This is a genomic window from Flavobacterium erigeronis (assembly GCF_054075165.1).
Genome location: NZ_JBSKGP010000003.1, coordinates 57,672 through 173,014, shown reverse-complemented (window position 1 = coordinate 173,014; position 115,343 = coordinate 57,672). Strand labels below are relative to the sequence as shown.

Below are 115,343 nucleotides of genomic sequence, written 5' to 3'. Positions count from 1 at the left end.
GCACTTGATTTCTTATTTGTTGATAATGCAGCGATGCAGTTAATCTTAAATCCGAAACAATTTGATGTGATTTTGACTGAGAATTTGTTTGGAGATATTTTATCTGATGAAGCTAGCGTAATTACAGGATCTATTGGTCTGTTGCCGTCAGCATCTTTAGGAGAAAAAAATGCATTATTTGAACCAATTCACGGATCATATCCGCAAGCAAAAGGGAAAAACATTGCCAATCCGATTGCTTCTATTTTAGCGGCAGGAATGTTGTTAGAGCATTTTGGATTAACTAAAGAAGCAAATGTAGTTTTTGCTGCTGTTAAAAAAGCTATTGAATTTAAAGTAGTTACAGTTGATTTGAAACCAGATTCTAAATTCGGAACAAATGAAGTAGGAGAGTTTGTTTCCAACTTTATTTTCAGCAAAGACGATTTGCTGTATTTTAATAATGACAATGTTAGTATTGGACAATCTACAATTGTTTAATATTTTTTGTTAAAACGTGAAGATAATAACAAGAAGTATCGAAAATGTTGAGATTTTATTTTTTTAGTTCCTTAAGTTTTCATACTTTTGTCACACTAAAAAAATAGAAAGATGCAAATCTCAATTATTATTACTTCTGTCGTTGTTGTCAATGTGATTCACACATCTGCATCGGGAATGTTATAAATATAATTGAAAGACTATATTACAAACCTTCCAAATACTTGGAAGGTTTTTTTTTGAATAAAAATAAAATAAAACAAATTATAAATGGAATTAAATAAGTACAGCAAGACCATCACACAAGATCAAACACAGCCTGCGGCGCAAGCGATGTTGTACGGAATTGGTTTAACTGAAGAAGATTTGAAAAAAGCACAAGTAGGTATTGTGAGCATGGGTTACGATGGTAACACTTGCAACATGCACTTGAATGATTTAGCAAAAGATGTTAAAAAAGGTGTTTGGGATGCAGATCTGGTCGGACTTATTTTTAATACCATTGGTGTCAGTGACGGTATTTCTAACGGAACTGAAGGAATGCGTTACTCATTGGTTTCTCGTGATGTAATTGCAGATTCTATCGAGACAGTTGTGGGAGCGCAATGGTACGATAGTTTAATTGCAATTCCTGGATGCGATAAAAATATGCCAGGAGCCTTAATTGCAATGGGAAGATTAAACCGCCCAGCAATGATGGTTTACGGAGGATCTATTCACTCTGGAAAGTGGAAAGGAGAATCTTTAAATATTGTTTCTGCTTTTGAGGCTTTAGGTAAAAAAGTGAGAAACGAAATTACTCCAGAAGATTTTAAAGGTGTTATTCAAAATTCTTGCCCTGGTCCAGGTGCTTGTGGTGGAATGTATACAGCAAATACAATGTCTTCTGCAATTGAAGCTTTGGGAATGAGCTTGCCATACAGTTCTTCAAACCCGGCTATGAGTCAGGAAAAAAGAGATGAATGTGCTGCTGCTGGAGCTGCAATTAGAATTTTATTAGAAAAAGATATTAAGCCAAGAGATATCATGACGCGTAAGGCTTTCGAAAATGCTATTACAATTGTAGCAGTTTTAGGAGGTTCTACAAATGCAGTTATGCACTTAATCGCAATGGCGCATTCAGTTGGAATTACGATCACTTTAGATGATTTCCAAGCAATTAACGATAGAACACCAGTATTGGCAGACATGAAGCCAAGTGGTAAGTATATGATGGAAGATGTTCACGAAGTTGGAGGTATTCCTGCTGTAATGAAATATTTATTGAAAGTTGGATTAATTCACGGAGACTGTTTAACGGTTACAGGAAAAACTGTTGCAGAAAATTTAGCAGAAACTCCAGATTTACAAGACGGACAAGAAGTAATTCACGAAATTCAAAAAGCATTAAAACCAACAGGAAATATTCAGGTTTTATATGGAAATCTTGCTTCTGAAGGTGCTGTGGCAAAAATCAGCGGAAAAGAAGGAGAATATTTTGAAGGTCCTGCTGTAGTATTTGAAGGCGAATTTGAAGTAATTCCGGGCTTGCAAGCCGGAAAAATTAAACCAGGTAATGTAGTCGTCATTAGAGGTTGCGGGCCAAAAGGTGGTCCGGGAATGCCTGAAATGCTAAAACCTACATCTGCCATTATCGGAGCTGGATTAGGTAGCAGCTGTGCACTAATTACAGACGGTAGATTCTCGGGCGGTTCGCACGGTTTTGTGGTAGGACACGTTACACCAGAAGCATATGACGGTGGTGGTATTGCATTAGTTAAAGATGGAGATTTAATCGCTATTGATGCTGTGAAAAATACAATCGACTTGAAGATATCTGACGAAGAATTTGCAGCAAGAAAAGCAGCTTGGGTTAAGCCGTCTTTAAAAGTTGACAGAGGGGTTTTACTTAAATACGCTAGATCGGTTTCGAGTGCATCAACAGGATGTGTAACCGATAATTAATTTAAAAAAGAACAATATCAAAAATCAATTTCAATAACAATGTCAATGACAAAATTCAATTGCAATAAAGAATAAAATATCAAAAGTCAATTTAAAATTTGAATTTGATATTGATTTTTGACATTGCCATTGAAATTGATAAAAACAATATACTATGAAAATATCAGGGGCAGAAGCCGTTATAAGATGTTTATTAGCAGAAGGAGTAGATTTAATTTATGGTTATCCAGGTGGAGCTATAATGCCAGTTTACGACGAATTATATAAATTTCAAGATCAGTTGCACCACGTTTTAGTACGTCACGAACAAGGAGCAACACATGCAGCTCAAGGTTATGCAAGAGCTACAGGAAAAGTAGGGGTGGCAATTGCTACTTCTGGACCAGGAGCAACTAACTTAGTAACTGGTATCGCAGATGCTCAAATCGATTCAACGCCTATGGTTTGTATTACTGGGCAGGTAGGAAGACATTTATTAGGATCAGACGCTTTTCAGGAAACGGATATTATCGGAATCTCAACTCCGGTTACCAAATGGAATTTTCAGGTTACAGAGGCTTCTCAGATTCCTGAAATTATGGCAAAAGCTTTCTATATTGCTCGTTCTGGACGTCCAGGGCCTGTATTGGTAGATATTACTAAAAATGCTCAGTTTGATGAGTTTGATTTTAGTTATGAAAAATGTACTGGAATTAGAAGTTACGTTCCAGTTCCTAAATTAAAACAAGATAAAGTTGCCGAAGCTGCGGCTTTGATTAACAGCGCTAAAAAACCTTTGATCGTTTTTGGTCAGGGAATTATTCTTGGTCAGGCAGAAGCAGAGTTTAAAGCGTTTGTTGAAAAAACAGGAATTCCTGCAGCATGGACTATTTTAGGGCTTTCTGCACTTCCTACAGATCATCCGTTAAATGTTGGTATGCTTGGAATGCATGGAAATTATGCGCCAAACTTAAAGACAAACGAATGTGATGTTTTAATTGCTATGGGAATGCGTTTTGACGATCGTGTTACAGGTAAATTGAGCACTTATGCAAAACAGGCAAAAGTAATTCACTTCGAAATTGATCCTGCAGAAATTGATAAAAACGTAAAAACAGAAATTGCTGTTTTAGGCGATGTAAAAGAATCTCTTGCAGCACTTTTACCATTATTGGATCAAAAGTCTCACGATTCTTGGCATAATGAATTTAAAGAATTGCATAAAATAGAATTTGACACTGTAATTAAAGACGAATTAAATCCAAGTGAAGATAAAGGAATTTCGATGGGAGAGACCATTGAAATGATCAACAAACACTCAAAAGGAGATGCAATTATAGTAAGTGATGTTGGTCAGCACCAAATGTTTGCTTGCCGATATGCGAAGTTTAATTCTTCTAAAAGTAATATTACTTCTGGCGGTTTAGGAACAATGGGATTTGCATTGCCAGCTGCAATTGGAGCGAAAATGGGTCAGCCAGAACGCGAAGTAGTTGCTATTATTGGTGATGGAGGTTTCCAGATGACTATTCAAGAATTAGGAACTATTTTCCAGACACAAGTACCAGTTAAAATTGTTATTCTAAACAACGAGTTTTTAGGAATGGTACGCCAATGGCAGGAATTATTCTTTGATAATAGATATGCCTCTACAAGAATGACAAATCCAAATTTTGTTGCGATTGCAGAAGGATATCATATTAAATCTAAAAAAGTAACGCAAAGAGAAGATCTTGATGCGGCTGTAGCAGAAATGCTGGCTTCAAAAGATTCTTATTTCTTAGAAGTTATGATTGAAAAAGAGAATAACGTTTTCCCAATGATTCCAACGGGAGCTTGTGTTTCTGAAATTAGATTAAGCTAAGAAAAGGTTTCATGTTTCAGGTTAAAAGTTTCAAGTTAAAGATTGGAACGTGAAACCTGAAACTAAAAAAACTTTAAACAAAAATTACATGGAAGATAAAACATTTACCATATCGGTATACTCAGAAAATAACGTGGGTTTATTAAATAGAATATCGGGAATATTCTTAAAGCGTCACATTAATATATTAAGTCTAAATGTTTCAGAATCAGAAATAGAGAATGTTTCAAGATTTATAATCGTAGTAAATACGACAGAAAAATGGGTTCAGAATATTGTAGGCCAGATTGAAAAACAGATTGAAGTTATAAAAGCATTTTATCATACAGACGAAGAGACGATTTTCTTAGAAAATGCTTTGTTTAAAATTGCTTCAAGTTTATTGTTTGACGAAAAACAAATTCAGAACATTATTAAAGAAAGTCAGTCAACAATTGTAACGGTTTCAAGAGATTTCTTTGTGATTTCAAAATCAGGAAGACGTCAAGAAATTGAAGAATTGTACAACAAGTTTAAGCCTTATGGAATTATGCAGTTTGTACGTTCTGGAAGAATCTCAGTTTCTAAAGAAAAAATGGAGATTTCTACCTTATTAGAAACCTTTAAATAATAAAATCTTAGTTATATATAATCAATTATTAAAATTTCATTTCATTAAATATTAAAACAAAAATGGCAAATTATTTCAATACATTACCACTTAGATTACAATTAGAACAATTAGGAGTTTGCGAATTTATGGAGCAATCTGAATTTGCAGACGGGATTGCAGCTTTGGCTGGAAAAAAAGTTGTAATTGTTGGTTGTGGAGCACAAGGTTTGAATCAAGGTTTAAACATGAGAGATTCTGGTTTAGACATTTCTTACGCATTGCGTGCAGATGCAATTGCAGAAAAAAGAGCTTCTTATAAAAATGCAACTGAAAATGGTTTCACTGTAGGAACTTACGAAGAATTGATTCCAACTGCAGATTTAGTTTGTAACCTTACACCAGACAAACAACATACAGCTGTGGTAACTGCTATTATGCCATTAATGAAACAAAATTCTACTTTGGCTTATTCTCACGGATTCAACATTGTAGAAGAAGGAATGCAGATTCGTAAAGACATCACTGTAATTATGTGTGCTCCAAAATGTCCAGGTTCTGAGGTGCGTGAAGAGTACAAAAGAGGATTCGGAGTTCCGACTCTTATTGCAGTTCACCCAGAAAACGATCCAAACGGATTAGGTTTAGATCAAGCAAAAGCTTACGCTGTAGCAACTGGAGGACACAGAGCAGGAGTTTTAAGATCATCTTTCGTAGCTGAAGTAAAATCAGATTTAATGGGTGAGCAAACAATCCTTTGCGGATTATTGCAAACTGGATCTATTTTATGTTTCGATAAAATGGTTGAAAAAGGAATCGATGCTGCTTACGCTTCTAAATTAATCCAATTTGGATGGGAAACTATCACTGAGGCTTTAAAACACGGTGGTATTACAAATATGATGGATCGTCTAAATAATCCTTCAAAAATTGAAGCTTACGAATTGGCTGAAGAATTGAAAGATATCATGCGTCCATTATTCCAAAAACACCAAGACGATATCATTTCTGGAGAATTCTCTAGAACCATGATGGCTGACTGGGCTAATGACGATGTGAACTTATTGAAATGGAGAGCTGCAACAGGAGAAACTAACTTCGAAAAAACAGCTCCACAAGAAGCTCCAATCTCAGAGCAAGAATATTTTGATAACGGAGTATTGATGATTGCAATGGTTAAAGCTGGTGTTGAATTAGCTTTCGAAACTATGACAGAAGCTGGAATCATTGAAGAGTCTGCTTACTACGAGTCATTACACGAATTGCCATTAATTGCAAATACAATTGCAAGAAAGAAATTATTCGAAATGAACCGTGTAATTTCTGATACAGCAGAGTATGGATGTTACTTATTCGATCACGCTTGTAAGCCGTTGTTAACTGAATTTATGAAAAAAGTAGATACTAATATTATCGGAAAACCGTTTTCAACTTCAAACGGAGTAGATAATACTGTATTAATTGCTGTAAACAAAGAAATTCGTCAGCATCCTATCGAAGAAGTAGGAGCTTGGTTGAGAGAGTCAATGACAGCAATGAAAAAAATTGGATAATAAAAAATTGGGAATTTCCGCAGAATTGGATTCTGCGGAATTTGCACTGTATCAATGATTTGTAATATTTTGAATTAGTAAGCACTTATTAAGATAAAAGATATAGATGCATATTGCATTCACTTAACTTCAGTGAGAGAGTTAAGTGAAGCTAATCCCTAAAATGGGGTATGTTTTAATAAAAATATACTTGTTGAAATTTCTGTTTTAATTAATAAAGATGCTGCTATTTTCAAAATAGAGAAAAGTCTCGCAGTGCGGTTTACAATATTAATTGTTATTGAAATTTGTTAAATTAAAAAAGGCATAATATCTATCTGTTATGCCTTTTTTTCAGTTTCTAAAATGGGTTTAAAAAATAAATTTTAAAACAAATGCAATAATTATCATACTTTATTAAATAAAAGGTTTTTTTTAATAAAATTTATGAATTAAATTATTTTACGGATACGTTCAGATTTAATACATTTATAAAAAAATTCAACAAACGATGAGCTATTACAAAATTGAAAATTTAGAACAATATTTTAAGCATTACAATAAATCAATAAGAGAGCCGAGAAAATTTTGGGGAAAAATAGCTGAAGAAAATTTCACATGGTACCAACAATGGGACAAGGTTGTTGATTTTAATATGGCTGACGCAGAAGTAAAATGGTTTACAGAAGCGAAAGTTAACATTACAAAAAACTGTATTGATAGACATTTAAGCAAAAGAGGAGATAAAACGGCAATTATTTTTGAACCGAATGATCCAAATGAAGAGGCTTTACATATAACGTATAACGAACTATACGAAAGAGTATCAAAAATGGCAAACGTTCTTCGCGAACAAGGTGTTCGCAAAGGAGATAGAGTTTGTATTTATTTGCCAATGATTCCAGAATTGGCTGTTTCGGTTTTAGCTTGTGCTAGGATTGGAGCAATTCACTCTGTTGTTTTTGCTGGATTTTCTGCATCGGCAGTTTCAGCGAGAATCAACGATTGCGAGTGTAAAATGGTAATCACATCAGACGGAGGTTATAGAGGAAACAAAACAATTGATCTAAAAGGAATTGTTGATGAAGCGCTAGAAACTTGTCCTTCTGTTTCAAAAGTATTAGTGGCAAAAAGAACGAATACTGATGTAAAAATGAAAGATGGCCGTGATGTTTGGTTGCAGCCATTATTAGACACTGCTTTAGATAATAGTGTTGCAGAAATTATGGATGCCGAAGATCCGTTGTTTATTCTATATACTTCAGGATCAACAGGAAAACCAAAAGGCATGGTTCATACCACTGCTGGTTACATGGTTTACACAGCCTATACTTTTAAAAATGTTTTCAATTACGAAGACAATGATATTTTCTGGTGTACAGCAGATATCGGATGGATCACAGGTCACTCTTATATTTTATACGGACCATTATTGAATGGAGGTACAACTGTATTATTTGAAGGAGTTCCTTCTTACCCAGATTTTAGCCGTTTTTGGGATATTATCGAAAAACATAAAATCACACAATTTTATACAGCGCCAACTGCAATTCGTTCGCTTGCAAAAGAAAGTTTAGATTACATTCAAAAATATCCTTTAAAATCACTTAAAGTTATTGGATCTGTTGGAGAGCCAATTAATGAAGAAGCTTGGCACTGGTTCAATGACCACGTAGGAGATAAGAGATGTCCGGTTGTAGATACTTGGTGGCAAACAGAAACTGGGGGAATCATGATTTCGCCAATTGCTTTTGTTACGCCAACAAAACCAACTTATGCAACTTTACCTTTGCCTGGAATTCAGCCTGTTTTGATGGATGAAAAACGCAACGAAATTGAAGGAAACCAAGTAGTTGGAAGTTTATGTATTAAATTCCCTTGGCCTGGAATTGCCAGAACTATCTGGGGTGATCACAACCGTTATAAAGAAACGTATTTCTCTGCTTTCCCTGGGAAATATTTTACAGGAGACGGCGCTTTAAGAGACGAAGTTGGATATTACAGAATTACCGGTAGAGTAGATGACGTTGTAATTGTTTCTGGACATAATTTAGGAACTGCACCAATTGAAGATGCAATCAACGAGCACCCAGCGGTTGCAGAATCTGCTATTGTTGGATTCCCTCACGATATTAAAGGAAATGCACTTTACGGATATGTAATTCTAAAAGAAACGGGAGAAGTTAGAAATAAAGAAAACTTGTCTAAAGAGATCAATCAATATATTGCGGACCACATTGGACCAATCGCTAAATTAGATAAAATCCAATTCGTTTCTGGTTTGCCAAAAACACGCTCAGGAAAAATCATGCGTAGAATTTTGCGCAAAATAGCTGAAGGAGATTTCTCTAACTTTGGAGATACTTCAACTTTACTAAATCCAGAAGTTGTGGAGCAGATTATGAAAGAAAGAATTTAATGCAATACAAGAATAAAAAAATGCCTCTTAATTTTAAGAGGCATTTTTGTATATAATAAGGCTAAAAAAAAATCTAGGTCTTTAAGTTAAATAGTTTTGTGGATTTCAAATTCGATTAACCTGACAGTTTTGTTGTTTTTTACAAAAGGGAATATCTTTTTAAAACTTACTCGATGTATTCTTTTATTTTTTTCCCATTTTCTTTATTAATTAAGACGAGCGTACATAGTCCATTTGCTGGACAACCACTCCTAAATAATAATTTATTTGAGAAATCTCTTTTATAAATGCAATTTGAAAAGGATCTTCATTGTATTTGTATTTTTTGCTAAAAACAATAAAAAATGGGCAAATAAAAATTGCTATTATAAATATTTTTTTCATCATTTAATTATTTTGGTAAAATCATGTAGAGAAGAATTTTGGTTGCATATAAAACCCGATTACTTTTTTTTCCAATTTCTTTATAAATTTTTCCAATTCTTTGGACTCATAAAATTGTAAACACTATGACATTATGGTATAACTTAAACCATGTTCATTAAAATATTCTGACTGAAAATCAGTAAAATGAATGGTTTTCATATATGTATAATCTCTAATTTTTTGACTTTCATCATCTGAAATTTTTCCGAGATCAATAAATAGGTTAGAAGATTTATCAATTGTATGAAACTTATTGTTTGCATCTACTTTTACGTTATTGATGTATACACAATTACAAAATGCATATTTTTTCATGTATCCAAGTTTAGTATCTTTTACTTGTGCGTTACTTAAATTACTAAATAAAAATAGAGCAATACAATAATATGTTAGTTTAATTATTTTAATTGCCATATTCTTATTCTGTTTGTTTGTACTAAGAGCCATCAGTACAAGTTTTACTTGATAAATTTCTAATTTCATATTTTTTTGATTTTAATAAACTAAATAATTCAGAATCTTCAAAATAATTCATATTCTCTTTAATTATTGGAAAAGGTTTAATTTCTATTAAAACTCCTAAATCATGCCAAATATATGGTCCTACATGTCCATAATAATGTGGGTAGATATATAGATATTCTTTAGTATTAAAACTAATAAGGAGAAGTTTTTCGTAATATTGAACGTTACTAAAACAATATATTATTTTGTCATTCAAAAATAATTTATCACCAAAAAAATAATAATTTAAGTTGAATTTATTTTTTAAATAGATTTTATCAGGTAGTCCATATCCTACTAAAGTATCATCTTCTATAATTTTTTCTCTGTATAGAAAATGTTTTTCATTTTGTATAGAATATTTGATTTTTATTTTGTTAACCTGTGAGTACGAAATAAAATTTATAATCAGCAGAACGATTAGACTATTTTTTTTCATATTTAAACCAGTTACTTTTTTTTCCAATCTATCGAAAACGTATTATCAGATTTTTCTTTTATGACAACGAACTTATTTTTAATGAATTTAAATTTATTTCCAAATAAACTCATTATTTTTAAATTGTTTCCCCTTGTCCAATTTACAAAATCTATTATTCCATCATTATTAAAGTCTCCAAAACAATTAGGATCAAAAGACATTTGTTCATCAAAAAAGTAGATTTTGACATTCTTTTCATTGGTGATATCGAATAAAAGAATGAAATAGCTTAAATTAGTTGTAGGTATAGTTGAATCCCAAAAGAATAAAGAAAAATATTTTTTTGAATTTATAATAAATTGATATCCTGATGCATAATTTAATCTTAAAGGTTCTTCATTACTTAATATTCTCTTTTCATAATAAAGATTATCCAAACAGTACTTTTTTTCAAAAAGAAAAAGGCTATCTCTCAGATACGTAGAATCTGGATTTGTATAAGTAAATTTTTTAAACTTTAAATTAATTGATCTTGATATTTCTAGGATTGTAAAATCTGTTTTGTGATTTCCTTTTTTATATTTCTTTTGTATAACATTTAGTGAATCTGGAAATTCAATAAATTTTAACGGTTTATTGATTAATTCTCTGTATACATTTATAACATAAGCATTATTGCTTTGTGAATTTATAATCAGAAAATTAAAAAACACAAAAATTAGGGCTAATTTATTCTTCATTTTCTTCATTTTCTTCATTTTCTTCATTTTTAATTTTATAAAATGTATGGTAAAAGTTCGATACGAAATTTTTAAAACTTACTCAAAGTATTCTTTTATTTTTTTTCCATTTTTTTTATTAATTAAGACGAGTATACATGGTCCATTTGCTGGACAACCACTCCGAAATAACAATTTATTGGAGTAATCTTTAATTAGTTGATAGCCTAATCGATATGCGTAGGGATATAGTTTTGCATCTATTTCGTTTATTATAATTTTAGATTTATGAGTTTTTTCTAAAGTCAACCATATTCTATCGCAATTAAATTGCCAATAAAGATTATAGTTATTCTTTAGCTTGAGTGTATCGCAGTGTGTAGTGATTTCATTCATTAAATTATTCTCATTGCAAAAGCAATCCTTTTTCTGTGCCGAACAAATATTAATTTGGAGTATTATTAGAAATAATATTTTCTTTATCATTTGATCTCTTATTTAAGTTTTGAAATATTACCTTCGATTTTTTAGCCTACAAAAAAAGCATATTGCATTTTTCGTAGGCTAAAAAGTTTTATAATAATCCTTTTTTTGTCAATGGTATTTTTTCAATCAGGACTTCAAATTTTCTTTCCTAACTTCTTTATAAATGTATCTAGTTCCTTGGATTCATAAAAATCATTTCTAGTAAGGATTCTTTTTTGTAAAAGATTCTTGCGAAACAATTGCCTCATTCATATCGATTTCAGAAGAAGCTGATTTTAATTTTATAGTAATCCCTTTCGTTTCTCTTGGTTTTGTATTGCGGTCAATTTCTATTATAAAATTGATAGATTCTCCTGTTTTTATTTTTTCAAATAGAGCCATCGATTTTTTCTCATCAAAAAATATATCACTTTCCATACGTCTATCGTTTACATCGTGCCAGACAATATTAATTTTTCTTGGAATTGCACGTTTTTTAATTGGTATCTTATTGCCATTCAAACTCAAAAAAATAGATTCAAACTCTCCGTTGATGTAATTAATTTCGATAGTTTCAACTTTGTCTTCTGCTTTTACTTTAGGTGTGATATTATATTCTTTAAAAAGCGTTTCCCAATAGCCAAAGGGAATAGTGCCCTGAGCTATTTGATCTTTTATTTCTTGGGGTAGGACATTAATATTAACCTTAATAACTTCATCAATTCCTGCTTGGTTTTTCATTAATTCATGAGCTATCCCCCAATCTACATTTTTATCTTCATGTGCCTGATAACGACCAACAATAGTCATATTGGAAGGACTGAAAACATAGAGTACCACCATCCCTCCTGGAAACAGACCTGCATTAACAACAAAATGAGAATCTTTGGAAATTCCTATTTTTTTTGTTTCTGGATCCCAATATGGCCTTTCGCTGCCGTTTATCATTAAAGCTTCTATCTTTTCTGAATCGAGTTTGAAAATTCCAGAGTAACTTTTCTTCTCAGTATATGATAACCAGGTAATATCTAATGTTTTTGGAGATATTCCTGTAGCTTCTCCTGAGGAAGAGCCGTCATTATCACCAAGATGATAACTATTTATGACATTATCAAAAGGCATGTAGACATATCCACTATTGGGTGTATTACCTAAAATTAAATGTCCGGAGAATATTTCTGCAGGATAGTTTCTTGGAGTACAAACTGCTGCAACCCATGAATATTTTTTTTGTCGCATATTATTGTTTTGGCAAGATATCAATGTAAGGTTGAAAAAAGTAAATATTAAGATTATGTTTATTTTTCTTGTCATAGTTATCCTTGTATTATTTTTCGTTTCCAGATGATATTACTTTGATTGTCCTGCACAGGTTCCATACCCACACCATCCATATTGGCGGAACAATGCAAATATTTGTTTCGCAAATCAACAAGCATCAAATGTTCGCGTATCAAGGCGTTAAAAGCATCTATTTCTTCATTGTTTTTCCACGCTTTTTTTCGTTTCGCTTCAATCTCGTTTTTTGTATAATATTTTAATTTCGGTTTGCCTTCAAAAGCGTAACTATCAATACGTTCTTTTATCTTATTTAATTCTTTTGGAATTTTATAATGTAAATTTAATTCCAATTCATACTTCCAAGGAATTTTATATTTGCGTTTGCCAAATTCAGCCATGAGATGTAAAATCACAAAACTATATTGGTTGCTTACATTTAATCTTTTTCCTCGTAAATAGTATGGAATCAGACTAGGCAACTCTTTTAGTTCATGCGGAAAGAACCATCCTTGTTCCAGTACATATTTTTTTTCTTCGGCAATTTTAGAAGCCGTTTCCGTGAGTATCACAGTTTCAGGACCACTTTTATATCCACCTCCAATATCAGAATGCACTCCTGGTAAGCTTAATTCTATGCTATTCGCTCCGGCAGAAGCAATGCTAGTCAGTGGAAAATTTTCTCGGTGTTCATCTTCAGCGGTTAAATGCACCGTAAAACCAACATTCGGAATTTTTAGAGGAACATTGTCTTTGTCTATATCATCAAAAACATTGCTTCCATAAGAAGATACTGTGTCATAAATACCTAAAAACCTAATTTTTAAGCGAATTGGTTTGGTTTTAAAATCCAGTTGTTTAAAAGCTTTACCTAAATAGCCCCAATCATAGCTTTTTTTATCGCCTACAACTTTTTGTTTATATAGTTCGTTTACAAAAATACGAGCCGCAGCTGCTCCACGGCTAAAACCAAATACATCAAAATATAAAGTACTAACATTTTTCTCTTTTTCGTAAATTAATCTGTTTACAACATCAAAACAGCCTTTCTCTACTTTTTCAAAAAGACCTGTTTCTCCTGTGCCATATCCTTGCCCTCTTGTGAAATCGCCATAATAATCCAGTGTGCCATCATGATTTTTGTCTGGATTTTTGGTTCCTATACCTTCTACATAGACAGAGTAATAATGGGATTCATTATCTCTTAAATATGCTTTTTCTAGTCTGTCGACATTGGTGTTATCATTCCCATAACTGGTGTTCGAACCATCATTGTCTGAGATAGAGGATTTTTTTAGATTAGGATTTTTTCTTCTGCCTTCAATGTTTTCTCTATTGTTTGAGGTTCCGTCAAAGAATACTCCCATATAAACATCGTTTAAGTCTTTGTCGTCTTCTTTGGGAGGAACAAAACGTGGTTCTCCAAAAATTATATTACTCATAATTGTTATGATTTATTTCCTCTTACATTAATCGTATTATTTGAAGCGAGCGTTAAGTTTTCTTTGGTTGCCACTATTTCAACTTTTCCGCTAGTTTCATCTAGTTTTTTAGATATAGAGATATACTTATTCTTGATTTTTATCTTTAGATTCTTTGCTGTTTTATTAATTGCCATCACAATGATTTTATTAGAAATGATTTGTTTTTTCGGCACTATTAATCTCTACTGTTTTTTGCGTACTTTCTAAAAGCATATTTTCTTTAGTGCTAAAAATTTCAACTTTTTCTGCAAATTGTGTAGATTCATGTGCGCTTCTCGTGTAATTCTCACTGATATTCTCCGTTTTATTATCTCCAGCTTCATTAATGTTTCCTGCCGCATATATGTCAATATTACGGTCGGCTGTTTGTGTAATATCTCGTTCCGCATCTATTTTAACGTCTTTTCCAGCTTTAACAATAAAATCTTCCCCAGCCTCAAACTCAATATTTTTAGGCGCTTTAAATCTTATATTTCCGTCTCCGTGAATCACCGCGATGGTTTGGCCTTTCTGGCTCTCGATAGTCACATCACCAGTTTCATCATTAGAAATGATTCGGTTTCCGCTTCGGGTCTCTATTACTTTTACATCATTCTGAGGAGTTTCGTAACCAGAAGCCGCAACGCCGTTATAGTGTGTTCCCATTACATAAGGGCATTCACAGTTGCCGCCTTCAAAGCCTACCAATACTTCTTCGCCGATCTCGGGAATGAAATAAAAACCTTTCCCTTTACCAGAGTGAGGCTGTATCATTCGCATCCAGTCGCTTTCATTTCCCCATCCGTTCCAGTAATAGGAGACTCTTATTCTTCCCATTTTATCGGGATCATTGTTGTCTATTACTCTGGCAGGCTGGCTGTCTGCAAATGCAAATTCTTTTGGATTGGTATAATGCGGAACAGCCACATCTGCCGGAATAGCTTTGAACTCGCAGCTGTAGTTTCCGTTTACTTCAGAATAATGGGTAACTTCTACGGCTATCAGCTCATGTTCTACCGTTTTATTCTGGATCGTAAAAACCTGTCCCACTCCGATTGGATAATAGGAAATTCCGCCGTAAAAAACACTGTTGGCGTCCTTCGCCGCTGTCTGCAGCCTGACCATTTCGTCAATTTCTTCCTTATTCTGCGCATTATTGGTATAAGCGCCAACGCTTAAGTCCTTGCGCGTAATAGCGCCTTGATTATACGCCGCTGAAACCGAAAATCTATCCCTATTACCTGATGATTTCTCAGCACTGTTTCTGATGCTTTCGGCAGTGTTATAATCATAACTTCCCAGTGATGCCATGTGCGAGGCAAGACCTGTTTTTATTCTAAATTGATGCAGCGAAGAACCGTTGATGAGTTTTACCTTGCTGGCTTTGGTCTGCCCAAACTGCATCCTCATTCCGTCAAAGTAATACCATTGCCCATATCTGGCCGCAAGCCTTTTCATAAAATTAAAGCTAGTTTCATTGTACTGGGGCTTATTGCTGAATGCTTTTGTATGGGTAGGCACAATTGCTTCACGCTGGTAAAATTCTCCCGAACTGGTTTCGGCAAAAATTTCCAGAGCAATCTGCTGCAGGTTTTTATCCATAAAAATCCTGGATTTCTCCATATCATCCAGAAGAACCGTATGGCTTATCCCGTAAACATGAAGACCTGCGGGACTGCCGTGAAGATCTACAGATTCCAAGCCGTTAATAATTCCTTTAGACATCAGCCTTATTCCATTCACCTTAAAGGTAAAAATCACTTCACTGCCGTTATATCTGCTTATCGCCTGTTCCTGGTCTTCCGGCTCTATAACTGCTTTTCCGGTATACTGCCAGACAAAAGAAAAATAATGGTGGTCGGCCATTTTCTGTGAAAGCTTCAAATCGTAATAAATAATGTTCTTTTCGAAGAAACTGATCGAAATATGAACCTGCTCTGAAAATTTTGACATGGCTTCTTAGTTTGATTTAAATTTATAATAAAAGTATTTTCTTACTTTTTATAAATTTAGATTAAAGCTTCAGAGTCAATTATCTACTAAAAGTTTTTTTTGTATTAAAATAAGGTCATTGTTTGGAGGATTTATTAGAATTAATTAAAATTTCATAATATTAATTAGTTTCTTTTATTCTTGCACTTATGTTAAAAGTAGGAGAGAAGCTTCTGAAACAAAAAAATGCCTCTTAATTTTAAGAGGCATTTTTGTTTTATAATAATAATTCGGACTTCGACTTCGCTCAGTCTGAAAGCTTTGTTTTTCTATGTTCTTTCCTTCAAAAGTTACATTACAAAACTTAAAATTCCTTATATAACTTATATGGTTAAAACCAATTCCTATTTTATTCCCAAACGAGATTTTAATTTCAAAAATAAAAGTCCTATTCTATAAGCATCTTCAGAAGAAGAATTTCTGTCGCTTTTTGGAATCTTATAAATTTCGCATAAATCATCAAGAGAAAACTGTTTGTCGTTTATATCAGTCAATTTTCTATACATCACATCAACATCTAGCGCTTCGTTTTTTAAACGTCCACAATCTAAACGTTCCAAAGCGGCGTTCAGCATTTCAATATCAAAATTAATATGATGCCCAACTAAAATAGAATTACCGATAAAGTTCACAAAAGCTTCCAAAGCATCCGGTTCTGGCATTTTCATCATTTTGCTTTCTATGATAAATTCATTAGAAAGTCCGTTGTCCTGAAGATATTTGTATTGCAATAAAACCGTTTCGAAATTTTCTTTGATAACTATGCTGTTGTCCATTACCGAAAAGGCACCAAGAGACAATATAACATCCTTATCCGGATTTAGTCCAGAAGTTTCAGTCGAGAGAACAACAAACTTATTAGGTTTGGTTTCGAATTTAGTTAAATAGTCTTTCCAGAAATCTGGATAGTCTTTATTGATATTTTTTAGCCAGTCTAGCATATTTTATGAGAATTGCGTCAATTGAAATTTACTTTTAATCAGTTCCTCCAGGTCTTTCATTGGGGACAATGCATTTTTTAATTTCTCTTTGTCAGATTTTGACATTTCTCTTATATTAATATATTGGCCAGAGTCGTCATTTTTTAATCCTTCAACAGTTCTAAATTTCGAAAGTGTTAAGAAAGCTTCTGCACAGCTTAAATAAATTTCGGCATTTTTAGAATCTGTAATTGCTAATTGCTTGAATCTTAAATAGGTATTCTGAATTCCTTTTATGTTGGCATTTAATATCAACAAACGTGCTCCGTCAATTAATGGCATTAAAGCTCTTGTCTTAATGTCAAATTTATCTTTATGCGGACCGTCTTCTTCGGTTATAAATTTCTTAAAGAAACTTAAAGGCGAATTTCTTTTTAAAGCATCATTTCCTAAAAAGTCAAAGAATAAAGTATTGTTTACAGCATTCTTGAAAATCACACTTTCGATCGCTTCTTCAATTTTTGGTTCACCAAAAACAATTTCATAATCAAAGAAAATACTGCTCAAATCATTACTGTTTTCACCTGGAGTATTCATCCAGCTATTGTATTGTTTTGTCCAGTCACTCAATGATTTACACCAAAGCATATTGCTTCCCATGTGTCCGTTCGGGCAATAGTCGTAACCTACTTTTTCTAAAATAGAAGTGGTTCGTTTTGCCAATCGTAAGAAATAATCTTTTACTTCTCTATATTTTTCAGGAGTAACATCTTCAAAAATTAAAATACTATCCTGATCTGTAAGTAATAATTGCTCCTTACGTCCTTGACTTCCAATACTTAACCATGCAAAACGTGCAGGAGGGGAGCCTAAATCTAAAATAGATAATTCGACTGCTCTCTTAATAATAGCTAAGTTAATTTCACTCGCAATATTGCTTACGTGTGAAATTGGAATATTTTTTTGAATCGAATTCTGAATCAAATCAGATAGACGATCACGTATTTGTTTTAAGTCTTTTGGAAGCTGAGAACGCTTAATCTCTTTAATTAATACACCAGGGTTACTAGCTTGTGCTACAATAAGATCGTGCTCAGAAATGATTCCTTTTACAACAGATTTGCTTGTACCATCTTTAGTTACGCATAAGTGTGTAACATTATGTTTAAGCATCAACAATTGAGCTTCTGCCAAAGACACATTTTCTAAAACCGTTACAACCGGAGACGACATAATTTTGTCTATAGTTTCAGTAATAGGATAGCGTCCAGTTGCAATTTTTGATGATAAATCGGCATTGGTAACGATACCAATAGGGTGATTTTTTTCGCAGATTATAATGTTGTCTAACATAGAATCTGTCATTAAAATTGCGACGTCTTTAATTATAGAACTCGCTTGAGTTGTTAATGGCGAATTATTATAGTTAAGTGACTGAATATATTGCATTTCTGTCTGCTGGTCAATATAATCAGCATCAGAAATCAGCTTGCCGTTCGAGTTCATGCTGTCTTTGGTGTGACGCGAATTTACAGCGAAACTTTCCAGCAAGAAATTTAAAACATCAGAATTGTTGGCTACAAAAGGTCTAAATACAGCGATAGGAATAGCATAAATTATGCTTTCTTCACGAGCTTTAGCCGTCATCATGTAGTTATTTTTTGCAAAAAACGGGCGCAAACCAAAAATATCGCCTTCATGACACTTATTCAAAATGGTTTCTTCAGCGTCGGCAATAGTCGTAAGATTAATGACACCAGAAGCTACAACATAAAAGTTTTCATGAAGCGGATCGTTATTTTGAAATAATACCGCATGCTTTTCTAAATTAATGACACGAATATTCGTAGCAATATCTGATAATTCCTGGAAAGTTAAATTATCAAATGGTTTGTATTCTTTTAAAAAATCTGCAATATGCTCAGCAACTGTATTCATATATGTGATAATTTATTTTTAAAGTATCGAATGTAAAAATAGTAAAATAAAGTCTTACAATGAAAGTATCTTTAGCAGAAACTAATTATTTTAAAGAAATGTTAAAAGATAATGGTAATAAGACCTGAAAAGCGAATTGATTTATTGCATAATAAACCATTCAGAACTAAACTGACGATTTTGTGATATTTGAAAATTTTTAAAATTTAAAACCGTACAGCGCATTTATGGACAACTTGAATTACTATAAATCTTTTAATCAGATACGCTGAAATTTCAATATTTGAAAATATTTTAAAAATAAAATCATACAGCGTATTTATGACATTTGAATATTTGAGTTTTAAAAATTTAAAATGCAACTGAACAGAAGTATGGTAAACTAAGTTTCAGACAAAATGAAAATTTTCGAACTAAAAACTATATAGTTTATCATAGGGCGGTTTTTGAAATATTCTATTTTACATAATATAAATTATAGTTCAAATTGAAGCAACTCCGAAAAGGAGCTTATTCGTATAATTTCTTCAAAATCATCTCTTTTGGTATTAGATCGCCTCCGCCATTTTTGGTGAACTGCATTACATTATCTTCTACAAATAAAACGGCACTTGATGTAATTCCGTTTTTATCTTTAAATTTTATCTGAGCTTTATCGCCATGCGGATACACATGTCCGGAAACTTCCAAAATTCCAGAATTCAAATCTTTGTGTTCGCTCGTAACTTCGGCGGTTCCAAAAATCTTATAATTAGATTGTGCAATTGTAATTGTAAAAATGAATTCTTTTTTGCAGTCTTTGCATTTTTCGTTTCCCCAAGTTCCTGAGAATTTATTTTGCTGTGCAAATGATTGCAAGGAAATTATAAATGCCAGGAAAAGAAATTTTTTCATTGTAGTTTGTTTTATTAAAATCTGAATCAAATATAAATCAAAAAAGCATCACAAGTTTGCGATGCTTTTTCTAAATTCTAGAAAATTTATAATTTTTTCAAATAAACAGATTTTCCATTTAATGATACGTCAATCTGGTTTGTTTTTTCATTAAAAGTTGTTCTTAACGCATTCCCGTTAAAAATGGTAACGTCGCCATATACGTGGCCTGCTTCAGTTGATGTATAATCAAATTTCACCTTTTTATTTCCTGGCTCAATCCCTAATTTGTAACTTGAAAATTTTGTGCCTCTTAAATCAAAATCCTGCTGCGAATCGATAATTTTTCCGTCTGCATAAAAATTGGTAACCGATTTGCTTAATGTAATGTCTGGATAATACTGGTTTACTTTTTTCAAGAGCTCGTATTGTTCTGTACTAGCTTCTTCTTGTTTTGATGTAATGGTTTGTGCAAACGACATTGATGTGCATAAAACTGCTAATAGTAAAAGGTACTTTTTCATAATTTTAATTTTAAGATTAATAAATAGTTATGCCGAATAATGCCGGCAATTACTTTAATTTATTGTTATAAACTTCTTCAAGTTCTATAACAAGATATGAAATCTTTACCTTTGCAAAAAATTATAAGCCCTTTTTTAAGAAAATGACAACAAAAAAATATATTCAGCTTATCCTGATATTAGGTTCTTTAACAGCTCTTGGTCCGTTCTCAATTGATATGTATTTGCCTGGTTTTTCGGGAATTGCAAAAGATTTAAATACCACTGTTGCCAAAGTTTCTATGAGTTTATCCAGCTATTTTATCGGAATTTCAGCTGGACAATTGCTTTATGGACCTTTATTAGACCGTTTCGGACGTAAAAAACCTTTGTTCATTGGACTTCTAGTCTACATTTTAGCTTCTTTAGGATGTATTTATGTAGCTGATATTGATAGTTTTATATTTCTTCGATTTGTACAAGCTGTTGGTAGCTGTGCTGCAACTGTTGCTTCTGTAGCGATGGTTCGAGATTTGTTTCCTGTAAAAGACATACCAAAAGTATTTTCTCTTTTAATGCTAGTTGTTGGACTTTCTCCAATGTTGGCGCCAACTATTGGCGGTTATGTTACAGAAGATTTAGGCTGGCATGCCGTATTTTTTATTCTGATGTGCATGGGAATTGTAATTCTGGCAGCTTCACAATTCGGACTTCCAGATACTTATAAACCTGACACTTCGATTTCATTAAAACCAAAACCGATTATTTCTAATTTTCTTTCCGTTTTAAAAGAACCACAATTTTACACGTATGCCTTTACTGGAGCAATAGCTTTTTCAGGATTGTTTTCTTATGTGGCGGCTTCACCTTTAGTTTTTATGGATATTTACAAGGTTGACGCTAAAACGTACGGATGGATTTTTGCTCTTATGTCGGTTAGTTTTATTGGATCTAGTCAGTTGAATTCTATGCTTTTAAAACGGTTTTCTAGCGAACAGATGATTTTTGGAGCCTTGATTTCGCAATCCGTTATCAGTATAATATTTTTGATTCTGGCTTTGAATGATCTTTTAGGATTGTATCAAACCATCGGAATGTTATTCTTGTTTTTAGCTTGTCTAGGAATTTCAAATCCAAATACGGCAGGATTAACGCTTGCTCCTTTCGCTAAAAATACTGGAAGCGCTTCTGCTTTAATGGGCGCAATTCAGTTGGGAATCGGTGCTTTGGCTTCATTTGCTATTGGGGTTTTCGTGAAAAACTCTGTAACTCCAATGGTTGCCATTATGACGACTACAACTATTACAGCCTTTCTTATTTTAAATATCGGAAAACGTTTTATTAAACAAAAGGTAGAATTGTCGGATAGTGATGATGTTATGATCGGGCACTAAAAAAATAAATTCCAAATATTTTAAAATTCCAATCTTTTAAATTCCAAATTCCAATAAAAAAGCCAAAATCATTAGATTTTGGCTTTTTGCATTTAATATTTTTCCAAGTTTGGAATTTGGAATTTAAAAGATTGGAATTTTATTCCTTCAGTTTTGCGTTTTCTTATCCGGTCTGATGATCATTCTAAGTGATTGATCTTTTGCGAAATACGCGACCATCCAGTTCCAGAATGTATTTAATCTGTTTCTGTACGTTATTAATGAAATTAAGTGGATAAACAGCCAAATAATCCAAGCAAAGAACCCTTTAAAATGCCATTTCGGACTTGGTAAATCTACAACGGCTTTTGCTTTTCCGATAATAGCCATAGAACCTTTGTCTTTGTAAGCAAATGGTTTAAGCGGTTTATTAGTAACCATTGCTTTAAAATTCTTAGCTAAATTTAATCCTTGCTGAATCGCAACCTGAGCAACTTGCGGATGTCCATCTGGGAAATTTTGATCGCCAGATGAAATAGCAGTATCACCAATAGCGTAGATGTTTTCAACACCATTTACTTTATTGTATTGATCCGTTGCCATACGTCTGCCTCGACCGTAACTTTCTTTTGGAATTCCTTCAAATATCTTTGCAGATACTCCTGCGGCCCAGATTAGATTTCTGGTTTTTATAGTTTCTCCGTTTTCAAATATTACAGTGTCATCTACGTAATCCACAACTTTAGTATTCAGTTTTACTACAACACCAAGTTTAGTTAAAGCATCTAGCGTATCTTTTTGAGATTCTTTGCTCATAGGTGACAGTAAAGCATCTCCTCCGTCGACCAAATAAACATTACTTGCTGATGTATCCAATTCTGGATATTCCTTTAAAAGGATATTTTTACGCATTTCAGCAAACATTCCAGAAACTTCCACTCCTGTTGGTCCGCCTCCAGCGACTACAATTGTCAATAATTTACGTCTTTTACGCATATCCTTGCAAATCGCAGCTTTTTCTAGATTTTTAAGCAACGTATTACGCATTACGATGGCATCATTTAAGGTTTTCATCGGAATGGCGTTTTTCATAACGTTTTCCATGCCAAAATAACTCGTTTCTGCTCCCGTGGCAAAAACCAGATAATCGTAATCCAATTCTCCGTTGCTCAAAGTAATTTTCTTTTCAGCAGGAGAAACAGAAAGTAATTCGCCTAAACGAAATTGTAGATTTTTTTTGCCTGCAAAGAACTTTCTAAAAGGATAACTAATGCTCGATGGCTCTAAAAATGCAGTGGCAACCTGATATATAAGTGGTGGGAAAAAGTTATAATTATTCTTGTCTACAAGAGTTACTTGTATTTGAGGCTGATTTACAAGCTCTTTCGCTAGATTAAGTCCTGCAAATCCTCCTCCAATAATGACTATTTTCATATATATTGTATTAAGTAGGATTATAAAATAATTCCTTATAAATATACAACTTTAATATGCAATGACAATTGTCATATTTATTACTTTTTGAATTTTTTAACTGTTTTTTCAACTATATCGATTTTGTTCTGTAAGACATAACTTGCCATTAGTTTCTCGATTAGTTCCTCTTTCGTTAAATGATGAAAAACAGTTTTTACGCGTGTTTTCAAATCCTGAGAAAGTTCATGATTTGGTTTTGTTTTGAAGATTTGTTTTGCCCATAAAAGCATATTATTTTCTTCCAAACTTGCCGCTGAAGGTTTTTTGAACTCAGAAAATTTAATTCCTAATTCTCTTTCAAAGTCCGCAATTTCAAAAACTTCTTCTTGCTGTAAAACGGTTAAAGAAAGCCCTTTTGCTCCTGCCCTTGCGGTTCTTCCGCTTCGGTGAACGTAATTTTCGTAAGTGTCAGGAAGGTGGTAATTAATGACATACGAAATTTCTTTTACATCGATTCCTCTCGCTGCTAAATCGGTTGCCACTAGAATATTAATATGCCCTTCTCGGAATTGCTCCATAATTCGATCGCGAATTCCTTGCGTTAAACTGCCGTGAAGTGCTCCAGAAGAAAACTTATTAATCGCTAGATTTTTAGCCAATTTATTAACAGCGGCTTTAGTTTTACAGAAAATAATTCCTCTTTCGCCATCTCTCGAATTCAAGAAATGCATTAAAACTTCTAGTTTTTCAATAGGATCAACTACAATATATTCGTGATCGATTCCTTCGTTTCCAACAGTTTCCATGTTGGCACTTATCTGAACTACATTTTTATTCAAATAATTCTGAATCAGCTGTTTTATAGTTCCAGGAAGTGTTGCAGAAAATAATAAAGTGCGGTGTTTTTTAGGCAATTCAGCAACAATTTCGTCTAAACTTTCTTTAAGGATAGAAACCATTTCGTCAGCTTCATCCAAAACTAAATATTCCGCTTGTTTAATGTTGATGGCTTTTCGCTGAATCAAATCAATTAAGCGTCCAGGCGTTGCCACAACAATTTGCGCACCTTCTTTTAATCTTTCGATTTGCGGTTTTATTGGAGTTCCCCCGCAAATAGATGCGATTGGTATATTTGGAATATATTTTGAAAAACTTTCCAAATTTCTAAAAATCTGCTGTCCCAATTCTCTTGTTGGAACTAAGATTACCGCTTGAACTTCAGCTGATTCTGGATTAACTAATTGTAATAATGGCAATCCGAAAGCGGCTGTTTTTCCTGTTCCTGTTTTGGCTAAACCTACAATATCATGAGTTTCGTCCAAAAATAACGGAATTGTTTTTTGCTGAATTTCTGTAGGTTCAACAATATTTAATTCGCTTAAAGCTTTTAAAATTGGAGCTGAAATTCCTAATACTGAGAATGGTTTAGACATGTTTTATATTTTAGATTTCTGATTTTAGAGTTTAGATTGTTTTTAATCAGAATGTTTTGTTGTTGTTTTAAAAAAGGAAAATCTTTGTCAAAGTTTATAACTTTGACAAAGATCATATATTAATTTATATTTTCGGGCATCACAACTTGAAACATGAAACCTGAAACAAAAAAACTTAAAAATTATCAATCTGGTTCGTTCATGATTTTCTCACGATATTTTTTACCGATTAACAAGGTCAATCTTTGTTTGTAATCGTCAACCAGCCATTCGCGGTAGTTTTTACTGCATTGGCTCAAACATTTTGAATAACGTTTGATACGGTCTTCAATATCATCTTCCAATTCTTTTGCAAGCATTTTGGCTTCTTGAAGTGTTTCTGTATTGTCTACACACATTCCCGCATGCTGGTCTAAAGATTTGTCTAAAACTACTTTAGAACGAAGATTCTGTTTGATGATTAATTTATGTTCTTCATCGACATCAAAACTAACATCGGCTGTTTTGCTGAATTTTGCACGCAATTCTGGTGGCATGCTGTATTTAAAGAACATTTCGATTTCGTGATCATCACGCAAGTTTTCTAAATAGAATTCTGGCGATTTAAAGATGTGCTGCCAGTTTACAGGATCGCTCCATAAACCAAAACGCGCTGCATTATTACCTAAATCGATAACTGTAAATTCATCTTTTCCAGGCAATTTACGAGATCCACGGCCAATCATCTGGAAATATAGAGTCAACGATTTTGTTGCTCTGTTCAAAATAATCGTTTCTACAGTCGGTTCGTCAAAACCAGTTGTCAAAATTCCGACAGAAGTCAAAATAGCATCTGGAGTCTTTTTAAACCACTGTAAGATATCTTTACGCTCTTCAGAACTGCTTGTGTTGTCTAAGTGTCTAATATCGTAACCCGCTTCTCTAAATGTTTCATATACATATAAAGATGTATGAATACCGTTGTTGAAAATCAACGTTTTCTTTCCTAAAGAACGCTCTGTATACGCATGCAGCAATTTTTCCTGCATCAAAGTATTCGTATATAAATCGTCTGAAGATTTTACCGTATAATCACCATTAATACCCACTTTCAACGAAGTCAAACCAACATCGTAGCTATACGTCGTTGCTTTTGCCAAGAAACCTTTTTCGATCAAAGATCCAATGGTATCACCTACAATAAGTTCGTTGTAACTTTGGTGCATTGGCAATTTTATGTTCGAACTCAAAGGCGTTGCTGTTACTCCAAGAATAAAAGCATTTTTAAACGAGTTTAGTAATTTTCTAAACGAGTTATAGTGTGCCTCATCAATAATAACCAAACCGATATTGTCCAAATGAAGTTTTTCATCATTAATACGGTTTTTTAAAGTCTCAACCATCGCCACAAAACAAGAAAAATCATTCTGGTCTGGCAATTCTTTTACTTTACTATTGATTATTTTGTTTGTAACGCCAAAACCTGTCAACATTTTTGAAGTTTGTTTACAAAGTTCGATACGGTGCGTTAAAACAACCACTTTTTTATCATTATGAGATAAATAGCGGCGAACGATTTCAGAAAATATCACTGTTTTTCCTCCTCCCGTAGGAAGCTGATACAGTAAATGATGTTTTGGAGGAGCATTGTCTAAACGGTCAAAAATAGCGTCTATGTCGCCTTTTTGGTATGCATAAAGTTCTTTCTTCTCTTCTCTTTGTATTTCTAAAGTGTTTTGAGACATTGTTTATTTTTGGATTTTTGCAAAAATACACCGAAAAAACAGTTATTCATCTTATTTTAACCTAAAATAAATATTTTTTTTAAATAAAGATTTTTTATGAGAAGGGCATTTAGTAGTCGATTTTCTCCAAAATTGCCTCAAAATCGTACTTATTTTTCCATTTTTGCTCTACAGTTTCGTTCTGAATTGCATTAATTCGCAATTTAAAATCGTTAAAAATTCCGTTTGAAACGATAAAATTGACTGCTTGCTCAAAAGAATTTAGGATACTTTTGTAAAATAATTCCTGCTTGATGAAGTTTTGCGAAGAAAACGTTTGCGCAATTTCGATATTGTAAAGCATAATATCGGCAACAACATACGAATCGACACCCAACATTATAAAATGCTTAATTAATTTCTGGGCAACCGATCTTCTCATTTTGGCTTTAGGTCGCCATTTTGCTCCCGGTTTTTTGATAGGAAAATATTCGTGCGAGATTTTAACCTTTGCTTCCTGCAGCAATTTGTCTTCTTTCGGATTAAAAACAAAATCATAATACACCTTGACAGGTGCAAATTTCTCATACAATTCTATCAATTGTTCTTCTAACTGCTCTTTGGTTAATTCGCCTAAATATTTTTTTAAATCTCTTTTGCTCATACAGTAAAGATAATTTTCAAATTTTTAAATTCCAAATTCCAATTTTAGTTGCTGTCCTACTTTGTCAAAGTTTAAAACTTTGACAAAGTTTACGATTGTATTTATAGGACAAAAAAGCATTTTATTTTCAACTTTTAAATCCTAAAATCAAACCATAATGCCTAATTTTGCTACTGTAAAACTTAAAAAATACATACATGCTCAAGCTTTTCAAAATCACTGCCATTTTAGAGGGAATCTCTTATTTAGTGTTATTTGCTAATATGTTGATTATCAAAAACAACAATCCTGAACTTTACCATACATTATTACGTCCGTTAGGAATGACACACGGTGTTCTATTTATAGGATACATTCTTTTAGCATTTTTATTGAAAAAATCCATGAATTGGGATTTAAAAACTTTTGCAATCATTTTAGTAGCTTCTCTTATTCCGTTTGGAACTTTTTATATAGAGAAAAAGTATCTGGAAAATGCATAAGCTTTTGGAGAAAATATTCAATTTTTTATACCCTCTATTTAGAGATTGGGGAATGAGCCGCAATTTTGCGTCTTATACCAGCCTGATCTTTAATATCGCTATTTTAATAGCACTAGCTTACATTATTTATTATGCCGCTAAATTTCTTTTAGTTACGCTGACTGCTGTTTTTGCTCAGCGAACTAAAACCAAGTTTGACGATTATTTAATTCAAAACAAAACCACTAGATATACGGCTTATTTAATTCCGTTTTTCTTTATCTATAAAGCGGTTCCCGTTATTTTAGATAAATACGAATATTGGGAATCGATGTTCGGAAAAATTGTCGGTATTTATATTGTATTGCTGGGATTATGGATTGTTCGAACAGTTTTTAATTCCTTACGCGATTATTTAAAACAGAAACCAGAATACAGCGACAAACCAATCGACAGTTTCGTTCAGGTTATCATGATCGTGCTTTGGATTTTTGGTGTTGCCATGATTATTTCGACTTTGTTTGGAATCAAGAAAGGCGAATTGCTAACAATCTTAGGAACGCTTTCGGCTATTATCATCTTAATTTTCAGAGATACTATTCTTGGGTTTGTTTCGAGTGTTCAGGTTGCCATAAACGACATGGTTCGTATTGGTGACTGGATTACAATGGATAAATTTGGTGCCGATGGAGATGTTATCGAAATCAATTTGACGACTGTAAAAGTTCGAAATTTCGACAATACCATTACCACGATTCCAACGTATGCTTTAAGTTCTGATTCGTTTCAGAACTGGCGCGGAATGCAGAATTCTGACGGAAGACGTATTAAAAGACATGTTTTGATAAAAAGCAGTACGATTCGTTTTTTAAATGACGAAGATTTGCATCAATTGAAAAAAGTACAGCTTATTAGCTCTTATATTGAAAGCCGTCAAGCGGAAATTGACCGATACAACGATCTTAGAGGAATTGATAAAACGCTTTCGCTAAATGGCCGAAACATGACCAATTTAGGATTGTTTAGAAAATACATCATGCAATATCTACACGACCATCCAGGCTTGAATAAGAATATGCATATCATGTGCCGACAGTTGCAATCGACTGCACATGGAGTTCCGTTAGAAATTTATGTCTTTTCAAGCGATAAACGCTGGGCCAATTACGAATATATCATGGCTGATATTTTCGATCATGTTATGGCTTCAGTAAGATATTTTGATCTTGAAATATTTGAATTGCCTTCTCAGATTGGGCATTTGGATTGATTTTTACCGCAAAGTTCGCAAAGTTTTTTAGACAAAGCTTTGCGAACTTTGCGCTTTTAGAAGATATAGTATATCAAAAACCTTGCGTGCTTTGCGGTAAAATCAACGCAAGCCACGTCAAACTATTTCTTAATCTCTTCAAAAATGAAATCTGGATTTTTATAGCTCAATGTTCCCGGATAAAAGCAAGGAAGATTCATATACGTTCCGATTGCGCCTTTTCCTTGGATAAGCTGTTTATCCTTTTTCAGTAAAGCCAACGGAATTCTTTTCCAGCTTCCGCCTTGTGAAATAAAATGATAATCTCCTCGCAAAGTATCACCATTTATATTGCCACGAACATCTCCAGAATCCTTTCCTATTTTATTATAGAAAATTTCATAGCGTCCAAAAAAACGTTTTTCGCTGATTTTTAAAGCTAAAACCGCGCTATCTTTTCCGTTTAAGGACTGATAATGCACCTCTTTATAACTGTTCTCTTTTGAAGTACAAGAAATAATCAGGAATAAACTGGATAGAATGAGAATAAAAGAAGCCTTCATAATATATTTTTTCAACCAATAATGGTTTATAAGTATTTTACATTTAAAACAAAAATAGACTTTTAGTATTTTATTTTTCGCTAAATTTAAATAAAAACCCCATGGAAGATAGAGATACTTTTTTAAGAGAATTCAGAGGCGAAACTTTAGGAACCGTAAGCGCTCAATCTTCACCAGATGAGATCTTTCAAAATCAAACGATTAGGCCTATTCTGAAATTGCAAAACGATTTGTTTATAGCCGTTTTTATAAATTATATCAATAAAAACAAACGAGATTTTTATTCTTATTCAGTAGAAAAGAAACTCCAGACGATTGAAAACTCCATTCAAAAAGATATTAAATTTAGAAATTCACTAAAAGGAATCGTAATGGCGCTTTTTACAATTGATGAATACGATACTTATATCCAAAATTCATCTAATTTAAATAAGAGAATGATGAATTTGGTAATTGAAAGATTGAAATCTCAGGTGCAATTGTTTGAAGTAGAAGTTAAATAGAGGTTCTAAGCTACTGAGCTACTAAGGTTCTAAGTTTTTTCACTCAGAATCATATTTTTCTTTGTGTTAGAAAAAAATAGATTTATAAATATTAAAAGGATTTCAAAATATAAATCCGAGAGGTTTCAAAAAACTGACGGGTTTTAACAAATCCAGCTTTGCGATCTCATTCAGCGCAATGATAAACGCAAAAGCTTAGAAAAAACTTAGCGTTCTCTGCGTTAAAAAAAAACACAGGTTATAATATTAAAAAGATTCCAAAATATAAACGCGACAGGTTTTAAAAACCTATCGCGTTTAAAATCTAGCTTTGCGATCTTACTCAGCGCAATGATAAACGCAAAAAGCTTAGAAAAAACTTAGCGTTCTCTGCGTTAAAAAAATACACACAAAAGCTTAGTATTTTAAAAGCTCTTTCAAAGCAATTTCAAATCTATTTCTCGGCAAAAACTGATCTTCCAATGCTTTAGTAAACGGAATCGGAGAATCTAAACTCGCTACACGTTTTACAGGAGCGTCTAGATATTCAAAACAATTCTCCATAATTAAAGCAGAAATATCACTTGCGATTCCACCAAACATGGTGTCTTCTTGATATATTATCGCTTTTCCAGTCTTTTTAACCGAAGCAAAAATCGTTTCAGTATCCAAAGGCTGTAAAGTTCTTAAGTCAATTAAATCCGCATCAATTTCCGGATTGTTGGCTAATGTTTCTAATGCCCAATGAACTGGCGCGCCAAACGAAATAATAGTAACCGATTTTCCTTCTTTCACCAAAGCGGCTTTACCTAAAGGAATAGTATAATAGTCTTTTGGAACATCTTGATAAATACTGCGGTATAATAATTTATGTTCGAAAAATAATACCGGATTCGGATCGTTAATTGAAGTGTTTAAAAGTCCTTTTGCATCATAAGGAAATGCTGGATAAACCACTTTTAAACCTGGAGTTTTGGTAAACCAAGCTTCATTAGTTTGCGAATGAAATGGTCCCGCCTGAGTTCCTCCGCCGCAAGGCATTCTAACCACAACATCAGCATTTTCGCCCCAGCGGTAATGTGATTTCGCCAAAAGATTCACAATCGGATTAAATCCAGTAGAAACAAAATCAGCAAATTGCATTTCTACAATAGCTTTATATCCGTTAATAGATAATCCCATTCCTGTAGAAACTACGGCACTTTCGCAGATTGGCGTATTTCGAATTCGATCTTTTCCAAAGGCATCAACAAAACCTTCCGTTATTTTAAAAGCACCGCCATATTCTGCAATATCTTGCCCCATAATCACTAGGTTTTTATGGCGCCACATAGATTGCTCTAAACTATTTCTAATTGCATTTATAAAACGGATGTTTTCTACTTCTTCTCCGTGAGTATATTCTTCATAGTCAAAAGGTTTGTAAACATCATCTAGTTCTCCGCTGTAAGTTGCTTCAATTTCAGGTTCGGCATTTGCCATTGCCCAATGTTCATCGATTTCCTTTTTGATTTCGGCATGAAGCTGTTCGTCCAACTCAGCAGTTAAGATTCCGTTTTCGGTCAAATATTTTCTGTAATTGGTCACTGGATCTCTCAGTTCCCATTGATCCATTAAGTCTTGAGGAACGTATTTCGTACCACTCGCCTCTTCATGCCCACGCATTCTAAAAGTTTTAAATTCCAATAAAACCGGACGCGGATCTTCTTGCATTTCTTTTTTTAGCTGAGACAGTTTATTGTAAACTTCCACAATATTATTTCCGTCAATAATCCAGCTTTCAATTCCATAACCAATTCCTTTATCAGCAAGGTTTTCGCAAGCGTATTGCTCGTTTGTTGGTGTCGAAAGTCCATAACCGTTATTTTCAACAATAAACATAACTGGCAGTTTCCAAACCGCTGCAATATTTAAAGCTTCATGAAAATCGCCTTCACTTGTTGCGCCTTCACCAGTAAAAACAGCAGTGATTTTTTTATTGTCTTGAAGTTTGTTCGCAAGTGCAATTCCGTCAGCAATTCCTAATTGCGGACCTAAATGCGAAATCATTCCGATAATATTATATTCCTGAGTTCCAAAGTGAAAACTTCTGTCGCGGCCTTTTGTAAAACCATTTGCTTTTCCCTGCCACTGCGAGAATAAACGATGGAGCGGAATTTCTCTTGTTGTAAAAACTCCAAGATTTCGATGCATTGGAAGTATGTATTCTGATTGGTCTAAAACAGCAGTAACACCAACAGCAATAGCCTCTTGCCCTATTCCGGAAAACCATTTGGAGACTTTTCCCTGACGAATCAAGATGAGCATCTTTTCTTCAATCAGTCTTGGTTTTAATATTTTTTTATATAAATCTAATAATTGAGCGTCAGTAATGTTTTGTCGGTAAAAAATCATGTAATTTTTTGTTTTTTAGTGTTTCAAATATAACAATTTGCGTTAATTTTATTGGTTTTGAAAATGAAATTTTAATTCGAAGCTAGCTTTTAATGCCTGAGCGTAAGATTATTTTCTAAAATATTCTATACCTTTGTTAGCGAAAGGTACTTATGACACCTTTCTTTCTTTAAATAAAAAATGTAAAGTATGCAAAACATTCCTAGTGTAGACTTACGTGATTTCCTTTCGGACGACCCGAAACGTAAACAAAAATTTGTAAATGAAATCGGCAGTGCATTTGAAAACATTGGCTTCGTAGCCTTAAAAGGTCATTTCCTTGATGATCAATTGGTGAACGAACTTTATGGTGAAATTAGAAATTTTTTCGCCTTGCCAATAGAAACTAAGCATAAATATGAAATTCCTGGAATTGGCGGACAAAGAGGTTATGTTTCTTTTGGAAAAGAACATGCCAAAGGCCGTAAAGAAGGAGATTTGAAAGAATTTTGGCATTTTGGTCAATACGTTGACAAAGATTCAAGATGGGCTTCTGAATACCCAGACAATGTTGATGTTACCGAATTACCACGTTTTAATGCAGTTGGTAAAGAAGCGTATCAGAAACTGGAAAAAACGGGTGTTTATGTTTTAAGAGCTTTGGCTTTACATTTAGGTTTGGATGAGTTTTATTTTGATGAATATGCAAAAGAAGGAAACTCCATTTTAAGACCAATTCACTACCCTCCTATTACTTCTGAGCCAGAAAATGCAATTCGTGCAGCGGCTCACGGCGATATCAACTTGATTACATTGCTGATGGGTGCTCAAGGAAAAGGATTACAGGTTCAAAATCACGACGGCGAATGGATTGATGCTATTGCTGAAGATGACGAATTAGTAATCAATGTTGGAGATATGCTGTCTCGACACACAAACAATAAATTAAAATCTACAATTCACCAAGTGGTAAATCCGCCGAGAGAATTATGGGGAACTTCACGTTATTCAATTCCGTTTTTCATGCACCCAGTAAGCGATATGCGTCTGGACTGTCTAGAAAACTGTATTGATGCAGAAAATCCAAAGAAATTTGAAGATATTTCTGCGGGTGAGTTCTTGTACGAACGTTTAGTAGAATTAGGTTTAATTAAAAAATAAACTTTTTAATTCAATATTATAAATTCCAAATTCCAAACTCGTATTGGGATTTGGAATTTAATTTTTTATATTTATTCGAATTTATTTTTAGCATAAAATTTTATGGATTTAAAAGATCAATTAAAAAATTTATTTCCAGATCATGAAGAATCGAATGAACCTGAGCAGATTGAAGAACAAGAACATGTTCTTTATGTTCAGAAAGAGCCAATGATCTGTAAATTTGAAAAAAGAAAAGGAAAAGCAACAACCATAATTGAAGGTTATGAAGGCTCAGACGAAGATTTCAAAATCTTAGCCAAAGAAATCAAAACCAAATTAAGCGTGGGCGGAACTTTTAAAGACGCTTCGATCATAATTCAAGGCGATTACCGCGATAAAATTATGGCAATCTTAAAAGAAAAAGGGTTCAAAACCAAACGGGTTGGAGGTTGAGAAATTTTAGATTTCTGATTTTAGATTTTAGATTAAAAATTAACCACAAAGTTCGCTAAGAGTTTTATTATTTAGGTTTTTATAAAAAGTTATGTTCGCAAAGCTTTGTTTAAAATAATTAGTTTTTAACCTTAGAAGCTTTGAGCCTTTGTCACTTTGCACCTTAAAAGAAAAAAAAATGATACAATCTTCAGAATTGATATTAAATCCAGACGGAAGCGTTTACCACTTAAACCTTCGTCCGGAACATATAGCACACGACATTATTTTTGTTGGTGACCAAAATAGAGTAGAAAAAATCACTCAGTTTTTCGATTCAATCGAACATTCTGCTCAAAAAAGAGAATTTAAAACCCAAACCGGTATTTATAAAGGCAAAAGAATTTCTGTTGTTTCTACAGGAATTGGCCCTGATAATATTGATATTGTACTGAATGAGCTTGATGCATTAGTCAATATTGATTTGAAAACGCGTCAGCCAAAAGAAAAATTGACTAGTTTGAATATTATTCGAATTGGAACTTCTGGTTCTTTACAAGAAGATATTCCAGTTGATAGTTTTGTAATGTCTAAATTTGGTTTAGGATTAGATAATATGCTTCGCTCCTACTTAATTGATGACGTTTCTATTGCAGAAATTGAAGATGCATTTGTAAAACATACCAATTGGGATCCTAAAAAAGGAAAACCTTATGTTATAAAATGTTCTGAAACCCTAGAAAAATTAATCGAATCTGATCGAATTTTTAAAGGAATTACAGCAACAGCCGGCGGATTCTACGGTCCTCAGGGTAGAGTCTTGCGTCTGAATATTCAAGATGAAGAATTGAATAATAAAATGGATAATTTTAGTTTTAATGAAGCTAAAATCACTAATTTAGAAATGGAAACAGCAGCGATCTATGGGCTTTCTGCGCTTTTAGGGCACAATGCTTTATCGCTGAATGCTATTATTGCAAATCGTGCCAGCGGAACTTTCAGTGAGGATCCGTACAAAGCAGTAGATGAATTGATTGCGTATACATTGAATAAACTGGCAGAGAAATAATTAGATAAGTTAATTAGAAAATTAGTCAATTATAAATTAATGATTTTAAAACCGACGATAAATTCAGATGCATTTAAGAGTTGCGCGACACACAAATAATTTAAAAGAAATTGAAAATTTCTACGTCAATGTTTTAGGATTTGAACGTTTAGGAGGTTTTCAGAATCATAATAATTATGACGGCGTGTTTATCGGGCGACCAGATTTAGACTGGCATTTTGAATTTACGCAATCTGAAACGAAGGCAGTTCATGTTTTTGATGAAGATGATATATTGGTTCTTTATCCAGATACAATTCGAAAATACAATATGCTCTACATTCAAATTATGGATCATAATATTGAATTTATTGAAGCTGTAAATCCTTACTGGAATGAAAATGGAAGAATGTTTCTTGATCCAGACGGTTATCGCATCGTAATTTCGCCTTTAAAAGCAACAAAATTAAATTAAAGAATGGAACAGGAAACTCACAAGAAAATATTGTTTAAATACTATAGTGATTATCTAGACGAAGTAGTATCTGAAACCATGTGGGCAGAAATTATAGATCTGGAGAAAGGTCTTTTTAAACTGGATAACATTCCGTTTTTCGGGCCTTTGATCGCTACTGATGATCTTTTTTATGCTGAATTTGATGAAACAGAGGAAAAATTCATGCACAGAAAAACTATTCAAAATTCTGGCAATTCGATTGTTCAGATTGCTATTTTAGAAAAAGGTTTTGACAAGGAAATTATTAGAGAAAAACTAAAAGCAATTAATTGTTTATCGGAAGCATTAAACGATACTTTTTTTGCCGCAGAGATTGGCAAAGATGTTGATTATTCATTAGTTAGAAGTCTGTTAAATGAATATGAATCGAAAGAGATAATCGAATTTGCAGAACCTTGCCTATCAGAAAAACACCGAACAGATTTATTAAAAAATTAAAAGTTTATTTTACACATAGAAACATAGGATCTATTTAATAAAAAAAGGGACAAAGAGAAAAATATTTCTTTCACATAGTTTGCTACGTGCATTCAAATGAGTGAAACGCCTTTTTTCAGTTTGCTAAAACTATGTTTCTATGAGTTAAAAAAATTGAGTAACAAAACAAGACTAACCATACATTATATATTTAGATTACGCATACGCATACCAAGCAACTTAACTTAAACTTAAAATAAATGAAAACTGTCAAAATTGCGGGTGTTCCGGAACACTTCAATTTGCCGTGGCATCTCTGTATTGAAAACGGCGAATTTGAAGAAGAGAACATCGACTTACAATGGACAAATGTTCCTGAAGGCACAGGAAAAATGTGTCAAATGCTTCGCGACGGAGAAACAGATCTAGCTGTTATACTGACCGAAGGAATTCTAAAAGATATCTCGGCCGGCAATCCGAGTAAAATTGTTCAGATTTATGTGCAATCTCCTTTAATCTGGGGAATTCACGTTGATGCAAAATCTGATTTTCAGACACTGAAAGATCTTAAAAACAAAAAAGCGGCTATTTCTAGACTTGGCTCAGGATCGCAATTAATGGCTTATGTAAATGCCAATGAGCAAGGCTGGCAAATGGACGATCTTGAATTTGAAATCGTAAACACGATCGATGGCGCTGTTGATGCTTTGACCAATAAAAAAGCCGATTATTTTATGTGGGAACGTTTTATGACGAAACCGCTTGTAGACAAAGGCATTTTTAGAAGAATTGACGACTGCCCTACTCCTTGGCCTTCTTTTATTATTGTCGGGCGCGATGAGTTCTTAAAAAAGAATGCTAAAACGGTAGAAACCATTCTTAAAATAATCAACAAAACAACGGTTGATTTTAAAGAGATTCCAGAGATTGACAAGAAATTATCGAAGCTGTTTAACCAGAAAGCGGAAGATATTAAAGAATGGCTGAAACTGACGCATTGGTCACAGAAAAATTTGACAGAAAAATCATTTAATAAAATTCAAAATCAATTATTTGATCTGGGAATTATTGATAAAAAAAGTATTTTTGTAGAAACAGTAAAAGCATTGTAAATACTGCTTTTTGATTCGTATGATGAAATTCCCTAAAATTGACTTACCGTATTTAAAATCCAAGTTGCAGGTGAAATCACCGTGGGACAGGATTATTATAATGCTGTTGAGCCTTTTAATTACCATACCGATTTTCATCATACTGCATCAAAATTTAATCGATTTAGAATGGGCATTCAATCTAGATCGCGTATTCATCTTTATTTTTGTTTTTACCGCAGTATTTTTTCTTCTGATGTATCTCCGAACGATAATTATTTTGTGCGTTGCCGTTTATCTCTTAATTCTCTTTTACGGATCTGTGATTGGAAATTATGGTTTCAGCGAAATCTCAGAAGATTACAATTCGATGATTTATACAATGTCAGACAATCCGTATCCTCAAGATATTATTGTAGCAAAACTGCTTCCGTTTCCAAATAAAACAAAGATTATTAATGCTATAGAATACCAAAATCCTAAAGTGCGAAACTTTGCTATTATGGCAACAACCAAACATTTTAAAGGCATTAGAGGCTATTCAGATTATCGAACTATAATTCAATGTTTTGCTGTTTTTAAAGAAATAAACGGCAGATGGAATTATGTTAACGATCCAAAAGAAGGTGATTACATCGCAACCGCCAGCGAATCTTTAGAGTATTTCTCTGGCGATTGCGACGATCACTCTATCTTGATGGCTGCCGCCATACGCTCTATCGGCGGAACTCCGCGCCTCATTCATACCAAAGGGCATATTTACCCTGAGATTTTAATTGGTTCGATGATTGATTTGGAAAAAGTCAATTATCTGATCAAAAATGTACTTTTTACAAAAGAAAGCTACGGTAAAAAACTTCATTATCACATAGACGAGCGCGGGCAAGTCTGGATGAATTTAGATTATACAGCAACTTATCCTGGAGGCCCGTTCATGTATGAGGAAATTTTAGGAGCTTTGACTCTTAATTAATCCATCTTAAAAAGCATATTAAACAAATTTTAGCTCCATTTTAGGTTTATTTGTAAAATGCTGGTTATCAGTTAAAGTGCCGAAAACAGAGACTTTCCGAATTAAAAGCAATTCAAATTAAGAAGTAAAAAAAATCTTTATAAATATTTGATACCTAATATTTTAATATCATTTTTTTTTGTAACTTTTTCCTGTTTAACTTTTAATCTCAAAATCATGAAAAACTCAAAATTATTTACTCTCGTAATTGCCATTGCTGTCGTACTATTGGTTTCATGTCATAATAAAAGAAACAAACTAGTAAATTCATGGAAAGTTAGCGCTGTCGAAGCTAAAATGCCTCTTTCGGATTCTGCTAAAAACGCAATTCTAACCAATGGAATGCTTACTTTTACAGAAGATGGGCATGTTACAGGATTTCTGCTTCGTGAAATTACCGACGGAACTTACGCTTTAACAAAAAAAGGAAAAAGCCTTGTTATTAAAGATGAAGTTGGTACTCCTTATCCTTGCGAAAGTACTATAACAGAGGATAAATTAATTTTAGATACCAAAGAAGCCAAACTAACATTTGATAAAATTTAAACGAAGAATTATATTCTAATTCGATACAAAAAACCATTCGATACAATTGTAACGAATGGTTTTTTGATTTTTAAAGCGAAAATAAATACCTTTGCAACTCTTAAAACAAGTAACGCTTTATGTGAAAAATAATTTCTTTCAGGAAAATTTAGAAGCATCTACAATATGTGGAGGCTAGAATATTTATCTATTAAAGAAAGGAATTATGCTTATTCTTCAAAATATCTCCTATCAGCATGAGAATAAAGACATGCTGTTTCAAAACATTAGTTTTACACTCAACAATCAAGACAAAACCGCTTTAGTCGGAAATAATGGTGTTGGAAAATCAACTTTATTAAAAATTATTGCAGGTGAATTAGCTCCTTTTTCAGGGCAGATTATCCAAGATTCAAAACCCTATTTTGTTCCGCAATTGTTTGGCCAGTTTAATAATCTTACAATTGCTGAAGCTTTGCGTATAAAGGAAAAAATAACATCACTTAAAGAAATACTTGAAGGTGTTGTAACCGAAGAAAACCTTCAATTGCTAGATGATGACTGGACCATTGAAGAACGTTGCAATGAAGCGTTATCGTATTGGCAGCTTCATGATTTGGATTTGGACCAAAAAATGGAAACCTTAAGTGGCGGGCAAAAAACAAAAGTCTTTCTAGCTGGAATTATGATTCATGAACCGAGTTTAATTTTGCTAGACGAACCTAGCAATCATTTGGATTTTGCAGCCAGAACATTGTTATATGATTTTATAAAATCGACAACAAGTACGCTTTTAATTGTAAGCCATGACAGAACCTTGCTCAATCTTTTAAATAAGACTTTAGAAATGACCAAAAACGAAATTTCGGTCTATGGCGGCGGTTATGATTTTTACAGCGAACAAAAAAAAGTAGAAAATAACGCTTTAGAACAAGACGTTCAAAGCAAAGAAAAGGCATTGCGAAAAGCCAAAGAAAAAGAAAGAGAAACAATTGAACGTCAGAACAAATTAGATGCTCGAGGCAAAAAGAAACAGGAAAAATCGGGTGTCGCCAGAATTATGATGAATACACTTCGAAATAAAGCCGAAAATAGCAGTTCGAAACTTAAAGATGTTCATGCCGAAAAAATCAGCGGCATTTCTGAAGATTTAAGACAGTTGCGTTCTTCACTTCCTGCGATAGATCAGATGACGTTTGGGTTTAATAACGCTTCTTTTGTAAAAGGGAAAACGCTTTTTAAAGCTTCCGATCTCAATTATAATTATGATCAAAAATTTCTTTGGAAGGAGAATCTTAATTTTGAAATTCTATCTGGCGATCGTCTCGTAATGAAAGGATTGAATGGTTCGGGAAAAACAACTTTAATCAAAATTATTCTAGGAGAGTTGAGCCCAACGAAAGGGCAAATCAGTTCATTGGCAAAAAAAGCAATTTATATCGATCAGGATTATTCTTTATTGAACCAAAATCTTAAAATTTACGAGCAAGCACAGGTTTTTAACGATTGCGGTTTGGAAGAACATGAAATAAAAATGAGATTAAATCGATTTTTATTTTCCAGAAATGACTGGGACAAACCTTGCAACGCCTTAAGCGGAGGCGAAAGAATGCGTTTAATGCTCTGCTGTTTAACTATTAGCAACGAATCTCCTGAAATTATAATTCTAGATGAGCCGACAAACAATTTAGATATTCAAAATATTGAAATTCTGACGGCGGCAATCAATGAATATCAGGGAACTTTAATCGTGATTTCACACGATCAATCTTTTATGGAGCAAATCAATATCCAAAAAAGTATTTTACTTTAAAATAGAAAAAACTAGCGTCAGACCTATCTTGGCGCTAGTTTTTCAATTTCGTTGCAAATCAAATCAGGCTCTTGAAGTGTGATATAGTGTCCACTTTTTGAAGCAAAAACTTGATTGCTGTTTGTGGATAGCTTTAATAAATCGGTTTGTAATGCATTGTGGATACCTAAATATTCTTTTTCCAGTTTTTTGTCTCTAGCGCCTTCTACTCCAACTGGGTATTTCGCAGTAATTATAGTTAGCGGAATTGAACCAAAGTCATCGATTTCAGAAGCTTCTCTCATCAATTTATCGTCATTTTCAAGCTCTGTCATCATTCCATCAAAAATTCGGTAAAAATAGTTTTTCACATTTTGATTGAACCAGTGTTCTTTTGGAACGGCAGTCGTAAAAGCAGTACTGCTATATAAAATTCTAATAAGTCCAATTTCATTTAAAAAACTTGAAAACTTTCTTGGTGGTGGCTGAACAGAATTTCTTAAGGCTTCTGACGATTTTTCAAGCTGTTTAGGATGCGAAACATCAACAAAAACAATTCCTGCCAAATCTTTTTTATTTTTTTGAATAAATAATCTTGGAGTAATACCGCCAAAAGAATGTCCCACTAAAATGTATGGTTTTGGGCAATTGGTTTGTTTTAAAAGCGTTTCTAAATCATCCGAATATCTTTTTAGTGAAATATCTTGAGACGGATCGCTCCACAAAATTCCAGCTTTATCATAAGCTATCGTGGTGTATTTTTTTAAAAGTTTTTTCTGAATATCTTGCCAATGCAAGTGATCTCCACCTAATCCAGATTCAAAGATTATAGTGCAAGGACCGTTTCCTAGCTTTTTATAATGAATTTTTCTTCCATTAATTACTACAAATTCTTTTTCATCGGGACGTTTATTATCAAAGTAAAAACGGGCAATTTGTTCAAATAGAAATCCGATAAGAATTAGAATTAAAAATGCGATAAATAATCTTTTAAATATTCTGAGTAGCTTTTTTGCCATTATATTGGGTTAAATATATTCTGAAGGCATCAAAAGTAGTTTTAATTTATTCTAATTCAAAACTATTTATAATTATTCTAAATAATATTTATACTTTTATAACTCTCAATTTATAGCCAATTTTTTACATAAAAGCTGTAAATTGCAGAGACGCTTTTTGAAAGCTATTTCTCTTCCAAAACAAACTGTTGAAAATCAGAACTTAACGTTTAATTAAATGTCTAAAACTATGAAACCAAAAAACAGATTTTTTCCTGCCCTACTCGCTTTTACATTATTGATAACCGAAACTGTACTGCCTTGTACAAGAATTGTTTACGAAGGGTTAAACGGTACTATTATTACCGCTCGATCAATGGACTGGCGCGGAGAAATTCCTGCCAATTTGTGGATTTTTCCTAGAGGAATTGAAAGATCTGGAGAAGTTGGAACCAGTTCGATCAAATGGAAGTCTAAGTACGGAAGCGTGGTAACCAGTTCGTGGGATATCGCTACTTCAGACGGAATGAACGAAAAGGGACTTGTAGGCAATCTTTTGTGGCTTGTAGAATCGCAATATCCTGCATTTGAAAAGAATGGAAAAATAAAAGGTTTGGCCGTTTCTTTATGGCTCCAGTATGTTTTAGATAATTTTTCGACAGTTGCAGAAACCGTGGCGGCATTAGAAAAAAGAGATTTTGTAATTACTTCTTCGCACATTCCTGGAACGAATATTTTTGCGACGGTGCATTTATCGATTTCAGATTCTAGTGGCGACAATGCTATTTTTGAATATATCGACGGAAAGCTCGTAATTCATCACGACAGAAAATATGTTACAATGACCAATTCTCCCATTTTTGACCAGCAATTGGCTATTAATGCGTATTGGAAAGGAATTCCTGGCACGATTATGCTTCCGGGAACAAATCGCGCCGCAGACCGTTTTGTAAGAGCTTCTTACTATATAGATGCGATTCCGAAAACAGATAACACTAGAACGGCTCTGGCAAGTGTTTTTGGTGTTATAAGAAATTGTTCTGTTCCTTTGGGAATTTCATCAGAAACAGAACCAAACATCTCTTCTACCCGCTGGAGAACGGTTGCAGACCAAAAAAATCTAGTGTATTATTTCGACAATGTTTTGAATCCAAATGTGATTTGGGTGGAATTCAGCAAAATTGATTTTAGCGAAAAAGCAAAAATCAAAAAACTGAGTCTGGCCAATAATGAAAACTATTCTGGAGATTCGCTGATAAATTTCAAAGAAACTAAGCCTTTTCAGTTTGCAGGATTAGATTAATCTTGAAAAAGAGCAATTTATTCTAACTTGTAATTAAATTCAGATAAATTTATATATTTGAAAAATAATCCTAAATCTTTCCTAATTATGAAACATTTTTACTGTAAGTTCGCATTAAGTGCATTTTTTGCATTATTTCTTTATAGCTGTCAAAATGACGAAGCGACAGAAACACCAACTCCTGACCAGCAATCTAAGGTGTTATTCTCTGTAGATTTTGGTAATGCCTACAATGGCGATATCAAAGGTTATCTTGCAGCCTATACTCCTGAAGGCGAATTGTTGAATTACGGCAGTTTAGGTGATTCATTAAAATGGAATTTAAAAGGAAAATATAATGGAGATAAGATTGATATATTATATTTTCAGGTAGTTAATGGTATTACGATTCAGCATATAAAAAGTGTTCCTGTAGGCAAAACTTTTTCTAATAAACAGAATTTTGAGTTATATAAAGAAACATATCGCAAAACTTTTAAGATTAAAGTAGAAGACTTTGGAAAAAGAGATGATAATGCGCCAATGGAAAATGGATTCATGAGTACGGCTTATTTTGGCTATAGCGGTAACGTAACTTTTACCAGCCTAAAATGGAATAAAGTCGAAAATGGATACACTTATGCTGATGTTACTCTTACGAAAGGAAATGATGCTCAAGAAAAGAAATATGGATATCAGTTATTAATCTTCGACAAGAGCACCAACAAACCGTACGTGAAGTATTTAGATTTAGATACGCTTATCCAGAATTATCCTGGAGATAACGATGTTATTACCTTAAATAAAAGTGATTTTGCACCTACAGAGATTAAAGCTGTGGAAGTAAATTCAAATAATCTTCCGTATGAAAACATGTTTTTGTATACCTACAACAAGCAAGCTGATAGAAGGGATATTGTTAGATCTTTTAATCATATTAGTGAAGGTAAAAACATTTGGTACTTGAGCAACAATCAAGAAGTGCCTATGAGTTTTTGGAGGTTGGCTTATTCGGCAAAAGCTGGAAGTACTTCTTACGTCGCTGAAAGTAATAAAAAAGAGATTCCTTCTTCTGTTATTATAAAGGAACTTCAAGGGCAAAGTGTAAGCAAAACTGGAGATCAATATACATTTAAACATGCTTCAGTTTTTCCAGACAAAACACTTTCGAGAACCTGTGTTTCATTTTATAAAAACAAATATGCTGCTAATAGCTTTACTTACATTCTCAATTTTAATGGTAAAGAAAGTGCAGGAAGTTCAACAATAAAACCTTTCAAAATCCCAACTGCGCTACTAGAAAAACATTCTAAGTACAAAGAAGTAGATAAAGCAGAATGGATTATTGGCGATTATGCGCAAGTTTACGATAATAGATCTTCTGAAAATCCAACTTTAGATCTATTAAATGATTTGTTATTGTGGAAAACAAATGGATATTCTGAAAATGAATATTTAACTGAATCTTATCAAATTAAGCTTTAAAAATAAGGAAAATTCCAATTTGTGAAATTCCAAATTCCAATTCTTTTAGTGTTGGAATTTGGAATTTCTTTTTTGAAGTTTCTCCATTTTTATTTTGCGCAGTCAAATGATTGCATTATATTTGCAGTCAAATAACTGCGTAATGGAAATTAGAAGAGACGTTTTTCAAGCCATAGCCGATCCTACACGAAGAGCTATTTTAAGTTTAGTTGCTGTTCAGGCCATGACTCCTGGGGCAATTGCGGAGAATTTTAATTCGTCAAGACAGACGATTTCAAAACATATTCAAATTCTTAACGAATGCGAACTATTACATCAGACACAAAGCGGAAGAGAAATTTATTATCATTTAAATCCAGAAAAAATGAAAGAAATTGACCAGTTTATCGAACCATTTAGAAAAATGTGGGACGAACGTTTTAATAAGTTAGAAGCAATTATGAAAAACTATAAAAAATAAACCATGGAAAAGAAAACCAAAATTCACGCAGAAGACAACAGGCATGATCTTGTGATTACAAGAGAATTTGATCTGCCAGTAGAATTGCTATTTAAAGCTTATGTTGAACCTGAAATTGTGGCACAATGGATGGGGACAAAAGTTATAAAATTAGAAAATAAGAAACATGGCGGATGGGAATTTGAAACCAGCGATGCTAACGGAAATGTCGTTTTTAGAGCAAATGGCGTAATTCATGATTTTGTTCCAAACGAAAAAATTGTTCGCACTTTTGAAATGGATAATATCAATTTTGCTCCTCAGTTGGAATTCTTAGAGTTCGAAAAAATAACGGATGATACGAGTAAATTAACTATGCAGATCATATATAGATCTATTGAGCATAGAATGACGCAATTGAAACTGCCGTTTGCTCAAGGTTTAAATATGGCACATAACAGACTAGAAGAAATTGTAACTAACCTAAAATAAAATAATCATGTCAAAAAGAAATAGAATTATTTATTGGATTGCCACGCTTTGGCTGGCACTAGGAATGACAGCAACCGGAATTGTACAGCTTATACCTGTAAAAGAAGAAGCTGAAATGATACAGCATTTGGGCTATCCGCTTTACTTTTTAACGCTTTTAGGCGTTTGGAAACTTTTGGGTGTTATTGCCATTTTAATTCCGAAATTTGGTTTATTAAAAGAATGGGCTTATGCCGGTTTCTTTTTTGCCATGTCTGGAGCGGTTGTTTCGCATTTAGCCGTTGGAGATGATGCATCTGCACTTTTTGGACCAAGTTTATTAATTGTTTTGACTGTAATTTCGTGGTATTTCAGACCAGAGAACAGAAAATGCACTTCTAATTAAAACTAAAGAACATGAAAAAACAACTGACAGCAAACGAGCAAGAAGAACTTTTAAGTATTCTTGAAAAACGTTTTGAGAATAATAAAAACCGCCATGAAAATTTGGAATGGGCAAAAATTGAAGCCAAACTAAAAGCAAATCCAGCAAAATTAGGATCGCTTGACGAAATGGAAAAAACTGAAGGCGAACCAGATGTTATTGGTTACGATAAAAACACAGATGAATATCTTTTTGTAGATTGCTCCACTGAGAGTCCGAAAGGGCGCAGGAGTATTTGCTACGACCATGAAGCGCTCGAAAAAAGAAAAGAACACAAACCCGCTGACAGCGCTATAAATATGGCACAAGAAATGGGAATTGAGATCTTAAATGAAGAGCAATACAAAGAATTGCAAAAGCTAGGAAAATTTGATACCAAAACTTCGAGCTGGATTTTAACTCCGCCAGAAATACGAAAATTAGGAGGCGCCATATTCTCCGATTTCAGATACAATACCGTTTTTGTATATCACAACGGCGCCGATTCTTATTACGCTGCGAGAGGTTTTCGCGGTTTACTACGAGTTTAAAAGTAAAAGACCTTCAAACAACTTTGAAGGTCTTTTTTTATTCTCTTAGAATCTTTTCCATTTTCCTGCCTTTGGCAATTTCATCGACCAATTTGTCTAGATAGCGCAATTTTTGAATTAATGGATCTTCAATCTCTTCGACACGATAACCGCAGATAACTCCCGTAATTTTAGAAGCATTCGGATTGAGTTCTGGAGCTTCGGCAAAGAAAGTCTGAAAATCTACTTTCTTTTCAATTTGTTCTTTAATTTGCGTGTCACTATAACCTGTTAACCATTTAATTACAGTATCTAATTCTTCTTTTGTTCGCCCTTTCTTTTCGACTTTTTGAATGTATAATGGATATACGCTAGAAAATAGTATTTTGTAAATTCTTTCTGTGTTCATGACAATATGATTTTACTTAAGTCGGTTGTGTAAATATAGCTTAAAACCATAAAAAATGAAAATGCAAGCATTTATTTAATAACTTAGATTCAACTAAAAAAGATTAATTTTAGAAATTTAAATAGTTATTGCTATGGAAAATCAAGATGATAAAACACCAAAAGTAATTGGAATTGGAGGCATTTTCTTTTTTTCGGATAATCCAAGTGAAACCAAGAATTGGTATTCTAAAAATTTAGGATTAGACACAAACGATTGGGGTTCGACTTTTGAATCGAGAGATTTAGAAAATCCCGATCTGGTAAATTCGCTGCAATGGAGTCCTTTTCAAAAAGGAGACGATTACTTCTCTCCTTCTAAAAAGGATTTTATGATCAATTATCGCGTCCAGAATATTGAAGGTCTCGTAAAGCAATTAAAAGAAAATGGCGTTACTATTCTTGATAATATCGAGACTTACGATTATGGTAAGTTTGTTCATATAATGGATGCTGAAGGCAACAAAATTGAACTTTGGGAAGCAGTTTAAAAATCAAAAACTCCATTATTTCTAATGGAGTTTTGGTTTTATACGTTTTTTTAATTCCAAATTTCATTCATTTCGGTCAAAATAATTGGTTTTCCTTCTGTAACTACGATGGTATGTTCGTGCTGAGCCATAAAACCGCCTTTGTTTCCAACCATTGTCCAGCCATCTTTTAAGGTTTCGGCAAAAGTTGAAGCCGTAGAAATAAAAGTTTCAATAGCAACGACAGAATTCTTCTTAAATCTCGTTTGGTTAAAGCGATCTCTATAATTCGCAATTTCGTGCGGCGCTTCGTGAAGACTTCTCCCTACTCCATGTCCCGTTAAATTCTTAATCACTTTATAACCGCGTTTTTTAGCTTCAGTTTCAATTAAAAATCCGATATCAGAAATACGGACTCCACCTTTTATGCTGTGAATTGCTTTATATAAAATATCTTTAGAAGCTTCAACTAATTTTTGGTGTTCATTTACATCAGAACCAATTACGAAAGATCCTCCATTATCTGACCAAAATCCGTCTAACTCTGCAGAAACATCAATATTAATTAAATCGCCTTCCTTCAAGATTCTTTTCTCAGATGGAATTCCGTGGCAAAACTCATTATCAACACTAATGCAAGTCCAACCAGGAAATCCGTAAGTTAGAAATGGCGCAGATTTCGCTCCTAGATCATTCAAAATTTGACCTCCATAATCGTCTAATTCTTTTGTTGATATTCCGGGTTTGGCAAATTTTCTCATTTCTTTTAAAGTAAAAGCGACTGCTTCACTTATTTTTTTCATTCCTGCTAACTCTGCTTCGGTTGTAATGGACATTATTTTGCTTCTTAAAAATTAATAACGGGCTAAATTTACCACTTTTCTAGTAAAACAATAGTTATTAAAATGATAAAAACCTTCCAAAATCAATGACTTTGAAAGGTTTTCTTCTTTTTACCATGGACTTTCTTCGCTTTCATCTTCAATATCTGGACTGAAAAATTTTCCAGTTGGTCCATCTTCGTCAACCAAAGTATGTTTTATAATAAAACTGGCAGCTTTATCAACACTTTGCGGTCCGCTGTGATGATTAAAATCGGTTGCTGTATAACCTGGATCTATTGAATTTACTTTGAATTTCAGATCCTTCAGTTCATGAGCTAAAGTCACCGTAAACGCGTTTAAAGCCGTTTTAGAAGAAACATACGAAACCGCTTTTATGGCATAATATTTCCAAGTTGGATCGCTGTGTAAAGTCAGTGAACCTAATCCCGAAGTAATGTTGCTGATTCTAGGACTATCAGATTTTTTCAATAATTCCATGAAAGTCTGCGTAACGCTTATCACTCCGAAGAAATTCGTATCAAAAACTTTTTGAATGCTTTCTATAGAAGTTGTCGAAGCATCTTGCGGAGTATCTCCCAGAATTCCAGCATTATTAATCAGAATATCCAATTTGCCTTGCTCCTTTTCTACTGTATTTTTTGCTGCTAAAACGCTTTCTGCATTGGTAACATCAATTTGAATGGCTTGAATGTTTTGAAATCCTTTTTCATTCAATTCTTTTACCACTTCTTCTCCTTTTGCAAGATCACGAGTTCCTAAATAAACGAACAATCCTTTTGCTGAAAGCTGTTTAGCCGTTTCTAGACCAATGCTTCTATTTGCACCTGTAATTAATACTGTTTTCATTTTTATCTATTTAAATTATCTGAGGCAAAGTTGCATCGATTAAAAACAAAAACATTTGCCATATGGCAAAAAGCGATTTCAACGGATGTTTTTTCTAATTCTGCTTAAAGAAGATTGTGTAATTCCCAAATACGAAGCCAAATACGAAAGCGGAACTCGATTAATTACTTTTGGAAACATTTCCATAAAAGATAAATAACGCGTTGTGGCGTCTTCTGAAACCAGCGGACTTCTTCTTGCCACTTTCTGAATTAACGCTTTTGAAGTGATTTTATGTACAATTGTGTCCCAGCCTACGATCGTGTTAAGTAATTCTTGCCAATCTGATTTAGAAAACACGATAACTTTGCAATCTGTAACGGCTTGCACATAAGCAGACGAGCAGATATTGTTATCAAAACTTTCTAAGTCTACGACCAAGTTATTTTCGTCTATAAAGTATTTTGTAATTTCTTCGCCTTTGTTGTTGTAATAGCAGACACGCATTATGCCGTCTACGATAAAGCCAACTTCAGCAGCAATTTTTCCAGCTTCAGAAAAATAGTCTTCTTTTTTAATTTCTTTTTCTTGGGCTTTCGTCAAAATCAAATCAATCTGCTGCTGATTTAAATTGCCAAACTGTAATATGTAATTTACTAATTCTTTCATGCACGAAAGTTAGTCATAAGTTTTTATTGAGAATTTGTCTTATGGCAAAAAAAAATAACAACTAGTAATTCTTAAATAACTATTACTGTTTGTATTTTTTTAAGAAAACAATATTTTGTTCAACCTTTTCAATATGAATAGCATTATCACTATGGCTTATCCAATTTGTTTCTATTGACTTCCATTCTTCATCATCAATAGGCTGAATTAAAGGAAGAACTTGAAAATGTTTTATTTCCTTTTTTCCTGAAATATTTTCATATGATATCTCAATGTAGCTTTTTATAGAAACATTTCCATAATTTGACATTTGTTGGCGTAAAACCGATTCTTGCTGAAAACAGTGTCTGTTATCAAACTTGTATATAAGTCCTTCATTTTGGGATATCAATTTTCCTTCGTCATTAAAATATTTTACTATTGGTATATTAATTACTTCATTATCTGTTTTTTCATAAACAATATACGATCGCTCCTTTTCAAATTCAAATTTGGATATTTTACTGTTGTTGTTATAAATATACCATTCTGTTACATAGCTATTTATACTAGGATCAGGATAAATATCTTTTCGTTGGATTTCAATTTTTGGAGTATTTTCGCTCTCCATAATTTTAGTTTGAACTTGAGAAATTTTATTGGCATTATTTGCTATAGCGTTAGCGGTATCAGCTATTATATTTGCTTGTTTTGCAATAGTATTTGCTGTAATAGAAACAATGATTCCAGTGAATGTTAGTGCAGTAGCAGTTATAACTTCGAAGAAAATTTTATTTCGAGTTAAGAAATCACGTAGTCTAATTATTTTGGCTTTCATTAATTTTGTTTTTAAAGCCGCGAATTTAATAAAACTTATCTGTGAATTCATACAGTAAAAATACGGTTTAGGGGAAATATTTATAAGTAATTTAATTAAAAACTACATTCCAGGCCAATACAAAAAATTAAACTTGTGTCCGTCAGGATCTGAAAAACCAAAAGTATAGCCAACTTCAAAATTTTCTGGTTCAGAGTAAATTGTTCCGTTGATTTCTTTTATTTTTTCATACCAAAGATCTACTTCTTCTACACTGCTGGCAGACAGAGAAAATACAATTTCGTTATCGATAGCCGTGTTGGATAGTTTTCCTTTTACAGCATCTTCTAATCGTTTTGGAGCAAAAAAATTAATTACAAAATCATTTTCTCCAAAAACAAAACTTACCAATTCTTTTGTTTCAGCTCCATTTTGTTTAAAACCAAGAGCAGTATAAAATTGAATAGTTTTCTGTATATCGTTAGAAACCAAATTGGCCCATATCATTTTAGTGATCATAATTTTAGTTTTTTTGATTTGTAACTAAGTTACTAAATTTATCGCTTAAATGGCTGCAAGAGAATGATAAAGCTTTTTTGATTTTTGAAATGATATCGCTGTACACAAAACTTTTTAAATTAATTCACTCTTAGAACGCTATTCTTTGTAAGGTTTTTCTAAATTTAGACTTTCAATATGCTGTTGAAAGAAAAAAGATCTCTATGAAAATTTTTAAGCCTTTATCTTTATTGTTTTCTATATTGCTAGCAGGCTGTGTCGGAAACATGAATCCGACCGGTGGAAATTCAGCGCCTAATTATCCTTTTTTCATAACTACTGAACCTATAATAGTAAAGAAAATTCAAGTTCCAATAGGCACAAAATTGGTTTACGAAGAGAGCTTTTTTAATGAAGGAAAAATGGAGCATAAATTAAGCGAAGAAAAATTGAAAACAATTGAATTTCCTGTTGGAAAAGAATTAATTTGGGGCGGTGTTCCTGTGAAATCTATTGATAAATTTTTCAATTCAGAAATGCACGGTTATACCGTTACGGCTGACTTTAACAAGTTGAGTGATGATAAAAAAACTAAATTCTCAGAATTGTGGAAAAGCTGTAATGATGATTTAGGAATTACAATAAGAAACACTGACGATTGGTCTTTTAATAAACTGAATATTGCTGATATAGAAGATTGTAGTGTCAACAATCAGCGCTATTTTAAAGACGATAAGAAGCAGCAGTCCTTTTTAAATGAAATGTACGCCGAATTGCAGAAAGTAAATCCCAAATAAATATACCATACCAACATGATCTTAGCTTTTGATACTTATTATTTTGACCAAAAAGCAAAAACAATCTGTCTTGAATTTGCAGAATGGAATGAAGATAAAAACTTTAAAATTCATTCTGAAACAATAGACAATGTAGAAGAATATATTCCCGGTGAATTTTATAAAAGAGAATTGCCTTGTATTATAAGCTTATTAAAACAAATTGATCTCTCGACGATTGAAGTTATCGTAGTTGACGGATTTGTTTATTTAGATGACGAAAACAAATACGGTTTAGGCGGTTATCTATACGAGAAGCTAAACAAGGAAATACCAATTATTGGTGTTGCCAAAACGAATTTTGCTTCTATAGAAAAGAATAAAAAAGCACTTTACAGAGGCGATAGCAAGAAACCGCTTTACATCACTTCTATCGGAATTGATTTGGATGAAGCTTATAAAAAAGTACAAAGCATGGCGGGAGAATATAGATTTCCAACTTTATTGAAAGAGTTGGATAGATTGACGAAGGAAGAAGAACAAAGCTCCTCAATTTGATGAGGAGCTTTTTTGCTATGATTCAATTTTGGACGATTCCACAAACCGATGATATTCTTTAATTTTGTTTTTTAATCTTTCAGCTAAATACTCATTTGCATCTTTCAATTCGCGGTAAATCGTTTCGGCTTCTTCAATATATATGAGCTTTTTCTCATCATTCCAATAAAATGGCGGTTCGTAGAGATTACATATTCTATCGGCCATTTTAACTGCCCAAACTTCCTTTGGCTGTTGTTTTATTCTTCTTAAACTGTCCAGCATTTTTTCAGATGAGCTTTCAATTTGGCTGTTTTTACTCAATGCTAAAACTCCATCTGCTACTTCATTTCCAAAAAGATCTTTTACTTTTTCATACGATATTTCAGTGTCTTCAATAGTATCATGCAGCATAGCACATTTTATGGCTAAATCGGCATTTATAGAAGGTGTCAATTGAATTGCTTTAAAAATTTCAAAAACAACACTTCCAATATGATTTATATATTCAACTTGTTCTCCATCTTTCGATCCTCCGTATTTCTGACTATTGTGCAGTCTAGAAACCAATTGCCATATTTTTTGTATTTCATCTATTGACCAATCTTTCTGCTCTTTCATCTATATATTTTAAGTTTTTTATACTGACTGTAATTTATTGATTTTTCTATAGATTTACAAGAGCTAAAAGCTTTTTGTTATATTTAAAATATATTTATTAGAGAATTTAATCTAACTCAGATTTACCAACCTTATTCAATAATCTGAAAAAACATGAAACTAAAGTATATTATTCTTTTTGCCTTAATTTATCTTCAAAATTCTGTTTTTGGGCAGAATAATTTCTCATTAAATCCACTAGATGCGGTTTTTGAAATAGCAGATACAAAAAGTTTTTGGGCAGCTTTTGATAAAATGGACAAATCAAAAGAAAATCCATTTTTGGAATATATGCAAAAAGGCTCTCCTGGCGTTAAGGCTTTTACAGAAAACAGAATAATCAACGCTGATTCTCTTTTTGCTGTTGTCAAGAAAAGAAAAGCTGATTATGAGCTTTCTAGACATGTGTTAGACAATATTTCTGCTAAAGAAAAGCGAGTTAGAGCTAGTTATAGCGCATTAAAATATTGGTATCCAAATGCAAAGTTCCCTCCTATTTATTTTGTTTATGGAAGATTTAATTCGGGCGGAACTTCTGCTCCCGAAGGAATTATTATTGGAACTGAAAAACTTCAAAATCTGGACGGAATTTCTGGTTTAATTGCACATGAATTGATACATTATCAGCAAAATATACAAGGCACAGACATGCTCTTAAAATGGTGCTTGCTTGAAGGCGGTGCAGATTTTATTGGTGAACTTATTTCGGGAGATGCCATTAATCAGCTTTCGTACCAATATGGAGAACAAAATAAGGATAAATTATGCCAAGAATTTGTAGCCCGATTAAAAAACACAGATCATCAGGATTGGCTGTACGGAACTTCCAAAAAAGACGACAGACCCAATGATTTATGATATTGGATTGGCTATAAAATAACAGAAGCTTATTTCTACAATCAGCAAGACAAACGAAAAGCAATTGATGAAATATTGAATATAAAAGACCCATTGCAGTTTTTAAAACAAAGTGGATTTTTAGATGCTTATATTGCAAACTATCAGAAAGCTAAAAAAGAAAACTATGTTGCTTTTTTTAGATAATGAATCTTATAAAGGCTAGAAATGAACTTATCAAAAAAATTAAGCAGAAATATTATATCATTTTTGATCGCAATAATAACTTTTTCTTGTAAAGAAGGTGATAAATCAATACCAAAAACAACAAATGGTGCTGCTAAAACATTAAAAAATAAAGAGCTATCAGTTTATTCAAAGTATAAGTATTCCAATTCTGAAGGTGGAAAAATAACCATACAAAACAGTTTTCCTAGAGGCTGAATGAAATATGCTGCTCCTGATGGTAAAAAATATATTTATGCAGTATTTTGGACACGAATTATAAATAAAACTGCTAACGCTTTTGAATTGAAAATTAGTATTCCTGTAAACTCATACGAAATACCTTCTTTGCCTGGTCAATACTTTAAAATAGTAATTCCTTCAGATGAAATGACACTTGATAAAATTTCTAAGTTTAATTATGGATTGGAAAACATAGAATCTTTCTTAGATACTAATATCAGTAAACTATCTTCGTTAAAAAGAACCATAGCTCCTAAACAATCAACAGGTTTTTATGTTGTAATGTTATGCGTTGCTGAAGGCGCCAAAGGAACCTTACGAACAGAACTTTATTTAAAAGAACAAAATCTTTTTTATAGAATTAATGGAAAAGAAATTAGCTGTGGAAGTATAATAAAATAAGTTCTTAAAGTAAAATGCATAAAAACCTCCAAAATCAAATGACTTTGGAGGTTTCTTAGTTGTGAACCATTATTTTTATTCTTTTTTAGTCCCTGTCCAGAAATAATTTTTATTACATTCTTTTGATATTAAGTCAGTTATATGTTTGCTTGTGTCTTTCAAAGATTTGTTGTTTTTCTTTTCAGAGAACGAAATAAGTAAATTAGGCTTTTCAAATTGGTGTATTTTCACAACTTTATTGTTTGTATATTTTAGATATAGCCTATTAATATATAGTTGCCTTTTATATATTCTTCCGTTATTATGTGAAACTATCGTAATGTCATTTGCTCCAAGTTCAAAATTTTTTATTTCAGAAAATTGAACTTGAATTTTCCTAAAAAGATTCAATTTTATTTTTAAAACTTCTTTAGTATTTTCTATATAAAAAACATTCGATGTTGGCTTAATGAATGTCTCAAATGAAACAGATGCAAAATATAGGCCTGCAATAAATAATATACCTGAAAATAAAAAAGCTAAACCTGTATTCAGATTAAATTCTCTGTTAAGTAGATTAATTGATAATTGGTAACAAACATAGAAAATAGCAACTGAAATGAGTAAATAACAAAAAATATAGTAATAATCATTTAGGCTTCTTCTATAATCAATTTTTAAATTTCCATTCTCAAATTTTTCAATAGAATAATTACCGATGTTATGCTTCATTTTTTTAGTTGTTGCTTTTTTTGGTTGTTTTAAAATCCGATGCTAATGGGAATGCTCTGAAATAGCTGAGCTAATATATTAGTTTTTGAAAAATATTAGACATAAAAAAACTCCTTAATTTCTTAAGGAGTTTCTTGGTGGGCAATGATAGCTTGTTCCGATTCATCGGAAGGTTCGAACCCCGACCACTTCCGATACTAATCGGAATGCTCTGAACCAGCTGAGCTAATATATTAGTTTTTGAAAAAAACAGACATAAAAAAACTCCTTAATTTCTTAAGGAGTTTCTTGGTGGGCGATGAGGGGTTCGAACCCCCGACCCCCTCGGTGTAAACGAGGTGCTCTGAACCAGCTGAGCTAATCGCCCTATTTTACTAGGTTGCTATCGTTTGTGATTGCGAGTGCAAATATACAGCTAGATTTTATATTTCCAAGCCTTTTTTTGAAAAATGTGAAAAATAATTTTGATAAAATGTTTAGAAATCTATTTATCAAGGAATTAAAACAGGGTAAAAATCTGCAATTTCTTAAATTTAGTTAAAAATCATATCCGTCTAGGGTAATTCGACATAATCTTTTTGTATTCATTTGCTATAGTCATACCTTTGCGTACCTTAATTGTATATTCAAATGGCAAGATTTCAAGAAAATGATTTACCGAAAGCTAAATTAAACTCTAACTCCCTTCAAAAAGCACTTCGAATTTTTAAATATGCTAAAAACCACAAATGGAAATTTTTCCTAGGTTTGATTTTCCTTTTTTTAACCAGTGCCACTGCCCTAGCCTTTCCTAAATTGATGGGAATGCTAGTAGATTGCGTTACCAATAAAGACCTTTCTAGAGCAAACGAAATTGCAATGGGATTAATGGCGATTTTGGTCTTACAGGCTGTTTTCTCTTTCTTTAGAATTTCACTTTTTGTAAATTTTACAGAAAACTCACTTTCAAATATTCGTTTTGCTTTATATGAAAACTTAATCAAATTACCAATGTCGTTTTATTCCCAGAAACGTGTTGGTGAATTAAATAGTAGAATTAGTGCTGATATTTCGCAATTGCAAGATACTTTCAGTACAACTATCGCCGAATTTCTGCGTCAATTTATCTTGATCATTGGAGGTTTTGTAATTTTAGGAAGCATTAGTCCGAAACTGACTTTAATGATGCTGGCAATAGTTCCTCTTGTGGCGGTTGCGGCTGTAATCTTTGGAAGATTTATTCGTAAATATGGAAAAAAAACACAGGATAAAGTAGCCGAAAGCCAAGTTATTGTCGAAGAAACTCTACAAGGAATCAGCAATGTAAAAGCATTTGCAAACGAATGGTACGAAATTCAGCGCTATAAAAATAAGATTAGAGAAATTGTAAAAATTGCCATCAAAGGCGGTCAATACAGAGGTTACTTTGCTTCGTTTATTATTCTATGTCTTTTTGGATGTGTTGTTGCCGTAGTTTGGTACGGAATCACCTTAACGATTAAAGGAGAAGTTGAAGGCGTTGGCGATTTGATCTCATTCGTATTGTATACAACATTTATCGGAGCTTCTTTTGGCGGAATTGCCGAAATGTACGCTCAGATTCAAAAAGCGGTTGGAGCAACTGAGCGTGTTTTTGAATTATTAGAAGAAACTCCAGAAGAAATTAATGCTAAACCAAGACTTACTGCTGTAGAAAAAATAAAAGGAAATGTAACTTTCAAAAACGTTGCTTTTAGTTATCCTTCAAGAAAAGAAATTCAGGTTTTAAAAGATGTTAATTTTAATGCTGAATTTGGACAGAAAATTGCCATCGTTGGACCAAGTGGTGCCGGTAAATCGACTATTTCTTCGCTTCTATTGCGTTTTTATGATATCACTTCTGGAGAAATAATAGTAGACGGTAAAAAGATTCAAGATTATGATTTGGAAGATCTTCGCGGAAATATGAGTATTGTGCCTCAAGATGTAATTTTATTTGGAGGAACCATTAGAGAAAATATTGCTTACGGAAATCCAAATGCTACAGAAGAAGAAATTATTGCAGCTGCTAAACAAGCCAATGCATTTAATTTTGTAGACGGATTTCCTGAGAAATTTGAAACTTTGGTTGGAGAGCGCGGCGTTAAACTTTCTGGAGGACAGCGCCAACGTATTGCAATTGCAAGAGCATTGCTTAAAAACCCGAGTATTTTGATTTTAGACGAAGCCACTTCGTCTTTAGATAGTGAAAGCGAAAAACTGGTTCAGGAAGCTCTTGAAGTTTTAATGGAAGGAAGAACAAGCATTATTATTGCGCACAGACTTTCTACCATTAGAAATGCAGATAAAATCTTAGTTCTAGATAACGGAAAAATATCTGAAGAAGGAACTCACCAGGAATTAATAAACTTAGAAAACGGAATTTATAAGAATCTAAGTAACTTGCAGTTTAGTAATTCTTAAATAAATTCCAATTTTTTAAAATTCCAAATTCCAATAAAAAAGTCCAATTGCAAAGCAATTGGACTTTTTTATTATGAAAAATCTAAAATCTAAAATCTAGATTTATTTCCCTTTTCTACGTTTGCGCTCCGCTTTAATCATAGATAATTCGCGGCTTGTTTGACCAGCAACCGAAGTATTTTCTTCAGCACGGCGAATCAAGTAAGGCATAACATCTTTTACAGGTCCGAATGGTAAATATTTGGCAACGTTATAACCGTTTTCAGCTAAGTTGTAGCTAATATTATCACTCATTCCGTATAATTGACCAAACCAGATTCTAGGATCGTTTTTAGCAATTCCTTTCTGCGCCATCATTTCCATTAATTTGTACGAACTTAATTCGTTGTGAGTTCCAGCAAAAATGGCCATTTTATCAATATGCTCTAACATATATTGTACCGCATTATCGTAGTTTACGTCAGTAGCTTCTTTAGAAACACAGATTGGAGAAACATACCCTTTTTCTTCCGCTCTTTTGTTTTCTTTTTCCATATAAGCCCCGCGAACCAATTTCATTCCGATATAGAAACCTTCTGTTTTTGCAATTTCATGAAGCTTTTTCAAATAATCCAAACGATCCCAACGGTACATTTGTAATGTATTGAATATAATTGCTTTGTCTTTGTTGTATTTGCGCATCATTTCGGTAACCAAATCATCAGCAGCGTCCTGCATCCAGCTTTCTTCACCATCAATTAATAAGGCAACATCTTTTTTATGAGCTTCACTACAGATTTTATCAAAACGAGCTACTACTCGATCCCATTCCGCTTGTTCAGCAGGATTAAGTGTTTGTTTTTCGCCCAATTTCTCATACAATTCGAAACGGCCTAAACCAGTTGGCTTAAATACAGCAAACGGAATCGCAAGACGTTCTTTAGCAAATTCTACTGTTCTTAATGTCATTTCCAAAGCAGCATCAAACTGCTCCTCTTCTTCTTTTCCTTCAACAGAATAATCCAATACAGAAGAAACACCTTTTGTAAACATTTTGTCTACCACAGTAAGACAGTCATTTTCGTTTACACCACCACAAAAATGGTCAAAAACAGTAGCACGTATTAATCCTTCTACAGGTAAATGTGCTTTGATAGCAAAATTAGTAACAGCAGTTCCAATTCTCACAAGAGGTTCGCTGTCAATCATTTTAAAAAGAAAGTAAGCTCTGTCAAGTTCTGTGTCACTTTTAAGTGAAAATGCAACCTGCGTGTTATCGAATATCTTTTCCATTAAGTTTATTTTTTATGCAAATATATAGACTGTTTTGAATATTGTTCACTAAAACATAGCATATTTTTTTAAATTATCAATCTGGCAAAATGAAAGTTTGGCTTAAAATGACAGAAAATATCCCTAATTTTGATTATTTTTGCAAAAAATACTATATCACGATGAAAGGAATGACAGTAAATGAGATTATAGATAAAACAAAAGCAGGTAAAAATATACCCGATTTTCTGATTTGTTTTTTTATTATTTTACTTCTGTTGATAGATTTTATGCCTTATTTTAAGACTACAGAAATTATCAATATTCAATTTCTGTATTTGTCTTTTCTTAATTTATTGGCAGGGATATATTTGTATGTAAACAATGCTTTAATCCCTCCAACATTTTTTTCAATCTGGAAAAAAAGCCAATTTCTTAAAATCTACATTATATTTTTAGTACTCTGTGCTGCTAGTTTCTTTGTAGCTAAAAATACTTCTTTAGTTATTACAAAAATGACACAGATATTAGTTGTATTTTGTTTATTTCTAAATCTCTCTATATTACTAAAAGACAAACTTCAACTGTTTTTCAAAATTGTTTTTATAGTTGGTATTTTCGCCTTTTTACAATCTTGGCAGGAACTGTGTCATTTTATAATTATTCCTAAAAGGGCTTCTATAATAGACCTTCTTACGAATATGAAAGGAAATACAGGAAATATCAATATTCTTGCGGCAAGCCTTAGCATCAAAGTACCATTTTTACTTCTCGGTATTGTACATTATAATGGTTTGAGAAAATATTTTCTGCTGTTCGCACTTTTTTCGGTAACAGCTGTCATTTTTTTAACAGGCGCGAGAACTGCACTTTTAGATTTGTTTGCAATATATACTGTGTATATCATTTATTTATTAAGAGAATACAAAGCTGTCAGAACTACTTTTACTAAAATCTTATTATTAATTATACCGACTTTAATCTCAGTATTATTTGCGAACTCTATTTTTGAAAAATCGAAAGACAGTGGCCGTTATGTTTCTCTACAAAATAGAATTGGAGAAATCAATACAAATGATGCTTCTGCAAATGTCAGATTGTTGTATTGGGAAAATGCATTAAAACTAGCACAAAAAAATCCAGTACTCGGAATTGGCTTAGGAAATTATCGAATAGAATCAATTCCTTATGAGAAATACATTTCAGATGACACTACTGTTTCATTGCACACACATAATGATTTTTTAGAAATCACTTCAGAAACTGGAATTTTAAACGGTTTGCTTTATTTTGCCTTATTGGCCCTATTGTTTTTTATTAATTTAAAAAACACAATAAAATCATCTTCAGAACAGACAAAAAACATTGCTGTATTAGCTTTGATGCTGGTTTTGGTTTACGGAATTGACTCTTTTTTCAATTTCCCGATGTACAGACCAACTATGTCAATATTTTTTGCTCTAATACTTGCATTGACGATTTTGAATAATTCTAAGACTTCTGAAATTTTAAATGCAACAAGATTAAATACCAAAACTATTGCTATTGCATTAATAGCACTTTCATTGCTTACGAGTTATACAGCCTATCATATTTGCAAAGCTTCGCACCTTCAATATATGATTTTGTCCGATGATATAAATAACAATACTAAAGGAGTTTTAACGGGAGATGAAGTTTTGAAGCAAATGCCAGATTATCCAAACGTTTTTAGTTCTTCTGAGTCTTTTTATGAATATGCTGGAATTTATTTTATTCGTGAAAACAATTTTGACAAAGCACTACAATGCTTTTCTAAAGCAGAAAAGATAAACCCTTATGTTGGAAGGATTGATTTTTACAAACAAGTTATTTCATCAAAAAAAGGCAATTTGGATAGTGCTTATGTGTATGCCCAAAGAGCTTATTCTGCGCGACCACGAAATTATGACTTATATAAGACTGTGTCAATGTATTCGACTGCAAAAAAAGATACCACACAGTTATTAAAAAATCACACACTATTTTCTACTTATAGAAATATCCCTGAAGAATGGGTTAAAACAGCAAAATCTTTGCAAAATGCAGGTGCAGGATATAATAGACTTGTTGAGTTCCTAGATTCTGGATTAAGAAAAATGCCGAAAGACAGTACACTTCTGTCACAGAAAAATGCTTTCCTCATTACCGATTATTTGATTAAAGGCCAGCGTTATGAATCTGAATCAAAACCAGACTTGGCGCTTAAAACTTATCAAAGTGCATTAAAGATTGATCCTGATAATATTTATGTATTGCAGAATATTGGTTTTTATTATTTGAAAAATGGCCAGTACGACAAAGCTATTCTTAATTTGACAAAAGCACTCCAAAAACCAGGCTTGAATGATGGTAAAACAGAGTATTATCTTGGTATGAGCTTTCAATTTATAAAAGACAAGGCAAATGCATGCAAGTATTATAGAATAGCGCTTGATAAAAAGTTTATTGATAGAAATAATCCTGCGATTCAAAATTGCGGCTAATTCTAAAAGTTATATATGACACTGATTTGCTCATTTTGAACATTTTTTTTCTTTAAATAATAGAAATAGTTTGGGGATTAATTAGTTAAAAATGCCGTATTTTGCGCTTTCAATTAACAAAAGAATTATGCAATCTATTCAAGCCAATAATTATCTCGTGCATTTTAATGAGAATGCTTACGAAGCTTTAAATAAACATTTAAGAGAAAGTAAATATTCGAATATTTTTATAATTGTAGATGATCAGACCAATGAGTATTGTTTGTCTAAATTTATTCCGCTTCTAGAAACAGAATTGGCAATTGAAATTATTGAATTTGAAGCTGGTGAAGCCAATAAAAATATAGAAACTTGTATTGAGATCTGGAATATTTTGACAGAACTTGGTGCCGACAGAAAATCGCTTATCATTAATCTAGGTGGTGGCGTTGTTACAGACTTAGGAGGCTTTGTGGCTTCTACATTTAAAAGAGGTGTCGATTTTATCAATATCCCAACTACTCTATTATCTATGGTTGATGCTTCTGTTGGAGGAAAAACTGGAGTTGATCTAGGAAATCTTAAAAATCAGATTGGAGTTATCAATGTGCCTCAAATGGTCTTAATTGATACCAATTATTTGGAAACTTTACCGCAAAGCGAAATGCGCTCTGGTTTGGCAGAAATGCTAAAACATGGTTTAATATATGATGCGCCATATTGGAGACAGTTCTCAGATTTAAAATCAATTGTTTTTGACGAATTAGATCAGTTGATCTATCGTTCTGTTGAAATTAAAAATGAAATCGTTATTCAGGATCCAACGGAGAAAAATATCCGTAAAGCTTTAAATTTCGGACATACTTTAGGGCACGCTATAGAAGGGTACTTCTTAGAAAGCGAAGAAAAAACGACTTTACTGCATGGAGAAGCTATTGCTGTCGGAATGATTTTGGAAAGTTATATTTCGCTTCAAAAAGGATTAATTTCTGAAGAAGAATACAGAGAAATCAAAACTATTATTAAAGACATTTATGACGATGTAATTTTTGAAGAAAAAGACATCGATCCGATCTTAGAATTGCTGATTCATGACAAAAAAAATGAATACGGTTTAATTCAATTTGCATTAATTGAAGGAATCGGAAAAATAAAAATTAACCAATCCGTTGAAAATAAATTGATTCTAGAAGCGTTTGAGGATTATAAATCTTAAACTTTTTTTAATCAAAAGCATTGCATTTGGTATATATTATTTTTTACATTTGCCCCATGAAAACAAACAAGCAGCAAAGGCACTTTAGCTCTTACAGAAACAGACTCAGCAGTTCTTTATTAAGAATGTTGAACCGTTTCTACAATAGTAAAAGCCCTTTTTGTATCGATGTTTTCCAATGTACAAAAGCCGAGCACGAAAAACTGCCTATTATATTCGCCAATATTAGAGTTTGAATTTAAGATTTAGTCCCCAAAAACCTAAATTAAATTATAATTACAATCTCTAAACATTGACAAATAAATGAATACAAAATATTCTGATCTAATAAACCAAACATACTACTTCCCTCAAGAGGAATTTAAACTAAACAAAGACAACCTTCAGTTTCACAATATTGATTTGATGAAATTGGTTGAACAATATGGTACGCCATTAAAGTTTACTTATCTGCCTCAGATTTCTGAAAACATCAACAAAGCAAAAGCTTGGTTCAGAAAATCAATGGAGAAGAATAAATACGACGCAAAATATTACTATTGTTATTGCACTAAAAGTTCTCATTTTGAATACATTATGAATGAAGCTTTCAAGAATAACATTCACATCGAAACGTCATCTGCTTTTGATGTTAATATTGTGGAGAATTTATTAGAAAACGGAAAAATCAACAAAAGTACATTTGTAATTTGCAACGGTTTCAAAAGAGACGAATATATCAGTAATATCGCTAGATTAATCAACAACGGACATAAAAATACTATTCCGATTATTGATAACTACGAAGAGTTAGATTTGCTTCAGGCAGAAATTAAAGGAAAATTCAAAATTGGAATCCGTATTGCTGCTGAAGAAGAGCCTAAATTTGAGTTTTATACATCTAGATTAGGTATTGGTTACAAAAACATTGTTTCTTTCTATAAAAAACAAATTCAGGAGAATGATAAATTAGAGCTGAAAATGCTTCACTTCTTTATCAATACCGGAATCAACGATACATCATACTATTGGAATGAGCTTGTAAAATGTATTAAAGTTTACATTGCTCTTAAAAAAGAATGTCCTACACTAGACGGACTGAACATTGGCGGTGGTTTCCCTATTAAAAACTCACTTGCTTTTGAATATGATTATCAATATATGATTGATGAAATTATCAATCAGATTAAAATTGCTTGTGATGAAGCCGAAGTTGATGTTCCAAATATATTTACGGAATTTGGATCATTTACTGTAGGTGAAAGCGGTGGTGCAATCTATCAGGTTTTATACCAAAAACAGCAAAATGATAGAGAAAAATGGAACATGATTGACTCATCTTTCATTACCACTTTACCAGATACTTGGGCTATAAATAAACGTTTTATCATGCTGGCTATTAACCGCTGGAATGATACTTACGAGCGGGTACTGTTGGGAGGTCTGACTTGTGATAGTGACGACTATTACAACTCTGAGCAAAACATGAATGCAATTTACCTGCCTAAGTACAACAAAGAAAAGCCGTTATATATCGGATTCTTTAATACTGGCGCTTATCAAGAAACAATTGGAGGATACGGTGGTCTGCACCACTGCTTGATTCCGCAGCCTAAACATATTTTAATTGATCGTGATGAAAATGGAATTCTGGCAACTGAGGTTTTCTCAGAACAGCAGACTTCAGACGATGTTTTAAAGATTTTAGGCTACAAAAAAAAGTTGTAAAAAAAACGGCAGATTAAGTAATAGAATTTTGTTAAAAATTCTTAATTTGCATTAACATCCAAAAAGGTTAAACTTTTTAATTCAAAAAAAAACAAAAAAAATGAAAGGACCAATCAGTCAGTTTATTGAAAAACACTATTTGCATTTTAACTCTGCTTCATTGGTAGATGCTGCAAAAGCATACGAGCAGCAATTAGCTGATGGTGCTAAGATGCTGGTAAGTATGGCTGGAGCAATGAGTACAGCAGAAATTGGTAAAATTTTTGCCGAAGTAATCAGACAAGACAAAGTGCATATTATTTCATGTACTGGAGCAAACTTAGAAGAAGATATCATGAATTTAGTAGCTCATTCTCACTACGAAAGAGTTCCTAACTACCGTGATTTGACACCAGAAGACGAATGGGCTTTACTAGAAAGAGGATTAAACCGTGTTACTGACACTTGTATTCCTGAGCATGAAGCTTTCCGTCGTTTACAAAAACATATTTACAAAATTTGGAAAGACGCAGACGACAAAGGTGAGCGTTATTTCCCACACGAATTCATGTATAAAATGTTATTGTCTGGCGTTTTAGAAGAATATTACGAAATTGACTTAAAAGATAGCTGGATGTATGCAGCTGCAGAGAAAAACTTGCCAATTATCGTTCCTGGATGGGAAGATAGTACTATGGGTAATATCTTTGCTTCATACGTAATTAAAGGTGAATTAAAAGCGTCTACCATGAAATCTGGTATCGAATACATGACTTTCCTTGCAGATTGGTATTCTAAAAACAGTTCAAACGGAATTGGATTCTTCCAAATCGGTGGTGGTATCGCTGGTGACTTCCCTATTTGTGTTGTTCCTATGCTGTACCAAGATATGGAAATGCACGATGTTCCATTTTGGAGTTATTTCTGCCAAATCTCAGATTCAACAACTAGCTATGGTTCTTACTCTGGGGCAGTTCCAAATGAAAAAATCACTTGGGGTAAATTAGACATCAAAACCCCTAAATTTATTATTGAATCGGATGCTACAATTGTTGCTCCGTTAATTTTTGCATACTTATTAGATTTATAAGATAATTTATGAAAAGAGTTATAGTAGACTACGCCAAACTTACCAACGAAATTTTAAACCTTTTGGTTGAAAAATTTCCTGATGGTTATGATGATTCGGATGTAATCCGTTTTAGAAATGCTAAAAACGAATTGGTCGAAGCTGTAGAAGTTCGTACTGAAGACACTATTTATTTGGTAAAAATTAGTACTAAACTTGCTGACAGAATTGAAAACTACGATGAAGATGACGATTTAGATGTTGATGTAGATGCAATTGCACCAGTTAAAGGAATGGATCTTGATGACGATATTAGTAATGATGACGATGATGAAGACGAAAATCTAGACAAACCTGATACTGACGGCGGTGATGATGACGATGACGACGATGATAAAGCAGATACTGATTATGACGAAGAAGATGAAGACGATGAAGATTAATTCATTTCTTTAAAATATAAAGGAACTCTTTTTAGAGTTCCTTTTTTTATGAATTGTTATAAATTATAACAAAACTATTTAAAATTTGTAAGATTATTTTTAAATATCTATTTTCGGTTTTACTAATGGTTTTATAAATTATCTGCCTAATGAATTCAGAATTACTACACACCACGTTAAAAGAAAATTTTGGTTTTGAAAAATTCAGACCAAATCAAGAAACTATAATCAATACTATTTTATCTGGTCAAGATACCTTAGCGATTATGCCTACTGGTGGGGGAAAATCAATATGCTTTCAGCTTCCAGCTTTAATTCTGCCAGGAATTACCATTGTAATATCGCCTCTGATTGCTTTAATGAAAGATCAAGTCGATAGTTTGAAAACCAATGGGATTTCTGCCTGTTATATCAATAGCACACAATCCTCGCAAGAGCAGCAATATTATATAGATAACCTAAAATCAAATCATTTTAAATTAGTTTACATTGCACCAGAAAGTCTTTCTTACTTAGATGTGGCTTTCAATGAATTGAATATTAGTTTGATAGCCATTGACGAAGCGCATTGTATTTCTTCTTGGGGACATGATTTTAGACCTGCATATACAAATCTTGGTTATTTAAAAAGCCGCTTCCCTTCTACTCCAGTTTTAGCTTTAACTGCTACGGCCGACAAAGCGACAAGAACCGATATAACTAAACAATTAAAGCTAAAAAATCCAAAAACTTTTATAGCTTCTTTTGATCGAAAAAATTTGAGTTTAGAAGTTCGTCCCGCTTTGGATCGTGTAAAGCAAATTATAGATTTTATTGAAAAGAAACCCAATGAATCGGGAATAATTTATTGCTTAAGCCGTAAAACCACAGAAGAACTTGCTGATAAATTAAGAAAAAACGGTATTGTAGCAAAAGCCTATCATGCAGGCTTGGATAATGAAACACGTGCTAAAACTCAGGATCAGTTTATTAATGATGACTGTCAGGTGGTTTGTGCTACAATTGCTTTCGGAATGGGAATTGACAAATCGAATGTCCGTTGGGTGATTCATTACAATCTTCCTAAAAATATTGAAGGCTATTATCAGGAAATTGGACGTGCTGGCCGTGATGGTCTTCCAGCCGAAACGGTTATGTTTGAAAGTTATGCCGATGTAATTCAGTTGCAGAAATTTGCCTCTGAAGGACTCAATTCTGATATTCAATTGGCAAAATTGGATCGTATGAAGCAATATGCCGATGCTGTAAGCTGTCGCAGAAAAATTCTGCTTTCTTATTTTGGCGAACTGGTTACGGAGAATTGCGGAAACTGCGATATTTGCAAAAATCCTCCAACATTTTTCGATGGGACGATTCTCGCGCAAAAAGCTTTGTCTGCTATTGTGCGTTTAAAAGAATCTGAACCTCTAGCAGTAATTGTTGATTTTTTAAGAGGCTCCAAAAATGCATATATCTACGAAAAAAATTATCAAACGCTAAAAACGTACGGAATTGGCGATGACGTTTCTTGGTACGATTGGAATCAGTATCTTATTCAGCTTATTAATTTAGGCTATTGCGAAATTGCTTTTCATCAACATAATAAAATTCTCCTTACTCCTTTTGCAAAGAAAGTTTTGTTTGAAGGCGAAAAAGTAAAATTAACGACTGTCGTTAAAAAAATAATTGATAAAAACGAAATCAAAGAAGCAAAAGCTAAACCAGCGAAAAACTCTCTTTTTGAAATACTTCGAAAATTACGCTATGAAATTGCAAAAGATGAAGAAGTTCCAGCTTATGTAATTTTTAGTGATGCTGCATTAAGGCAGATGGAAATAGTAAGGCCAATGAGCGAAGAGGAATTCCTTACGATTGATGGAGTCGGAAAAGCAAAATTAGAAAAGTATGGTTCTGAGTTTATCGATGCTATTGTTTATTATGAAAAAGTAAAGAACGAAAATTCTAAGAAAAAGAAAGAAGGCAACACGTATAAAGCAACTTTAGAATTATATCAAGATGGTATTTCGGTAGAAGAAATTGCTGAAAGACGAAAACTTGGAGTTCCGACCATTATTTCACATTTGGCTAAATTGTATAGTGATGGAAATGATATCGATTTAAGTCCGTTTATTTCTGACGAAGAAGTTAAGCTTTTGCATAAAGCACAAGTCGAATTAGAATATCCTACAGCACTAAAACCTTATTTCGATCATTTTGAAGAAAAATTATCTTATGATAAAATTCGTTTAGGTTTGGCTATTGTGGAGAGGAATAAGTAATAAAAAAAGCCATGTCTATTTTGACATGGCTTCGACTTTTTAATAATATATAGGTTAAGACTTGCCAGATTTTGAACTCCAAACAAGTACATTAGTATATATTATTAGTTCTCCATCTTCTTGTAATTGCAAAACTGACGTAGGATTTCCTGCAGTTCCTGTACTCCAAATTTGCTTATTATTTTTATTATAAATTACAAAATTTCCATCTTCTTGCATTATTGCTTTTGCTCCTGAATTACCAGCTGTTTTACTACTCCAAATTGTTTTTTGCCCCCCATCTAAAAGATCGTATATTACTAAATTACCATCAGTTAACATAGTAAGTTTATATCTTTTATTGAAAGATATCAATGATTTATTACTATCTAAAATTTCATTTCGTTGTAAAATTTTTTGTTTAAGATTGTACGGATAAATCGTTTGTACTGCTGATTCGTCTCCAATAGATAAGACGGTATTCATTGGAAAAACGAAGTTATTCAAAGTAAGATAAGACGGAAAATAATAAAGCATTATTGAACTTTTGTCAAATGAAGTATAATCTACATCTTTAACAGAATACTTATTTAAAATGTTAGAATCTACCATTTGTTTATTCCAACCTTGTAAAGCAAATTCATTATAAACCGCAGTAGCATTCCATTGAACTTGAAAAGCAGGATTTTGGTGTTCATGCCCTAACCCCAGTGCATGGCCAAATTCATGTAGTACAGTTCTGCTAAATTCAGTGTCAGAAGTATTCGAATCAAACCAGCCAAAATTCATTGAAGGTTGGCCCTGAGCAATTTTACGACACTCAGTTCCTCTAGTTGACCACGATCCTCTATCTCCCATCCATTTAAATGCAATCTTAATATCGGCTGGCTGATTCGAAGCAACCCATTCGAAATTTAAATGTGCATAATAAATCCATTCTTCTGCAAACTGTTTTACTTTACCTTGAAGAAATGCATTACCATTAAGAAATTTAATTTTAATTGTTTCTCCTGAGTCCCAATAAGTCCCTTTAAATGAAACCCTTGCAGTTGGGTCTGTAGGAATAGGATCGATTGCTGTACAAAGTTTTGCACTTTCATGATCAGTTACATGCGTGTCATTTTTTTCAATACTTTCTTCACTACACGATACCATTAAAAGGCCAATAATAAATAAAAATAATTTTTTCATAAAATTTTAGTTTTAATTAATAAATATTAAATAATCTTAATCTTACAAGCAATATTATATATTTAAAAAATTTTGCTAAATCCTAAAAAATTTTATTTGTATTAAAATAAGCCAAAAAAAAGCACCACATAAATGTGGTGCCTAGTAAAACTATTTTTATTTAGCATTACAAATACCTCTCTTCAAAAACTTTTTGATGATGTCTCTGATGTCCTATCATAACAAAACCTAAAGCGCGAACTGAAATCGGATTGTTTGATGCAGTTCCAATTCTCTTAAGTTGTTCTTGAGATAAGCTTTTGTAAAACAGTAAAGTTGAATGTCTTACAGCTGAAAGTTCAGTCAATAAATCTTGAATACTTCTTTTGTTTGAATCGGTGTTCTCTGCATAATCATTCTCTTCAAAACTTGGCAAAGGTGTTTGGTCGTTTCTAGAAAAACGCAAAGCGCGATAAGCAAAAATTCGTTCCGTATCTATAACATGCTGAATAATATCTTTTATTGTCCATTTCCCTTCCGCGTAACGATAGTCAAATTTATCCATCGGAATATTTTGAACAAATCGGATAAATTCATGAAGCGAAATTTCTAATTCTTCAATTAAAATTCCGTCGCCGGCCGCTTTGACATAATTGCCAAAATGCCCTGAATATTCATTTTCTAATAATTCTGCTGCTCTCATTTATGCTGTTTTAAGCTGAATTTCTACTTGCGTTAGTATTTCCGAATAAAGATCTAGTTACAATCTTTTCATATACTTTCACCAATTCTTCATTTGGAACTTCTTCTTTGTTCAACTCATTGATTCTCAATAAAGCATATTGCTGAATGGTTAACAATGGTAAAACAATGCGCTCTCTAATCTGAATTGAAGCAATACCGTCTGGATAATTTTCCATTAAAGTTTTGTGTCCAGCAATTTTCAATAAAAGACGTTTTGTTTCTGAGAATTCGTCATAAATAATCTGCCAGAATTCGCCGAACTCAGGATCTTTTCTCATATAAGCTGTCAACGGCAAGAATGATTTTGCCAATGACATCATACTGTTTTCAAGTAAGGTTTTGAAAAACAATGAATTGTGGTACAAATCACTTACCTTGTCCCATTGTCCATTTTCTTCAAAATGTTTCAAAGCAGAACCTACTCCAAAGAATCCAGGAACGTTTTGTTTTAGCTGACTCCATGAACCCACAAACGGAATGGCTCTTAAATCAGCAAAGTCTAAAGATTCAGATTTACTTCTTTTAGAAGGACGGCTTCCAATGTTTGTTTTAGAATAATATTTTAGCGTACTCATTTTTTCTAAGTACGGAATGAATTTCGGATGATTTTTAAAACTCAAATATTTCTCATAGCCTAAATTTGCTAAATCTGTCAGAATCTGAGTTTCATCAGCAGTCAGCTCGTTTTTCTCTTTGCTAAATACTTGGTTGGTAACACCAGCACTTAATAAGTTTTCGATGTTGTAACGGCAAGAGTCTAAAGTTCCGAAATTAGAGCTAATTGTCTGACCTTGAACTGTGATCTGAATTTCGTTGTTCTCAATTTTTGGTCCTAAAGAAGCGTAGAATTTATGTGTTTTTCCACCGCCACGAGCCGGAGGTCCACCACGTCCATCAAAGAAAATAACTTTAACTCCGTATTCTCTAGAAATTTTTGTCAGCGAAATTTTAGCCTGATAAATACTCCAGTTTGCCATTAAATATCCACCATCTTTAGTTCCATCTGAGAATCCAAGCATAATAGTCTGCTTGTTTCCTCTCGATTTAAGATGTTTTGCATATTCTGGATTCGTGTACAATTGCTCCATAACAGCGTGAGCATTTTGCAAATCGTCTACAGATTCAAAAAGTGGAATAATGTCTACAGTAGGTTTTTCCCAGTTATTTAAACGGATCATAGCGAAAGTCTCCATTACATTCAGCGCACTTTCGTTGTTACTGATAATATAACGGTTTGCTCCTTCTTCACCATTATTCTCCTGAATAGTTTTAATAGCGTGTACAGATTCTAACGTATATCTGGTAATTTCGTTTTCAAAATTGCTTGGGTCAAGATTTCCTTTAACTTTCGATAAAACATTGATTTTTTCATCTTCTGTTAATTCGAAATAATTTTTAGGAAAAATATCAGAACCAGAATTCAAATAATAATTTACAACATCCTTGAAAACTACATTATGAATTTTACTATTCTGACGAATATCTAAAGACGCAAAATGGAATCCGAATAAGTTGATTTTTACCAAAAGCGCTTCCAATTCGTCCAAATATAAAGATTGATGTTTTTCAATAATTATAGTACGAACTTTGTTTAATTGCGTTAATAATTCTTCTAAAGTGATGAAAATATCTCCTTTAGAATAAAATACAGAACGGTAAAGTTTATGTTCAAGTTCAGATACTAAAGTATCTACACCTGAGAAAGTTAGCTTACGTTTTAGATTTCTCATTTCCACATAATAGCACTTCAAAATTGAAGTACGCAAACGATCTGCAACTTTAAGCGTAATATCTGTAGTTACAAAAGGATTCCCGTCACGGTCACCTCCTGGCCAGAAACCAAGTTTAATTAATTGATTCTGGATTGGATTTCCATCCATAATATTTTTTTGCAGATAATGTACAATTTCTCCAGCCGTAGCATAAAATACATTTTCCAGATACCAAATTAAACTTACTGCTTCGTCGTAAGGATTTGGTTTTTCTTTCTGAATAAAGGGAGTTTTACCTAACTGAGCCAATAATTGCTTAATCTGCAGCAAATCATTTTGACGAATTGCTTCTGTCAAATCGTTTATAATTCCTAAAACCGGACCAGGATAAAACTGAGTTGGGTGCGCTGTTAAAACTGTTCGCACATTGAAGTTTTCTAAGAATTCGCTTAATTCTTCATCTTTCTCTTTAGCATCAGATTTCTCTTTAATGTCACGAAGAGATCCGCGTCCTTCCATGTTGTTAACCTCAGGAAAAGCAGCGTCTTCAATAGCATCAAATAATACAATCTGGCGTTCGATATATTGAATGAATCGAAACATAAGATCGATTTTTTCTTCTTCAGAGGTATTATTTAAGAATTTATTTGAGAAGAAATCAACGATTTCTTTTGGTGTTTCCTGTTTTTTAAAGCCTGTTTCGCAAGTTTCTGTAAATAAAGGAAGTAAAACTCCCGTATTATCTATAGAATCAAATGGTAATGTTATAAAAACACTATTATAAATGTGGTATTTTGAGAGAACGTCTTGATTAAAACGCTCAATTTTCGGCAACGTATACATAATTGTGTTATAGTTGGTTGGTTAATTAGTCATAAAAAAACCCCAAGAATAAACTTGAGGTTATATTTTAATATAGCATTCAAGAAAAGTTCTTACATATTTTTGAAAATAGTATGCATCAAACGCTTCTTATCGTTTATACTTTCCTCTAATGAAATCATTGTTTCTGTTCTGTAAACACCATCGATATCGTCAATCATAAAGATAACTTCTTTCGCGTGTTTAGTGTCTTTTGCTCTAATTTTGCAAAAGATGTTGAATTTTCCTGTCGTTACAGAAGCTACAGTAACGAATGGAATTTGATTGATTCGCTCTAATACAAATTTAGTTTGAGATGTATTATTAAGAAAAACCCCTACATAAGCAATAAATGAATAACCTAATTTATCGTAATCTAAGGCTAATGAAGATCCCATGATAATACCGGCATCCTCCATCTTTTTAACTCTAACGTGTACTGTACCAGCAGATATCAATAGTTTTTTTGCAATGTCAGTAAACGGAACTCTCGTATTGTCTATTAACATATCTAAAATCTGGTGATCTACTTCATCTAAACGAAATTTACTCATAATTGTTTAATTAATATTACTAATTGCTATTACAAAGTATAAAATTATATATAAAAAACAACAAATTCACATAAAAATTAACTTTTTATTAATCCGTTAACAAATTTAACATTTTTATTTAAATAAAAATCTGCCTTCTGACCCGTTTTTGGAAGATTTTGGAAATCGTCCGAATATTCTGCGCCTTTTGCATCGTATTCGTAATGTCCAAAATAATTTTCCAATTCACCTACTTCTGCGATGTAGGCATTAAAATGAATCTTATTTTCGATTAATTCTTCTTTGTATTGTGCGACAAAATTCGTAATAATTTCGATACCATCATAATTTATTTTGACATTTTTATACATAAAATCATAAAAAACGACATTATTTTGTGAAATATTCAAATATTCACCAAATCTATTATCAACTAAATCGTTTTCGGAAATCAATTTAAAGCTTAAAATTAACGAGAAAAATATGAATTTCCTAGTAATTTCGCGCTCATAGTCGTCTGGAAAGTGTCCTGCCTCAAATAATATAGTTGGAACTCCTAAAAATTGAAAAGTGTCTCCTATACAATTAATGTTAAAGGAGTCATCAAAGCGTCCGACTTGCCCTGGAATGTATTTTTGAAGCTCTTCATTGATGCCTGCAATGATATTTATGGCTTTTAATCTGTTATCGTTTACTTCCCTTTCCTCATTATAAGAAGGCGCTAGAAAAGAAACTGTTGCAGGTTTTCCAGTTGTACCAGCTCCAAAAATAGTACGCTGATCATGAAGATTAAAGCAGAAATCAGGTTTGAATTGCTCAAATACTTCGCGCAAAACTTTACTTTCTGGCTGTGTCAAGTCTTGCGAATCACGATTTAAGTCTACTTCATTCGCGTTTGCTCGGGTATAAAGCCTTGCTCCGTCTGGATTAAGTATCGGAATACATAAAAAAGTGAAGGTATTTAGCATTTGCTTAGCTAAATCAGTATCATCATTCAATAAATTAATAAAATCGAATAGAGCTTTTGTAGTAGTGCTTTCGTTACCGTGCATTTGCGACCATAAGTACGCGCGTGTTTTTCCTGTTCCAATTTGGTAACTATATATAGGTTCTCCTAAAACAGATGTTCCAATAATCTGTACTTGACCATTGGTGTTTAGTTTGTCTAAAAGAGGTTTAATATGATCTAAAGTAAGATATCTTCCAGAGATAGACTGTTCTTTGTATTGTGTAAATAACTGTTCTAAATTCATTGCATTTCGATTAGTTTACAAAAGTAAACATCTTTATTTTTACAATTGTAAACTATTAAAAAATTTGAGAATTTAGAATTGTAAACAATATTTGGAACAATTTGTTACTATTTGATACAACTTATTTCAATACAATGAATTAGAATATGTACAGCTTTATAAACATATAAATTTCAATTCATTAGCGTAATCTAATTCAATTTTAAATTTAACATAAAACCCACCCAGTATTAAAAACACAACAATACTATTGCAGTAGTTTATCTTTTTGTTTACATTTGTAAATGAGATAATGAAAAACAAGAATTCACAATGGTAAACATAGATGATTTTGTAAAAAGGCTTGAAACTGTATTAGATTATTATGGTTTGAATGCTTCTGCTTTTGCCGATAAAATTGGTGTGCAGCGCTCTAGTATGTCTCATCTCCTATCGGGCAGAAACAAGCCGAGTTTAGATTTTGTAATGAAAATTTTAGAAGTTTTTCCCGATGTAGATCTTTATTGGATTTTAATTGGAAGAGGAAATTTTCCAAAAACTAATGAGCAAGAAAATGTAGAAATATCTAAACCTTCTGCTCCTATTTTGCCAATTCAAAATTCAGATCAAAATTTATTCTCAACTTTTGAGAAAAATGAAAAAGAAGAAAAATCAGAAACAAAAAAATCATCAACTCCAAAAAATGTAAATTTTGATTTGGAAGATGATGAAATTGAAAAAATTGTCTTGTTTTACAAAAATGGAACTTTTAAAGCTTATTCTCCGTGATGCAAAAATTAGCGCATATTTGACTCTTGGTTCAGAAAATTTTCAAATATGCGATTCTCGCGCGTTTGCAAAAAATCTCAGAAATTAGAGTTTAACTCCATTTTCTGGAATTTTGCCTACTATTCCTTTATAATGTTTCTTCAAAATCTCGAAATCGGCCTCATAATTTCCAGTCGGATAAAATGGTTCGCCGAGATTGACTTCTTTCTTACCCCAATCAAAAGCTACGGGAACAATTGGCACTTTCGCTTTAAGCGCTATAAAATAAAATCCGGTTTTTAATTCGTTTACTTTTTTTCGTGTTCCTTCTGGAGCAACAGCTAAACGAAAGATTTCTTTTCGATCAAAAATTGCCGCAATTGAATCTACTTTATTTAATCCGCCAGAACGGTCTAAAGGTTCTCCTCCAACATTTCTAAAATAATATCCAAACGGAAATCGAAACAATTCTTTCTTTCCGACCCAATTCATTTGAAGTCCCGAAATTCCGCGAGTGAAAAGTCCGATATAAAAATCATGATTACTCGTATGAGGCATCACCATTAGAATACATTTTTTAACTTCCGCATTTTCGATTCCCACTATTTTCCAGCCCATTAGCTTAAAAAATATGAATTTGTATAATAGTTTTTTCATTAAAGGTTCAATATTTCGTGCAAAATAAAAGATTTAATGGTAAATTTGAGTAAAAGCATAAAAAATGATTCGAAAATTTTTCAGTTATATAATTCCAATAAAAATATTTAAGAAAAAATCGGCCAGAAGCAAAACGATCGAAGTCACTTGGGCAAATGGCGAATTAGTATTGGATACTGAAAACACAAATTATTCGTACGGAAGTCTGCAGCGTATATTAAGGTACGGACTTCGGAATATTGGTTACGATAAAATTTTAGGAATGGAACACATTCTTTTATTGGGAGTTGCCGGCGGAAGCGTCGTAAAAACATTAGTAGATGAGATTGCGTACAAAGAAAAAATAACGGGAGTTGAAATTGATCCCGATATGATTCAGATCGCCAATCAATATTTTAATCTTAATCAAATCAAGCAATTAGAAGTAGTTATTGATGATGCATTTGAATTTGTCCTTAAAACAAAAGAAAAATACGACCTTATAATTATAGATATTTTTGAAGACACGCACATGCCAAACTTTCTGTTTGAAAAGTTTTTTGTCGATAGAGTCTGCACGATCTTAAATGATGATGGTTTTGTTCTATTTAATACTATGATCCTAGACGAAGCGCATAATGTTCGAAATAGAAAATATGTTGCAGAAGTGAATCCGAAATTATTCCAAACAAAAATGCTTCCCCGAATTGAACTACATAATGAATTAATAATTATTAATAAAGTTGCTTAATTTTATGAAACCCCTTGCCTCCATCTTAAATGCCTTACCACCTGCTAAAGTTATTGACTCCTCAATTACTATTTCTGAATATACGCCGTTAAATTTATCGGTTTCAAATCAAGAATTAGCCAATCAGAAATTGGATACTTCAGAAGATTTTGAAAAGTACATTTCGAATTTTCTTAAAGAAAAAAACGCTAAAGTGGCCTTTGGCGGTTATATTGAAGGCCGATTTTTATATCAAAGAAGCCCGATTTTTTTGGATGCTTCAAAACCAGAACGCAATATTCACATTGGTTTAGATTTATGGGCAGAAGCCGGAACTGCTGTGCTTGCCGCACTTGACGGAACAGTTCATAGTTTTAAAAACAATATTGGTTTGGGCGATTATGGCCCGACAATTATATTGGAACACAAAGTAGAAAATGAAAAATTTTATACTTTATACGGACATTTGTCGTTAGAAAGTATAGAAAACTTAACGATCGGAGACCATTTTAAGAAAGGCGAAAAAATTGCGACTCTCGGAAATGCCTCAGTAAATGGCGATTACGCACCTCACGTCCATTTTCAGATTATCCATAATATTGGTGATTACTGGGGAGATTATCCAGGTGTCTGCAATACAAAAGACCTAAACTTTTATATCGAAAATTGTCCCGATCCAAACTTATTATTAAAAATTACTTAAATAGTTATGAAGAAAGCAGGATTGATTATATGTTTGTTGTTATTAATTGGATGTAAATCGAAAACAGTAAGCAGAGATACAGAAGATTTAAAAATTAAAAAAGTTTCTGGAGCAGAAATAGATGCAAATCAGCAGCGAAAAGCGTATGATTTAGGAAAGAGAGTTCTCGAAACTTGTAACACTTCAAAATTTAAACCTTTTAACGAAACGGAAGTTACTAAATCGGTTATGGAAAACACTACAGAAGAGCGTTTAACCAAGACCTGCCAAAGATTTAGACAGTATTATGGAAGTTTTATAGATTTAAAATTAGACGGAGTTTACAAAACCAAACAAGAAGTCATTTACCGCTATCACGCATTGTATACCAAAAAAGTAGCCAATAAAGAATTGCGTATTTTTGTAAATGAAGACAATCTCATTTCGGCCATAAAATCTATGGATTGGGATGAAAAATTTGATGCCAAATTAGCCGATCAATAAATTAAGATACCTATGAATTTTAAACTACCACTTTTTCTTTTATTATTTGTTTCAACATTTGCTTCAGCACAGCAAACTATTAGCGTAAAGGGATCTGCACCATATCCTGCGACACAAGAATATACTTTCATCTGTGATAAATATGCTTACTCTGGGGAAATTAATGTTCAAATAGCGAAAACAGAAAAAGGTGGTATTTTAAAATTAACCATTTCTACTGCAAGCGACAAAGCAAAAATTGCTGGCGGTGTTTACGTCGATTTGACAAATGCCGATGTTATTGCCTGCACAGACAAAAATGTAAAAGAATCTGCAGACGGTAAAACAACTGCTTACTACTATTTTACACCAGCAGAATGGCTCAAACTTAAAAAGAGTGACATTTATGCCGTAAGATTTATTATTGCTGGCGGGCCAGATATATCAGGAAATCTTACTGGGCATTTTACAGCTTACAGTAAAGTCAAATATTTCTCAACAGCATTTGACAAATCAAAAAAAACATTTGACACCGCTAAAGAAATTAGTGTTTTATAATGATTATTTAATATAATAAATCTTATATTTAACATAAATATTTTTTTATGAATGCAAATGAAACCTTGATTACAAAATTCTATACCGCTTTCGCGAATGCAGACGCCAAAACAATGAGCGAGTGCTATCATCCGAAAGTTCATTTTATTGATCCAGCTTTTGGTTTATTAAAAGAAGAACAGGTTTCTAAAATGTGGGAAATGCTTCTTTTAAAAAGCAAAGGCAATTTAAAAATTGAATTCTCAGATGTAAAAGCCGATGCTTCTACCGGTAGCGCAAAGTGGACTGCCACTTATAATTTTAGCAAGACAAATAGAAAAGTTGTCAATAAAATTTCGGCGGAATTTATCTTTCAAGACGGACTAATTATCAAACACACCGACAATTTCGATGTTTGGAAATGGTCCAAACAAGCCTTTGGACTTACTGGTTATTTGTTAGGCTGGACAGGATTTTTTCAGAAAAAAGTACAGACACAAGCGCTATTAGCGCTTAAACAATTTCAGAATGCCAAATAAATCTGGATATACGCAAAGTATATCTTAGACTTAAATTCAATATCTGCCTTCTTACCGATTATAATTATTTTGTTGCTTCAGTATTAAAAGTATTAATTCTAAATGCTTATGAAAGAAATCGTACACAAAAAATTAAATCAATTACAGGCAACCGCGATCTGCGGAAACGATATTAGTTCTTCCTGCCTGTATGTTTCGGCTTTAACCATTTTATACGCAGGACAATACGCCTGGATTTCCCTTTTAATTGTCGCCGTTGTATTATTTCTCTTCAGAAAAATTTATGCAGAAGTCGTTGGAGCAATTCCTTTAAATGGAGGCGCTTACAATGTTTTGCTGAATACTTCTACAAAACGTCTGGCATCTCTGGCAGCGACCCTTACAGTACTATCCTATATGGCAACCGCTGTAATTTCTGCCTCCGAAGGTATGCATTATCTGCACGGAATTTTCGAAGGTTTGAATGTGACCATTGCTACAGTCATTGTTTTAGTTTTGTTTACAGGTTTGGCGATTTTAGGAATTGGAGAATCTGCATTTGTAGCAGTGGTTATCTTTTTGACCCATATTGGAACTTTGACATTGCTCGTTTTAGCATCAGCTTGGTTCGTTTTAAATAGCGGATTAGAAACTTTTCATATTAATTGGCAGACTCCAATAGCTTCAGGAAGCATCAGAACAGCACTTTTTCTTGGTTTTTCTGCAGCCATGTTAGGAATATCAGGTTTTGAAAGCTCCGCCAATTTTGTCGAAGAACAAGAACATGGTGTTTTTCCTAAAACACTTCGCAACATGTGGGGAATTGTAAGCTTCTTTAATCCCGTTATTGCTATCTTGTTAATTAGTGTAATTCCGTTAACAGAAGTTGGCGCAAACAAAGAATCGCTTCTAGCACACTTAGGAGAAACGACTGGCGGCTCATGGCTCGCCTGGCTTATCTCTATAGATGCCGTTATGGTACTTTGTGGAGCAGTTTTAACCTCCTTTGTCGGTGTTTCAGGACTTTTAAACCGAATGACATTAGATAGAATTTTGCCGAATTATTTTCTGAAACAAAATAAAAGAGGTTCGCATTATAGAATCGTTATAAGCTTCTTAATACTTTGTCTTTCTGTACTTTTCGCTACCAATGGACATTTAGAATCGTTGGCAGGAGTTTATACTTTTTCTTTCCTAGCAGTAATGGCGCTGTTCGGAATTGGAAATCTGCTTTTAAAATACAAACGCAAAAAACTTCCAAGACCTGAACGCGCAAGAGGCATTGCAGTTGTTGCAGCCGTAGCTTTTGTAATTGCAGCGTTTTTCGGAAATATGATATTGAATATCAATTCGTTTTACACCTTTTTGCAGTATATGATTCCAGCCCTACTATTTGTTGGCATTATGCTCAATCGTGTCGCTTTAATACGATTATTAATTGAAGCTTTAGAATATTTTTACCAGCCACTGCGAAAAATGGTGGTGCTGAGTAATCGCTATCTTGAAAGTTTAAGTTCGAAAATTAATTCTCAGGAGTTTGTTTTCTTTACCAAAGGAGACGACATTACCATTTTGAACAAAGTTTTGCAGTATGTTGAAGCCAATGAAACAACCAAGAAATTGAAAATTGTTTATGTCAAAAAAGATCCTATAGACAACGAAGCGCTAAAAAAAGATTTAGAAGTTTTAGATCGCGCCTACGACAAGCTCGATATAGAATACATTGAAGTCGAAGGCGTTTTCGGCCCAGAAATTATCGATGAACTCTCTCAAAAATGGAAAATCCCTAAAAACTTTATGTTTATCGGCTCTCCAGGAAATAGATTTTCCTATCGCGTTTCCGATCTTGGCGGAGTTCGATTAATTATGTAATTTTTTAGCAGCAGAAATTTTCGTTATTTCAAGAACATCAGTCCCGCTATCCGCTATATCTTTTATGCTGAACCCCAGCATAAAAGGATACCGCTCCTATCGGGGCTATACCACAAGTATATTTTTCAAAAGAAACATAAATAAAAAAAAACATATCTATTAAACGACAAAACCCGACAGGTTTCAAAAACCTGTCGGGTTTAACTGTTTCAGCTTTGCGAACTTATTCAACACAAAAACAAACACAAGCTTTATAAAATTCCTTAGCGCTCTTTGCGTTAAAAAAAGTTACAGATCTTAAAAATATAAGTTTTATGTCACCCTGAGCGAAGTCGAAGGGCATTCCAATTGACACGTAGGCTTCGACTCCGCTCAGCCAGACAAAAGGCGTCAACATTAAACCAGCCGGGTTTAACCAATCCAGCTTTGCGAACTTATTCAACACAAAAACAAACACAAGCTTCATAAAATTCCTTAGCGTCCTTTGCGTTAAAAAAAAGTCACAGTTCTACGTTAATTAATAAAATTTAAGAAAAAAATATCGATCAAAGCTATGTCACCCTGAGCGAAGTCGAAGGGCGTTCCAATTGGCAATTGCGTTAGCCAGACAAAAAATATAAAAAATAAACCCTACAGGCTTTAAAAACTTGTAGGGTTTAACCAATCCAGCTTTGCGAACTTATTCAACCCAAAAACAAACACAAGCTTTATAAAATTCCTTAGCGTTCTTTGCGTTAAAAAAAGTCAAAGTTCTACGTTAATTAATAAAATTTAAGAAAAAAATATCAATCAAAGCTATGTCACCCTGAGCGAAGTCGAAGGGCGTTCCAATTGGCAATTGCGTTAGCCAGACAAAAAATATAAAAAATAAACCCTACAGGCTTTAAAAACCTGTAGGGTTTAGCTATCCCAGCTTTGCGAACTTATTTTCAACACAAAAACAAACACAAGCTTTATAAAATTCCTTAGCGTGCTTTGCGTTAAAAAGAATATTAAGACTTAAACCACCCTTCTACCAATTCATCCTCAAACGAAGTCGCATCTTTATGAATAAACTCATTCTGCATTTTGTCATAAGAATAATCCAATGCCCACGTTTTATGGTTCGCTGCCAATTCTTTTATGCTCTTACAAACAAAAGCAATTTCTTCATCCGTAGTAGTTGGGTGAATCGACATTCTAATCCATCCCGGTTTTTTGATTAAATCGCCAATCGTAATTTCGTTAACCAATTTATTAGAAGTTTCCTGATCTACGTGCAATAAATAATGACCGTAAGTACCCGCGCAACTGCATCCGCCCCTAGTTTGGATTCCAAAACGATCATTTAAAATTTTAACACCAAGGTTAAAATGAAGATCATCAATAAAAAACGAAACCACACCAAGACGCTCTTTATGCTGTCCTGCTAAGATTTTTATATTTTCAACAGGCTCCAATTCAGAAAACACATAATCAACAATTTCATGCTCACGTTCCATGATGTTTTCAATCCCCATTTCCTCTTTCAGTTCAATAGCCAAGGCCGTTTTAATAACCTGAAGAAAACCAGGAGTTCCTCCATCTTCACGATCCTCAATATTATCAATATATTTATGCTCGCCCCACGGATTTGTCCAGCTTACCGTTCCTCCGCCCGGACAATCCGGAATCATATTATTGTATAATTTTTTATTAAAAATCAAAACGCCAGAAGTTCCAGGCCCGCCTAAAAATTTATGTGGAGACATAAAAATAGCATCCAAATATGCTTCTGGATCTGCTGGGTGCATGTCAATTTCTACATAAGGTCCTGAACACGCAAAATCTACAAAACAAACACCATTGTACTGATGCATCAATTTTGCAGCTTCATGAAATGGAATTCTCAAACCAGTAACATTTGAACACCCTGTAATAGAAGCAATTTTTATCGTTCGATCTTTATATTTTTCTAATAAAACTTCAAGATTTTCTAAATTAAAAAGCCCTTTCTCGCAAGACGGAATAATCTCCACATCTGCAATCGTCTCCAACCAAGAAGTCTGATTAGAATGGTGCTCCATGTGAGAAATAAAAACAATTGGTTTTTTCTCAGCAGGAACATTCGTAAAGCTCTTTAAGTTTTCTGGAACTTTTAATCCCAAAATACGTTGGAATTTATTAATAACTCCCGTCATTCCAGTTCCATCAGTAATCAAAACATCATCGTTATTTGCATTTACATGACGCTTGATAATATGTCTTGCATGATGGTATGCTTTTGTCATAGCCGTACCAGATACAGTCGTTTCAGTATGCGTATTGGCGACAAAAGGACCAAACTCATTTAGCAGCTTTTCCTCAATCGGACGATACAATCTTCCGCTGGCAGTCCAGTCTGTGTAAATTATTGATTTTCTGCCATACGGCGAAGTAAATTCTTGGTTTATACCGACAATATTCTTTCTAAATTCCTGAAAATAAGTTTCCAGTGTCATGGTACTATTTTTGCTATCCATTAGTTGTGCCTTGTGTTTGACTGCAAATATATAGTCTTTTTTATAAAATTGCGAATTTATCAATACTAAACTTCAAACACTAGAATACTGTTTGGTATTTTTAGTTAAAAGAACTTTTTTTTTAATAAATTATCATAATATCCTATCGAATTAATAGGCATTGTAAAGTAAAAGAAAGCATAATTTATGAAGAACATATCAATAGCTACCTTTGGTGGCGGATGTTTTTGGTGTATAGAAGCGGTAATTCAGCGTTTAAAAGGTGTAGAATCAATACAATCGGGATTTGCTGGCGGATTTATAAAGAATCCACCATATCGCGAAGTGCGCACAGGAAGAACAGGACATGCCGAAGTGATTCAAGTAGCTTTTAACCCTGACATAATTTCATATCATGACTTAATTCTTATCTTTATGACAAGTCATGATCCGACAACTTTAAACCGTCAAGGCGCTGACAGCGGAACACAATATCGTTCTATTGTTCTCTATCATGATGAGGAACAAAAAGAAATAGCAGAAAAAGTATTTGAAGAAGTCGCGCCTGCCTATCCAGATCCAATTGTAACGGAATTAAAACCTTTTGAAGTTTTTTACAAAGCCGAAGAAGACCATCAAAATTATTATAATGAAAATAAAGACGCACAATATTGCCAACTTGTAATCGATCCGAAAATTCAAAAACTAAAAAAAATGTATGCCGATAAATTGGTGAAATAGTCCTTAGTTCATAGTCCTTAGTGCTTAGTTTTTTCATCTTTTGCGAAAAAATAGCTGAGCAAGCACCAAGAAAATCTAGCAAATGATGAACTAAAATCTAAGGACTAAGGACTAGCAGCTAAAAAACTAAAAAAAATGAAAAATCTAAAAATAAAAAATCGTTTTACTGCCGAATTACCAGCAGATCCAGACTTGACAAACGAAGTTCGTCAGGTTAAGAATACGCTGTTTTCGTATGTAAATCCAACAAAGCCATCTAATCCGAAATTAATTCATGCCTCTGAAGAAGTTGCTGAATTGGTTGGGGTTTCTAAAGAGGAAATTCAATCAGAAGAATTTTTGAATGTTGTTTCTGGAAAAGAAATTCTCCCAGAGACACAGCCGTACGCCATGTGTTATGCGGGACATCAATTTGGAAACTGGGCGGGACAATTGGGAGACGGACGTGCCATTAATTTAACGGAAGTTGAAAATAATGGACAGTTTTACACACTGCAATTAAAAGGAGCTGGTAAAACTCCATACTCTAGAACTGCAGACGGTTTGGCTGTTTTACGTTCATCTATACGAGAATATTTGTGCGCAGAAGCCATGCATTATCTTGGAGTTCCCACTACCCGATCACTTTCGCTTGCTCTTTCTGGAGATCAAGTTTTAAGAGATATTTTGTATAACGGAAATCCCGCTTATGAAAAGGGAGCCGTGGTCTGTCGTGTTGCCCCTTCGTTTATTCGTTTTGGAAGTTATGAAATGTTAACGGCTAGAAATGAGCTGAAAAACCTGAAACAGTTTGTAGAATTTACCATCCAGCATTATTTTCCTGAAATAAAAGGCGAGCCAAAAGAACAATATTTACAATTCTTTCAAAAAGTTGCCGATACAACTCGCGAAATGATTCTGCACTGGCAACGCGTCGGATTTGTTCATGGCGTAATGAATACCGATAATATGTCGATTCATGGAATCACGATTGATTATGGCCCGTACGGTTGGCTGGAAAACTATGATCCAGATTGGACGCCCAATACAACTGACAGCCAAAACAGAAGATATCGTTTCGGAAATCAGCCTCAAGTGGCGCAATGGAATTTGTTCCAATTAGCGAATGCACTTTATCCGCTGATTAATGAAGCTGCACCTTTGGAAAAAATCCTAGATTCATTTATTACAGAATTTGAATCTGATTATAAAATAATGTTTTTAAGTAAATTAGGAATATTCACTTCAAGTGAAGCTGACGATAAAATCATTAAGGGTTTAGAAGAAATTTTGAAGTTGTCGGAAACTGATATGACTATATTTTTTAGAAATTTAAGTCTGATAAAAAAAGAAGATTCTGTAGAACAAGCCTTCGAAAAAATAGAAAATGCATTTTATATTCCAGAAGAAATAAAAGAAAATATTCTGGAAGCTTGGCAAAAGTGGTTCACAGTTTATTTGAAAAGATTAAATGCCGAATCGTTATCTGATGAAGAGCGTTCGGAAAAAATGAATAAAATAAACCCAAAATATGTGTTGCGAAATTATATGGCGCAATTAGCTATAGATGCCGCAGATAAAGAAGATTATACTTTAGTAGATGAATTATTTCAACTTTTAAAAAATCCATACGACGAGCAGCCTGACTCTCAAAAATGGTTTGCAAAACGTCCAGATTGGGCAAGAACAAAAGTCGGCTGTTCTATGCTGTCTTGCAGTTCTTAATGCTTTTTGCTTGCCACGAATTACACGAATTACACTAATTAAATAGTGCGCGGCAGTATCATACTTCTTAATTTTTTTTGCCACAAATTACACAAATTAGCACAAATTTATTTTAGCGATCTTTAAAAAATTAGCGGAAATTTGTGTAATTTTTGGCTATAAAAAACATATAGATTGCCATAATTCGTAGCAAATAAACTATTTAGCCGTAATATGATCTACTATCATAGTAGCATGGATTCTCGAGTTTTCGATAAACCATTTATGCGTCTGCATTCCGCCGCAAACTACACCGGCAAGAAATAAACCTTCAACATTGGTTTCCATAGTTTCCGGATTATAGACAGGAATTTTTAATTCATCTTCAGAAAGCTGTATTCCAATATTTTGAAGAAAATTTAAATCTGGTTTATAGCCAGTCAAAGCTAAAACAAAATCATTTTCAATTGTAATTTTACCGTTTGGCGTCTGAATTTCTACTTCATTTTCCCGAATTTCAGTAATATTCGACTCAAAATAAGCTTTAATGCTTCCTTCAGCAATTCTATTTTCGATATCTGGTTTTACCCAATATTTTACACGGCTGTTAATTTCGTTCTTGCGAATCACCATTGTCACCTCTGCTCCTTTTCTCCAACATTCTAAAGCTGCATCTACAGAAGAATTATTAGCTCCCACAACCAAAACTTTTCTAAAAGCATACTCGTGTGCTTCTTTGTAATAATGGCGAACTTTTGGAAGATTTTCGCCTAAAACATTCATTTCAATCGGAATATCATAAAAGCCGGTAGCAATAACAACATTCTTAGATTGGTAATTTTGTTTATCAGTTTTGATTTTGAAAATTCCATTATTCTTCTGAACATCAAGAACTTTTTCAAACAGATTAATATTGAATTTAAAATAACGGTGAATATTTCGATAATATTCCAAAGCTTCCTGACGTCCAGGTTTTGGCGCCAAACAGTTAAACGGAATTTCGCCTATTTCTAATCTTTCTGCAGTCGAGAAAAAGGTCATATATAATGGATAGTTAAAAATACTATTAACGATCGCTCCTTTTTCTATAATCAAATAGTTTAATTTTTTCTTTTCGGCTTCTATTGCACAAGCAAGACCAATTGGCCCGCCACCTACAATAATAAGGTCATATTTAGATTCTGTCATTTTATTTTTGCCAGTCTTTATAAGGATTTTTGCTTAAATAAGCATTGTAATATCTTTCATCGTTCGTTACTTCTTCGCCAAGCCAATCCGGTTTTTCAAAGACTTCATCTTCAGAATTTAATTCTATTTCAGCCATTACCAAACCTTCGTTTTCGCCGTAAAATTCATCAACTTCAATTACATGATTTCCAGATTTCACTTCGTAACGCGTTTTTTCAATTTTGCCTTTTTCGCATAATTTTAAAAGTTCTTGCGCTTCATCAAGCGGAATTTCATTTTCCCATTCAAAACGGGACATACCGCCGCTATGGCTTATTCCTTTTATAGTTAAATAGCCTTTATGCCCTTTGATTCTGACTCTAACCGTACGCTCAGGTGCAGAACTCAAATATCCTTGAGCGATCTTGTTTTGAGTAAAAGCCAGATTCTTGAATTCTTCTGATTTTACCAAAAATTTTCTTTCAATTTCGACCATTTTTCTTTCTTTATTTCAAATTTACTGCAAGTTAGTCAATTTAGCGATTTAAAAGTTTATCATAATTTAAATCTATTTGCTAGCTAAAGTGTTAATTTAAAAAGTAATCCTAATCTTACTTTTAAAAAAGCTATGAAAATAATAAATTTTCAATGATCTGATTATTAAATAATTAGCTTTTCTTTTTTTGCTAAATTTGATGGAATTAAAACCTAAATTATGTCTAAAAAAACACTCTATCTATTAGGCATTGCAATAACCATTATTTTAGGCACCTTTTTGTACCAAAAATTCTGCTGCAACTGCTGCGAAAAAACAGTAACGGATGATACTCCAAAAACAGTTTCTACTACTGTCGAAGAGCCTGATGTTCCGTTTGTATTAAATGGTCAAGGTATTGAATATCGTACCAGCGATAATTTAAAATTCCTTAAAAACAGCGCTAAACTTATAGTGCCTGTAAGTGATTCTTTAACAACTGGAATCGAAAAGCTAAAAGCCTTTTTAGCGTCGAATCCGAAACAGAAAATAACCATAACTGGTTATGCAACATCTGACGAAACCAATTCTACTTCTTTTGAAAATCTAGGTCTTGCTAGGGCAAATGACGTTAAGAATTATTTTGTATCGAATGGCTTGGCTGAAAATCAATTTACGACAAAAGGCGAAATAATAGATAAGTGGAAAATGAGTGCCGATACACTAATCGGGCCAGCAGATTATGCCTTCGAAACCATAGATTCCACTTCGACGACAACTGATGAATGGAGCTTGCTAAAAGAGAAAATAAATGCCGATCCGTTAATTCTGCACTTTAATACTAATCAGTCACGCCAAACATTAAGCGACGCCGATAAAAAGAAAGTTGCTGATATTGCTAAATATGCGGAGCATGTAAAAGATGCCACTGTTGTGGCTGTGGGGCATTCAGATAATGTTGGAAATCGGGATTCTAATATCGTTTTGGCGCAAAAAAGAGCTGAGTTTTCTAAAAATTATCTCTCTAAAAACGGAATTAGTGCAGAAAGAATTGAGACCATGTCTAAAGGTCCAGATGAACCTATTGGAGATAATCAAACTGAGGAAGGTAAAGCTTCCAACAGAAGAACTGTCATTACAATTAAATAATTAATTTCAAAACATATAATCATGAATATACCTTGTATTTTAATACCAATACTAGTGGGCTAATCTGTGGAATTTTAGGCTACTTACTAGGGAAAATGAACTCAAAAAATGATGATTCACTAACAGCTTCACTTCAAGCAGATTTGGATGCCTGCAGAGCTAACACTAAAAACTTAAATGCTAGAATTGCTACTTTAGAAGCAGATCTTGCTGCAAAAGTTAATGCATCAGCTCAATCTTTTGCATCTACAGCCGCTCCTGTTTTTCTTTTTGACAGTGAATTGGCTACAAGTGCGCTAGGAAGAAAAATAAAAGAAAATGATTTAAAAATAGTAGAAGGAATCGGACCAAAAATAGAAGCTTTGTTTAATGAAGCTGGAATTAAAACATGGTATGAGCTTTCCGAGGCTTCTACAGAAAAATTGCAATCTATTTTAGATGCTGGAGGTGAAAATTATGCGATCCATAATCCAAGTACTTGGGCTAGACAAGCATCAATGGCTTATCAAGGAAAATGGAAAGAATTAAAAGATTGGCAAGAAAGTCTTTTAGGAGGGAAAGAGTGATTTTTTTTAAGCTTCTAAGTTGCTAAGAGATACAAAGTGGCAAAGTGACAAAGGTGCAGAGTTTTTATATTCTAGATTTTTGTTTCTTCAACCTCTTTAGCTTCTAAGCTCCTGAGATACTAAGTTTCTAAGACTGATAGAAAGTGGCAAAGTGACCAAGGTACAGAGTTTTATATTCTAGATCTTTGTTTCTTTGCCACTTTGTTTCTTTGCCACTTTGTTTCTCTGTCACTTTGTTTCTTTGTCACTTTCAAAAGAAAGATTTCCAATCTTTTGAAGCATTGTACCAAAGCTGGCCTTTTTTTACTTCAAGAGGACAATCTATATTATTTGTATATAATGCTCCTGTTCCTAAACCTTGTGGCATATCTGAATTTAAGGTAAATGTCCACTGTGAAATAGCATTCAGGCCTATATTGCTTTCTAATGCCGAAGTGATCCACCAGCCAATATTATATTTTTCTGCTAATGTGATCCATTCTTGCGTACCGCGGAAACCACCGATAAAACTTGGTTTTAGTATGATGTATTGCGGTTTAATGTCTTGCAACAGTTGTTCTTTTTCTTCTAACGAAAATACTCCAATAAGTTCTTCATCTAAAGCAATCGGAAATGGAGTTTGTCTGCATAATTCAGCCATTTCAGCCACTTGACCTTTTTTTATTGGCTGTTCTATACTATGAAGCTGGAATTGTTTTAATTGATTTAATTTATCTAAAGCTTCTGTTGAAGAAAAAGCACCATTCGCATCGACTCTGATTTCTATTTCATCTGCTGAAAAATGGCTTCTTATAAATTGCAACAGTTCTAATTCTTTAGCAAAATCAATAGCTCCAATTTTAAGTTTGATGCAGTTAAAACCATCAGCTATTTTCTCTTCTATTTGCTCCTTCATAAAAGTTGCTTCTCCCATCCAAACTAAACCATTAATGGCAATTGAACTTGAATTTCGGGTAAAATCAGACGGAAATAATATATACGGATTCTCACTTTTAAGAGACAAAAAAGCCATTTCGATTCCGAATTGTATGGAAGGAAATTCTAATAAGGCATTCCAAAGTGCTGTTTCTCCTAAATGAATATTATCGCAAGCCCATTTTAGTTTTTCTTCATAATCTGGACGATCGTCCGCGCTTAAGCCACGCAATATTCCGCACTCGCCTATTCCTTTTTTTCCATTTTCTTCGAGAATTATAAACCAGGTTTCTTTTTCGGTCATAACTCCTCTAGAAGTTCCAGAAGGGCGTTTGAATTCTAGCAAATATTTTTGATAAGATGCGATCATTTTTTTAAAGGTGCTAAGATGCTAAGCTACTGAGATACTAAGGTGCTGAGATGCTAAGCTAAAAAAGATCGTTACCCAGCACTCTTATCTAAGAAACTTAATTATATAATTTTAAGATTTTTTCAAAATCATTTGATGGCAAACCTGCTTTTTCAAAAGCCTGAAAGTCAAGTTTTGTTTTAGCAATCCAGCTTAAACTGTCTGTTACATTTTGGCTTTGGTATTTTTTATAGATGGCTTTGGCTGCGCTATAATTGTTACTTACCAAATATGTATGAGCTAGATTTAATTTTACTAATAATTCTGTATCATCTATTTTTTCGCCTTCTTGAAGCACTTTTAAGGCTTTTGCATATTGTTTGGTCAGTATGTAGCAATATCCTAACGAACTGTAATCTATGGCTGTTGCTTTACCTTCGTTTACAATCGTATTCAATTTCGGAATTGCTTCGTTGTATTTTTGAGTTTTAATTAAAGATGCGGCTTGTGTTCTTAAATCGTTAAATACATTTTTAGAAATATCTGCGTCTTTGTAGCAACTGTTTCCGAAGTCTTTATACACTTTTGTTTTTTCTACAGCCAATAATTTTTGAAATTCATCATAGCGATATTGTTTCATGATTTTATTCAAAATACAAACGCAGAAATCATCTGAATTGGCCATTTTTTGTGCCATTGTAGAAGTTTTGCAAAGACTGATAATTTCGTTTTTATTATCTTGGTTCCATCCTCGGTTTAATTTTGTATCTACCCAAGGCACGACTTCCAAAACTACTTTTTGACTCAACAACCAATTTTTACTTTCAAAACCAAACCAAATAGTATTGATATTTTCTTTTAAACAAGAAGATTTATTGACAGACAAACGTTTAGCATCTTTACTGACTGGTTCTGCCTGAGAATAACACGCTTTGTCAATTTTACCATCTGCAACGTATTTTTTGGCATTTTCATTAGAGGTAAAAATCGAATACGTACATTCATCATCACCAGAGATTTTAGACATCAGGAAAACAGCTCCTGCAGAACCTTGGCTTACCCCCGTCGGGTCTGGAATTGCTTTTAATAAAGAAACCAGACTATTGGCCATTTCTTGATTTTTGTCTAAAAGTGTGATTCTGTATACAATTTCTGTAGTTCCAACGGGTAAATCTTCTGTTGGTATAGAAATTCTATCGCGTGCAGGAACCATAATTTCCTTGGTTGTTGCTCGCTCTTTGTCCCAATAGCCTTCTTTTTGAGCAAAGGCATTAAAGGAAACTGTTATAAGTAAGGATAAAATTATTTTGAAAGTTACATTTCGTGATGATGCTTTAAGTGCCACGGATCTTACAGATTAAAATGATTTTTACTTTTAAAACTCAAAATTCAATTAACATAGATTATGCCAAATAACTTTCTTATGAAATCGAGTGCCCTAGCCCCGATAGAGGCGGTATCTCCCGATTAACAAAAACTACGGCTAAAAAGCCTTGTTTTCTAAATCGGGAGTATAGTCCTGCGACTCCGCTCAGGAGGACAATTTAGACTTATCTTAGAATAAATATTATAGTTCTATAGATTCTCCGATTGGTAAAAGCATTAAATCTTTTCCTTTATCAAAAAATTTACGGATTGCATCTTCGTGATTAATCTCGATATAACCGAAAGTATCGTAATGATATCCTAACACTTTATCGCATTCTACAAAATCAGAGGCAATAATAGCATCTTCAACATCCATTGTAAAGTTGTTTCCGATTGGAAGAATTACTAAATCTAACTTTGTACGAAGCGGAATTAGTTTCATATCAAACGTCAATGCTGTATCTCCGGCAATGTAGATGTTTTTATGCTCGCCCTCAATAACAAAACCTCCAGGATTCCCTCCGTATAAACCATCAGGAAAACTGCTTGAGTGAATTGCGTTTACATATTTTACATTTCCGAAATCAAATTTCCAGCTTCCGCCATGATTCATCGGGTGAGAATTGAATCCCTTTTTTGCGTAATAACTCGCAATTTCAGCATTAGAAACAATAACTGCATTTGTATTTTTAGCAATCGCTTCAACATCCAAAACGTGGTCACCGTGCGCATGCGTTAATAAAATGTAATCTGCTTTTAATGTTTCAAGGCTGATTGCTGCAGCTAGCGGATTTCCTGTAATAAATGGATCTACAATAATATTTTTTCCTCCTACTTCAATAGCTAATGAAGCATGTCCGTAATATGTAATTTTCATTTTGTCAACTTTTATGTTAAACGTTTGTTTTTATCTTCCTCCTAAAAAGAGGTTTACAATAATGTCTGAAATTAGCGAAATCATACATACTGTAAGCAATATAGAAAGCAAGAATGTGCTTAATGCCAGTTTTTTCAATTCTGGATCTAATAATTTAGGATTTTGATTTTTGTAAACTGTGATTAGATGTTTTGTCAATGGAATATAAGCCAATAAAAACAAGTATTGGTCAAAGTTGTAATCGCTTAAAATAGCAAATACTACTACCGAAATCATTGCTGTAATAATTAGGAAAAAGTGATAATTTTTAGCTTTTTGAGCTCCAATCTGTACTACAATTGTATTTTTTCCAGATTTTCTATCCGATTCCTGATCACGCATATTGTTTAGGTTTAAAACCCCAACGCTCAATAATCCGATCGCTACCGCCGGAAGAATTAAAAGCGGATCAACTTCTTTTGCATATAAAAAGTTAACGCCCAATGTACTTACTAATCCGAAGAAAACGAAGACGAATAAATCTCCAAAGCCTCTATATCCGTAAGCAGAATTACCAACGGTGTAACGAATTGCTGAAACAATAGCTGCAATTCCTAGCAATAAGAAAAAAATAGAATACCCGAAATTGTCTTTTCCGAAGGCAAAATAAATTAATATAATGGCAGACAATAAAGTCAATAGTGAAGTAATAATGATCGCTTTTTTCATTGCTTGTGGTGTAATAACCCCACTTTGAATAGCGCGCTGCGGCCCCACTCGATCTGCATTATCAGTACCTTTTACTCCATCGCCATAATCGTTTGCAAAATTGGATAAAACCTGTAATCCTAATGTTGTCAATAAGGCAAAACCAAAAACCTTCCAGCTGAATACTTCAGTCGGCGTATTGATGGTTTCTGTTGGATTTGACAAAGCATAAATACTTCCAACTATAATTCCGGAAACTGATAAAGGTAAGGTGCGCAGTCTTGCGGCTTCAATCCAATGTTTCATTCTTGTTTATTATTTTAGATTTTAGAATTTAAATTTTAGATTCTTCTGATTAAAGATTAGATTCGGAAAATCTAAAATCTTAAATCTGAACTCTAAAATATTTAAGGAAGCCACTTATTTTCACCGAAGTTTGGTTTTCTTTTTTCTAAGAAAGCATTTCTTCCTTCTTTTGCTTCTTCTGTCATATAAGCTAAACGAGTTGCTTCTCCTGCAAAAACTTGCTGTCCGACCATTCCGTCGTCTGTTAAGTTCATGGCAAATTTTAACATTTTTATAGAGGTTGGCGATTTTTGAAGAATTTCCTGAGCCCACTCGTAAGCAGTTGCTTCTAATTCGTCGTGAGGAATTACAGCATTTACCATTCCCATTTCAAAAGCTTCTTGTGCAGAATAATTTCTACCTAAAAAGAAGATTTCACGTGCTTTTTTCTGTCCTACCATTTTAGCCAAATATGCCGAACCGTAACCACCGTCAAAGCTTGTTACGTCTGCATCTGTTTGTTTAAAAATAGCGTGTTCTTTACTGGCAAGCGTCATATCGCAAACTACGTGCAAACTATGTCCGCCACCTACAGCCCAGCCTGGAACAACCGCAATAACCACTTTAGGCATAAAACGAATTAAACGCTGCACTTCTAAAATATTCAAACGGTGCTGTCCGTCGTCACCAACATATCCTTGATGTCCGCGTGCATTTTGATCTCCACCGCTGCAGAAAGAATAAACCCCGTCTTTTGTAGAAGGACCTTCAGCAGAAAGTAAAACCACTCCAATTGAAGTGTCTTCTTGTGCATCGTAAAAAGCTTGGTATAATTCTGAAGTAGTTTTAGGACGGAATGCATTTCTAACATTTGGTCTATTAAAAGCTATTCTCGCTACTCCATTGCATTTTTTATAAGTTATATCTTCAAATTCTCTGGCTGTAATCCAATCCATTTTGATTTTTTTTGTTTAAAATAATTATACGGTAAAAATAAAGCATTTTTACTACTTTACCTACTTAATCTGCCTTAAGTCTTTACTAATTTGGCCTGCAATGTTAACAATTGGTATTTACTTACAAAAAATAACATTTTTTAACATTAGTTTAGAAAAATAATATTTAATTTTACACCCTAGAAATCAATGAGATACAAAACATTTCAAAGATTTCAGATTGATTTTCTTTCACTGATTTATTAACCTAAAAAATGATTTTTTTGAGAAAATTTAAAAAATTTGTCGCTCATTTTTTTAGGGTTTTAAGTAACAAACCTCAATTAAAAGAGCAAATGATTTATGTGTTTGTCGAAACTTCAAAAAGAAAAAAGTAACACCTAAGGTTAAATGTTAGAATTGTTATATAATTAGTATAGGAATGATAACGAAAAAGAGGAAAAAGTACTAATTCACACTTTCTAAAAGTTATTTATAAACCAATGGATGAGCCGTGAAATTATTTTTTTGCTTTTAAGATAGGTGCATTAATTGTTTAAAAGACATACCATCAATGGGATAATTTCTAAAATTTATAAAGCTATTGTTCTGAGATGGATTCGAATTATTTTATTTCTGTTTTTTTTTAATTACAATTTTTTTTAAAACTGAATAAAAAGCGAAAGGCTGCTCGTAATGGGCAGCCTTTTGTGTTATAATAATTTTGCTGAAGCAAAATAAATTCCAATTTTTTAAATTCCAAATCCCAAAATAGACACTAGCATCAATTGGAATTTGGAATTTAAAATTTGGAATTTTTAGATTTTTATTCTTTAACCAAATAAATTCCATCATCTTTTATTTCAATCAGTTTTTCTTTGTATAAAGAGCCAATCGCTTTTTTGAATGACTTTTTACTCATTTTCAAAACGGTTTTAATATCCTCAGGATGAGAATCATCGTTTAAACGAAGGAAGCCTCTGCTGGCTCTTAATTCACTTAAAATTTTCTCGGCATTTGGCTCAATGCTTTCAAAACCTTGAGCTTGAAGCGCTACATCAATTTTATTGTCAGGACGAATGGTTTTAATGTAACCGCGCATTCTGTCGCCAGTTCTTATGGCATCGTCATAAACTTCATCTTTATATAAAAGTCCTTTGTGCTGCTCGTTTATGATAACATTGATTCCCATGTCGGTAATATGAGAAACAATTAAATCCACTTCTTCTCCTTTTTCAACAGTCAGATTATCATTGCTCAAAAACTGATTGGTTTTACTTGAAGCCACTAAACGATTTGTTTGTTTATCTAAGTACAAATAAACCAAGTAACGTTTTCCTTTTTCCATCGGACGTGCCTGTTCTTTGAACGGAACCAAAATGTCTTTTTCCATTCCCCAATCCATGAAAGCCCCCACATTATTGATGTAATTCACTCTTAAAAGAGCAAATTCATTCAATAAAATATACGGAACCAAAGTGGTTGCAACTGGTCGTTGTTCGTGATCTAAGTAAACAAAAACGATTAATTCTTCGCCAATTTCAAATACTTTTGGAACGTATTTGTTTGGAAGTAAAACATCGTGAATTCCATCAGGATCATTCTCAGGATCTCCTAAAAACAAACCAACTTTGGTATCACGCAATATAGTTAGAGTATTGTATTTTCCTATTTCTAGCATCTTAATATTTTTCTAAGCAGTATAACCGCTAAGTTTTTAAGGTGCAAAGGTACGAAGTTTGGCGTGGCACAAAGAAATTAATTGTAACAAAACGCCATTTATTCTTAATAAATTAGAAAATCCCTTTATGCATAAGCGCAATAAAGGGATTTTGAGTGAATTTTATTATTTGAAAATGCTTTCTTTTTTAAAGTGCACCGTAAGCAAATAGTATACTACTGCTCTATATTTGTGCTTGTTAGATTTGCCATATTTTTCCATAACAGCATCAATTCCTTTGTCTAAATCTGGACCATTTGTTAAGCCTAACTTCTTGATTAAAAAGTTGTTTTTTACCGTATCTAACTCCGATTGTTGCGAAGAAGCTACCGTAGAGGCATCGTCATTATAAATTGAAGGTCCGCAAGCAATTGTAACTTTAGTTAATAAATCTGCATCAGCTGTAATTCCGCATTTCTCTTTTAAATCGGCAGTGTACTTTTTAATTAAATCTTCTCTTGTGCTCATAACTATAAAATTAATTTGGTGAATAATCACCAAAGTTATGAGTAAAGCAGTTTTAAAACAATTATTTTAACAAATATTTTCTTTCAATTAAATTAAGTATTTGAAATACTTTTTTAGAATAAGATCATTGGCTAATGTTGGCGTAAAAACTTCTAAAATACATGGGGCATCATTAGAATTATATAATGATTGAACTCTATTTTCTAAAGTTGGAATGTCTTGTGCCGTATAATAATTCAATCCGTACATTTTTGCCAAATGTTCAGCTGTTAGTTGATGCGATGTTTCGAAATAAGTGTTGAAAACCGGTTTTTCCTCATGTCCTGGAAGAATTCTAAAAATTCCTCCTCCTCCATTATTAATCAAAACAATTTTGAAATTTTTAGGAATGTACGAATTCCATAAAGCGTTACTGTCGTATAAAAAACTAATGTCTCCCGTAACAAAAACAGTCTGTTTTTCGCTTCCTAGCGCAGCTCCAATTGCGGTAGAAGTGCTCCCGTCAATTCCGCTTGTTCCTCGATTACAGAAAACTTCAATAGAATCATCAATGTCAATTAATTGTGCGTAACGAATGGCAGAACTGTTGCTAATTTGAAGCATGCTGTCTTTCGGCAACGATTCAATTACTTTTTCGAAAACTTTAAAATCTGAAAATTCTATTTTATTTAAATATTCTTTTCTTCTTTCTAGCCTCATTTTGTAAATCGCATCGATATTTTTGAAGTAATTACTTTTTACAAAAGATGTTTTTGAAAGCAAGTCTTTGAAGAAATCATTTGGCTGCATTTCAAAATGTTTTGTCAGCGCTCCAAATGTATCGTAAGCGCGTAAAGTATCTATATGCCAATGGTGTTTTGGCTTGTATTTTCGTAGAAAACCTTTTATTCTTTTTGACACCACCATTCCGCCAAAAGTCACTAAAACTTCTGGATTAAATTCTTTAAAATCAGAATCATCAAACGGAGTAATTAAAGTATCAATTGAATTAATAAAACTTTGGTGATGAAGGTTAGAAGTCGTTTCTGTAAGCACAACAACTGACGGATCTGAAGCTAAATTCTCGATAATTTCTTTATCAATAGTATTGGCTTCATTTACTCCAACCAAGATCAGTTTTCTTTTTGCAGTATTCCAAACAGAGATAATTTCATCGCTGTTTTCTATGTTTTGTGAACTATTTTCAGATTTTAAAACTGTGATTTTTGGCTGTACAGAAAGTTCTTCTGTCGTTTCATAAAGAGGTTCTTCAAATGGAGCGTTAATATGAACTGGACCTTTTTTTAGAATTGCCGTTTCGATAGCCAAATTGATCTTCAAATCGTTTTCTTCTGAAGCTTCTTCGGTTAAATTGGCATTAAAAACAGAATGATTGGCAAAAACATTTTCCTGACGAATTGTTTGTCCGTCACCGATATCAATTTTACTCTGCGGACGATCTGCAGAAATCACAATCAATGGAATTTGGCTGTAGAACGCTTCTGCTAAAGCGGGATAATAATTTAACAAAGCAGATCCTGAAGTACAGACTATAGCGGTTGGCTGTTTGGTCTGTTGCGCAATTCCCAAAGCAAAAAAAGCGGCACATCGCTCGTCTGCAATACTGTAACAGGTAAAATTTGGGTTTTGAGCAAATCCGATCGTTAACGGTGCGTTTCTAGATCCTGGAGAAATTATAATATTAACAATGCCTTTGGCAGATAAAATTTCGATAATGCTTTGTGCAAGCGCTATTTTGGGGTAAATCATTACGGTCGTGTATTACTTTTTTCAAAGAAAATCTTCTATCAGATTGTTCTTTATCTTGCTTACAAAGTTACAAACTTCGCACTTGATTTATAGTATAATTAGGAATATATTAAGGCTCTTTACCGAAAAAGGGAATATATTTGTAAAATCGAATAATTATTAAAAGTCCGACTTGATATGCGTTTTTTATTTTTACTTTTTTTAGCTGTTACTTTTCAAACGATAACTTCTCAGAATCAATTTGTTCCTGTTGATGTTCCGTACAAAACGGCTTTAGAAAATGCAAAAAAAGAAGGAAAACCAGTTTTTGTAATGCTTTACGCCGACTGGTGTCCGCATTGCAATTTAATGAAAACGGAAGTTTTAAAAGACCCTTCTGTTCTTGATTTTCTCAATAAAAATTTTGTCTGCACTTATAAAAATATTGAAAAAGAAGAAGGAATTGCTTTAAAAGATAAATTCAATACCAAATCGCTTCCGACTTTTTTATTTATAGACCATAATGAAACGCTGATTTATGCTTTAAAAGGTGAAATGAAAAAAGCTGAATTTTTAAATGAATTGAATAATGCTTTGAATCCGAAAATGCAGTTGCCATATTTAGAAAAACAGTTTTTGGCAGATCCGAGCAATTCTGATAAATTCTTTGTTTATCTGAATACTTTAAAAAAAGGAAAAGACAGAACGGAATTATCGATACCAACACATATTTATTTAAATACGCAATCTGACAAACAATTGGTTAGCGAATTAAACTGGAGAGTTATTGCGAATGGAGTAACTGACATTAAATCTAGGGAATTTCAATATGTTTTAAATCATCAGAAAGAATTTGCTGCTGTTGCTTCTCAAAACCGCATTGACCGTAAAATTGAGAGCATTGTAAACGAACTGCTTCGCCCTCTGGTTGATAATTTAGACACGGTTAACTATTATAAACAAAGAGAAGTTGCCAAATCAATCCGATTGCAAAAAACTGATTCTTTGGTTTTTAAGTACGATCTGACGTTAGCCGAAAGAACTGAAAAATGGAATTTCTATAAAAAAGTGACGCTAGAAGATACTGAAAAATTGGTTTGGAATGATGCCAGTTTCTTAAAAGATATAGGAAACACTTATTTTAAACATATTAAAGACACCGAAAGCTTGAAAAAAGCTATTTCTTGGGTAGACCGTTCTTTAGAATTAAGCGATTCTTATGATGGAAATCTGTTGGAAGCCAAGCTTTATAACAAAATAAAAAATAAAAAGAAAGCTTTGGAATATGTCAAAAATGCCAAAGCCATAGCCAAAGAAATGGACTGGAATTCTAAAGAAGCAGATACTTTATTGGCTGAACTGAACACCAAATAAACCGCAATAAATATCCATGAGCATTATTTTAAGACCTGCAACAGCAAACGATTTGCAAAAGATTCTAGAAATTGTAAACCATTCTATTTTACATACAACTGCAAATTACAGTTACGAAACGCAAACTTTAGAGGTTCAGACCAAATGGTTTGAAGATAAAACAGTTAAAAATCTTCCTGTAATTGTAGCCGATCTGGATGGCGAAGTAGTTGGTTTTGGAAGTTATGGGCAATTTAGAGAAAAAATAGGCTATCAATATACGGTAGAGCATTCTGTATATGTAGTTGACAATATCATTGGAAAAGGAATTGGTTCTAAACTTTTAACAGAATTAATTCGCTTAGCCAAAGAGCAAGGTTATCATGTTATGATTGGTGCAATTGACGCAGATAACGCAGGAAGCATTGCCTTTCATCAAAAATTTGGATTTGTTGCTACAGGAACGATTCGTGAAGTGGGCTACAAATTTGACCATTGGCTGGATTTGGTTTTTATGCAGTTGATTTTGGTTTGATTTTTAACCGCAAAGGTCGCTAAGAATTACGCGAAGGACGCAAAGTTTTTTTATGGCAAAATCCGACAGGTTTTTAAAACCTGTCGGATTTTAATCTGTTAAAATCTGTATCTAAAATCTTTTCCAAAGAAAATAAAATCCAGCTTTGCGATCTCTTTCAACGCAACGATAAACACAAGCTAAGCAAAATTCCTTAGCGCTCTTTGCGTTAAAAAAAGCTACAGATTATAAAAAAACTATATTCCTAAATAATTATCTGTCGTTATTACAGTAGCATACAAATTGCCTAAAGCAGTCAATCCAGCAAGAACAGATTCATGGATTTGCTTGGCAGGAATACTATTTCCATAAAGAGTTCGGTCTTCAGTAGCACAAGCATCCCCTATAATAGTCGTTCTGTATCCTAAATCCATAGCGCTTCTGACAGTTGCGGCAATACATACATCGGTCATCATCCCGCAGATTAAAAGTTCTGTTATTTGTTTTTCGGCTAAATATTGCTGCAATTCTGTATCACGAAAACTATTAGGATAATTTTTAATGATTATTTTTTCACCCGCATGAGGTTTTACATCAGAATGTATTTCGGCACCAATTGTATTTGGAAAAAAGAAATCTGCGCCTTCATTGGTCGAAAAATGCTGAATATGGATAATCTCAATATTTTCGTCCCTGCTGTTTTCTAATATTTTTTTAGCGTTTTTAGAAGCAATTTCGGGCTGATATAGAACATGGTTTCCATTTGCAAAATAATCATTTTGAATATCGATAAGTACTAATGCTTTTTTCATAACTATTGTTTTAAAAATTTATTTGACAAAAATATTTTACTTTATTCTCATAAATTTTGAACTAGTTCAAAAAAGCTTTTCGCTTTATCCTTTATTAATTCTTTTCCTGATTTTACTTAAAAACTCATGTGATATTCCTAAGTAAGACGCTATTTGCTGTTGGGTTATGCGCTGAGGCAGTGAAGGATATTTTTCTAAAAATTTTAAATATCGTAAATCGGCAGTTTGCCCATGAGATGAGATAAGACGGCGCTGAAAAGCAACTAATGTTTTCTGATTCATAATTCGAAATAATTTTTCGACTATTGGCAAACATTCATATAAATTATCTTTATCCTTCTTTTTAATTAATAATAATTCGCAGTCTTCCAGCGCTTCAATTGATAAAATTGAGGGAACTTGATTCATAAAACTATCAATATCAGTTGCCCACCAGTCTTCTATGGCAAAATATAAAATTTGTTCACTGCCCGATTCGTCTTCATAAAAAACACGCAAACATCCTTTAACGACAAAGGCTTCAAAATTGCATATAGCACCTTTATGAAGTAAAAAATCTTTCTTTTTTAAAGAGATCGGATGAAAATTACTAGAAAAAACTTCAAATTGCTCGTCTGAGATTTGGATATGCCTCTCTATATTTTTTCGTAATTCTTTGTACATATAAAATTGAATTTGCTTTAAATTAAAAAGCGGTTATTCGCACTGAAAAACCGCTTTTTAATTTTTATTTCAATTGATTTTAGCTTTTAATCCAGTTGATTACTTCTGGTTCAGTAACTAAAGTTTTTGGTTTAATCACTTTAACCAATTCTCCTTTTTCGTTGATTAGGTATTTTTGAAAGTTCCATTCTACTTCAGAATCCTGCAATCCGTTTCTTGATTTTTCAGTTAAGAATTTATAAACGTCACACATATCGCTTCCTTTAACTGAAACTTTATTCATCATCGGGAAAGTCACGCCATAATTCTGCTGGCAAAAAGTTTCGATTTCTTTAGCTGTTCCAGGTTCTTGTGAAGCAAAATTATTAGCAGGAAAACCTACGATTACAAAACCTTTATCTTTATATTCTTTATAAACAGCTTCTAAATCTTTGTATTGAGGCGTCAATCCGCATTTTGATGCTGTATTGACAATCATAATTTTTTTCCCTTTTAGCGAAGCAAAATCAAAAGTGTCTCCTGATAGATCTTCAACTTTAAACTGATAAATGGTTTCTTTTGTCATGGTTTTATCTGTTTTAGATAATTTAGTTGTGCTCGTTTGAGCATTTGTCTGAGTGCTTAAGAAAGCTGCTCCAAATAGTATAAAAAGTATTTTTTTCATCTTGTAATTTTTTATAAAATTAGGCAAAAATCATTTTCTACAAATTTAATTTTTGCTAATCAAAAGTTAAATAAAAAAATGAAGCCTAACGTTAATCAGACGTTAGGCTTCCCCCCATACAAACAAATCAAACCATGAATTAATTATTATGCTATCTTTTATAAAATATAGTTGATGACTCGGTTATTTTCGAAAATTTCTTTCCCCCAATATGCTAAACGTGTTCAAAAAATCTTTAAATGGCTTGTATGATGTAAATTAAAATCCTAAAATTATTCGAGAAACATATTAAAAAAATCTTCTTTTTTGGAAGTCCGAGTACATCAACTATTCAATATCTTTTTATTTTATCAAATCCTAATTCTTAACTGCTACACTAGTTGAGCTGCCTAATAAAGTCTTTTTTACAAAATTTTTTTTAGCACAAACACTCAAAGTCAAAACTGTTGTTAATCCAACTATTAATATTCTGACTATTATTTTGCTATCCATACGTCTTTAATAATATTATAACAACAGCTTTTTTACTGACTTATATAAGATCTTTCTCATCTTATTAAATACATTTACGTAATCGGATTGTTTTTGGTTTTAAAAAAATGAGAAAAAATGCATTTTTTTTCTGAAGCCCTTATTTTCTTAGGGTTTGGACTATTAAAAAAAATACAAAAATCAAAGAAAAATAAATTAACTTTATAAACAGGTTAGCATATAACGGCTTAACTTTTAATGTTTAAACTTAAAAATCCAAATCTATGAGTCAAGAAGAACTGCTAGTTTTAATTTACAAAAAGGACGAAAAAGCTTTTACGCACTTGTACGATATGTACTCAAAGAGCTTATTTTCTGTCATTCATGTCCTAATCAAGAATCGCGAAGAGGCAGAAGATGTGCTTCAGGATGTTTTTGTCAAAATCTGGAAAAACATCGATTCTTATAACGAGAGTAAAGGACGGTTTTACACTTGGATCCTTAATATCGCTAGAAACACCTCTATCGATAAACTTCGTTCTAAAGACTATAATAACACACAAAAAAACCTTTCATCAGATAATTTCGTAAATCTCTTAGACGAGAGCAATAAATTGAGCCACAAACTTGATGCAATAGGAATTCAGGAATTTGTAAAAAAACTGAAACCAAAATGTATCGAAATAATCAATTTGTTATTCTTTAAAGGATATACCCAGCAAGAAGCTTCAGAAGAATTGGCAATGCCACTGGGGACTATCAAAACACAAAACAGAAACTGTATTAACGATTTACGTAATTATTTGAAGATATAATGGAAGCACAAGAATATATAGAATCAGGAATTTTAGAGCTGTACGTTTATGGCCTATTAAGTGAAAAAGAAAATCTGGAAATTGCTGAACTGGCCAAAAAAGCGCCAGAAGTAGATCAGGAAATTATTTCGATCGAAAAAGCCATAATTGCACTTTCTTCTAGCTTCTCTCCTTTTCACTCTGTTGAAAATTTTGAGAAGATTAAAGCGCGTCTGGAACTAAAACATGGAAAAGTAGTCGAAATCAAGCCAGCTTCAAACTGGTCTCAGTATGTGGGCTGGGCAGCGGCAGTGCTTTTACTTTTAGGTTTAGGCTACCAAACTTTAGAATTGACAAAAAGCAAAGAAGAAATCTCTACTGTTGGAAATGAGAAAAACAAAATCCAAAGAGAATTTGCTTATTTGAGCCAGCAGAATAAGGAAACGGAGAAAAACTTAGGAATTGTAAGAGACATCAAAAATACGGGTGTAACTCTTGGTGGTCAGGCAGTTTCTCCAACTTCGTTTGCAAAAGTATATTGGAATCAGCAAACCAAAACAACTTATATTGACGCGGCTGGTCTGCCAACGCCTCCAAAAGGTATGGTGTATCAAGTTTGGTCTTTAAAGTTAAGTCCTGTGCTTACACCAACAAGCATTGGTTTACTGGATAATTTTGAAGGAAATTCACAAAAAATCTTTGCTGTAAGCCAAACAGATTCAGCAGAAGCATTTGGAATTACTTTAGAGCCTGCAGGTGGAAGTCCTACTCCAACAATGGAACAGCTTTACACTTTAGGGAAAGTCTAAAAATCAATAACTTAAAACTCTTAAGAACGCATATTAATTTATTTGATATGCGTTTTTTTATTATTTTAGGGTTACTAATTTTCCAAAACCAACTATAATCATGAATGGAACTTTACTTCTAAGAATTGCTGTAGCTATTATTCTGCTTACGCATTCTGTTTTCGGAATCTTCAATAACGGAATAAATGATTTTGGAAATCTCTATCTCAATCAAGTAGGATTCGCTCCTTTCGGACTTTATATAGCTTGGCTAATTAAAATATCACATATAATTGCGGCTATACTTTTATTGCTCAATAAATATGTCAAACTCGCGGGATTTGTCACGATTTTTATTTTGATAATGGGAATTGTAATGGTTCATTTTCCAGAAGGATGGTTTGTAGTTGGTGGAGGAAGAAATGGCTGCGAATACAATTTCCTTTTAATCTGCGTTCTTTTGGCTATAATGTATCCTTCTGGTTTTTCTAAAAAAATAAATTCATAAGATTAATGGCAACAATCTGCAAAAACTGTAATACTACTTTTACTGGCAAATTTTGTAATAACTGCGGACAAACTGCAGATACACACAAAATAAATTTTCATTTTTTGTGGCATGATATACAACATGGCCTGCTGCATTTTGATGAAGGAATACCTTATTCTCTGAGGCAACTGTTTACGAGACCTGGGCATTCTATCCGCGAATTTATTGAAGGAAAAAGAGTCCGCCATTTCAAACCTTTATCTCTAGTTGTTGTTTTAGCGACTCTTTATGGATTTTTATTTCACTACTTTCATCTTAATTATCTAAACACTAGTTCTGATAATTCTTTTGATTATGAAAGTATGAATGATTGGGTTCTCACTCATTTTTCTTGGACAACAGTTCTCACAATTCCTCTTTATACTGTAGGAACTTATATTGCTTTTAAAAACCAGGGCTATAATTTTGTCGAACTTTTTGTATTGAATACGTTTAAAGCATCACAAAGATTATTTGTTCAGATTTTGACATTTCCCGTGGCGCTTTATTTATATAAATTAGGACACTCACATTGGTTTCAGACCATCACTTATTTAATTGGATTAGTACTTATATTTTGGACTAATATTCAGTTTTTCAACAAAATGCCAAAAGCAAAAGCTTTTATTTTATCAATAGTTAGTCATCTTATATTTTTAATAATATTTATAATTATTCTCACTATTATTGTTTTAATAAGTGAAATTTTTACATAAACAAAAAGGGATTTACCACAAATAACACATACTCCTTACTGAAACAACTTTATATCATTGGTACAATCTCTATTAATTTGTTTTTAAAAAGCTCTAAATCAAAATATTAACAAATAAAAACCTATTATATTTATTTTATTTATAAGATTTATTTTACTTATTAAAAAAATAAATTTATATTTACAAATCAAATGGTTCTGCAGAAACATTTGTTAAATTAATTGTATAACATATGAAATTTATTAGATGAAGAAAGGAGGTATATTATGGGATGGTTAGCTGAACTTTTTGCAGCTTTAGCGGGAATTTAATTCTTGATAAGCCAAATTATTATTAAAAAGGTTGTCTCAAAAGTGAGACAACCTTTTTTTTGAGTTCTAAAACTCTGTTAATTGCAGAAATTTTAAAATTTTAAAAAAAAAAGGGAAAGTTCAACTATCTATTTGCTAAACTTTCCTTTTTATAAATCGATAATAATTACTTTTATAATTATTTTTTAACTTTTTTGGTTTTATAGTATTTTCTATATTTTGGATATGTTACAGCTCCAATTATTGTAATAGTAACTAAACAGTAGTAAATCCAGTTTAAAGAATGCGCTTCACCGCTTGCATACGAGTGTAAACCTACTAAGTGGAAATTTACTCCATAATAAGTAAACAAGATCGAAACAAAAGCATACATGGTCATTAAGTTGAAGAACCATTTACCTCTTAAAGCAGGAACAAAACGAGCGTGAATTACAAATGCATAAACCATAATCGAAATTAAAGCCCATGTTTCTTTTGGATCCCAACCCCAGTAACGTCCCCAACTTTCGTTTGCCCACTGTCCTCCAAGAAAGTTTCCAATAGTAAGCATAATAAGACCAATTGTAACTGCCATTTCGTTAATGTAACTTACTTCTTTGATATGCAAGTCCATTTTAGCTTTGTTTTTATCATTCGTAAAGAAAATCAATACTAAAGCAACAAAACCTAAAATCATTCCTAAAGCAGTCGGACCATAACTTGCTACGATTACCGCTACGTGAATCATTAACCAATATGAATTCAAAACAGGCTGTAAGTTTGCAATTTCTGGATCGACCCAATTTAGATTTGAAGCAAAGAAAATCATAGAGGTTACAAAAGCAGCTGAAGCAACCGTTAATTTTGATTTTCTATGGAAAGCCAAGCCAAAGAACATGGTTGACCAAGCTACATAAACTATAGACTCATAAGCATTACTCCATGGTGCGTGGCCAGAAATATACCAGCGTGCAATTAAAGCAACGGTATGCAATGCAAATATTACTCCTATTAATATATGGAAACCATTTACAGTTATACGCAAGAACTTTTTATCAAAGAAAATACTGAATAATGTAAAAATCAGCATTAAAATTCCTGCCATAGAATACCAATAAGTCATCTTTGGTAAAACATCATACGTATTATAAGCAATCTCAAGATCAATTTTTCGTTCGCTTGGACGCACTTTAGCTCCAAATTTCTTTTGGAATCCATTTATGCTTTCTACTAATTGATCTGCTGTATCCCAATTTTTAGAAATTGAAGCATTATTTAATGCGCTAAAATATAAAGGGAGAATTTGTTTCACGTAAGTAGAATCCATTCCTTTAAAACCAGCATTATCACGTTCCAGATAAGAAGCCCATTTATTATTGGAATCATTTGGAATAGGGAAAATTTTCAAAATCCTTCCGCTCAATGCAGATTCCATTATATTTACTTTTTTGTCTGTTTCAATAAAGTCTTTCTCAAACTGATTTGGATTTGCCGCTTTGTAAGCTGCATCTAAATAAGGAGACAGTTTATAATTTCCTTGTTCATCAAAGAATTTTACAAATGGCGCATATTTATCTTTTGAATCAATTCCAATGATTTTACGTATACTATCGTTTCCTGATTTTATATAAATTATTGGGACTTGAATCCAAACCTGACCGTATTGCGTCATCGATAAAAATACCTGATCAGAATTCATTCCGTTGTATTTATCATTATGACTTACTTTACGAAGCAGTTCAGATGAAAACGTATTAATCGGCTTCATTCTTCCTCCAGCATCCTGAATAATTAAACGTCCAAATTTTGCTGCGTGTGCTTCTGGCGCTTTATAAATATTCAATAACGAATCTAATTGTTTTTTGCTTGGTGGAGCTGTAACGTGATTCGCATGATCGTTTGGATCTGCACTATGATTATGTTCGTGTTCATGAACATGTCCCGGCGTATGAACGTGTGGTGCTTCCTGAGCAAAACCATTTAAACCAATAAATAAAACTAAGATGGTTATTAGTTTTTCTTTTTTCTTTTGAATGTTTTCTAATTTCTTTTTCAAATCTCCAAAACGAGAATGTTTAGTAAACATAATTGCCATTAAACCAATGTATAATAGAAAGTAACCAAAATAAGTGATATTCGTTCCCCAGAAATCGTGGTTTACAGATAAAACAGTTCCTTTTTCGTCTGGGTCAAATGAAGACTGGAAGAAACGATACCCTTGATAATCTAAAACGTGATTCATAAAAATATCAGCATCAAAAGTTTCCGTAGAATCTTGAACTGTTACTTTACTTTTATATGAAGAATAACTTTTCTCTGTACCAGGGTATTTTTCAGCAATAAAGTCATTCAAACGAATTTTAAATGGTAAAACATAAGCTTTACTTCCGTAGAATAAAGAATATTCGATATTGCCAATTTTTACTGTTTTAGCTTCTCCAACCTGCCCTTTAGAGCCCATAAGCATTACTTCTTTTTCTTGTCCTTCAGCTTTTACTTTTACTACTAAAGCATCAGAATGAGATTTTGCTTTAAAATCATTATTCGATTCGTAGTCAACTTTACCTTTCATTGGAGGCTCTGGAAATACAATTCTGATATCTCCAATGCTGTATAATGAACGCATCATTAAAGGCTGTACATTATCTTTTGTAACTTTCCCTTTAAACTGATCTGCCATTCGCATAAACTCCCCTTCAAAAGGAGTCTGAATAGTATATTCTTTTCCAGCTGTATTGATATTAATCGCACCGTCTGTCTGCTTGTTTAAAGCAAATAAAACATTGTGAATGTTCTGAACTTCACCTTCTTTTAGGTAATGCTCTTCTCGCCCACCTGCTCCAGCTTCAACCAATTTAATGTATAAAGCTCCATTTGGATCTGGTTTAACCACTTCCTTCGCTCCCATGATGTAATTTGAGTACGAAACCTCAAAAGGAGTCTGGTCAAATTTTCCTGAAATGCTGAAATTATTATTGGTAACAGGAGAAAGTAAAAGGCTTTTTTCAAAAACTCTTCTTCTTGGCTGACCTTTATATTCGCCATCAGCAAAAATCGTCAAGAATGTTTTATCTGAATATACTTGATTTTCAGCCGCTCCTTCGCGAATTGGCATCATACCTTCATAACTGATATAACGTGTAATGAAAGCTCCTAAGATGATAAAAACAAAAGCAAGGTGCAATAAAAGCGTTGCCCATTTTTCTTTTTTATGCAATTGGTATTTTTTGATGTTTCCGAAGAAATTGATCATGAAGATGGCCATAATTGCCTCAAACCACCAAGTATTGTAAATTAGTATTCTGGCTGTATCGGTGTTGTATTTACTTTCGATAAAAGTTCCAACACCCATTGCAATTGCGAATGTTAAAAAAAGAACGGCCATTAATCGTGTAGAAAACAAAAAAGAGAATATTTTTTTATCCATTTCTTAGGAATTACATTGTATAAAAGTGCGACAAAAGTACTTAAAAATGTTGATTAGCAGGCTTCGGCTTTTGTTAATAAAAACCAAAAATAAAGACTATTTTCCAAACAAATTGATAATATAGAAAGTTTAAACTTACATAAACTTATCTGGGTTCATTAGCCTTTTTTTACTGTAATTTTCTTTTAAGACTTAGAATTTCTTCATTTTGCTGCTTGTTCTCTTTTATTAAATTTTCAATGCTTTTATTCTGATCAATTAGATAAAGGGTTAACTCCTCAATTTTCTGCAGAAGCTTGGCATTCATTTCACCTAATTGGATTCCGTTTTTCAAAACTTCTTCTTCACTTGGAATGTTTTCCAAATGCCCTTTTTCTTTAATATGATTTTCTACTTCCGCTAACGTTGGTAAGTCGTATTCTTTTTTAAATATATAATCTGGCCAGCCATACATATCAACTTTTACTTCTTTTGAATGAATTGTCCCGTTTACAGCAAGTTTTGAGTCAGGAGATGATGTTCCGATTCCTACATTTCCGCTATCCATTATAGCAAGACGACTTTCACACAGCCCGCCGCTAACACAACCTAAATTATCATAAGCGCAAAATTGCAAGCTATTGCCATAAGGTCCTGTCATATTATAAATTGTCCATCTTTGTGCAGTACCATTAGAATTTTTAGATGGGTTTATTAAACTTATAAAGCCTCCTGTATCACTAGAGATAGAACTAACAATAGATCCATTAATATATTGATTGCCTGTAAATGTGTTAGATCCCCTAGTTGCTATTTCAATCCAAGTTGGATTAGCCGCTACTCCTGCGGTAATTATTTTTCTAAAAAAAAATCTGTCATTCTCTGCAAAAGAAGACGTAAGCTGTAATTGACAGTTATTATTTGTATCAGTATGCCTTACAACAAAAAGATGTTGCCAAGGATGGCTTAGATCTGGAGAAACTCCAAATGCATTTGAACCGCTATACGCTCCTGATTTTAACGGTATTGTAAAATCATTAATAACTGGAGCATGGCCATCTCCTATTTGTTGTGAGAAAGCTAATGTTTTTATTAACAGTGTAACTATCAGTAGTGTAATTTTATTCATATTTGATTTACTTTAATTTATTTTCAATTTCTGTTAATCGTTCTGAAAGCTTTTTAAAAGCTTTGTTTTCCTCTTTTAATACTTCTATTTCTTTTGATTGTTGAATTGAGTATAAGGTTAACTCTTCAATTTTCTGCAAAAGCTTCACATTCATTTCACCTAGATGAATTCCGTTTTTCAAAACTTCCTCCTCGCTTGGAATATTTTCCAAATGCCCTTTTTCTTTAATATGATTTTCTACCTCTGCTAAAGTTGGCAAATTGTATTCTTTTTTAAATACATAATCTGGCCAAATATCCGTGTTTACTTTAACTTCTTTTGAATGTATTGTTCCATTTACTGTTAATTTTGAATCAGGATTCGATGTTCCAATTCCTACGTTTCCAGCAAAAAAAGACAATGATTTATAGTCAATTCCATTATAACGCTGCACAAATTGCTGATTTATACCATGTTCATTCCATATAGTTTGCAGTATAAGATTATATTCAGTATTTCTAGAAGACCACTTTTGAGTATCATTGGTACCTACTTCAATATTGGGTGAATATACTTCTAAGAAAGCAGATGGCGATGCAGTACCAATACCTACTTTTCCACTAAAAACTTGATCTCCTGTAAATGTGTTAGCTCCTCTAGTTGCAAGTTCAAACCAAGATGGATTGCCTGTATTCCTAGTCTTTCTGAAAAATAATCTATCATTCTCTGTATAAGAAGAAGAAAGCTGCAATTGAAAAACATTATTAGGATTTCCATGCCTAATAACAAATAGGTGGCTCCAATCATAACTTATGTCGGGAATTCCTCCTACAGCATTAAATCCACTATATACTCCTGAATTAATTGGACCAGTATAATCACTTACACCTGGAGCTAACCCTTCACCTATTTGTTGTGAAAAAACACAACACGACCCCAGCAACGCTGCAAAACTTAAAATTTTTCTTTTCATTTTTTTTATTAATTATTTTCGTTCAAATATAGTTACATTTCGATATTTAAAATAGTAAATCATTAATTGGTAAAAATTAGATTTAGAAAAAAACAGAATAGCTTTGTAAAAAATAATACTAATTTTGCTTTCATGATTCAGATAACAATAATCGGTTCCGGCAACGTTGCGCAGCATTTGATAAAGGCTTTTTCTGCCAGCAAAATTGTTGAAATTAAACAGGTTTTTTCGCGAAAGCGAGAAGCTTTACTTCATTTAATTGATTCTGAAAAGATTGTAACCGATCTTGCTCAATTAGAGCCGTCTGATTTGCACATTATTTCGGTTTCAGACAATGCTATTACAGAAGTTTCAGAACAGCTTCCTTTCAACAATCAGTTGGTTGTGCATACTTCGGGCACATCTTCTATAGCGCTTTTAGATCCTAAAAATCGTAGGGGTGTTTTTTATCCGCTTCAGACATTTTCTAAGAATAAAACATTAGATTATTCTATTATTCCTTTCTGTTTGGAAGCAGAAAATACGGCCGATTTTAAACTTTTAGAAACCATAGCAAAAAGCGTTTCAACTGCTGTTTATCCGATAAGTTCAGAACAGCGTAAAGCGCTTCACGTCGCTGCTGTTTTTGTGAGCAATTTTACTAATCACTTATACCAAATGGGACAGGAAATTTGTGAAGAAAATCAAGTTCCGTTTGCTGTTTTAAGACCTTTAATTCAGGAAACTGCAGACAAAATTAATACCCTTGATCCGATTGATGCGCAAACTGGTCCAGCCGTACGCCACGATTCTATTACTACCGATGCGCATGTGGCTTTTTTACAAGAAGAAAACAAAAAAAATATCTATAAAATCCTAACACAATCTATACAGCATAATGGCAAAAAGTTATAAAGAAATAATGAATGACATCACAACGTTTGTTTTTGATGTAGACGGCGTACTTACAGACAGTTCTGTTTTTGTAACTAATGAAGGCGAAATGTTAAGAACAATGAATATACGTGATGGTTATGCTATGAAAGCAGCTATTGAAAGTGGTTACCATGTCTGCATTATTTCTGGAGGAAGCAACGAAGGCGTTCGTATTCGCCTTAATAATCTTGGAGTTAAAGATGTTTATTTAGGAACTCCTGACAAAGTAAAAACATTGCAAGAATATATAGATGCAAACAATATCAAACACGAAAATGTTTTATATATGGGAGATGACATTCCAGATTTTCATGTTATGAAACTAGTCGGTCTTCCAACTTGCCCGCAAGATGCTAGTCCAGAAATTAAAAATATCTGCCGCTATATTTCGCATGTAAAAGGCGGACGTGGCGCCGTGAGAGACGTAATTGAACAAGTAATGAAAGTGCAGGGAAAATGGATGGATTACTTTAACGGAAAACACGATTAAACAATTTTAGATTTCTGATTTTAGATTAAATAAAACGCAGAACCTTAGCCCCTTAGCAACTCAGAACCTTAGAAAAATGAAATTCCTAAATCTTATTCGATATAAAAATTTACTAATGCTTGCTTTTATGCAGCTGCTCTTTCGTTATGCTTTTTTAAAACAGCAGGAAGTTCCGCTGGCATTGGCTGACTGGCAATACGGCTTACTCGTTTTGAGCACCGTTTTACTGGCTGCTGCAGGTTACGTAATCAATAATATTTATGATGTTGGAACCGATACTATTAATAAACCAAACGATGTTGTGGTTGGAAAAGGAATCTCAGAAACCGCTGCCTACAATATTTATATCGGATTGAACATTTCTGGAGTTGCCATCGGTTTTATTTTGTCGAATATCATCATGAGGCCGACTTTTGCGTCACTTTTTATTCTAATTGCTTCCCTTTTATATTTTTATGCGACAACGCTAAAACAAATCATGATTTTAGGCAATTTTGTAGTGGCATTGCTTTTAGCGGCAAGCGTATTAATTATTGGCGTTTTTGATCTTTTCCCAGCTACTACGGGAGAAAATCAAGCACAAATGGCTAGTCTTTTTTCTATTCTGACCGATTATGCTTTGTTTGCTTTTATGATCAATTTTATTCGCGAAATCGTAAAAGACATTGAAGATGTAAATGGCGATTACAATATGGGATTTAATACGCTCCCAGTGGCAATCGGGGTGAACAGAGCTGCGAAAATTGCTTTAGGTTTTGCGATTGTTGCTTTTATTATGTGTGGACTTTACTGCAATACTTATTTCATGCAAAATAAGCTTTACATTGCTGTATTTTACGCTTTTATAACAGTTTTAGCACCTTTGCTTTATTTTATTGTAAAAATCTTTAGTGCAAAATCGCAGAAAGATTTTCATCATTTAAGCAGTATTTTAAAACTTATTTTGTTCTTCGGAATTTTATCAATCTTGGTTATTGCCTTAAATATCAAATACAATGCTTAAAGAAAAACTAAAAAAATATAAAATCATTTTGGCGTCGGGATCTCCGCGCAGACAACAGTTCTTTAAGGATTTAGACCTTGATTTTGAAATTCGCTTAAAAGATGTGGAAGAAATTTATCCCCCAGAATTAAAAGCGGCTGAAATCACCGATTATCTTGCTGAACTAAAAGCAAATGCGTTTGAAGGAGAATTAAATGAGAATGAAATTCTAGTTACAAGCGACACGATTGTTTGGCATCAAAATAAAGCTTTAGGAAAGCCAAAAAACGCTGAAGAAGCTTTTGCCATGATTAAATCTATGTCGAATACTTCTCACGAAGTTTTTACATCGGTTTGCTTTAAAACCAACTCCTCTTCTACCCTGATTAATGATGTTACAAAGGTAACTTTTAACGATTTGTCTGACGAAGCGATTCAATATTATATCGAAAATTACAAACCTTACGATAAAGCCGGTGCTTATGGCATTCAGGAATGGTTTGGTTTTATGGCAGTTGCAAAAGTAGAAGGCTCGTATACCAATGTTATGGGACTTCCGACAGCCAAAGTTTACGAATTTTTGATTACATTAGTGTAAAAATTTATTTATGTTTTCTTTTAAAGAGTATAGCCGCGAAATAATTGCCACAATCATTCTTATAGCTGTTTTGATAGTGCTTCGAATGATAGTTGCCAAACTGATAAGACGCTTTGCTTCTACAAGCCAATTATTTGAGCATCGCACCAATTTAATTATCAAGTACATCAATATTTTGATGAACATTCTCATAGTCACAAGTTTAATTGTAATTTGGGGAGTTCAGACAGAAGATATTTTTATTACAATTTCGTCTATTGCAACGGTAATTGGCGTTGCCATGTTTGCGCAATGGTCTATTCTGAGCAACATTACTTCTGGAATGGTTTTATTTTTCTCCTTCCCTTTCCGAATTGGAGATACGATTAAAATACACGACAAAGATTTTCCTATAGAAGCTGAAATTGAAGATATCAATACGTTTCACGTAAGCTTAAAAACAAAAGAAGGAGAAAAAATCGTTTTCCCAAACAATTTATTGTTGCAAAAAGGAATTTCAATTATTCCGGCAAAGTATGAAGAACGCGAGTTTTTTGACTAAAATCTAATGGGAATTTTATAACGGCCAGAAAAAAAGCTAGAACAGAAAAAGACAAATAAAGTGTAATATTTGTTTTATAAATTCAGCTAAATAAAAATAAAATGACTCGGCCCATAACTTTACCGTTCTATGCAAAACTTTCCTTTATTCTTGTAACTTTAATTTGTTTTGCATTCATTTTTTGTCTCGGAAAAAATATACTTACACCAATTCTAATGGCATTTTTATTTGCCGTTTTATTGCTTCCGATTTTTACATTTTTAAATACCAAACTTAAGTTCCCTAGACATCTTGCAGCGTTAATCTGTATGATCATTTTTATATCGGTGATAGCTGGAATTCTGGTTTTTATCTCCTATCAAGTCACCTACATGGCAAATGATTTTGATACGATAAAGAAAAATGCAAATGCTTTTATCCTTGAAATTCACAAATTCATACGAGAGAATTTCGAGGTCAGTATAGGTGAACAAAAAAAATACTTGGATTCTGTTACTCAAGACTCAGTTAAAACGGGTCAGGCAAAATTGGGTTCGTTTATAATTTCTATAAGTGATGTCCTTTTAGACAGCACCATAATGATTATTTATACTTTTCTATTTCTAATTTATAAAGAACACTTTAAACTGTTTTTTGCGAAACTAATCAAAAAAGAAAATCATGATGTTTTGCAGGATATTTTAGGACAGATAAAAGTTTCGATCAACAATTATATCGTAAGTCTAATTATCGAAATGATTGTGGTTTCGGTCTTAACCAGTTTGGGGCTATGGATAATTGGTATTAAATACTTTATTCTTCTCGGATTAATTACGGGAATTTTGAATCTTATTCCGTATATCGGAATTACAATTGCAGGAATTATTACTGTCCTTGCATCTTTAACAGGATCGGGAGAAATGTCTGTAATTACCGGAATCCTTATTGTAAATATTATTGTCCAATTTATAGATAATAATCTGCTTGTCCCTTTAATTATTAATTCTAAAGTAGAAATAAACGCTTTTGTTTCGATTATGGGAATTATTGTTGGCGGTGCGGCTGCGGGAATTGCTGGAATGTTTTTAGCCATCCCGCTTTTGGCTATCTTAAAAATCATTTTTGATCGAATTGAATCGCTTTCAGCCTGGGGTTATCTCATGGGAAATCATGTGCCCCGAAAATTTGCTTGGAGGAAAAGAAAAATTCCTGCAGAAAATTAAAAAAGCGTTATGCTAGCATAGCATTTATTTATTCCTTATATTCATAAAACTTAATCTTTATTAGAAGAAAATTACCGCATGTCTTTACATCAAAAAATACTGTTT

At 33.0% G+C, this 115,343-nt stretch carries 113 protein-coding genes and 1 tRNA gene (2 of these 114 cut by a window edge); 62 read left to right on the top strand and 52 right to left on the bottom strand.

Features of this window, described 5'->3' with window-relative positions:
• The 6 genes from leuB to acs form a co-directional block, all read left to right on the top strand.
• Nucleotides 1-480, top strand: partial view of a 3-isopropylmalate dehydrogenase gene (leuB, locus tag ACWA1F_RS07340; RefSeq protein ID WP_456892889.1) — the 3' end only. 639 nt of this gene lie to the left of the window's left edge; the window shows 480 of its 1,119 coding nt (coding positions 640-1,119); its start codon lies off the left edge, out of view; it ends in the stop codon at nucleotides 478-480.
• 270 nt (nucleotides 481-750) lie between these two features.
• The gene (ilvD, locus tag ACWA1F_RS07335) at nucleotides 751-2,424 is read left to right on the top strand and encodes a dihydroxy-acid dehydratase (RefSeq protein WP_456892887.1); all 1,674 of its coding nucleotides are present in this window, start codon (nucleotides 751-753) and stop codon (nucleotides 2,422-2,424) included.
• Between the two features lie 154 nt (nucleotides 2,425-2,578).
• Nucleotides 2,579-4,267, top strand: a complete 1,689-nt coding sequence (gene ilvB, locus ACWA1F_RS07330) for a biosynthetic-type acetolactate synthase large subunit (protein ID WP_456892885.1) — start codon at nucleotides 2,579-2,581, stop codon at nucleotides 4,265-4,267.
• An 88-nt stretch (nucleotides 4,268-4,355) separates the two neighbouring features.
• Entirely contained in the window at nucleotides 4,356-4,877 is a 522-nt protein-coding gene (gene ilvN, locus ACWA1F_RS07325; protein ID WP_456892883.1) for an acetolactate synthase small subunit, read from the top strand.
• 62 nt (nucleotides 4,878-4,939) lie between these two features.
• Nucleotides 4,940-6,409, top strand: a complete 1,470-nt coding sequence (gene ilvC / locus ACWA1F_RS07320) for a ketol-acid reductoisomerase (RefSeq protein ID WP_306155155.1) — start codon at nucleotides 4,940-4,942, stop codon at nucleotides 6,407-6,409.
• Between the two features lie 490 nt (nucleotides 6,410-6,899).
• Nucleotides 6,900-8,807 (top strand): acetate--CoA ligase, encoded by a 1,908-nt coding sequence (gene acs / locus ACWA1F_RS07315; RefSeq protein ID WP_306155153.1) that lies wholly within the window; start codon nucleotides 6,900-6,902, stop codon nucleotides 8,805-8,807.
• 210 nt (nucleotides 8,808-9,017) lie between these two features.
• Here the strand turns inward: acs and ACWA1F_RS07310 are convergent, their stop codons facing one another.
• The 12 genes from ACWA1F_RS07310 to ACWA1F_RS07255 form a co-directional block, all read right to left on the bottom strand.
• Nucleotides 9,018-9,194: a hypothetical protein gene (locus ACWA1F_RS07310; RefSeq protein ID WP_456892880.1), complete on the bottom strand. Its 177-nt coding sequence runs from the start codon at nucleotides 9,192-9,194 to the stop codon at nucleotides 9,018-9,020.
• Nucleotides 9,195-9,314: 120 nt separating this feature from the next.
• The gene (locus tag ACWA1F_RS07305; RefSeq protein ID WP_456892878.1) at nucleotides 9,315-9,716 is read right to left on the bottom strand and encodes a hypothetical protein; all 402 of its coding nucleotides are present in this window, start codon (nucleotides 9,714-9,716) and stop codon (nucleotides 9,315-9,317) included.
• The gene (locus ACWA1F_RS07300; protein ID WP_456892876.1) at nucleotides 9,670-10,176 is read right to left on the bottom strand and encodes a hypothetical protein; all 507 of its coding nucleotides are present in this window, start codon (nucleotides 10,174-10,176) and stop codon (nucleotides 9,670-9,672) included. The genes ACWA1F_RS07305 and ACWA1F_RS07300 overlap by 47 nt, the downstream gene beginning before the upstream one ends.
• An 11-nt stretch (nucleotides 10,177-10,187) precedes the next feature.
• Entirely contained in the window at nucleotides 10,188-10,916 is a 729-nt protein-coding gene (locus ACWA1F_RS07295) for a hypothetical protein (RefSeq protein WP_456892874.1), read from the bottom strand.
• A gap of 645 nt (nucleotides 10,917-11,561) precedes the next feature.
• Complete coding sequence (locus ACWA1F_RS07290; RefSeq protein WP_456892872.1) at nucleotides 11,562-12,581, bottom strand: DUF2931 family protein; 1,020 nt, start codon at nucleotides 12,579-12,581, stop codon at nucleotides 11,562-11,564.
• Between the two features lie 77 nt (nucleotides 12,582-12,658).
• Nucleotides 12,659-14,062: a T6SS phospholipase effector Tle1-like catalytic domain-containing protein gene (locus ACWA1F_RS07285; protein WP_456892870.1), complete on the bottom strand. Its 1,404-nt coding sequence runs from the start codon at nucleotides 14,060-14,062 to the stop codon at nucleotides 12,659-12,661.
• Between the two features lie 5 nt (nucleotides 14,063-14,067).
• A complete protein-coding gene (locus ACWA1F_RS07280) occupies nucleotides 14,068-14,238 on the bottom strand; it encodes a hypothetical protein (protein ID WP_456892868.1) in 171 nt (56 codons plus the stop codon).
• A 13-nt stretch (nucleotides 14,239-14,251) separates the two neighbouring features.
• On the bottom strand, nucleotides 14,252-16,036 hold the full coding sequence (locus ACWA1F_RS07275; protein WP_456892866.1) for a type VI secretion system Vgr family protein: 1,785 nt from the start codon (nucleotides 16,034-16,036) through the stop codon (nucleotides 14,252-14,254).
• A gap of 383 nt (nucleotides 16,037-16,419) precedes the next feature.
• Entirely contained in the window at nucleotides 16,420-17,016 is a 597-nt protein-coding gene (locus tag ACWA1F_RS07270) for a 3'-5' exonuclease (protein ID WP_306155151.1), read from the bottom strand.
• A 3-nt stretch (nucleotides 17,017-17,019) separates the two neighbouring features.
• Complete coding sequence (locus ACWA1F_RS07265) at nucleotides 17,020-18,933, bottom strand: DUF294 nucleotidyltransferase-like domain-containing protein (RefSeq protein WP_306155150.1); 1,914 nt, start codon at nucleotides 18,931-18,933, stop codon at nucleotides 17,020-17,022.
• A 510-nt stretch (nucleotides 18,934-19,443) separates the two neighbouring features.
• Entirely contained in the window at nucleotides 19,444-19,827 is a 384-nt protein-coding gene (locus ACWA1F_RS07260) for a hypothetical protein (RefSeq protein ID WP_456892864.1), read from the bottom strand.
• A gap of 86 nt (nucleotides 19,828-19,913) precedes the next feature.
• Complete coding sequence (locus ACWA1F_RS07255; protein ID WP_456892862.1) at nucleotides 19,914-20,330, bottom strand: hypothetical protein; 417 nt, start codon at nucleotides 20,328-20,330, stop codon at nucleotides 19,914-19,916.
• Nucleotides 20,331-20,473: 143 nt separating this feature from the next.
• On the opposite strand from ACWA1F_RS07255, the gene ACWA1F_RS07250 reads away from it, so the two are divergent.
• Nucleotides 20,474-21,703: a multidrug effflux MFS transporter gene (locus ACWA1F_RS07250; protein ID WP_456892860.1), complete on the top strand. Its 1,230-nt coding sequence runs from the start codon at nucleotides 20,474-20,476 to the stop codon at nucleotides 21,701-21,703.
• Nucleotides 21,704-21,850: 147 nt separating this feature from the next.
• Here the strand turns inward: ACWA1F_RS07250 and ACWA1F_RS07245 are convergent, their stop codons facing one another.
• From ACWA1F_RS07245 to ACWA1F_RS07230, 4 genes are all read right to left on the bottom strand, one after another.
• On the bottom strand, nucleotides 21,851-23,116 hold the full coding sequence (locus ACWA1F_RS07245) for an NAD(P)/FAD-dependent oxidoreductase (protein ID WP_456892858.1): 1,266 nt from the start codon (nucleotides 23,114-23,116) through the stop codon (nucleotides 21,851-21,853).
• Between the two features lie 80 nt (nucleotides 23,117-23,196).
• A complete protein-coding gene (locus tag ACWA1F_RS07240) occupies nucleotides 23,197-24,531 on the bottom strand; it encodes a DEAD/DEAH box helicase (protein WP_456892856.1) in 1,335 nt (444 codons plus the stop codon).
• A gap of 185 nt (nucleotides 24,532-24,716) precedes the next feature.
• On the bottom strand, nucleotides 24,717-26,255 hold the full coding sequence (locus ACWA1F_RS07235) for a DEAD/DEAH box helicase (RefSeq protein ID WP_095929316.1): 1,539 nt from the start codon (nucleotides 26,253-26,255) through the stop codon (nucleotides 24,717-24,719).
• Nucleotides 26,256-26,364: 109 nt separating this feature from the next.
• Nucleotides 26,365-26,898 (bottom strand): DUF6155 family protein, encoded by a 534-nt coding sequence (locus ACWA1F_RS07230; RefSeq protein WP_456892853.1) that lies wholly within the window; start codon nucleotides 26,896-26,898, stop codon nucleotides 26,365-26,367.
• A gap of 197 nt (nucleotides 26,899-27,095) precedes the next feature.
• Between ACWA1F_RS07230 and ACWA1F_RS07225 the strand changes: the two genes are divergently transcribed.
• Entirely contained in the window at nucleotides 27,096-27,380 is a 285-nt protein-coding gene (locus tag ACWA1F_RS07225; protein ID WP_306155133.1) for a DUF3817 domain-containing protein, read from the top strand.
• Nucleotides 27,373-28,629 carry a mechanosensitive ion channel family protein gene (locus ACWA1F_RS07220; RefSeq protein WP_456892851.1) on the top strand — a complete coding sequence of 419 codons (1,257 nt, stop codon included), beginning with the start codon at nucleotides 27,373-27,375 and terminating at the stop codon, nucleotides 28,627-28,629. The genes ACWA1F_RS07225 and ACWA1F_RS07220 overlap by 8 nt, the downstream gene beginning before the upstream one ends.
• Nucleotides 28,630-28,751: 122 nt before the next feature.
• Here ACWA1F_RS07220 and ACWA1F_RS07215 read toward each other — a convergent pair whose 3' ends face one another.
• Entirely contained in the window at nucleotides 28,752-29,171 is a 420-nt protein-coding gene (locus ACWA1F_RS07215; RefSeq protein WP_456892849.1) for a hypothetical protein, read from the bottom strand.
• A gap of 101 nt (nucleotides 29,172-29,272) precedes the next feature.
• Between ACWA1F_RS07215 and ACWA1F_RS07210 the strand changes: the two genes are divergently transcribed.
• On the top strand, nucleotides 29,273-29,674 hold the full coding sequence (locus ACWA1F_RS07210; protein WP_306155128.1) for a glyoxalase: 402 nt from the start codon (nucleotides 29,273-29,275) through the stop codon (nucleotides 29,672-29,674).
• 396 nt (nucleotides 29,675-30,070) lie between these two features.
• Here the strand turns inward: ACWA1F_RS07210 and ACWA1F_RS07205 are convergent, their stop codons facing one another.
• Nucleotides 30,071-32,047 (bottom strand): alpha-ketoacid dehydrogenase subunit alpha/beta, encoded by a 1,977-nt coding sequence (locus ACWA1F_RS07205; RefSeq protein WP_456892847.1) that lies wholly within the window; start codon nucleotides 32,045-32,047, stop codon nucleotides 30,071-30,073.
• Nucleotides 32,048-32,236: 189 nt separating this feature from the next.
• Here ACWA1F_RS07205 and ACWA1F_RS07200 point away from each other — a divergent pair, with 189 nt between their 5' ends.
• The 9 genes from ACWA1F_RS07200 to abc-f all read left to right on the top strand — a co-directional run bounded on the left by ACWA1F_RS07200 (nucleotide 32,237) and on the right by abc-f (nucleotide 40,024).
• Nucleotides 32,237-33,187, top strand: a complete 951-nt coding sequence (locus ACWA1F_RS07200; protein WP_456892845.1) for an isopenicillin N synthase family dioxygenase — start codon at nucleotides 32,237-32,239, stop codon at nucleotides 33,185-33,187.
• 102 nt (nucleotides 33,188-33,289) lie between these two features.
• On the top strand, nucleotides 33,290-33,622 hold the full coding sequence (locus tag ACWA1F_RS07195) for a translation initiation factor (protein WP_456892844.1): 333 nt from the start codon (nucleotides 33,290-33,292) through the stop codon (nucleotides 33,620-33,622).
• A 178-nt stretch (nucleotides 33,623-33,800) separates the two neighbouring features.
• Complete coding sequence (locus ACWA1F_RS07190; protein ID WP_456892842.1) at nucleotides 33,801-34,670, top strand: nucleoside phosphorylase; 870 nt, start codon at nucleotides 33,801-33,803, stop codon at nucleotides 34,668-34,670.
• Nucleotides 34,671-34,737: 67 nt separating this feature from the next.
• Entirely contained in the window at nucleotides 34,738-35,124 is a 387-nt protein-coding gene (locus tag ACWA1F_RS07185; RefSeq protein WP_456892840.1) for a VOC family protein, read from the top strand.
• A gap of 3 nt (nucleotides 35,125-35,127) precedes the next feature.
• Nucleotides 35,128-35,604, top strand: a complete 477-nt coding sequence (locus tag ACWA1F_RS07180) for a DUF4265 domain-containing protein (protein WP_456892838.1) — start codon at nucleotides 35,128-35,130, stop codon at nucleotides 35,602-35,604.
• 239 nt (nucleotides 35,605-35,843) lie between these two features.
• A complete protein-coding gene (locus ACWA1F_RS07175; RefSeq protein WP_456892836.1) occupies nucleotides 35,844-36,695 on the top strand; it encodes a substrate-binding domain-containing protein in 852 nt (283 codons plus the stop codon).
• A gap of 19 nt (nucleotides 36,696-36,714) precedes the next feature.
• Nucleotides 36,715-37,647, top strand: a complete 933-nt coding sequence (locus tag ACWA1F_RS07170; RefSeq protein ID WP_306155113.1) for a transglutaminase — start codon at nucleotides 36,715-36,717, stop codon at nucleotides 37,645-37,647.
• Between the two features lie 216 nt (nucleotides 37,648-37,863).
• Entirely contained in the window at nucleotides 37,864-38,232 is a 369-nt protein-coding gene (locus ACWA1F_RS07165; protein WP_306155111.1) for a hypothetical protein, read from the top strand.
• Between the two features lie 205 nt (nucleotides 38,233-38,437).
• Entirely contained in the window at nucleotides 38,438-40,024 is a 1,587-nt protein-coding gene (gene abc-f / locus ACWA1F_RS07160) for a ribosomal protection-like ABC-F family protein (RefSeq protein WP_456892833.1), read from the top strand.
• A gap of 23 nt (nucleotides 40,025-40,047) precedes the next feature.
• Here abc-f and ACWA1F_RS07155 read toward each other — a convergent pair whose 3' ends face one another.
• Nucleotides 40,048-41,022: an alpha/beta fold hydrolase gene (locus ACWA1F_RS07155; protein WP_456892831.1), complete on the bottom strand. Its 975-nt coding sequence runs from the start codon at nucleotides 41,020-41,022 to the stop codon at nucleotides 40,048-40,050.
• A 229-nt stretch (nucleotides 41,023-41,251) separates the two neighbouring features.
• Here ACWA1F_RS07155 and ACWA1F_RS07150 point away from each other — a divergent pair, with 229 nt between their 5' ends.
• The 6 genes from ACWA1F_RS07150 to ACWA1F_RS07125 all read left to right on the top strand — a co-directional run bounded on the left by ACWA1F_RS07150 (nucleotide 41,252) and on the right by ACWA1F_RS07125 (nucleotide 45,653).
• Entirely contained in the window at nucleotides 41,252-42,304 is a 1,053-nt protein-coding gene (locus tag ACWA1F_RS07150; protein ID WP_456892829.1) for a linear amide C-N hydrolase, read from the top strand.
• An 87-nt stretch (nucleotides 42,305-42,391) separates the two neighbouring features.
• Nucleotides 42,392-43,768, top strand: a complete 1,377-nt coding sequence (locus ACWA1F_RS07145; RefSeq protein ID WP_456892828.1) for a hypothetical protein — start codon at nucleotides 42,392-42,394, stop codon at nucleotides 43,766-43,768.
• A gap of 142 nt (nucleotides 43,769-43,910) precedes the next feature.
• Nucleotides 43,911-44,228 carry an ArsR/SmtB family transcription factor gene (locus tag ACWA1F_RS07140; protein ID WP_306155102.1) on the top strand — a complete coding sequence of 106 codons (318 nt, stop codon included), beginning with the start codon at nucleotides 43,911-43,913 and terminating at the stop codon, nucleotides 44,226-44,228.
• A 3-nt stretch (nucleotides 44,229-44,231) separates the two neighbouring features.
• Nucleotides 44,232-44,699, top strand: a complete 468-nt coding sequence (locus ACWA1F_RS07135; RefSeq protein WP_456892825.1) for an SRPBCC domain-containing protein — start codon at nucleotides 44,232-44,234, stop codon at nucleotides 44,697-44,699.
• A 7-nt stretch (nucleotides 44,700-44,706) separates the two neighbouring features.
• Entirely contained in the window at nucleotides 44,707-45,084 is a 378-nt protein-coding gene (locus tag ACWA1F_RS07130) for a DoxX family protein (protein ID WP_456892823.1), read from the top strand.
• Nucleotides 45,085-45,095: 11 nt separating this feature from the next.
• A complete protein-coding gene (locus ACWA1F_RS07125; RefSeq protein WP_456892821.1) occupies nucleotides 45,096-45,653 on the top strand; it encodes a DUF4256 domain-containing protein in 558 nt (185 codons plus the stop codon).
• A 37-nt stretch (nucleotides 45,654-45,690) separates the two neighbouring features.
• Here ACWA1F_RS07125 and ACWA1F_RS07120 read toward each other — a convergent pair whose 3' ends face one another.
• A complete protein-coding gene (locus ACWA1F_RS07120) occupies nucleotides 45,691-46,041 on the bottom strand; it encodes a DUF2200 domain-containing protein (protein ID WP_306155094.1) in 351 nt (116 codons plus the stop codon).
• 133 nt (nucleotides 46,042-46,174) lie between these two features.
• Here ACWA1F_RS07120 and ACWA1F_RS07115 point away from each other — a divergent pair, with 133 nt between their 5' ends.
• Nucleotides 46,175-46,570, top strand: a complete 396-nt coding sequence (locus tag ACWA1F_RS07115; RefSeq protein ID WP_456892819.1) for a VOC family protein — start codon at nucleotides 46,175-46,177, stop codon at nucleotides 46,568-46,570.
• Nucleotides 46,571-46,620: 50 nt separating this feature from the next.
• Here ACWA1F_RS07115 and map read toward each other — a convergent pair whose 3' ends face one another.
• The 5 genes from map to ACWA1F_RS07090 all read right to left on the bottom strand — a co-directional run bounded on the left by map (nucleotide 46,621) and on the right by ACWA1F_RS07090 (nucleotide 50,203).
• Entirely contained in the window at nucleotides 46,621-47,385 is a 765-nt protein-coding gene (gene map, locus ACWA1F_RS07110) for a type I methionyl aminopeptidase (RefSeq protein WP_456892817.1), read from the bottom strand.
• A 117-nt stretch (nucleotides 47,386-47,502) separates the two neighbouring features.
• Nucleotides 47,503-48,240: an SDR family oxidoreductase gene (locus ACWA1F_RS07105; RefSeq protein WP_456892815.1), complete on the bottom strand. Its 738-nt coding sequence runs from the start codon at nucleotides 48,238-48,240 to the stop codon at nucleotides 47,503-47,505.
• A 78-nt stretch (nucleotides 48,241-48,318) separates the two neighbouring features.
• A complete protein-coding gene (locus ACWA1F_RS07100; protein WP_456892813.1) occupies nucleotides 48,319-48,888 on the bottom strand; it encodes a Crp/Fnr family transcriptional regulator in 570 nt (189 codons plus the stop codon).
• Between the two features lie 82 nt (nucleotides 48,889-48,970).
• A complete protein-coding gene (locus ACWA1F_RS07095) occupies nucleotides 48,971-49,705 on the bottom strand; it encodes a hypothetical protein (RefSeq protein ID WP_456892811.1) in 735 nt (244 codons plus the stop codon).
• 102 nt (nucleotides 49,706-49,807) lie between these two features.
• Nucleotides 49,808-50,203, bottom strand: coding sequence for a VOC family protein (locus ACWA1F_RS07090; RefSeq protein WP_456892809.1), 396 nt, complete (start codon nucleotides 50,201-50,203; stop codon nucleotides 49,808-49,810).
• Nucleotides 50,204-50,406: 203 nt separating this feature from the next.
• Between ACWA1F_RS07090 and ACWA1F_RS07085 the strand changes: the two genes are divergently transcribed.
• Nucleotides 50,407-50,979, top strand: a complete 573-nt coding sequence (locus ACWA1F_RS07085; RefSeq protein ID WP_456892807.1) for a hypothetical protein — start codon at nucleotides 50,407-50,409, stop codon at nucleotides 50,977-50,979.
• A 15-nt stretch (nucleotides 50,980-50,994) separates the two neighbouring features.
• Entirely contained in the window at nucleotides 50,995-51,516 is a 522-nt protein-coding gene (locus ACWA1F_RS07080) for an endonuclease V (RefSeq protein WP_456892805.1), read from the top strand.
• A 15-nt stretch (nucleotides 51,517-51,531) separates the two neighbouring features.
• Here the strand turns inward: ACWA1F_RS07080 and ACWA1F_RS07075 are convergent, their stop codons facing one another.
• Nucleotides 51,532-52,116, bottom strand: a complete 585-nt coding sequence (locus ACWA1F_RS07075) for an HD domain-containing protein (protein ID WP_456892803.1) — start codon at nucleotides 52,114-52,116, stop codon at nucleotides 51,532-51,534.
• Between the two features lie 153 nt (nucleotides 52,117-52,269).
• Here ACWA1F_RS07075 and ACWA1F_RS07070 point away from each other — a divergent pair, with 153 nt between their 5' ends.
• The 3 genes from ACWA1F_RS07070 (at nucleotide 52,270) to ACWA1F_RS07060 (ending at nucleotide 53,862) form a co-directional block, all read left to right on the top strand.
• The gene (locus ACWA1F_RS07070; RefSeq protein WP_456892801.1) at nucleotides 52,270-53,013 is read left to right on the top strand and encodes a DUF2268 domain-containing putative Zn-dependent protease; all 744 of its coding nucleotides are present in this window, start codon (nucleotides 52,270-52,272) and stop codon (nucleotides 53,011-53,013) included.
• 207 nt (nucleotides 53,014-53,220) lie between these two features.
• Entirely contained in the window at nucleotides 53,221-53,436 is a 216-nt protein-coding gene (locus ACWA1F_RS07065; RefSeq protein ID WP_456892799.1) for a hypothetical protein, read from the top strand.
• Nucleotides 53,437-53,862 (top strand): hypothetical protein, encoded by a 426-nt coding sequence (locus ACWA1F_RS07060; protein WP_456892797.1) that lies wholly within the window; start codon nucleotides 53,437-53,439, stop codon nucleotides 53,860-53,862.
• A 75-nt stretch (nucleotides 53,863-53,937) separates the two neighbouring features.
• On the opposite strand, the gene ACWA1F_RS07055 is transcribed toward ACWA1F_RS07060, so the two are convergent.
• On the bottom strand, nucleotides 53,938-54,573 hold the full coding sequence (locus tag ACWA1F_RS07055; protein WP_456892795.1) for a hypothetical protein: 636 nt from the start codon (nucleotides 54,571-54,573) through the stop codon (nucleotides 53,938-53,940).
• Between the two features lie 289 nt (nucleotides 54,574-54,862).
• Nucleotides 54,863-54,940: transfer RNA gene (locus ACWA1F_RS07050), tRNA-Val, on the bottom strand.
• Between the two features lie 263 nt (nucleotides 54,941-55,203).
• On the opposite strand from ACWA1F_RS07050, the gene ACWA1F_RS07045 reads away from it, so the two are divergent.
• Nucleotides 55,204-56,994, top strand: coding sequence for an ABC transporter ATP-binding protein (locus ACWA1F_RS07045; protein WP_456892793.1), 1,791 nt, complete (start codon nucleotides 55,204-55,206; stop codon nucleotides 56,992-56,994).
• A 102-nt stretch (nucleotides 56,995-57,096) separates the two neighbouring features.
• Here ACWA1F_RS07045 and ACWA1F_RS07040 read toward each other — a convergent pair whose 3' ends face one another.
• Nucleotides 57,097-58,266: a proline dehydrogenase family protein gene (locus tag ACWA1F_RS07040; protein WP_456892791.1), complete on the bottom strand. Its 1,170-nt coding sequence runs from the start codon at nucleotides 58,264-58,266 to the stop codon at nucleotides 57,097-57,099.
• Nucleotides 58,267-58,373: 107 nt separating this feature from the next.
• Here ACWA1F_RS07040 and ACWA1F_RS07035 point away from each other — a divergent pair, with 107 nt between their 5' ends.
• The 6 genes from ACWA1F_RS07035 to recQ all read left to right on the top strand — a co-directional run bounded on the left by ACWA1F_RS07035 (nucleotide 58,374) and on the right by recQ (nucleotide 67,400).
• On the top strand, nucleotides 58,374-60,749 hold the full coding sequence (locus ACWA1F_RS07035; protein WP_456892789.1) for an O-antigen ligase family protein: 2,376 nt from the start codon (nucleotides 58,374-58,376) through the stop codon (nucleotides 60,747-60,749).
• 127 nt (nucleotides 60,750-60,876) lie between these two features.
• Nucleotides 60,877-61,944 (top strand): 3-dehydroquinate synthase, encoded by a 1,068-nt coding sequence (gene aroB / locus ACWA1F_RS07030; RefSeq protein ID WP_306155057.1) that lies wholly within the window; start codon nucleotides 60,877-60,879, stop codon nucleotides 61,942-61,944.
• Nucleotides 61,945-62,247: 303 nt separating this feature from the next.
• Complete coding sequence (locus ACWA1F_RS07025; protein ID WP_306155055.1) at nucleotides 62,248-63,651, top strand: type III PLP-dependent enzyme domain-containing protein; 1,404 nt, start codon at nucleotides 62,248-62,250, stop codon at nucleotides 63,649-63,651.
• 100 nt (nucleotides 63,652-63,751) lie between these two features.
• On the top strand, nucleotides 63,752-64,720 hold the full coding sequence (locus ACWA1F_RS07020) for a deoxyhypusine synthase family protein (RefSeq protein WP_095931202.1): 969 nt from the start codon (nucleotides 63,752-63,754) through the stop codon (nucleotides 64,718-64,720).
• Nucleotides 64,721-64,728: 8 nt separating this feature from the next.
• On the top strand, nucleotides 64,729-65,142 hold the full coding sequence (locus tag ACWA1F_RS07015) for a DNA primase (RefSeq protein ID WP_306155051.1): 414 nt from the start codon (nucleotides 64,729-64,731) through the stop codon (nucleotides 65,140-65,142).
• A 149-nt stretch (nucleotides 65,143-65,291) separates the two neighbouring features.
• A complete protein-coding gene (gene recQ / locus ACWA1F_RS07010; protein WP_456892785.1) occupies nucleotides 65,292-67,400 on the top strand; it encodes a DNA helicase RecQ in 2,109 nt (702 codons plus the stop codon).
• Between the two features lie 54 nt (nucleotides 67,401-67,454).
• Here the strand turns inward: recQ and ACWA1F_RS07005 are convergent, their stop codons facing one another.
• The 5 genes from ACWA1F_RS07005 to ACWA1F_RS06985 all read right to left on the bottom strand — a co-directional run bounded on the left by ACWA1F_RS07005 (nucleotide 67,455) and on the right by ACWA1F_RS06985 (nucleotide 73,652).
• A complete protein-coding gene (locus tag ACWA1F_RS07005; protein WP_456892783.1) occupies nucleotides 67,455-68,570 on the bottom strand; it encodes a matrixin family metalloprotease in 1,116 nt (371 codons plus the stop codon).
• Between the two features lie 166 nt (nucleotides 68,571-68,736).
• The gene (locus ACWA1F_RS07000; RefSeq protein WP_456892781.1) at nucleotides 68,737-69,252 is read right to left on the bottom strand and encodes a DinB family protein; all 516 of its coding nucleotides are present in this window, start codon (nucleotides 69,250-69,252) and stop codon (nucleotides 68,737-68,739) included.
• 10 nt (nucleotides 69,253-69,262) lie between these two features.
• Nucleotides 69,263-71,848, bottom strand: a complete 2,586-nt coding sequence (locus ACWA1F_RS06995; RefSeq protein WP_456892779.1) for a phosphoenolpyruvate carboxylase — start codon at nucleotides 71,846-71,848, stop codon at nucleotides 69,263-69,265.
• Between the two features lie 92 nt (nucleotides 71,849-71,940).
• Nucleotides 71,941-72,420 carry an Lrp/AsnC family transcriptional regulator gene (locus ACWA1F_RS06990; protein ID WP_008468989.1) on the bottom strand — a complete coding sequence of 160 codons (480 nt, stop codon included), beginning with the start codon at nucleotides 72,418-72,420 and terminating at the stop codon, nucleotides 71,941-71,943.
• 77 nt (nucleotides 72,421-72,497) lie between these two features.
• Nucleotides 72,498-73,652, bottom strand: coding sequence for a M14 family metallopeptidase (locus tag ACWA1F_RS06985; RefSeq protein ID WP_456892776.1), 1,155 nt, complete (start codon nucleotides 73,650-73,652; stop codon nucleotides 72,498-72,500).
• Between the two features lie 312 nt (nucleotides 73,653-73,964).
• Between ACWA1F_RS06985 and ACWA1F_RS06980 the strand changes: the two genes are divergently transcribed.
• A complete protein-coding gene (locus ACWA1F_RS06980; RefSeq protein ID WP_456892774.1) occupies nucleotides 73,965-74,420 on the top strand; it encodes a helix-turn-helix domain-containing protein in 456 nt (151 codons plus the stop codon).
• Nucleotides 74,421-74,504: 84 nt separating this feature from the next.
• On the opposite strand, the gene ACWA1F_RS06975 is transcribed toward ACWA1F_RS06980, so the two are convergent.
• The gene (locus ACWA1F_RS06975) at nucleotides 74,505-75,056 is read right to left on the bottom strand and encodes a 1-acyl-sn-glycerol-3-phosphate acyltransferase (protein ID WP_456892772.1); all 552 of its coding nucleotides are present in this window, start codon (nucleotides 75,054-75,056) and stop codon (nucleotides 74,505-74,507) included.
• Between the two features lie 64 nt (nucleotides 75,057-75,120).
• Here ACWA1F_RS06975 and ACWA1F_RS06970 point away from each other — a divergent pair, with 64 nt between their 5' ends.
• The 6 genes from ACWA1F_RS06970 (at nucleotide 75,121) to ACWA1F_RS06945 (ending at nucleotide 79,857) form a co-directional block, all read left to right on the top strand.
• A complete protein-coding gene (locus ACWA1F_RS06970; RefSeq protein WP_456892770.1) occupies nucleotides 75,121-75,786 on the top strand; it encodes a spermidine synthase in 666 nt (221 codons plus the stop codon).
• Between the two features lie 4 nt (nucleotides 75,787-75,790).
• On the top strand, nucleotides 75,791-76,468 hold the full coding sequence (locus ACWA1F_RS06965; protein ID WP_456892768.1) for a peptidoglycan DD-metalloendopeptidase family protein: 678 nt from the start codon (nucleotides 75,791-75,793) through the stop codon (nucleotides 76,466-76,468).
• A 6-nt stretch (nucleotides 76,469-76,474) separates the two neighbouring features.
• On the top strand, nucleotides 76,475-76,951 hold the full coding sequence (locus ACWA1F_RS06960; protein WP_306154997.1) for a hypothetical protein: 477 nt from the start codon (nucleotides 76,475-76,477) through the stop codon (nucleotides 76,949-76,951).
• 12 nt (nucleotides 76,952-76,963) lie between these two features.
• Nucleotides 76,964-77,488 (top strand): hypothetical protein, encoded by a 525-nt coding sequence (locus ACWA1F_RS06955; protein ID WP_306154995.1) that lies wholly within the window; start codon nucleotides 76,964-76,966, stop codon nucleotides 77,486-77,488.
• A 47-nt stretch (nucleotides 77,489-77,535) separates the two neighbouring features.
• Nucleotides 77,536-78,006, top strand: a complete 471-nt coding sequence (locus ACWA1F_RS06950; protein ID WP_456892765.1) for a nuclear transport factor 2 family protein — start codon at nucleotides 77,536-77,538, stop codon at nucleotides 78,004-78,006.
• A gap of 108 nt (nucleotides 78,007-78,114) precedes the next feature.
• Complete coding sequence (locus ACWA1F_RS06945) at nucleotides 78,115-79,857, top strand: APC family permease (protein WP_456892763.1); 1,743 nt, start codon at nucleotides 78,115-78,117, stop codon at nucleotides 79,855-79,857.
• Between the two features lie 992 nt (nucleotides 79,858-80,849).
• Here the strand turns inward: ACWA1F_RS06945 and ACWA1F_RS06940 are convergent.
• Nucleotides 80,850-82,337: an aminotransferase class V-fold PLP-dependent enzyme gene (locus tag ACWA1F_RS06940; protein WP_456892761.1), complete on the bottom strand. Its 1,488-nt coding sequence runs from the start codon at nucleotides 82,335-82,337 to the stop codon at nucleotides 80,850-80,852.
• Between the two features lie 186 nt (nucleotides 82,338-82,523).
• On the opposite strand from ACWA1F_RS06940, the gene msrA reads away from it, so the two are divergent.
• Both msrA and ACWA1F_RS06930 read left to right on the top strand, forming a co-directional pair.
• Complete coding sequence (gene msrA / locus ACWA1F_RS06935) at nucleotides 82,524-83,057, top strand: peptide-methionine (S)-S-oxide reductase MsrA (RefSeq protein WP_456892759.1); 534 nt, start codon at nucleotides 82,524-82,526, stop codon at nucleotides 83,055-83,057.
• 135 nt (nucleotides 83,058-83,192) lie between these two features.
• The gene (locus ACWA1F_RS06930) at nucleotides 83,193-84,761 is read left to right on the top strand and encodes a protein adenylyltransferase SelO (protein WP_456892757.1); all 1,569 of its coding nucleotides are present in this window, start codon (nucleotides 83,193-83,195) and stop codon (nucleotides 84,759-84,761) included.
• 198 nt (nucleotides 84,762-84,959) lie between these two features.
• On the opposite strand, the gene ACWA1F_RS06925 is transcribed toward ACWA1F_RS06930, so the two are convergent.
• Entirely contained in the window at nucleotides 84,960-85,928 is a 969-nt protein-coding gene (locus ACWA1F_RS06925) for a YpdA family putative bacillithiol disulfide reductase (protein WP_456892755.1), read from the bottom strand.
• 1 nt (nucleotide 85,929) lies between these two features.
• Nucleotides 85,930-86,403, bottom strand: coding sequence for a CYTH domain-containing protein (locus ACWA1F_RS06920; RefSeq protein WP_456892753.1), 474 nt, complete (start codon nucleotides 86,401-86,403; stop codon nucleotides 85,930-85,932).
• Nucleotides 86,404-86,622: 219 nt separating this feature from the next.
• Between ACWA1F_RS06920 and ACWA1F_RS06915 the strand changes: the two genes are divergently transcribed.
• A complete protein-coding gene (locus ACWA1F_RS06915; RefSeq protein WP_456892751.1) occupies nucleotides 86,623-87,531 on the top strand; it encodes an OmpA family protein in 909 nt (302 codons plus the stop codon).
• Between the two features lie 95 nt (nucleotides 87,532-87,626).
• Entirely contained in the window at nucleotides 87,627-88,097 is a 471-nt protein-coding gene (locus tag ACWA1F_RS06910) for a hypothetical protein (protein ID WP_456892749.1), read from the top strand.
• A 250-nt stretch (nucleotides 88,098-88,347) separates the two neighbouring features.
• Here the strand turns inward: ACWA1F_RS06910 and ACWA1F_RS06905 are convergent, their stop codons facing one another.
• From ACWA1F_RS06905 to menD, 8 genes are all read right to left on the bottom strand, one after another.
• On the bottom strand, nucleotides 88,348-89,382 hold the full coding sequence (locus tag ACWA1F_RS06905) for an o-succinylbenzoate synthase (protein WP_456892747.1): 1,035 nt from the start codon (nucleotides 89,380-89,382) through the stop codon (nucleotides 88,348-88,350).
• A gap of 97 nt (nucleotides 89,383-89,479) precedes the next feature.
• A complete protein-coding gene (locus tag ACWA1F_RS06900) occupies nucleotides 89,480-90,706 on the bottom strand; it encodes a tetratricopeptide repeat protein (RefSeq protein ID WP_456892745.1) in 1,227 nt (408 codons plus the stop codon).
• A gap of 222 nt (nucleotides 90,707-90,928) precedes the next feature.
• A complete protein-coding gene (locus ACWA1F_RS06895; RefSeq protein WP_456892743.1) occupies nucleotides 90,929-91,606 on the bottom strand; it encodes a metal-dependent hydrolase in 678 nt (225 codons plus the stop codon).
• 30 nt (nucleotides 91,607-91,636) lie between these two features.
• Nucleotides 91,637-92,599, bottom strand: a complete 963-nt coding sequence (gene menA / locus ACWA1F_RS06890; RefSeq protein WP_456892741.1) for a 1,4-dihydroxy-2-naphthoate octaprenyltransferase — start codon at nucleotides 92,597-92,599, stop codon at nucleotides 91,637-91,639.
• 101 nt (nucleotides 92,600-92,700) lie between these two features.
• Nucleotides 92,701-93,534: a 1,4-dihydroxy-2-naphthoyl-CoA synthase gene (locus ACWA1F_RS06885; protein ID WP_012024845.1), complete on the bottom strand. Its 834-nt coding sequence runs from the start codon at nucleotides 93,532-93,534 to the stop codon at nucleotides 92,701-92,703.
• A gap of 805 nt (nucleotides 93,535-94,339) precedes the next feature.
• A complete protein-coding gene (locus ACWA1F_RS06880; RefSeq protein WP_456892738.1) occupies nucleotides 94,340-95,194 on the bottom strand; it encodes a CvfB family protein in 855 nt (284 codons plus the stop codon).
• A gap of 165 nt (nucleotides 95,195-95,359) precedes the next feature.
• On the bottom strand, nucleotides 95,360-95,701 hold the full coding sequence (locus ACWA1F_RS06875; RefSeq protein ID WP_456892736.1) for a DUF2853 family protein: 342 nt from the start codon (nucleotides 95,699-95,701) through the stop codon (nucleotides 95,360-95,362).
• A gap of 87 nt (nucleotides 95,702-95,788) precedes the next feature.
• Nucleotides 95,789-97,450: a 2-succinyl-5-enolpyruvyl-6-hydroxy-3-cyclohexene-1-carboxylic-acid synthase gene (gene menD, locus ACWA1F_RS06870; RefSeq protein WP_456892734.1), complete on the bottom strand. Its 1,662-nt coding sequence runs from the start codon at nucleotides 97,448-97,450 to the stop codon at nucleotides 95,789-95,791.
• A gap of 177 nt (nucleotides 97,451-97,627) precedes the next feature.
• Here menD and ACWA1F_RS06865 point away from each other — a divergent pair, with 177 nt between their 5' ends.
• Nucleotides 97,628-98,803: a thioredoxin family protein gene (locus tag ACWA1F_RS06865; protein ID WP_456892732.1), complete on the top strand. Its 1,176-nt coding sequence runs from the start codon at nucleotides 97,628-97,630 to the stop codon at nucleotides 98,801-98,803.
• 16 nt (nucleotides 98,804-98,819) lie between these two features.
• Nucleotides 98,820-99,317 carry a GNAT family N-acetyltransferase gene (locus tag ACWA1F_RS06860; protein WP_456892730.1) on the top strand — a complete coding sequence of 166 codons (498 nt, stop codon included), beginning with the start codon at nucleotides 98,820-98,822 and terminating at the stop codon, nucleotides 99,315-99,317.
• 236 nt (nucleotides 99,318-99,553) lie between these two features.
• Here ACWA1F_RS06860 and ACWA1F_RS06855 read toward each other — a convergent pair whose 3' ends face one another.
• The 3 genes from ACWA1F_RS06855 to ACWA1F_RS06845 all read right to left on the bottom strand — a co-directional run bounded on the left by ACWA1F_RS06855 (nucleotide 99,554) and on the right by ACWA1F_RS06845 (nucleotide 101,435).
• Complete coding sequence (locus ACWA1F_RS06855) at nucleotides 99,554-100,108, bottom strand: cysteine hydrolase family protein (RefSeq protein WP_456892728.1); 555 nt, start codon at nucleotides 100,106-100,108, stop codon at nucleotides 99,554-99,556.
• Between the two features lie 84 nt (nucleotides 100,109-100,192).
• On the bottom strand, nucleotides 100,193-100,771 hold the full coding sequence (locus ACWA1F_RS06850; protein ID WP_456892726.1) for a Crp/Fnr family transcriptional regulator: 579 nt from the start codon (nucleotides 100,769-100,771) through the stop codon (nucleotides 100,193-100,195).
• 79 nt (nucleotides 100,772-100,850) lie between these two features.
• On the bottom strand, nucleotides 100,851-101,435 hold the full coding sequence (locus ACWA1F_RS06845; protein ID WP_456892724.1) for a glutathione peroxidase: 585 nt from the start codon (nucleotides 101,433-101,435) through the stop codon (nucleotides 100,851-100,853).
• A gap of 755 nt (nucleotides 101,436-102,190) precedes the next feature.
• On the opposite strand from ACWA1F_RS06845, the gene ACWA1F_RS06840 reads away from it, so the two are divergent.
• The 4 genes from ACWA1F_RS06840 to ACWA1F_RS06825 all read left to right on the top strand — a co-directional run bounded on the left by ACWA1F_RS06840 (nucleotide 102,191) and on the right by ACWA1F_RS06825 (nucleotide 104,733).
• On the top strand, nucleotides 102,191-102,721 hold the full coding sequence (locus ACWA1F_RS06840) for an RNA polymerase sigma factor (RefSeq protein ID WP_306154941.1): 531 nt from the start codon (nucleotides 102,191-102,193) through the stop codon (nucleotides 102,719-102,721).
• Nucleotides 102,721-103,509 carry an anti-sigma factor gene (locus ACWA1F_RS06835; RefSeq protein ID WP_456892722.1) on the top strand — a complete coding sequence of 263 codons (789 nt, stop codon included), beginning with the start codon at nucleotides 102,721-102,723 and terminating at the stop codon, nucleotides 103,507-103,509. The genes ACWA1F_RS06840 and ACWA1F_RS06835 overlap by 1 nt, the downstream gene beginning before the upstream one ends.
• A gap of 100 nt (nucleotides 103,510-103,609) precedes the next feature.
• Nucleotides 103,610-103,996, top strand: a complete 387-nt coding sequence (locus ACWA1F_RS06830) for a DoxX family protein (protein ID WP_456892720.1) — start codon at nucleotides 103,610-103,612, stop codon at nucleotides 103,994-103,996.
• A 5-nt stretch (nucleotides 103,997-104,001) separates the two neighbouring features.
• Nucleotides 104,002-104,733: a DUF3667 domain-containing protein gene (locus ACWA1F_RS06825; protein ID WP_456892718.1), complete on the top strand. Its 732-nt coding sequence runs from the start codon at nucleotides 104,002-104,004 to the stop codon at nucleotides 104,731-104,733.
• A 489-nt stretch (nucleotides 104,734-105,222) separates the two neighbouring features.
• Here the strand turns inward: ACWA1F_RS06825 and ACWA1F_RS06820 are convergent, their stop codons facing one another.
• The 3 genes from ACWA1F_RS06820 to ACWA1F_RS06810 all read right to left on the bottom strand — a co-directional run bounded on the left by ACWA1F_RS06820 (nucleotide 105,223) and on the right by ACWA1F_RS06810 (nucleotide 110,510).
• The gene (locus ACWA1F_RS06820) at nucleotides 105,223-108,450 is read right to left on the bottom strand and encodes a cytochrome c biogenesis protein (protein ID WP_456892716.1); all 3,228 of its coding nucleotides are present in this window, start codon (nucleotides 108,448-108,450) and stop codon (nucleotides 105,223-105,225) included.
• 169 nt (nucleotides 108,451-108,619) lie between these two features.
• Complete coding sequence (locus ACWA1F_RS06815) at nucleotides 108,620-109,558, bottom strand: hypothetical protein (protein WP_456892715.1); 939 nt, start codon at nucleotides 109,556-109,558, stop codon at nucleotides 108,620-108,622.
• Between the two features lie 7 nt (nucleotides 109,559-109,565).
• Nucleotides 109,566-110,510 carry a hypothetical protein gene (locus ACWA1F_RS06810; protein WP_456892714.1) on the bottom strand — a complete coding sequence of 315 codons (945 nt, stop codon included), beginning with the start codon at nucleotides 110,508-110,510 and terminating at the stop codon, nucleotides 109,566-109,568.
• A 132-nt stretch (nucleotides 110,511-110,642) separates the two neighbouring features.
• On the opposite strand from ACWA1F_RS06810, the gene ACWA1F_RS06805 reads away from it, so the two are divergent.
• The 7 genes from ACWA1F_RS06805 to ACWA1F_RS06775 form a co-directional block, all read left to right on the top strand.
• Nucleotides 110,643-111,404, top strand: coding sequence for a Rossmann-like and DUF2520 domain-containing protein (locus ACWA1F_RS06805; RefSeq protein ID WP_456892712.1), 762 nt, complete (start codon nucleotides 110,643-110,645; stop codon nucleotides 111,402-111,404).
• Nucleotides 111,388-111,915 carry a KdsC family phosphatase gene (locus tag ACWA1F_RS06800; protein ID WP_456892710.1) on the top strand — a complete coding sequence of 176 codons (528 nt, stop codon included), beginning with the start codon at nucleotides 111,388-111,390 and terminating at the stop codon, nucleotides 111,913-111,915. Before ACWA1F_RS06805 ends, ACWA1F_RS06800 begins: the two co-directional genes overlap by 17 nt.
• Before the next feature lie 76 nt (nucleotides 111,916-111,991).
• Nucleotides 111,992-112,918, top strand: coding sequence for a geranylgeranylglycerol-phosphate geranylgeranyltransferase (locus ACWA1F_RS06795; RefSeq protein ID WP_456892708.1), 927 nt, complete (start codon nucleotides 111,992-111,994; stop codon nucleotides 112,916-112,918).
• Nucleotides 112,911-113,495, top strand: a complete 585-nt coding sequence (locus ACWA1F_RS06790) for a Maf-like protein (RefSeq protein ID WP_456892706.1) — start codon at nucleotides 112,911-112,913, stop codon at nucleotides 113,493-113,495. Before ACWA1F_RS06795 ends, ACWA1F_RS06790 begins: the two co-directional genes overlap by 8 nt.
• Before the next feature lie 10 nt (nucleotides 113,496-113,505).
• Nucleotides 113,506-114,036 carry a mechanosensitive ion channel domain-containing protein gene (locus tag ACWA1F_RS06785; RefSeq protein ID WP_456892704.1) on the top strand — a complete coding sequence of 177 codons (531 nt, stop codon included), beginning with the start codon at nucleotides 113,506-113,508 and terminating at the stop codon, nucleotides 114,034-114,036.
• Nucleotides 114,037-114,137: 101 nt separating this feature from the next.
• A complete protein-coding gene (locus ACWA1F_RS06780) occupies nucleotides 114,138-115,238 on the top strand; it encodes an AI-2E family transporter (protein ID WP_306154921.1) in 1,101 nt (366 codons plus the stop codon).
• Nucleotides 115,239-115,316: 78 nt separating this feature from the next.
• Nucleotides 115,317-115,343 carry the start of a hypothetical protein gene (locus ACWA1F_RS06775; RefSeq protein WP_456892702.1) on the top strand. Its footprint extends 1,806 nt past the window's final position, so only the first 27 of its 1,833 coding nucleotides appear in the window; the start codon lies at nucleotides 115,317-115,319; its stop codon lies beyond the right edge, outside the window.

What these genes read in the sequence shown, in the direction of transcription:
- ilvD (WP_456892887.1), top strand. Translation starts at nt 751, where the DNA reads ATGGAATTAAATAAGTACAGCAAGACCATCACACAAGATCAAACACAG.
- ilvB (WP_456892885.1), top strand. Translation starts at nt 2,579, where the DNA reads ATGAAAATATCAGGGGCAGAAGCCGTTATAAGATGTTTATTAGCAGAA.
- ilvN (WP_456892883.1), top strand. Translation starts at nt 4,356, where the DNA reads ATGGAAGATAAAACATTTACCATATCGGTATACTCAGAAAATAACGTG.
- ilvC (WP_306155155.1), top strand. Translation starts at nt 4,940, where the DNA reads ATGGCAAATTATTTCAATACATTACCACTTAGATTACAATTAGAACAA.
- acs (WP_306155153.1), top strand. Translation starts at nt 6,900, where the DNA reads ATGAGCTATTACAAAATTGAAAATTTAGAACAATATTTTAAGCATTAC.
- ACWA1F_RS07310 (WP_456892880.1), bottom strand. Translation starts at nt 9,194, where the DNA reads ATGATGAAAAAAATATTTATAATAGCAATTTTTATTTGCCCATTTTTT.
- ACWA1F_RS07305 (WP_456892878.1), bottom strand. Translation starts at nt 9,716, where the DNA reads ATGAAATTAGAAATTTATCAAGTAAAACTTGTACTGATGGCTCTTAGT.
- ACWA1F_RS07300 (WP_456892876.1), bottom strand. Translation starts at nt 10,176, where the DNA reads ATGAAAAAAAATAGTCTAATCGTTCTGCTGATTATAAATTTTATTTCG.
- ACWA1F_RS07295 (WP_456892874.1), bottom strand. Translation starts at nt 10,916, where the DNA reads ATGAAGAAAATGAAGAAAATGAAGAATAAATTAGCCCTAATTTTTGTG.
- ACWA1F_RS07290 (WP_456892872.1), bottom strand. Translation starts at nt 12,581, where the DNA reads ATGCGACAAAAAAAATATTCATGGGTTGCAGCAGTTTGTACTCCAAGA.
- ACWA1F_RS07285 (WP_456892870.1), bottom strand. Translation starts at nt 14,062, where the DNA reads ATGAGTAATATAATTTTTGGAGAACCACGTTTTGTTCCTCCCAAAGAA.
- ACWA1F_RS07280 (WP_456892868.1), bottom strand. Translation starts at nt 14,238, where the DNA reads ATGGCAATTAATAAAACAGCAAAGAATCTAAAGATAAAAATCAAGAAT.
- ACWA1F_RS07275 (WP_456892866.1), bottom strand. Translation starts at nt 16,036, where the DNA reads ATGTCAAAATTTTCAGAGCAGGTTCATATTTCGATCAGTTTCTTCGAA.
- ACWA1F_RS07270 (WP_306155151.1), bottom strand. Translation starts at nt 17,016, where the DNA reads ATGCTAGACTGGCTAAAAAATATCAATAAAGACTATCCAGATTTCTGG.
- ACWA1F_RS07265 (WP_306155150.1), bottom strand. Translation starts at nt 18,933, where the DNA reads ATGAATACAGTTGCTGAGCATATTGCAGATTTTTTAAAAGAATACAAA.
- ACWA1F_RS07260 (WP_456892864.1), bottom strand. Translation starts at nt 19,827, where the DNA reads ATGAAAAAATTTCTTTTCCTGGCATTTATAATTTCCTTGCAATCATTT.
- ACWA1F_RS07255 (WP_456892862.1), bottom strand. Translation starts at nt 20,330, where the DNA reads ATGAAAAAGTACCTTTTACTATTAGCAGTTTTATGCACATCAATGTCG.
- ACWA1F_RS07250 (WP_456892860.1), top strand. Translation starts at nt 20,474, where the DNA reads ATGACAACAAAAAAATATATTCAGCTTATCCTGATATTAGGTTCTTTA.
- ACWA1F_RS07245 (WP_456892858.1), bottom strand. Translation starts at nt 23,116, where the DNA reads ATGAAAATAGTCATTATTGGAGGAGGATTTGCAGGACTTAATCTAGCG.
- ACWA1F_RS07240 (WP_456892856.1), bottom strand. Translation starts at nt 24,531, where the DNA reads ATGTCTAAACCATTCTCAGTATTAGGAATTTCAGCTCCAATTTTAAAA.
- ACWA1F_RS07235 (WP_095929316.1), bottom strand. Translation starts at nt 26,255, where the DNA reads ATGTCTCAAAACACTTTAGAAATACAAAGAGAAGAGAAGAAAGAACTT.
- ACWA1F_RS07230 (WP_456892853.1), bottom strand. Translation starts at nt 26,898, where the DNA reads ATGAGCAAAAGAGATTTAAAAAAATATTTAGGCGAATTAACCAAAGAG.
- ACWA1F_RS07225 (WP_306155133.1), top strand. Translation starts at nt 27,096, where the DNA reads ATGCTCAAGCTTTTCAAAATCACTGCCATTTTAGAGGGAATCTCTTAT.
- ACWA1F_RS07220 (WP_456892851.1), top strand. Translation starts at nt 27,373, where the DNA reads ATGCATAAGCTTTTGGAGAAAATATTCAATTTTTTATACCCTCTATTT.
- ACWA1F_RS07215 (WP_456892849.1), bottom strand. Translation starts at nt 29,171, where the DNA reads ATGAAGGCTTCTTTTATTCTCATTCTATCCAGTTTATTCCTGATTATT.
- ACWA1F_RS07210 (WP_306155128.1), top strand. Translation starts at nt 29,273, where the DNA reads ATGGAAGATAGAGATACTTTTTTAAGAGAATTCAGAGGCGAAACTTTA.
- ACWA1F_RS07205 (WP_456892847.1), bottom strand. Translation starts at nt 32,047, where the DNA reads ATGATTTTTTACCGACAAAACATTACTGACGCTCAATTATTAGATTTA.
- ACWA1F_RS07200 (WP_456892845.1), top strand. Translation starts at nt 32,237, where the DNA reads ATGCAAAACATTCCTAGTGTAGACTTACGTGATTTCCTTTCGGACGAC.
- ACWA1F_RS07195 (WP_456892844.1), top strand. Translation starts at nt 33,290, where the DNA reads ATGGATTTAAAAGATCAATTAAAAAATTTATTTCCAGATCATGAAGAA.
- ACWA1F_RS07190 (WP_456892842.1), top strand. Translation starts at nt 33,801, where the DNA reads ATGATACAATCTTCAGAATTGATATTAAATCCAGACGGAAGCGTTTAC.
- ACWA1F_RS07185 (WP_456892840.1), top strand. Translation starts at nt 34,738, where the DNA reads ATGCATTTAAGAGTTGCGCGACACACAAATAATTTAAAAGAAATTGAA.
- ACWA1F_RS07180 (WP_456892838.1), top strand. Translation starts at nt 35,128, where the DNA reads ATGGAACAGGAAACTCACAAGAAAATATTGTTTAAATACTATAGTGAT.
- ACWA1F_RS07175 (WP_456892836.1), top strand. Translation starts at nt 35,844, where the DNA reads ATGAAAACTGTCAAAATTGCGGGTGTTCCGGAACACTTCAATTTGCCG.
- ACWA1F_RS07170 (WP_306155113.1), top strand. Translation starts at nt 36,715, where the DNA reads ATGATGAAATTCCCTAAAATTGACTTACCGTATTTAAAATCCAAGTTG.
- ACWA1F_RS07165 (WP_306155111.1), top strand. Translation starts at nt 37,864, where the DNA reads ATGAAAAACTCAAAATTATTTACTCTCGTAATTGCCATTGCTGTCGTA.
- abc-f (WP_456892833.1), top strand. Translation starts at nt 38,438, where the DNA reads ATGCTTATTCTTCAAAATATCTCCTATCAGCATGAGAATAAAGACATG.
- ACWA1F_RS07155 (WP_456892831.1), bottom strand. Translation starts at nt 41,022, where the DNA reads ATGGCAAAAAAGCTACTCAGAATATTTAAAAGATTATTTATCGCATTT.
- ACWA1F_RS07150 (WP_456892829.1), top strand. Translation starts at nt 41,252, where the DNA reads ATGAAACCAAAAAACAGATTTTTTCCTGCCCTACTCGCTTTTACATTA.
- ACWA1F_RS07145 (WP_456892828.1), top strand. Translation starts at nt 42,392, where the DNA reads ATGAAACATTTTTACTGTAAGTTCGCATTAAGTGCATTTTTTGCATTA.
- ACWA1F_RS07140 (WP_306155102.1), top strand. Translation starts at nt 43,911, where the DNA reads ATGGAAATTAGAAGAGACGTTTTTCAAGCCATAGCCGATCCTACACGA.
- ACWA1F_RS07135 (WP_456892825.1), top strand. Translation starts at nt 44,232, where the DNA reads ATGGAAAAGAAAACCAAAATTCACGCAGAAGACAACAGGCATGATCTT.
- ACWA1F_RS07130 (WP_456892823.1), top strand. Translation starts at nt 44,707, where the DNA reads ATGTCAAAAAGAAATAGAATTATTTATTGGATTGCCACGCTTTGGCTG.
- ACWA1F_RS07125 (WP_456892821.1), top strand. Translation starts at nt 45,096, where the DNA reads ATGAAAAAACAACTGACAGCAAACGAGCAAGAAGAACTTTTAAGTATT.
- ACWA1F_RS07120 (WP_306155094.1), bottom strand. Translation starts at nt 46,041, where the DNA reads ATGAACACAGAAAGAATTTACAAAATACTATTTTCTAGCGTATATCCA.
- ACWA1F_RS07115 (WP_456892819.1), top strand. Translation starts at nt 46,175, where the DNA reads ATGGAAAATCAAGATGATAAAACACCAAAAGTAATTGGAATTGGAGGC.
- map (WP_456892817.1), bottom strand. Translation starts at nt 47,385, where the DNA reads ATGTCCATTACAACCGAAGCAGAGTTAGCAGGAATGAAAAAAATAAGT.
- ACWA1F_RS07105 (WP_456892815.1), bottom strand. Translation starts at nt 48,240, where the DNA reads ATGAAAACAGTATTAATTACAGGTGCAAATAGAAGCATTGGTCTAGAA.
- ACWA1F_RS07100 (WP_456892813.1), bottom strand. Translation starts at nt 48,888, where the DNA reads ATGAAAGAATTAGTAAATTACATATTACAGTTTGGCAATTTAAATCAG.
- ACWA1F_RS07095 (WP_456892811.1), bottom strand. Translation starts at nt 49,705, where the DNA reads ATGAAAGCCAAAATAATTAGACTACGTGATTTCTTAACTCGAAATAAA.
- ACWA1F_RS07090 (WP_456892809.1), bottom strand. Translation starts at nt 50,203, where the DNA reads ATGATCACTAAAATGATATGGGCCAATTTGGTTTCTAACGATATACAG.
- ACWA1F_RS07085 (WP_456892807.1), top strand. Translation starts at nt 50,407, where the DNA reads ATGAAAATTTTTAAGCCTTTATCTTTATTGTTTTCTATATTGCTAGCA.
- ACWA1F_RS07080 (WP_456892805.1), top strand. Translation starts at nt 50,995, where the DNA reads ATGATCTTAGCTTTTGATACTTATTATTTTGACCAAAAAGCAAAAACA.
- ACWA1F_RS07075 (WP_456892803.1), bottom strand. Translation starts at nt 52,116, where the DNA reads ATGAAAGAGCAGAAAGATTGGTCAATAGATGAAATACAAAAAATATGG.
- ACWA1F_RS07070 (WP_456892801.1), top strand. Translation starts at nt 52,270, where the DNA reads ATGAAACTAAAGTATATTATTCTTTTTGCCTTAATTTATCTTCAAAAT.
- ACWA1F_RS07065 (WP_456892799.1), top strand. Translation starts at nt 53,221, where the DNA reads ATGAACTTATCAAAAAAATTAAGCAGAAATATTATATCATTTTTGATC.
- ACWA1F_RS07060 (WP_456892797.1), top strand. Translation starts at nt 53,437, where the DNA reads ATGAAATATGCTGCTCCTGATGGTAAAAAATATATTTATGCAGTATTT.
- ACWA1F_RS07055 (WP_456892795.1), bottom strand. Translation starts at nt 54,573, where the DNA reads ATGAAGCATAACATCGGTAATTATTCTATTGAAAAATTTGAGAATGGA.
- ACWA1F_RS07045 (WP_456892793.1), top strand. Translation starts at nt 55,204, where the DNA reads ATGGCAAGATTTCAAGAAAATGATTTACCGAAAGCTAAATTAAACTCT.
- ACWA1F_RS07040 (WP_456892791.1), bottom strand. Translation starts at nt 58,266, where the DNA reads ATGGAAAAGATATTCGATAACACGCAGGTTGCATTTTCACTTAAAAGT.
- ACWA1F_RS07035 (WP_456892789.1), top strand. Translation starts at nt 58,374, where the DNA reads ATGACAGAAAATATCCCTAATTTTGATTATTTTTGCAAAAAATACTAT.
- aroB (WP_306155057.1), top strand. Translation starts at nt 60,877, where the DNA reads ATGCAATCTATTCAAGCCAATAATTATCTCGTGCATTTTAATGAGAAT.
- ACWA1F_RS07025 (WP_306155055.1), top strand. Translation starts at nt 62,248, where the DNA reads ATGAATACAAAATATTCTGATCTAATAAACCAAACATACTACTTCCCT.
- ACWA1F_RS07020 (WP_095931202.1), top strand. Translation starts at nt 63,752, where the DNA reads ATGAAAGGACCAATCAGTCAGTTTATTGAAAAACACTATTTGCATTTT.
- ACWA1F_RS07015 (WP_306155051.1), top strand. Translation starts at nt 64,729, where the DNA reads ATGAAAAGAGTTATAGTAGACTACGCCAAACTTACCAACGAAATTTTA.
- recQ (WP_456892785.1), top strand. Translation starts at nt 65,292, where the DNA reads ATGAATTCAGAATTACTACACACCACGTTAAAAGAAAATTTTGGTTTT.
- ACWA1F_RS07005 (WP_456892783.1), bottom strand. Translation starts at nt 68,570, where the DNA reads ATGAAAAAATTATTTTTATTTATTATTGGCCTTTTAATGGTATCGTGT.
- ACWA1F_RS07000 (WP_456892781.1), bottom strand. Translation starts at nt 69,252, where the DNA reads ATGAGAGCAGCAGAATTATTAGAAAATGAATATTCAGGGCATTTTGGC.
- ACWA1F_RS06995 (WP_456892779.1), bottom strand. Translation starts at nt 71,848, where the DNA reads ATGTATACGTTGCCGAAAATTGAGCGTTTTAATCAAGACGTTCTCTCA.
- ACWA1F_RS06990 (WP_008468989.1), bottom strand. Translation starts at nt 72,420, where the DNA reads ATGAGTAAATTTCGTTTAGATGAAGTAGATCACCAGATTTTAGATATG.
- ACWA1F_RS06985 (WP_456892776.1), bottom strand. Translation starts at nt 73,652, where the DNA reads ATGAATTTAGAACAGTTATTTACACAATACAAAGAACAGTCTATCTCT.
- ACWA1F_RS06980 (WP_456892774.1), top strand. Translation starts at nt 73,965, where the DNA reads ATGGTAAACATAGATGATTTTGTAAAAAGGCTTGAAACTGTATTAGAT.
- ACWA1F_RS06975 (WP_456892772.1), bottom strand. Translation starts at nt 75,056, where the DNA reads ATGAAAAAACTATTATACAAATTCATATTTTTTAAGCTAATGGGCTGG.
- ACWA1F_RS06970 (WP_456892770.1), top strand. Translation starts at nt 75,121, where the DNA reads ATGATTCGAAAATTTTTCAGTTATATAATTCCAATAAAAATATTTAAG.
- ACWA1F_RS06965 (WP_456892768.1), top strand. Translation starts at nt 75,791, where the DNA reads ATGAAACCCCTTGCCTCCATCTTAAATGCCTTACCACCTGCTAAAGTT.
- ACWA1F_RS06960 (WP_306154997.1), top strand. Translation starts at nt 76,475, where the DNA reads ATGAAGAAAGCAGGATTGATTATATGTTTGTTGTTATTAATTGGATGT.
- ACWA1F_RS06955 (WP_306154995.1), top strand. Translation starts at nt 76,964, where the DNA reads ATGAATTTTAAACTACCACTTTTTCTTTTATTATTTGTTTCAACATTT.
- ACWA1F_RS06950 (WP_456892765.1), top strand. Translation starts at nt 77,536, where the DNA reads ATGAATGCAAATGAAACCTTGATTACAAAATTCTATACCGCTTTCGCG.
- ACWA1F_RS06945 (WP_456892763.1), top strand. Translation starts at nt 78,115, where the DNA reads ATGAAAGAAATCGTACACAAAAAATTAAATCAATTACAGGCAACCGCG.
- ACWA1F_RS06940 (WP_456892761.1), bottom strand. Translation starts at nt 82,337, where the DNA reads ATGGATAGCAAAAATAGTACCATGACACTGGAAACTTATTTTCAGGAA.
- msrA (WP_456892759.1), top strand. Translation starts at nt 82,524, where the DNA reads ATGAAGAACATATCAATAGCTACCTTTGGTGGCGGATGTTTTTGGTGT.
- ACWA1F_RS06930 (WP_456892757.1), top strand. Translation starts at nt 83,193, where the DNA reads ATGAAAAATCTAAAAATAAAAAATCGTTTTACTGCCGAATTACCAGCA.
- ACWA1F_RS06925 (WP_456892755.1), bottom strand. Translation starts at nt 85,928, where the DNA reads ATGACAGAATCTAAATATGACCTTATTATTGTAGGTGGCGGGCCAATT.
- ACWA1F_RS06920 (WP_456892753.1), bottom strand. Translation starts at nt 86,403, where the DNA reads ATGGTCGAAATTGAAAGAAAATTTTTGGTAAAATCAGAAGAATTCAAG.
- ACWA1F_RS06915 (WP_456892751.1), top strand. Translation starts at nt 86,623, where the DNA reads ATGTCTAAAAAAACACTCTATCTATTAGGCATTGCAATAACCATTATT.
- ACWA1F_RS06910 (WP_456892749.1), top strand. Translation starts at nt 87,627, where the DNA reads ATGAACTCAAAAAATGATGATTCACTAACAGCTTCACTTCAAGCAGAT.
- ACWA1F_RS06905 (WP_456892747.1), bottom strand. Translation starts at nt 89,382, where the DNA reads ATGATCGCATCTTATCAAAAATATTTGCTAGAATTCAAACGCCCTTCT.
- ACWA1F_RS06895 (WP_456892743.1), bottom strand. Translation starts at nt 91,606, where the DNA reads ATGAAAATTACATATTACGGACATGCTTCATTAGCTATTGAAGTAGGA.
- menA (WP_456892741.1), bottom strand. Translation starts at nt 92,599, where the DNA reads ATGAAACATTGGATTGAAGCCGCAAGACTGCGCACCTTACCTTTATCA.
- ACWA1F_RS06885 (WP_012024845.1), bottom strand. Translation starts at nt 93,534, where the DNA reads ATGGATTGGATTACAGCCAGAGAATTTGAAGATATAACTTATAAAAAA.
- ACWA1F_RS06880 (WP_456892738.1), bottom strand. Translation starts at nt 95,194, where the DNA reads ATGCTAGAAATAGGAAAATACAATACTCTAACTATATTGCGTGATACC.
- ACWA1F_RS06875 (WP_456892736.1), bottom strand. Translation starts at nt 95,701, where the DNA reads ATGAGCACAAGAGAAGATTTAATTAAAAAGTACACTGCCGATTTAAAA.
- menD (WP_456892734.1), bottom strand. Translation starts at nt 97,450, where the DNA reads ATGATTTACCCCAAAATAGCGCTTGCACAAAGCATTATCGAAATTTTA.
- ACWA1F_RS06865 (WP_456892732.1), top strand. Translation starts at nt 97,628, where the DNA reads ATGCGTTTTTTATTTTTACTTTTTTTAGCTGTTACTTTTCAAACGATA.
- ACWA1F_RS06860 (WP_456892730.1), top strand. Translation starts at nt 98,820, where the DNA reads ATGAGCATTATTTTAAGACCTGCAACAGCAAACGATTTGCAAAAGATT.
- ACWA1F_RS06855 (WP_456892728.1), bottom strand. Translation starts at nt 100,108, where the DNA reads ATGAAAAAAGCATTAGTACTTATCGATATTCAAAATGATTATTTTGCA.
- ACWA1F_RS06850 (WP_456892726.1), bottom strand. Translation starts at nt 100,771, where the DNA reads ATGTACAAAGAATTACGAAAAAATATAGAGAGGCATATCCAAATCTCA.
- ACWA1F_RS06845 (WP_456892724.1), bottom strand. Translation starts at nt 101,435, where the DNA reads ATGAAAAAAATACTTTTTATACTATTTGGAGCAGCTTTCTTAAGCACT.
- ACWA1F_RS06840 (WP_306154941.1), top strand. Translation starts at nt 102,191, where the DNA reads ATGAGTCAAGAAGAACTGCTAGTTTTAATTTACAAAAAGGACGAAAAA.
- ACWA1F_RS06835 (WP_456892722.1), top strand. Translation starts at nt 102,721, where the DNA reads ATGGAAGCACAAGAATATATAGAATCAGGAATTTTAGAGCTGTACGTT.
- ACWA1F_RS06830 (WP_456892720.1), top strand. Translation starts at nt 103,610, where the DNA reads ATGAATGGAACTTTACTTCTAAGAATTGCTGTAGCTATTATTCTGCTT.
- ACWA1F_RS06825 (WP_456892718.1), top strand. Translation starts at nt 104,002, where the DNA reads ATGGCAACAATCTGCAAAAACTGTAATACTACTTTTACTGGCAAATTT.
- ACWA1F_RS06820 (WP_456892716.1), bottom strand. Translation starts at nt 108,450, where the DNA reads ATGGATAAAAAAATATTCTCTTTTTTGTTTTCTACACGATTAATGGCC.
- ACWA1F_RS06815 (WP_456892715.1), bottom strand. Translation starts at nt 109,558, where the DNA reads ATGAATAAAATTACACTACTGATAGTTACACTGTTAATAAAAACATTA.
- ACWA1F_RS06810 (WP_456892714.1), bottom strand. Translation starts at nt 110,510, where the DNA reads ATGAAAAGAAAAATTTTAAGTTTTGCAGCGTTGCTGGGGTCGTGTTGT.
- ACWA1F_RS06805 (WP_456892712.1), top strand. Translation starts at nt 110,643, where the DNA reads ATGATTCAGATAACAATAATCGGTTCCGGCAACGTTGCGCAGCATTTG.
- ACWA1F_RS06800 (WP_456892710.1), top strand. Translation starts at nt 111,388, where the DNA reads ATGGCAAAAAGTTATAAAGAAATAATGAATGACATCACAACGTTTGTT.
- ACWA1F_RS06795 (WP_456892708.1), top strand. Translation starts at nt 111,992, where the DNA reads ATGAAATTCCTAAATCTTATTCGATATAAAAATTTACTAATGCTTGCT.
- ACWA1F_RS06790 (WP_456892706.1), top strand. Translation starts at nt 112,911, where the DNA reads ATGCTTAAAGAAAAACTAAAAAAATATAAAATCATTTTGGCGTCGGGA.
- ACWA1F_RS06785 (WP_456892704.1), top strand. Translation starts at nt 113,506, where the DNA reads ATGTTTTCTTTTAAAGAGTATAGCCGCGAAATAATTGCCACAATCATT.
- ACWA1F_RS06780 (WP_306154921.1), top strand. Translation starts at nt 114,138, where the DNA reads ATGACTCGGCCCATAACTTTACCGTTCTATGCAAAACTTTCCTTTATT.